This is a genomic window from Streptomyces sp. NPDC006372, assembly GCF_040612515.1.
In the GTDB taxonomy this organism is placed as follows: domain Bacteria; phylum Actinomycetota; class Actinomycetes; order Streptomycetales; family Streptomycetaceae; genus Streptomyces.
Genome location: NZ_JBEXQJ010000021.1, coordinates 56,479 through 159,105 on the forward strand (window position 1 = coordinate 56,479; position 102,627 = coordinate 159,105).

The window sequence follows — 102,627 nt, forward strand, 5'->3', positions numbered from 1 at the left end:
AGGATCGGGCCAGTTCAGGCCCGGCGTGGGAGTGGCGGGGCAGTTCGACGACGGTGAGGCCCTGGTAGCCGGTGGCGGCGAGCGCGTCCAGCACGGGCGGGAAGTCGATCTCGCCGTCGCCGAACGGCAGATGCTCGTGCACCCCGCGGCGCATGTCCTCGATCTGCACATGCCGCAGCCATGGGGCGGCCGCACGGACACAGTCGGCGGGCGGATCCGGTTCCCCCCAGGGCGACCAGGCTCCGCTGCACGGGCCCGACGGCCGTCCGGTCAAGCCTCCCGCCTCCGCCGACCTTGCCCTTCGCTGGTCGTGCGGGCTGCGGGGTACGTACCGGGGAAAGGGCGAGTCGGGTCAGGAGGGAGCGGATCACTGCGCCTCCCGCAGGCGGTCGGCGAACGACAGCAGCGCGGTGAACTGGTCCGAGAGGCCCGACGGGCCCGCGTCGGGGTCCTTGAAGTAGAAGCCCAGTTCCGCGAGCGGGCCGGACAGGCCGGCCTCGTGGGCGCGGGCGGCCAGACGGGCCAGGTCCAGGACGAGCGGTGCGGCCAGGGCCGAGTCGCAGCCCTGCCAGATGGTCTGGAGGATCATGCGCGAGCCGAGGAAGCCTTCGAAGGCGATGTGGTCCCAGGCGGTCTTCCAGTCGCCGAGCACCGGTACGTCGTCGATGTGTACCTCGCCCTGCGGCGTGTGCCCGAGGGTGTCGGTCAGGACACGCTCCTTGCCGGCGTTCTTCGCCGCGGCCGCGCCCGGGTCGGCCAGAGCCGCCCCGTCGCCTCCACCCAGCAGATTGGTGCCGGACCAGGCCCGTACTTCCAGGGCGCGCTGGACGAACATCGGGGCGAGTACGGCCCGCAGCAGCGTCTGGCCGGTCTTGCCGTCACGGCCCGCGTGGGGAAGTCCGGCGGCCGCGGCGGCGTTCGTGAGAGCCGAGGTGCGCAGCCCGGTGGACGGCGTGAAGTTGACGTAGGGGCAGCCGGCCCGCAGGGCGGCGGCCGCGTAGAGGGAGCTGGGCGGCAGCCGTACGGCGTCGGGCGCGGGCAGCGGCTCCGTGGAGGAGACGTTGACGACGACCACCCGTGCCAGTGCGCCCCGCACGCGGAACGAGATGAGGTCGGCGGCGAAGTCCGCAATGAGTTCCTCGTCGCTGCGAGTGTCGCCCGGGGCCGGGCCGCCGAGCCGTATCTCCTCGTCCGCGGCTTGAAGCTCGGCGCGCACGGCGGAGGCGAGCCCGTGCGGCAGGACGCCTGCCTCGGTGAGGTGTTCGGCCCGCTTGGGCAGCGGGCAGTGGGCGGTGTCGTGGCCACCGAAGACGAGTGAGGGCAGGGGCGGCAGGCCTGCGCCGTCGAACGGTGGAGTCTCGGTGACCATGCCGGTCGGCGGCCGCAATCCGGCGGTGATCGCCGCGCATCCGGCGACGGCGGTGGTGGCAACCGAGCCGCGGGCTCCGACGAACCAGACGCCTGTGCGTGCGGTCCGCCCGCCGATCTGGGGCTCCGATGTGTTCCCGTCGTTGTTCACGGGCTGCCTCCCTGCCATGTCGATGTTTCGATGTGGTTTGGAGGACGGTGGGTGGGGGCTCGAGTGCCTCCCGCGCCACCGCCGGCATGTGGGCGGCTTTGGCCGCGACCCAGGAGAGCTGCTCCGTGGTTGGCGCGGTTACGGCGTGCGAGTGGGCGGCAATGTGCCGCCGGTGAGGAATGCGGGTTACCTGAGGGGTCTTGGCCCTGCGCTGTGGAGGGCCTTCCTCCGTAGGCCGGTCGAACGAGCGGCGCGCCGTGCGATCTGAATACGCCGTCAGTCTCGAACCACTGTGTGGTGCCTGTGCACGAAGGGACCGTAGCCCTGTTCATCCTTGGCCGGAACCCCTTGCGCATGAAGACGGCGAACTTCTTCCCAGGCCAGGACAAAGCCGTGTCCGGACAGCCCGGACCAGCCCGGCGGCTCTCCGCCCCCGGGCACTGACCTGGTCGGCTCTCAACGGGTCGGGGGAAGGCAGTTACAGGTCGCCCACGCCCCAACTTGGCTTACAGCGGAGCGCCTAGTTGTCGCCGCCTCCGAAGGCGGCGTCGAAGGATGCCGAAGGCGGGTCGAAGTCGAATCGCTTCAGATGGGCGAGTGCCTGCGGCGCACCGACGAGGCGGTCCATGCCGGCGTCCTCCCACTCCACGGAGATCGGCCCGTCATAGCGGATCGAACGCAGCATCCGGAACACGTCCTCCCAAGGGACGTCACCGTGCCCGGCGGAGACGAAGTCCCAGCCGCGCCGCGGGTCACCCCAGGGCAGATGGGAGCCGAGCCGCCCGTTGCGCCCGTCCAGACGCTTGCGGGCCTCCTTGCAGTCGACGTGGTAGATACGGTCCCGGAAGTCGTAGAGGAACCCGACCGGGTCCAGGTCCTGCCAGACGAAGTGGCTGGGGTCGAAGTTGAGCCCGAAGGCCGGGCGGTTGTCCACCGCCTCCAAGGCGCGCTTGGTGGTCCAGTAGTCATAGGCGATCTCGCTCGGATGGACCTCGTGGGCGAAGCGGACGCCCTCGGCGTCGAACACGTCCAGGATCGGGTTCCAGCGCTCCGCGAAATCCTCGTAACCGCGCTCGATCATCCGCTCCGGTACCGGCGGGAACATCGCCACCAGATGCCAGATCGACGATCCGGTGAATCCGACGACCGTGTCGACGCCAAAGGCGGCCGCGGCCCGCGCCGTGTCCTTGATCTCGGCAGCGGCCCGTCGGCGTACGCCCTCCGGCTCCCCGTCGCCCCAGATCCGGGCGGGCAGGATGCCCTGGTGCCGTTCGTCGATGGGGTGGTCACAAACGGCCTGGCCGACCAGGTGGTTGGAGATCGCCCAGCACTTCAGGCCGTACTTCTCCAGCAGGGCGTGCCGACCGGCCAGGTAGGACGGATCAGCCAGAGCCTTGTCGATCTCGAAGTGGTCGCCCCAGCAGGCGAGTTCGAGGCCGTCGTAGCCGAAGTCGGCGGCCAGTCGGCAGACCTCCTCCAACGGCAGATCGGCCCACTGACCGGTGAACAGGGTGAACGGGCGTGGCATGGTGCCTCCGAGCGGGGTTCCTTGCCGGATCTCTACCGGACTTCGGCCTCGACGGCCTGGACAGGGGTGTAGACGGAGTTCTTCTGCGCGCTCTCCTCCACCGCGGCGAGCACCCGCTGCACCTGCAGACCGTCGGCGAACGACGGCATCGGGTCGGTGCCGGACGCGATGGCCTCCACCAGGTCGCGGGCCTGGTGGGCGAAGGTGTGCTCGTAGCCGAGCGCGTGACCCGGCGGCCACCAGCCCTCCAGGTACGGGTGCTCGGCCTCGGTGACGACGATCCTGCGGAACCCCGCCGTGGCGGCGGGCTCCCGATGGTCGTGGAAGGACAACTCGTTGAGCCGCTCCAGGTCGAAGGCGAGCGAGCCGAACTCGCCGTTCACCTCCAGCCTCAGGGCGTTCTTGCGCCCCGACGCCATCCGCGTCGCCTCGAACATGGCGAGCGCCCCCGAGGCGAACCGGCCGGTGAAGACGGCCGCGTCGTCGACCGTGACCGGCCCGCGCCGGGTGGCGCCGGAGGCGGTCAGGCCGGAGGAGGCACCGTCGAGGCGGGGGCGTTCCTTGACGAAGGTCTCCATCTGGGCGGAAACCCCGACCAGCACCTCACCCGCCAGGTACTGGGCGAGGTCGACGATGTGCGCGCCGAGGTCGCCGAGCGCCCCCGACCCCGCGTGCTCCCGCTGCAGCCGCCACGTCAGCGGGAAGTCGGGGTCGACCAGCCAGTCCTGGAGGTAGCTGACGCGTACGTGGCGCAACGTGCCGAGCCTGCCGTCGGCGATGAGGCGGCGGGCGAAGGTGAGGGCGGGCACGCGCCGGTAGTTGAAGCCCACCATGGCCAACTGGCCGCGCGAGCGGGCCGCTTCGGCGGCCGTGACCATGGCCTCCGCCTCGGCGACCGAATTGGCCATCGGCTTCTCGCACAGGACGTGCTTGCCCGCCTCCAGCGCCGCGATCGCGATCTCCGCATGGCTGTCGCCCGGTGTGCAGACGTCGACGAGTTGCACGTCGTCGCGGGCGATGAGGGCGCGCCAGTCGGTCTCCGCGGCGGCCCAGCCGTGCTTGTCGGCCGCCGCCCGCACGGCGTGCGCGTCGCGGCCGGCGATCGCGGCCAGGACCGGCCGCAGCGGCAGGTCGAACACGTGCCCTACGGTGCGCCACCCTTGTGAGTGCGCGGCGCCCATGAACGAGTAGCCGACCATGCCCACGCCGAGTGCCGGCGGTGCGGTCCGACTGTCGCTCTGTTCCATACGGATGTCTCCTCGTCGGAGTGTCACTGACTCATCGCTGTGTTGGTGGGGCACACGGCCCGGACCGGTCAGATGAAGCCGGTCGGCAGGTACTGGTCGACGTTGTCCTTGGTGACCACGGCCGAGTAGAGGGTCAGCGACGACGGGATCTCGAACTCGGCGAGGCCGCCGACGCCCTTGCCCTGGCCGAGCGCCCGGGCGAGATCGATAGCGGAAGCGGCCATCGTCGGCGGGTACAGGACGGTCGCCTTGAGCACGCTGTTGCCGGCCTTGATGGCGTCCATCGCGGACTTGGCGCCCGCGCCGCCGACCATCAGGAAGTCGTCGCGACCGGCCTGGTCGATGGCGCGCAGCGCGCCCACGCCCTGGTCGTCGTCGTGGTTCCACAGCGCGTCGAAGCTCGACTGGGCCTGCAGCAGTTGCGCCATCTTGGCCTGGCCGGACTCGACCGTGAAGTCGGCCGCCTGCCGGGCCACCTTCTTGATGTTCGGGTAGTTCTTCAAAGCGTCGTTGAAGCCCTTGGTGCGCTGCTGGGTCAGCTCGAGGTTGTCGAGGCCGGCGAGTTCCACGACCTTGGCGTTCTTCTTGCCCTTGAGCTGTTCGCCGATGTAGTGGCCGGCGTTGAGCCCCATGCCGTAGTTGTCGCCGCCGATCCAGCAGCGGTACGCCTGCTGGGAGGCGAACACACGGTCCAGGTTGACGACGGGGATACCCGCCCTCATGGCCTGAAGGCCGACCTGGGTGAGCGCCTTGCCGTCGGCCGGCAGGATCACCAGCACGTCGACCTTCTTGTTGATCAGCGTCTGGATCTGGCCGATCTGCTGGGCGGTGTCGTTGGACCCCTCGGTGATCTCCAGCGTGACGTCGGAGTACTTCTTCGCTCGTGACTTGGCGTTGTCGTTGATGGCGTTGAGCCAGCCGTGGTCGGCCTGGGGGCCGGCGAAGCCGATGGTGACGGCCTTGCCCGGCTTGTCGTCCGCGACCGGGGCGGCGTTGTCCGCGGCCTTTTCCTGGTTCGTGGGCTCATTGCTGGTGCAGGCCGTCAGCAGCGCGCCGGCGGAAACGGCTGCGGTACCGAACAGGAGTGATCTGCGGCTGGTGGCGGGGGTTCGTGCCATGGCGGGTGGACCCTTCGACTGGGCGGTGTGCGTCAGATGGAGGATGTGGGGGTGCCGGACGGCGGTGTCAGGGGCCGCCGTCCGGCGGCGATGCACGGCGTCAGGCGTCGCCGCCGCGCATCGAGCGGCGCTGGACCAGGACGGCGGCGACGATGATGGCGCCCTTCGCGATCTGCTGGACAGCAGTCTCGAGGTTGTTCAGGGCGAAGATGTTGGTGATCGTGGTGAAGACCAGGACACCGAGGACGGAGCCGATGATGGTGCCGCGACCGCCGCTGAGCAGGGTGCCGCCGATGATCGCCGCGGCGATGGCGTCCAGCTCGTAGAGGTTGCCGTTGGTGTTCTGACCGGAACCGGACAGGACGATCAGCATGAACGCGGCGATACCGCAGCACAGTCCGGACAGCAGGTACAGGTACAGACGCTGGCGCCGGACGTCGATGCCGGCGAGGCGTGCCGCTTCCGCGTTGCCGCCGACCGCGACGGTGCGACGGCCGAAGGTGGTGCGGTTGAGCAGCAGCCAGCCGATGACGGTGACAGCGGCGAAGATCAGAACGAGGGGCGGAATGCCGAGGATGTAGGCGTCCCTGGCACCGAGATCGAGCACCGATCCGACGGTCACGACCTGGGTGCTGCCGTCGGTGATCTGCAACGCCAGACCGCGGGCGGAGGCGAGCATGGCCAGCGTCGCGATGAACGGCACCATCCTGCCGTAGGCGATCAGCAGACCGTTGACGAGACCACAGCCCACACCGACGATCACCGCGGTGAAGAGGACCCCTGCGAAGCCGAACTCCTGCGTGGCCACGGTCGTCGCCCACACCGAGGCGAGCGCCACCATCGCGCCGACCGACAGGTCGATCCCGCCGCTGGTGATGACGAACGTCATACCGACGGTGACGACGCCGATCACGGACGCCTGGGTGAGGACGAGCTGCAGATTGCTCGTCGCCAGGAACTGGTCCGGCGCGGTGATCCCACCGACCGCGACGAGGACGGCGAGGACTCCGAGCAAGGACAGACTGCGCACGTCCCACCGCAGTCCGGGTCGACGCGAACTCTCCTGGCCCCCCGGGGACTTGGCGGCGGACGTCGGTGTTTCCTGCTGCGCCGCGGTGGCCGGCTGCGTCATGGCGTCGGGCTCCCTTCCATCACAAGATCAAGTACACGGTGCTCGTCGAGCTCCCGGGCGTCCGCCGTGTGCACGACGCTGCCTTCACGGAGCACCAGCACCCGGTCGGCGAGCCCCAGGACCTCGGGCACCTCACTGGACACGAGAAGTACGGCCAGGCCCTCGTCCGCCAGCCGGCGAATCACGGCGTAAAGCTCCGCCCGGGCGCCGATGTCGACACCCCTGGTCGGCTCGTCCAGCAGCAGCACCTTGCAGCCCCGCAACAGCCAGCGTGCGAGCACCGCCTTCTGCTGGTTGCCGCCGGACAGGGTCCTGATCGCGGCATCGGGATTGTCGGGCCGCAGGGACAGTTCCCGAACCGCCTGGTGTGCCGCAGCTCGCTCGGTACGCCGGTCGAGCCAGCCCGCGCGGGCGAACCGGGACAGGGTGGAGACCGAGACGTTGCTGCTGACGGACTCCAGCATCAGCAGGCCCTGCGCCTTGCGTTCCTCCGGCGCGAGGCCGATGCCGGCGCGGACGGCGGCGCGGACGCTTCCGGGGCGCAGGGGTGCGCCGTCGACGAGGACACGGCCGCCGTCGGGCTTGCGAGCGCCGTAGATCGTCTCCAGGATCTCGCTGCGCCCGGACCCGACGAGCCCGGCCAGACCGACGATCTCACCGGGCCGCAGCTCCAGATCGACGGGCGCGAACTCCCCTCGCCGGGTCAGCCCTTCGACCTTCAGCACGGGCTCTCTCCCCGCGGCGAACCCGGCCGTGGGGCGCTCGGGGAAGACGTACTCCACGTTCCGCCCGGTCATCAGGGCCACGACCTCGTCGGTCGGCGTCGACTCGGCAGGCAGACCGCCCGCGACCGAGCGGCCCTCCTTCAGGACCGTGACCCGGTCGCCGATGCGGCGGATCTCCTCAAGACGGTGGGAGATGTAGATGACGGCGACACCCTCCGCCGTCAGATCGCCCACGATCCTGAAAAGGTTGTCCACCTCTTCGGGGTCGAGCGCCGCCGACGGCTCGTCCATCACGATCAGCCGCACCTCGTGGGACAGCGCGCGGGCCATCGAGACGATCTGCTGCTGCGCCGCGGACAGGTCGCCGACGAGCGTCGTCGGGTCGATCTCCGAGTGCCCCAGACGTTTCAGCAGCTCCGCGGTCGCCGTACGGGCCGCAGAACCGCGCACGACGAACCCGGCGGCGGTGGGTTCGTGCCCGAGGAAGACGTTCTCCGCGACGGACAGCCCCTCGATCAGATCGAGTTCCTGGTAGATGGTGGCGATGCCGAGACGCATGGCGGCGATCGGCGACCCCAGGGTCACGAGCCCGTCCCGCCACGTGATCTCGCCGCTGTCCGGCTGGTGAGCTCCGGCGAGCACTTTGATCAGAGTGGACTTGCCGGCCCCGTTCTGGCCGAGCAGGCAATGAACCTCGCCGGCCTGGACCTCGAGATCCACTCCGTCCAGGGCGCGAACGCCCGGGAACGACTTGGTGATACCGGACATGGTGAGCAGGGGTGGTTGTGGTGCCATGAGGATTCCCCTCGGCGGATGCGGGCCGTGAGCGGGCAGGGCTGGGCAGGGTGGTTCAAGGAGGCGGCTGTGGAGAGCCCCTCGCGTCGTGTGCGCTGGGGCGTAGAGGCTGAGAAGGGCAGGGAAGGCCTGATGGCCCGAACCATGCGGTGGTGGCAGCCGCCGACGCTTCATGCGGTGGTTACGGCGGTGATGTGGGTGTTGCGATGGCTCTACGGGTGTTGCAAGGGCGCCATGGGATTGCCGAGGCGTAATGGGCGCGGGATCGCCGATGCGGTCGCACTGACGCTTGGTCGTAGTGGCGCTTGGTTGTAGGGCGCCACAGGGTTGCAGTGGCCCGAATGGTGGTCCGTTGCCGCCGAAGGGGGCAGCGGTCAGGCGGGCGAGAAGACGTGGTCGCTGATGAGCCGGGCCGCGCCGATGGCTCCGGCGGCCGGTCCCAACTCACCCAGCACAATCGGCAGGTTGTTCGTGGCCAGCGGCAACGACTGCCGGTACACCTGGGTCCGGACGCTGGCCAGCAACGTGTGCCCGAGCCCGGTCACACCGCCGCCGATCACCACCATTCCCGGATTGAAGAAACTGACAAGACCGGCGATGACCTGCCCCAGGCGCTTCCCGCCCTCCCGGATCAGCTCCAGAGCGACCGCATCCCCTGCCGCCGCGGCAGCCGACACGTCCTCGGCCGTCAGACGCCCGGCCGTCTCCAGCCGGGCAGCGAGCTGTGGCGACCGGCCCTCACGTGCGGCCTGCTCCGCGTCACCTGCCAACGCGGCACCGCTGAAGTGGGCCTCCAGGCAGCCCCGGTTGCCGCAGGCGCAGGGGCGGCCTCCCGGTTCCACCTGAATATGACCGATGTCGCCGGCACTGCCGGTCGTCCCCCGGTGGACCTCACCGCCGACGACGATGCCGCAGCCGATGCCGGTGCCGATCTTGACGCACAGGAAGTCGCCCACGGAGCGGGCGACGCCCGCGTGCTGCTCCCCCATCGCCATCAGGTTCACGTCGTTGTCGACCATGACCGGACAGCCGAGTTCCTGACTGAGCGCCTCCCGCACGGGAAACCCGTCCCAGCCGGGCATGATCGGCGGAGCCACCGGCACGCCCTCGGGGAAGCGGACCGGGCCCGGGACGCCGATACCGGCGCCGTCGAACCCCTCCGCGACACCGGAGGCCTTCAGCTTGGCGGCCATCGACAGCACCTGCTCGAAGACCGCCACCGGCCCCTCCCGGACATCCATCGGCTGATTCAGATGCCCCAGGACCTCCAACTCCGCGTTCGTCACGGCGACATCGACCGACGTGGCACCGATATCGACACCGAGGAAACGCAGGGTCGGCGAGAGCCGGATGTTGTGCGACCGCCGACCGCCCCGGGACGGAGCCAGCCCGTCCGCGACAACCAGCCCCGTCTCCAGCAGCCGGTCCACTTCGACTGCCAGCTTCGAACGGGACAGGTCCACCAGATCACCCATCTGGGCACGAGAGTTGGACCCGTTGTCACGCAACAGACGAAGCAACCGCGCCTGATGCGCGTTCTCAGGTCGAGCAGTCATCCGTCTCACGGTCCCTCCCCTCCTCTCACCCACGGCTGGGTTCCGATGCCTGTCTCCGCCCACTGCGTCGTCAGGCTGTCGGAGAGGAACGTAACAACGATTTTCCAGACTGGGAAGTACTTACGCAGATTAAGGAACTACTTTTTCCACGCACAGGACAAAGTCCGGGCAGGTGGCCTCCGAGAGCCACACGACAGAACGACGGCCAGGCCGAGCACGACCGTCGTCACGCTGGAGAGCCCTGACGTGCTCGCTTGCCTCCGCGGTCAGCTCCTCGGCGATGAGGGTGCGCTCCCGTCACTGTGGCGTTCCAGAGAGGGACATGCCGATCGGCGTGCTTCCGCGGATGTGTGAGGAGGACACCGGCGCCTAGGTCGTGTTTTAGGTGTGCGGTGGCGGGTTCGGACCGGAGTTCCGTGGTGGGACCTGCCGTTCGAGTACGGACCGTGGCAGACGGTGTATGGGCTGTTCCGGGAGATGGCAGCGTCGAGGTGCGTGGGCCCGGCTGCTGACGTTGTTGCAGGCGAGGGCTGATGCGGCCCGGGCTGATCTTCTGGGAGGTCAATGTCGACTCCACCATCTGCCGTAGCCGGTCCTGAACGCGATCAGGGTGCCCCGGCCTGGTGTCGGTCGGCCGAGAAGCCGCCCGCTGCAGGTGCGAGGCGATAAGGCGTACTCTTCACGCGCGAATCGCGCCTACCTGCGCAGACGCGGCATCAGGTGCACGATTCCGGAGCCGGTCGATCAGGTCCGCAACCGCAGGCGACGTGGCGGGGGCCGTCCGTCCCTATTCGACCGCGAGGACTACAAGGCCCGGCACGCGGTCGTATGCGGGATCAACCGTCTCAAGCAGCTTGCGGAGGAAGGGCGCCTTTCTTGGCATTGGGCGGGGCGGTGTGTATGGGGTTGCACCTTCCGTAGCGGCATGTGATCCGGTGGACTTACGTCCCGATGCCTTGAGGAAAGGTCCCTGCTCATGCATTCGTCTTTCATGCCACCCCGCCAGGTCAAGATCGGTGACGCGGCGGCCTTCGCCGGCAGCACGCCACGGGCGATTCGCCATTACCACGAGATCGGGCTGCTCCCCGAGCCGGAGCGGGGCGGCGATGACCGCCGCCGCTACGGGTACGAGGACATGATCCGCCTGCTGTGGATTCGCAAGATGGCCGATGCCGGGATCGCCCTGGACGACATCCGTGACGCCTTTACCACCGGCACCGCATCCGCCGGTGCGGACAGCGGAGAAGGTATCGCGGGCATCCTGGAGCGGTTGGAGGAAACCCTCGCCGAGCAGGAGGCGGAATTGCGGCGGCAACGGACCGCCGTGCAGCGGATGCGCACCGAAGGCAGCCGGATGGGTCTGCTCTCCGACTTCGTCACCGAACGCCTCAAGAGCCTGCCCGAGGGCTCCTTGCGTCAGGCGGACCTGGACAGTCTGCTGGTCACTGAGCGGATCTTCGGCCCGCTCGGCGCGGCCGTCCAGGCCACCCGCTTCGTCGTCCTGGCCACGCATCCCACTCTGCGGGAGCATTCCGACCGCATCGATGACGCCGAGGAGGCACTCGATGACAGTGTCGCCGTCGATGATCCACGGGTGGCTCAAGTGGCCGTCGAACGGCACGCCTTCGAAAGCTCCCTGCAGGCCGTCATCGAGGAGTCCGGCCTGGGTAAGGACGACGATGACCTCTTCGATGCCTGGGACACTTTGCACCCTGCCACCGCCGATGACGGCAAGGGCGAGGCCGACCTCAGCTCTGGCAGACGGGAGGCTGACTCCATGAGCGTGTTCGAAGCCACCGGCAAGATGCCATACGACTTCTCCCCAGCCCGCCTGCGCTGTATGGAACTTGCTGAAGAACTCTCCGCCCAAGACTCACCCACTACCTAAAACACGGCCTAGCGGGCCGTACGACGGCGGCAGCAGGGCGACAGGCGGACGGGCTCGCCGTCACACTCGTCGTCCTGGCCGTCCTGGCCGTCCTGGCGGTCCTGGCCGTCCTGCTGGCGGTTTCCGCCATGCCGGGTCTGGGCATCGGTTCGGTGCAGGTGCCACCCGGCCAGGCGTGGGGCATCGTGACGCACGCGCTGGGCTCGAGCTGGGCGGGCGCCATGGTCCGGCGCGCGGGAGACCATCGTGCTGGACGGGAGAGCGCCGCGGGTGATGCTCGGCACGACGGCCTGCCGGCTCCCCGTGGCGGGCACCGCTGTGCAGGTCCCGGCCCTGATCCGCAACCCGCTCGCCGGGGTCTACGGCGCGACGGGCGAGATCACCACGCATTCACGCACCGGAGGGCCTGCAAACGACCTTCCTCCCCCGGTCGCCACTCCTGGCCATCCCCGGTCGAGGCGGATCCCGCCGCTGACCGCCTTCGTGGTCGATGGGGGCGGCGGTGCCGGTTTGCGGCTTCTTGGTGCTGGCCACCCTCGGCCCGATCATCCCAGCGCCCTCAGAAGCCTCATCAACCTTACCCAAGCGGAGGCGTCGATTCCACGGGCCAGGCGCGGCTGGCGGGCAGGGCTGCGTAGGCCCCGTCGTCCGTAGGAGGTCGTCGAAGGCTAGGCTTTCCGGGCCAGACCGGCCGCGATGAGGCGTTCCCAGACGGTGAGGTCCCGTTCGCCGCTGCTGCTCCAAGGGCTGTCGGCCACGACGGGACGCCACAGGGACGCGGGGACGATCCCGGGGTCGAGGATCTCCAGGCCGTTCAGCAGAGCTTCGATCTCCTCGTCGGTGCGCCAGCGGCCGCGGCCGAAAGTCTCCTGGAGGACTCTCTCGGCCTCCGCTGTCTCTGTGTTGTTGCCTGAACGGAAGTGGCTGACGAAGAAGTAGCTCCCGGGGGCAACGTGGTCACGCCAGTAGCGGACGATTCCGGCCGGGTCTTCCTCGTCGTTGACGTGGTGGAGGATGGCGCTGAACATGACGGCGACGGGGCGATCGAAGTCGATCAATTCCAGTGTGTCCGGGTGGGTATGGACGCCTTCCGGGTTGCGTACATCGACCGGGACGACCCGGGTCCGGTCGTTCTCCTCCAACAGCGCGCGGCCGTGGACCAGTACTTGGGGGTCGATGTCGACGTAGACGACACGAGAGTCCGGAGCGTGCTGCTGGGCGACCTGATGGACGTTGTTGGCGGTCGGAAGGCCGCTTCCCAAGTCGATGAACTGCCGTATGCCGGTGGTTGTCGCGATCATCTCGACCGCACGGGTCAGGGCTTGGCGGTTGGCGAAGGCGATGGCCACCGAACCAGGAAGGTCGCGTTTGAACACGTCGCCGACCTGCCGGTCCACGGCGTAGTTGTCCTTACCCCCGAGTAGGTAGTCGTAGACACGGGCGATACTGGGCTTGCTGGGGTCGATGGAGGAGCCTACGTCCGTCATGGCGCCTATCTTCTCCCGTGACGACGCCTTGCTGGTGTCACTTTGGCCATAGCCGGCCTCGTCGCACTGCTCGCAGAGCATGCCACCGGCCCGCGGCGGCCAGCCGGGCAACGACGGCTCAAGCAACGTGAGCTCGACGACAGTGATCGTGTCCTCCGACGGCGCACCGAAGACGTCAGCGAGTTGGTCACCGTCCTGCGGGATATGCCCCTCCCGGAGGGACGGTGTACGACATCGATTTTCGGCTGCGCCACGAGGAACCGGCGTTCCCCGCCGAGATGTCCTTCGCCCCGAAGTAGCACTAGGGAAGGCCTTCCGGCGGCAGCATTAAACGCGTACAGATCGCTGGATGGTTGAGCCGGGTCCACAGCAGCGGCCGCCGGGCACCGTGCGCCGTCGCGGTCCTGGACACGTGCTGCAACGACATGAACGGCCAGGAGCAGGCCGTCGGCCGTGAGCGAGGCGGAGAACGGCGAGCGGCATGGCCGCCTGCGACACGCCGCCGCAGCTCGCCTCTCTCAGTGACAGCACGGACTCGAAGGTCGCGAAGTCGGCGGTAGCACGGTCGGGTAGCTCGTCACATTCGCCACCCACCGCTCGAGGTCTACGGGCGTAGCCGAGACGTCCATGGGAGAAATCCACGTCACCATCTTGACCGGTGACCAATATCAGAGGCAAGATCGTCACCTGTTGAACTGGTGACACCAGCACGAACAGGAGAACGCATGGCCGAGATCTGCGACATCGAGGTCGTCGTCTTCGACGTCCTCGGAACACTGGTCGACGAACCCAGCGGGCTTCGAGCGGCAATTCGCGACGCGGTGCCCACGTCCGACGATGCGTCTGTCGACGAGCTGCTCACCTCATGGCAGCAGCATTGCCAGCTTGAGCAGCAACGCATCGGGCGAGGCCACCGCGCCTACGTCAACACTGAGATCATCGACGCGGAGGCTGCGGGGCGGGTGGCCGACCATGCCGGACTGGCTGATCCGGCGACCATCGCCCGGCTGGCCACAGCGGGGCAGCGCTTGCCCCCCTGGGGTGACTCTGTCGCCGGTCTCGAGCGGCTCGCGCAGCAGCTCCCCGTGCTTGGACTCTCAAACGCCAGCCGCACCGCTCTGCTGCGACTCAACGCCCACGCCGGGCTGCGCTGGCACCAAGCCTTGTCCGCTGAAGCCGTCCTGGCCTACAAGCCAGCACCGAAGGTCTACCAGCTCGCCATCGACACCGCAGGATGTCCACCGGAACGCGTACTCATGGTGGCCGCCCACGCCTGGGACCTCCGCGGAGCTCAGGCGAGGGGCATGCGGACCGCTTACGTCCAGCGACCTGCGGGGGATCCGCCGACGAGCTCCGATGTCTTCGACTGGCGGTTCAACGGACTAGACGAACTGGTCACCGCCCTGACGGCGAGGTAGCCAGACCGAGCTATTGCTCCAGGACGGGGAACCCTGGCACTCGCAGATCCGGATGACTCGGTGCGTGCGCGTCGCGGTCCGGTCGCGGGCGGGGCCGGGCAGTGCCGCCCCGGGCGGCTGTCGCAGCCACGAGCCAAGAACTCCATAGTCGCCATCCATGAGACCAAACCGGGTGAAGTAGGGCGTGTCCCGCCTTTGGTGGGCGGCGCGGCCCAGGCACGGTTCCTATCTGTGACTTCGTCATCGACCCCAGCGACCGGCCGCCTTGCCGCCGACAGGATCAGGTCGTTGATTCCCTACTCAATGCAGTCGAGGAAGCCGAGCACTCGATGGTTGACCCGCATCGCGGCCTGTTCGTCGTAAGACGGCAGGCTGATGTCGGTGAACAGGTGCCTGTCGCCGGGGTAGAGGAACAGCTCGGCATCCGTCACCTTCTCGACGATTGCGCGGGCGGCGTCCGCATCACCCTCCCCCGCGAAGAACGGATCTGCGTCCATGCCGTGAATCTGAACCGGGACGCTTTGGGGCCATGCGGCGCCGAACTCCGAGACTGGTACGCACGCCTCGAGCAACAGTGCCCCTTTCGCTCCGCGGCGAGTCTGGGCCAGCTTCTGCGCCGGCAGGACGCCGAGCGAGAAGCCAACATAGACGAGCTCCGCAGGCAACCCCTCGGCGGCGGCGGCTCCGCGCGCGATGATCGTGCCGAACCCGACGCTGTCGGCATAGGCGGCACCCTCCTCGAGGCTGTCGAATACCTGCCCTTCGTACAGATCTGGAGCGTGGACGGTGTGTCCGGCCCGTCGCAACTGCTCGGCGAAAGTGCGAACGCCCGCGGTCAGCCCGTGTCCATGGTGGAAGACCAGCACCTCAGCCATATTGCTCCCCTCGTTCTGCGGTGCCCGGGTGGCGCCGCGGCACGAGTATGGATCACAGCACTGACATCCACGGGCCTCGGGCGGACAGGACCGGGCTGGTGATCCCCGTTCGGTGAGGCGGACTTCACAGCGAGGCAGTGGAAGCTGAGCCGGCCAACGGATGATCCGCCGGGTGGCCGGCTCGGATGACGCCCTATTGCCAGGTCGCTGTGTCGGGGTCGATTCCGTGAGCTCGTGCGGCCTCATCGACGATCTGGCGGAACCATGACGCCAGCCCCGGAGTGAGGCCGTTGTAGTAGGACGCGAATCCGGGATCCGCCTCGAACATTCGCGCTAGGCAGACCTGCATCTGCCGAGTGAGGGTGAAGAAGTTGGAGAACAGCTCGCGGTGGCGTTCCACCAGTTCCTCCGCCGCCTGGGTTCCCGGTTCAACTCCACGGTCCCTCGCGTGAGCGAGATCCGCCTGCAGGTCGCGCATCGCGTCCGAGAGCTCCTGCCAGTCCGCACGTGAGCGTGACGCGGAGCGCTCGGCGAATTGAGCCCATTGTGCAGTCCTGCCCCAGAGCGTGCGCGCCGACTGCGCTTGCTCGGGGTCCCAGTCGTTGCCGAATGTCGCAATCTGTTCCGCGTCGGTCAGGAGTATGCCGCGTTCGTGCGCCTGGCTCATTCGCGCCAGTCGTTCATCGAGCCGCTGCAGCTCGCGAATGCGCTCCGCGAGCTGCGCACGTTGTTCCCGAAGGATGGCACTGACCTCCGGGCTCGCATCGTCGAGGAGCGCGCGGATCGTGTCCAGGCCGAGCCCTGATTCCCGGTACGCGAGGACGCGGTCGATCCGGTCCAGGTCCGACTGCGTATACAGGCGGTAGCCCGAGGGGGTGCGCCCTGACGGGCGGGCCAAGCCGATCTCATCCCAGTGATGGAGGGTGCGGACGGTGACACCCGCGAGATCGGCGACCGCGCCCACGGTGAGACCGTCGTGCGCCACCTCATCCGTCATGTACGACATTGTCGTCCTCCTCTGTCGGCGGCACGATGCCAACAGCCGCGAGCCTCTTGGCTTCCTCGCTCTCGGGGTCGGCGGGCTTCGCCGCACTCAACACAACACGCACCTGCTCAGGAGTGACGACCTCGACGTCGCGAGTGGTCCACGGAGTGTCGAACGGCGCTGTCGCGCACCCCGGACGAAGCGCGTTGCAGGCCTCGGCGACCGGGGCGAGCTCGCTCAGCACGCATGCGAAGGTGACCCGCATCGCCGACTCACGAAGGTCCTCCGACTCGACGCCAGGCACAAGCAGCACGTCCTGAAAAGCCCACCTCCGCAGGTGCACCACCTGCCCCGGGATCGAGAAGAACTCGAAGAAACCCAAGCCATGTACCCAGAATTCCATCGACCCGGCAAGATCGCGGGTGGGGACCGTCACAAACATCGGCATGCCGTAGATCCCACGAAACGGCGCCGGCGGCACCGCGTCTGGACCCGGCGCGGGTACCGGACTCATCTCGAAAGCATTGAAGAGCTCAGACATGCCACCCAGCGTGAGCCCTCACGCGACGTGAGGGTCAAGTTCAGCGAGAACCACAAGACGAAACTGTGCGTGAGAACTTCGACACGTGGAAGCGGGTCGAATTGGTCGCGCCAGGCGATGGTGTCCTGGCCCAGGACAGCGGCGGTGGGTGAGGTAGGCGGCGAGGACGCCGACGAGGAAGACGGTGCCGCGGGCCACTTCGTCGAGGCCGTACACGTCCATTCCGGCTTGGAGGCGCTGCTTGAGCGAGACGGACCTCTTTCACTGGAGGACGCTGTTCGAGAAACCCTGGGAGGCAGGATGGCTGGATCGGTCGCCGACCGGTGGCCACCGCTCTCGTCACTGTCCGGCCAGCCTTGGGCGGTTTCGTCCCCGCCGCCGACCCGTGCCCGGCGCCAGGCTCGCCCCCGCTCAGGCCAGCAGGACGTCCTCGCCCGCTGTCACAGGGACGACCTGCTTGGCCGACGGCGTCTCGGCCTTCACCGGCGTACCGAAGTCCGACAGCGTCATCGTCGTCATGGCCTTCACACCGCCGAAGCAGGACAGCCGGACCTGGACGGCGCGCCCCTTCCCGTCGACCCACACGTCCGCGTAGACGGGCATGTCATCGCCCAGCTTCTCGCGCAGGTCGTTCAGCCCTCGCTTCGTCTCCGCGGTCATCCGGAGCGTCGCGGTGGCGTGGTCGATCGTGCCCCGGTAGTGCGCCGCAGGGGCGCCGTTCACCTGTTCCGTGCCCTCGTTCGAAACCTGCCGCATCGCCTTCACCTGGCGGAGGAGGTGCTCCGGATCGTTCAACGGCGCCCGCAGGAAGTAGCGGGTCAGAGCCTCGCTCCGGACAGCCGAGGCCCATCTGTTCTCGCCTACCGCCCGCGAGCCCCGCACGTAAACGGTGTCGCCGACGAAGACCTCCTCGACGGGGTCCATGCCACTGTCCTCGAACTCCACTGTGAGCCGGCCCCTGTCCCCCGCCAGGTCGAAGGCGCCATCGATCGCGAACACGTACGTCGTGGGGCTGTCGGCGGACTTCAGCTCGATCTTCTCGTCCACGCGAGCGCTGTCCGCGCTCGTCCTCTCGATCGCGGCGCGCACGGCCGCCCCGTGATCCACAGCCTTCTCCGCACTCTCCTCCGAGTCACTGTCAGCGCCGCCGGAGCAGGCGGTGCAGAGCAGGAGGACAGCTGCGGCCAAGAGGTGGGCGCGGCGCATGGGCTCTCCAAGAAATAGTTACTGCGGCGGGGTGGAGCCCAATAGGGCCGGTAGATCTTCGCACGGCGCCCGGTAGGGGCTCGAGGATTTCGGCCTTGCCGCCCTGTCCCTTACTCGGACGTCGCCGTCAGTCCCGTCCTCTGATCCAGCCGGATGAGGTCCCCGCACCGAAAGAGGTGGGCACCCCAACGAGCGCCCAGGATCACATCGGCGCAGCAGCCCCCCGGTGGGGGAACCAGTAGCGGAGGGGGTTCTCCAGGCCAGAGCTCCGATGTTCGGTGACCAGCCTGCCGTTACTCACTTTCGTGTGACGCCCCCGATTTTCTACGGGGTGGCGAACCGTGGCGGGCAGACGCCACACCACAACGCCCGCACGGCCTCCTCGGCCTGCCAGCGCGTCAACACCGCGCTCGGTCGGCATAAATGGACGTTACATCCGAGAGTCACGGAAAAGTGGCCAACAAGTAACAGGGGTCACGTTTCCTCCCTCACCTTCTGCACGAGGTGGACAGAGTGTGCGTACGGTCAATCGGCCACCAACGCACATCACACCGACTCCCCCGGACGCGATGACCGCTCCAACCACCCCCTGAACCGGGAGTGGGTCGAGATCACCATCAGCGCCGGTCGCAGCGTCAACCTCGACGGCCGGAGCCTCGAGGACGAGGACGGTCACACCTACACCATCGACCATGGACATTCTCGAAGGCCGCGCCATCGTGCGCACCCACACCGGCATCGACCACGACTCCTGGGGCCACCCCTGGCGCCACCATCGCTGACCCAACATGCGTGGCCCGCAGGCCCCAACTCATCCACGCCCCGACAGGACGACACCACGCACCCGGCCGGCGAGGGCCGGGTGCGCCTCCTTTGGAGCAGGTGTCCGAGACGGAACTCGAAGGGACAAAAAGCTCCATGGGCAAGAAAAAAGGACGCCCGCACGGCAACCGCCACACGGCAAGGCCAGGCCAGACAAAGGCCAGCCGAGTCAAGCGCGCGTCCGGCAAGTTCATGCGCATGTACCGCCGCTACCAGGCGTGGCGTGCCCCGTTCCCGCTGTGGGCGCGGATCGTGTGCGACATCCTGTTCTGGGTCGTCGTCGCCGCCGCGGCCTATGTGGCAATCGGCAGCCTTTGCGGAGCAATCCTCATCGTGGCGGTTCCCCTACTCGGGTTCCTCGGGCTCGCGTCGAGCAAGGAACACGACGACGGCATCGACTGGAGCGACCACCGAATGGGAGGGCAGATCAGGAACCCCGGGCCCAAACTCTGAGGAGACGTGTCTCCGGCATGCTCCCTCGTGCATCGCTGCCGGCAGATTCACTCCGGCGTGTCTCTGTCGCTGAACCTTGTTGTGCCTGGACACAGACCTTGACGGATCCGGTGTGGATGCCCGTGCGGACGAGGGCTCCGCCCTGGAGCAGGGGCGCAATGAGCCCGTTCAACCAGTCTGCGGAACGCACCGGGATTTCCCCCTCGTCCAGCAGCCCGAACGTGCCCTCTCCGACGAAGACTTCATGCCATGGGCGTGTGGAGGCCCGTCAGCAGGTCCGACGAGGTGGTGGCGAGGATGCCCAGCAGCGCCCCGGTCAGCACACCCTGCCCGGGGAGTGAGCCGACGAGCGTGCGGCGGGCGCCGAAGCGGCCTATGACCTTGGGCGCGTAGGCGCGGGCGCAGAGCGACGCCCCGGCCCCGCCCCATGCCGTGGAACTCGACGGAGCCAACGCTCAGGGCCCCGTGCCCCCAGCCCGGCCTACGGCTCGGCTGGGCCGCAGAGCCGAAGCTACGGACAGGCTGGGGTGGCGTCGGAGATGTCTAGGTCGGGTTCCTCGCCGAACTGCGGCCGGCCGAGTGTGACGACCGGCATCGGGACTGGCCCCAGGACTGACAGTCGAGCCCGAGCGCGCCTACCTTGCTCGTGGCGGCCGCTCCTGTTCGAGTTACACCGCGTGAGGCACCGGACGCACGAACCTCTCCCGCCCCGCCTCGTCCCGCACCGGGGTGCACCCGGCGGCCAGCAGTTGCTGGGCCAGTTTCGCTCGCCGGGTCGTGTTGACCCGGAGTGCGCCCAGCAAGAACACCGGGGTCAGGACGGCGAGCGGCAGGAGGACGGCGTACTTGCCGGTCAGCACGGACAGGAGCAGGAACAGTACCGCTCCCGCCCACGCCATGGTCCGCAGTTGCTTGCGGTTGGCGGCGGCTCCGGCCGCGTCGTACCGAATGCACGTGGTGATCAGGTCGACATCCGCCTGCGCCTGGGCGACGGGCGTGAGCGAGCCCAGGTACATGCCCGGCACGGCGCGTCCGGGACCCGGGTCCGGGAAGGCCGCTGTGTTGGCCGCCGCGCGCTGCTGTGCCTGAGGGCTCGTGTCCCGGACGAGACAGATGTGTGCGATCTTGTGCTTCCCGACCAGGCGGACGTCGACGTACCGGAAGCCGTAGCATTCCGCGATGTACGCGAGCGCGCCGAACGTCCGCCACTCGGAGAACGGGTGGACGAGCTCGATCATGTCCTGGGTCGCGATCTGGCGCATGAGGGCACTGATGTGGCGGTCGGCGAGGCTCAAGGTCACTCCTGGCTGAAAAGCACTACTGAAGGTCTGGTTCCGCACATCAGACCGGTCAGCCCCCTCAAGGGTTGCCTGCTCTCCTGATCTTTCGGAAGCAGAACCGAGGTATCGCTCAGGCTCTTGCCCTCCCCGGTCCGCCGCGCATAAAGTCACCCCGTTTGTCGAATCGATTCGATTGGTTCGAGTAAGCCGGCGGGGCCCGCTGGGGCCGGGTGGGGGTGGAGATGACCACGATCAAGGACGTCGCCGCGCGCGCAGGTGTTGCGCCGAGCACCGTGTCGTACGTCCTGAGCGGGTCGCGCAAGATCTCCGAGGACACCCGGCACGCGGTGCAGGCCGCGATCGAGGAGCTCGGATACCACCCGCGGGCGAGTGCCCGTACGCTGCGCAGCGCACGGACGCGGGTGCTGGCGCTGGCCGCGCCGCGCGTGCCCGGGGCGTACCGGGCGATCGACGGGCGGTTCGCGATCGACGTCACCGATGCCGCTCGTGGGCACGGGTACGACGTGCTGCTGATGACGGACAGCGACGGCGTCGGCGGGCTGCGCCGGGTGGCCCGGAGCAGGCTCGCTGACGCCGCGGTGCTGATGGCGGTCGAGGACCGGGACCCCCGTGTCGAGGTCCTGCACGAACTGGGCTTCCCCGCGGCGCTGCTCGGTCACGACGATCACGCGGCGCTGCCCTGGACCGACCTCGACTGGGAGGCCGCCGTCGCCCTCGCGGTGCACGCGACCGTGGCGGCCGGGCACCGGCGGATGCTGTTCCTCTCGTCGGCCGAGCACGAGGTCGCCGCACGCCGCGGTTATGCCCTGCACGGTCTCGACGGCGCCCGGCGAGCGGCCGCCGAGACCGGGGCCGGTGTCCGCGTGGTCCCGTCCCACCGTGACCCGGACATCCTCGCGCGGCGGCTGAACGAGGCGTTGACCGCGCGGCCCGTCGCGACCGCGCTGATCGTCCAGCACCTGATCCTCCTGCCTCGCTTGCTGGACGCGGTGGCGGCAGCGGGGCTGCGGGTCCCCCACGATCTGACCGTCGTACTCGTCGGCAGCCTCCCGGACGAGCTGGGCACACGGCATCTGCCGCGGATCGATCTGCCCGTCGCGGAGATGTCCACGGCCGTCGCCCGGCTCGCCGTCGACGCGATCGGCTCCGGCCGCGGTGACGGGCCGCCGCCTTCGCAGGGGCCCGCCGTGGCACGTGGCTCGAGCAGGCCCTCCGACGCGCCGCACCACCTGATCCAGCCGCAGATGGCCGGACCCGACATCGCGCCGCCGCCCGGCTGACCACTGGAACCGTCCGTACGGCACGACCGGCCGCGTCCCATTACCGGGCCACCGCATGTCCAGAGCTGAACATGTAACGGAGGACCAATCATGCCGTCCACAGCAGGACGCGTCAGAACAAGACGTGGACACGTTCCGGCGCTGGCCGCTGCCCTTGCCGGTGCCATCGTCGCGCCAGGGCTGGCCGGCTGTGCCGCGGAGCCCGACCCGGGCACCGTCACCGTGCTCAACTCCGCGACCGACACCGCTGAGCACACCGCCAACCAGCGGTTCTTCGACCGCTGCAGCAGGCCGCTCGGCCTGAAGGTCGAGCAGATCAGCGTGCCTGCCGACCAGATCGCCTCCAAGGCGCTTCGGATGGCCTCGTCCGACTCACTCACGGACATCCTGGAGCTCGACGGCTCGGAGCTGCCCCAGTTCGCGCAGACCGAGGGCCTGCGGCCGCTCGACGAGGTCGGGGTCGACACCTCCGGCCTCTCCGCGAGCGCGAAGTCCCTCGGCTCGTATGACGGCGCCCTGTACGGCATCGCCCGTTCCGTCAATTCCCTGGCGCTGATCTACAACACCAAGCTCCTCAAGGACGCGGGCATCTCCCCGCCCACCACCTGGAAGGAGTTACGAGCCGCCGCGAAGAAGCTGACCGCGGGCGACACGTACGGGATGGCCTTCAGCGCGAGCCCCAATGCGGACGGCGTCTACCAGTTCCTTCCGTTCTTCTGGTCCGCCGGCGGTGACGAGGCCAAGATCGACAATGGCAAGGGTGAGGCCGCGCTCCAGCTCTGGAAGGACCTGGTCGCCGACGGTTCCGCCTCCAGGTCCGTGGTCAACTGGAACCAGCAGGACGTCAACGACCAGTTCATCGCGGGCCGCGCCGCCATGATGATCAACGGGCCGTGGCAGGTGCCGGTCCTCAGCGCCCAGAAGAACGTGGACTGGGCGGTTGCCGGCATCCCGGTCCCTGAAGCGGGTAAGCCGGCTGTGCCGCCCATCGGCGGCACCGTCATGCCCGTACCTAAGAACGACGAGGACCCGGCCCGCGAGAAGAACGCCGGCAAGGTCCTGAACTGCCTCAACTCCGAGAAGAACCAACTCCAGTGGGGCGAGTCGGTCAACAACGTCCCCACCCGCGCCACGGCCGCACAGGCGTACGCGAAGCAGAACCCGAAGCTCGCCGCCTTCGCCGAGCTCGTCACGACCGCCCGTTCCCGTACGGCGAAGGTCGGCACCGGCTGGCCGGTCGTCGGAGACGCGCTCGCGGGCGCATTCCAGTCCGTGCTGACGGGCCGGACCAGTCCGGAACAGGCCCTGCACCGGGCCCAGCAGCAGGCCTCGGCAGGGAAGTGAGGAACCGGCCATGACCACCGTCACCTCCCCGCCGCCCGCCACGGGCGCCGCCGAAGCGAAGTCCGCAACCGGGCGTGCTCCGCTGCGCCGCGGGCTGCTGCGCTGGCTCTTCGTCGCTCCCGCGCTCGCCTACATGGCGCTGTTCTTCGGCTACCCGCTCGTCCGCAACATCGTGATGAGCTTCCAGCACTACACGCCGAAGACGTACTTCACCGGCGAGGCCCCGTTCAACGGCCTCGACAACTGGCGGGCTGTCTTCGCAGGCGAGCTGTTCACCGATGCCCTGTGGCACACCGCCCTGTTCACCGTCGGCTCGCTGCTCGGCCAGTTCACCATCGGCCTGGCCCTGGCCGTCTTCTTCTCCCGCCGTTTTCGTCTCTCCGGCTTCGTGCGCGCCGTCCTGCTGCTGCCGTGGCTCGTGCCCATGGTGGTCTCCGCCGTCGTCTGGCGGCGCATCCTCGACCAGGACCACGGCATGCTGAACACCGCCCTCCACGGGGTCGGCCTGGTCCCGCAGGACGGCGTGCCGTGGCTGAGCAGCCCCGGTGTGGCCCTGCTGTCGGCGATCATGGTCAACATCTGGATCGGCATCCCGTTCAACATGGTCATCCTCTACGGCGGTCTCCAGGAGATCCCACGCGACTTGTACGAGGCCGCGTCGCTCGACGGCTCCGGCCCGTGGCGGACCTTCCGCAGCGTCACGCTGCCGATGCTGCGCCCGGTGATCACCGTGGTACTCGTGCTGGGCTTCATGTCGACGGTGAAGATCCTCGACCTGATCCTGGCCCTGACCTCGGGCGGCCCCGCGGACTCCACGCAGACGCTGGGCACGGTCACCTACCAGCTCTCTTTCCTTCAGCTCGACTTCGGCCAGGGCGCCGTGGTGGGCAATGTCCTGATCCTCATCAGCGCGGTCTTCGCCGTGCTGTACCTGCGGGCCAACCGCGCCGACTTCGGCAAGGGGAAGTGAGCGACGATGAACCGACCGACGAAACGACCGGCGAGTCCTCTCCGCATTCGTTCGGTGTGGAACACCGCCGCCGCTCTGCTGATCCTCGCCGTGCTGCTCTTCCCGGTGTACTGGATGCTCAACACCGCCCTCCAGCCCGAGTCGAGCATCGCCGCCACCGAGTGGTTCCCGGTGTCACCGTCACTGAAGAACTTCGATACGGCGATCAGCACCCAGGGCGGCTCGCTGCTCACCAGCTTTGTCGTCGCGCTCGGTGCCGTCGTCGTCTGTCTCGCGCTCGCCGCGCCCGCCGCGTACGGGCTCGCCCAGTTCGGACTCCGCGGCGGGCAGGGCATCGTCTTCGCGACGCTCATCACGCAGATGGTTCCGGGCATCGTCGTCGCCAACGCCCTCTACAGCGCCTATGCGCAGCTCGATCTCGTCAATTCCTATCTGGGGCTGATCCTCGCGGACGCCTCACTCGGTCTGCCCTTCGCGGTCGTGCTGCTGCGGGCTTTCATGGTGTCGATCCCGGGCGAGGTCGTCGAGGCCGCGATGGTGGACGGCGCGAACCGCTTCACCGCGTTCGTGCGGATCGTGCTGCCCATGAGCCGCAACGCCCTGATCACGGCGGGACTGTTCACCTTCCTCTTCGCCTGGTCGGACTTCATGTTCGCGCTCACCCTCAACACGACGGACGACGTCAAACCCGTCACGCTCGGCATCTACCAGTTCGTCGGCGCGCATGTCAGCGACTGGGGCGCGGTCATGGCGACCGCGGTACTCTCCGCCGTTCCGGCCGCGATCCTGCTCGTCGTCGCCCAGAAGTACATCGCCGCCGGGATCACCGGCGGATCGGTCAAGTAGGCAGGTTCCTCCCTGTGATTCTCTCCGAGTTCCCCGAGTTCCCGGCCGGCTTCTTCTTCGGCGCCGCCACGGCCAGTTACCAGATCGAGGGCGCATACGACGAGGACGGCAGAGGGCCGTCCATCTGGGACACCTTCTGCCGCGAACCCGGGCGCGTCGCGGACGGTGCCACCGGTGACGTCGCCTGCGACCACTACCACCGCTTTTCCGAGGACATCGCGCTGCTGCGCGAGCTGGGCGTGGACAGTTACCGCTTCTCCATCGCGTGGCCGCGTATCCAGCCGACCGGCTCCGGCCCCTTCAACGCGGCCGGGCTCGACTTCTACGACCGGCTCGTCGACGAGCTGCTCGCCGCCGGCATCTCGCCCGCCGCCACCCTCTACCACTGGGACCTCCCTCAGGCCCTGGAGGACCGGGGCGGCTGGCGGGCACGCGAGACGGCGGAGCGGTTCGCCGACTACGCCGGGGTGGTCGCCGCCCGGCTCGGCGACCGGGTGGACCGCTGGATCACGCTCAACGAGCCCTTCTGCAGCGCCTTCGTCGGCTATGGGGCGGGCGCCCACGCCCCCGGCGCCCGCGAGGGTCGCGGTGCGCTCGCCGCCGCACATCATCTGCTCGTCGGCCACGGGCTGGCCGTCCGCGCCCTGCGCGCCGCGGGGGCACGGGAGGTCGGGATCACACTCAACCCCGACCGGCTGCTGCCGGCCACGGACTCCCCCGCCGATCTGGCCGCCGTACGCCGCGTCGAGACGCTCCACAACGACGTGTGGTTCGAGCCGCTGTTCGCGGGGCGATACGCGGAGCACGAAGCCGAGACCTGGGGCGAGCTGCTGCCCCACGGCGACGGCTCGTACCGACTCGACGGCGACCTCGAACTCATCGGCGCACCGCTCGACTTCGTCGGCATCAACTACTACCGCCCGATCACCGTCGCCGACGCCCCGCACCGCGACCCGGACCCGGCCACCCGTACCGCGGTCGACGTCCGGGCCTTGGAGACCTGGCGCGAAGATGTCCGCCACACCACCATGGGCTGGCCCGTCGTCCCGCACACCTTCACGGACCTGCTGGTCGACCTGGCCGCGCGCTACCCCACGCTGCCACCACTGCTGATCACCGAGAACGGCTCAGCGGAGGCGGACACCCCCGACGCCGACGGCCGGGTCCGCGACGTGGAGCGGGTCGACTATCTCCGCGGCCATCTGGACGCGCTCGCCGCCGCCGTGCGCGCGGGCGTCGACGTGCGCGGTTACTACGTGTGGTCGCTGCTGGACAACTTCGAGTGGGCTCGTGGCTACGGACAGCGCTTCGGCATCATCCGGGTCGACTACGACACGCAGACACGCACACCCAAGGACAGCTACCGCTGGTACCGGCGGCTGATCGCCGCCCACCGCGCCCGCACCCTTCCTGGTAAGGACTCCCGATGAAGTTCACCGACGGCTACTGGCTGATGCGCGAAGGCGTCCAGGCGTCGTACGCCGCCGAGGTCGCCGACGTGCGCGTCGACGAGGACCGGTTCACGCTGCACGCGCCCGTCCAGCACGTCACGCGCCGCGGCCAGACCCTCAACAGCCCGCTGCTGACCGTCGAGTGCTGGTCCCCCGCCGAGGGCGTGATCGGCATCCGCTCCACCCACCACGCCGGCGCTGCCGAGCGCGGCCCGGAGTTCGCACTGCACACCGAGCCCGGCCACGCGGCGCAGGTCACCCGGGAGGGCTCGCTGCTGAAGCTGACGGCCGGGGAGCTGTCCCTGTGCGTGGACAGCGCGGCCCCGTGGCGGCTGGACTTCACGGCGGACGGCCGCGTCCTCACCTCGGCCAAGGCCCGTGGCACCGGCTTCGCGGTCCTGGGCGACGGCAGCCACCACTCGCTGGCACAACTCACGCTCGCTGTCGGGGAGCTGGTGTACGGACTCGGCGAACGGTTCACGCCGTTCGTGAAGAACGGCCAGAGCGTGGACATCTGGCAGGCCGACGGCGGCACCGCGAGCGAGCAGGCGTACAAGAACATCCCCTTCCACCTCACCAATCGCGGCTACGGCGTCTTCGTCAACCACCCCGGCAAGGTGAGCTACGAGATCGACTCGGAGGCCGTCGGGCAGGTGCAGTTCAGCGTCGAGGACCAGGCGCTGGAGTACTTCGTCGTGTACGGTCCGACGCCCAAGGACGTCCTGAACCGCTACACGGCGCTCACCGGCCGCCCGGCGCTGCCGCCCGCCTGGTCGTTCGGACTGTGGCTGTCGACGTCTTTCACGACCTCCTACGACGAGGAGACGGTGAACCGGTTCGTGCGTGGCATGGCCGAGCGCGACATCCCCCTGGGTGTCTTCCACTTCGACTGCTTCTGGATGCGCGAGTACCAGTGGTGCGACTTCACCTGGGATCCGGAGGTGTTCCCCGACCCCGAGGGCATGCTGCGGCGGCTCAAGGAGGAGCACGAACTGCGTGTGTCGGTGTGGATCAACCCGTACATCGCGCAGAAGTCCCCGCTGTTCGCGGAGGCCAAACGGCACGGCTATCTGGTACGCAAGGCCAACGGCGACGTGTGGCAGTGGGACCTGTGGCAGGCCGGCATGGCCCTGGTCGACTTCACCGATCAGCGGGCGCGCCAGTGGTACGCGAGCAAGCTGCGCGCGCTCATCGCGCAGGGCGTCGACTGCTTCAAGACCGACTTCGGCGAGCGGATCCCGACCGATGTGGTCTGGCACGACGGCTCCGACCCTGAGCGTATGCACAACTACTACACACAGCTCTACAACGAGACGGTCTTCGAGGTGCTGAGCGAGGCCCGGGGTGCCGGTGAGTCCGTGCTCTTCGCCCGCTCGGCAACGGTGGGCGGACAGCAGTTCCCGGTGCACTGGGGCGGCGACTGCGAGTCGCACGTCGGCGCCATGGCCGAGTCGCTGCGCGGCGGACTGTCGCTCGGTCTGTCCGGATTCGGCTTCTGGAGCCATGACATCGGCGGCTTCGAAGGCACGCCGACGCCCGATGTGTTCAAGCGGTGGGTGCAGTTCGGGCTGCTCTCGTCGCACAGCCGGTTGCACGGCAGCAAGTCGTACCGGGTGCCGTGGGACTACGACGAGGAGGCGGTCGCGGTCACCCGCGACTTCACCCGCCTCAAACACCGGCTCATGCCCTATCTGTTCGGTGCGGCCCAGCAGGCCGCCGAGCGTGGCACTCCGATGATGCGTGCGATGGTGCTGGAGTTCCCCGACGACCCGGCCTGCCACACCCTCGACCGGCAGTACATGCTCGGCGACGACCTGCTCGTCGCCCCCGTGTTCTCGTCCGACGGCGTCGTCGACTTTTACGTCCCGGACGGTACGTGGACGCATCTGCTGTCGGGCGAACGGGTCCAGGGGCCCGGCTGGCGGCGCGGGCGGTACGGCTACGACAGCCTGCCCCTTCTCGCCCGGCCCGGCTCGGTCATCCCGTACGGCGAGAGCGATGACTCGGCGGAGTACGACTGGGTGCACGGGGCGACTCTGCGCGTCCATGCGCCCAGGGACCGTGCGACGGTCGTGACACGAATCCCGGCCTTGGGCGCCGGGGACAACTCGGCGGCCGTCTTCCGGACGACTCGCGACGGCGACACGATCACGGTCGACGCGGAGGGGGTACCGGGGCCGTGGCAGGTGTTGCTGGTCGGAGCGCAGGCGGAACCCGGCGGTGCCCCCGGATTGTCGGCGTCGGCCGAGCGGACCACGCTCGGCACTCTGCTCGCCGTATCCGCCGGCACGGCCCGCCTCACGGCACTGCTCGCCGGGAACTGACACAGCTCTCGCGTCGCCGTTCGTCGTTGTGGGCTGATGCGTGCAACGCCTGTTGGGTGTCCGGTCTTCCCCCGGAACCATGGTGGCGCTGACTCCACCCCGTTCAAGGGGGCGGACACCATTCTGCCGCCGGAGAAGTATCTGAATACTGAGCCCCATGACTGAATCGATAGTGCTTCCGGTGGACCCGCCGACGCAAGGAGAAGGACGGAATCAGAACAGGGGAAGCGACTTCTCTGAATTATCTCGGCGCATAGCCGAGGCCGGACTTCTCAGGCGCCGGCCCCTGTATTACACGGTCCGTTTCGGACTGGTCGCCCTCGCTCTCGCGGGGTGCGTCGGCGCGTTTCTCGCGCTGGGGGACAGCTGGGGCCAACTGTTCGTCGCCGTCGCCCTGGCCGTGGTCTTCGGCCAGCTTGGACTGGCCGCCCACGACCTCGCCCACCAACAGGTCTTTTCCCGTCGGCGGCCCAGCGAGGCAGGGGGACTGCTGGTCGCCGACCTGTTGCTGGGCATGAGCTACGGCTGGTGGATGAACAAGCACACCCGGCATCATGCGAACCCCAATCACGAGGGAAAGGACCCGGACGTTGCGCCGGACATTCTCGTCTGGTCGCGCCGTCAGGCACGCAAGGCCCGGGGTTTGCCACGTTTCGTCGGAAAGCACCAGGCCGCGCTCTTCTTTCCGCTACTGACCCTGGAGGGTCTGAATCTCAGCTTCAGCAGCTTCCGAGCTCTGAAAAGTCGGTCAGTGAAAAGGCCCGTGCTCGAGGGAACGCTGCTCGTGGCTCATTTCGTGGTGTATTTTGGCGGCCTGTTCGCTGTCCTCTCCCCCGCCAAGGCGCTCGCTTTCCTCGCTGTGCACCAGGGTCTGTTCGGCATCTACCTCGGTTCGGTGTTCGCACCCAACCACAAGGGGATGCCGATGATCGAGGAGGGGACCCGGTTGGACTTCCTGCGCCGCCAGGTCCTCACCTCGCGCAATGTCCGGGGTGGCGCTCTGATCGACGCCTTCATGGGCGGGCTCAACTACCAGATCGAGCACCACCTCTTCCCCAGCATGCCGACACCCGCACTCTCCAGAGCGCAGGGCATCACCGAGCGGTACTGCGCGGAGCTGGGCATCCCGTACCACCGGACTGGGCTGATCGCCTCGCACCGGGAGGCGCTGCGGCACCTCAGGAGTGTCGGCGAGCCGCTGCGCACCCCGGCCGAGGGCTGAACGGGTCTACGCGTGACGGAGACTAGCTTCAGGGGTCTCTTGTCCGTCCTGGACGACCGGGAGGCCGCTCGGGTAGCGGCTGCCTATTCTCGGGTAGCGACTGCCTAGTGGAGGGGCCTGCGAGATGACCATGCACGAGGACCAGGTGGACGTGACCACCGATATCGTTGCGGCCTTGATCCAAGCGCAGTTCCCTCACTGGAGCGGCAAGGCGATCCAACCCCTGTCGTCGACCGGGACGGTCCACGCCATCTTCCGCATCGGGAACGACCTTTCTGCGCGTTTCCCACTCCGTCTGGCCGATGCTGCCGATGTGCTGGCGGTGCTGGAACAGGAAGCCAAGGCGAGCGCGGAGTTGGCACAGGTGTCTCGGTTCCCCGCCCCGGAACCCGTCGCCTTGGGAAAGCCCGGAGCGGGTTACCCCATGCCGTGGTCGATCCAGACATGGCTGCCGGGAACGGTCGCCTTTGATGCCGACCCGAGCGGGTCGGACGCTTTTGCCGAGGACCTTGCGGCCTTCATCGCAGCCCTGCGGGACGCCGAGACGCGGGGGCGGCTTTTCAGCGGCGAAAACCGGGGCGGCGTTCTCACTCACCACGACGATTGGATGACGGAGTGCTTCGAGGAGAGTGCGGGGCTGCTCGACGTGCCCCGGCTGCGCCAGGTATGGAGCCATTTTCGGGAGTTGCCACGCACGAGTGCCGACGTGATGAGCCATGGTGACTTGATTCCCGGCAATGTATTGGTCACGGGAGACCGGCTCAGCGGCGTACTCGACACCGGCGGCTTCGGCCCGGCCGACCCCGCGCTGGATCTGGTCAGTGCTTGGCATCTGTTGCAGCCAGGCCCGCGAGAAGTGCTCCGGCGAAAACTGGCCTGTGACGATCTGGAGTGGGAGCGCGGCAAGGCATGGGCGTTCGAACAGGCTATGGGTCTTGTCTGGTACTACGCCGAGAGCAATCCGACGATGAGCAGAATGGGGCGCCGGACACTCGACCGCATTCTGGAGTCGATCACATGACACGCGGAGATGCGAGGAAAAAACGAGAGCAGCTATGACTGCAATCGGAACGGTTGTCGAGCGCCACGAGCTCGGCGTGCCTTGGTTCCACTCGGACGGTTGCGGACCTTGCAGAGAAGGCCTCCGGTCCGATGTGCCGGCCAGGGCCCGGGGGGGGAGGCAGGGACGTGGCGTCCTGTGGCGCTGTGATGGCCGGCCGACTTCGGCGACGTCTGAGACGGCGTGCGGCATCACCCAGCCCTTGGCCAGCGGGTCGTCCGGCGCGGCGTAGGCCCCAAGGCGATCGACCGCACCTGTTCGAGACCGGCAGCACCTGATCTTGCAGGTTGGCACCACCCTGAGGCCTCCGAAGCCGTGACGGGTTTTCCACTCTTCCTGTACCCGCGGCCCCGCGACGCTAGCGTCAAGTCCATGATCGTATGGCTCAACGGCACCCACGGCGCAGGCAAGACGACGACCAGTGCGCTCGTGCAGCAACTGATCCCGGACTCACGGGTGTTCGACGCCGAAAAGGTCGGCGAGACACTCATGGACATCTCGCCGGGGCTGCCCGCGACGGACAACTTCCAGCACTGGCCGCCGTGGCGGCCGCTCGTCGTCGAGACCGCCCGACGCGTCCTCGACTACACCGGCGGGACCCTGGTGATGCCCATGACGGTCCTGGTCGAGCAGTACTGGCGCGAGATCAGCTCGGGCCTTGCCCAGCATGCCATTCCCGTCCGGCACTTCGTCCTCCATGCCGACCAGGACACCCTCCGAGGGCGCATCGCGGGCGACACCGTACTGGGCCCCGACTCCCCGTTCCGCCTGCAATACCTCGAGCCCTACGCCGAGGCGGCCGGCACGTGGCTGCACGCCGAGGCCGAGGTCGTCGACACCACGCACCTCACACCCGCCCAGGCCGCCCAGCAGATCGCAGAGGCCCTCAAGACCGGGGCGTAGCGCAGTCGTGCAGCCGGGTCCTGGCGTGGGCCCGGCCCTGACCAACAGCGCGCCGCCCTCTTCCAGTTGAGGTTGCGGGCACGAGCCATCGGCATCGCCATCGGCGTGCAGACGATGCATCATGGAACGATGAGGTTCCGTCGGTGGCGCGGCCAGGAACGCGGCCAGGACGTACTGGCTGCCGCACTCTACGAGCGCAACAGCCGGGCCCGTGAGCGGATCGACCGGTGGTGGGCGGCCGGCGGGGACGAGCGCGACGAGGTCTGGCGCGGCGCGTGGTTCCTGTTGACAGCGGCGAACTTCAGGTTCGGCAACCACGAGCGGCCGGAGCTTGTCGTTCCAGTGCTGGAGTTCCTGCTCGAGGACGACCCCACGTCCCCGTACCGGCCGCGGGTCCGGCTGACCGCCTGTCTCCCGCAGACCGCCGCCGACCCGCCGACCGGCGTGTACATGGGCGATCCGGAGGTTCCGCGGCTGGTCGAAGCCGCGCTGAGGTTCCCCGATCCCGCATTGCGCCAACGGTTGGCCGACCTGTTGTCCGTCACCGACCAGCCCAGCCTGCTGGATGCCCTGGAAACCGACTTCCGGCCGCGTGCGCGGCTGGGCCCGACCTACATCGGCGCGGCACCACCCGGCCATGAGACCCGGTGCGGCCTGTGGCTCGGAGGCGAGCCGAATGCGTTCCTGAAGATCGTCTGCGCCAACCCGAACCTGCCTCGGTCGCCCGCCCAGCCCGGCGACATCGACCTGTCTTTGCTTGCGCTCCTGAAGGACCGGCCCGATCTGCTCGCGGCATTTGAACAGGGCGCCCTGGCCGTGCGGCTGCTGGAGTATCTCGGCACCTGGATGCCGGAACAGGTCCACGACCGGTGCCGCCACGCGTTGCGTGACCTGTCTGCCCGGGAGGCAGTCACGGCGGTGTGTGAGCAGGCCATACTCGGTGACGCCGAGGCGATTGCCGCAGCCCGCGACGCCGGGTACCGGCCGGACAGCCCCGCCTGGACACCCGTCTTCCTGCTGCTCACCCGGGAGTTCGCGGCCTACCGCGAGGCCGATCCGAACGGGAGGGTCCTGCAACTGACCTGCTCCGTCGACGGGCTGAGGATCGGGGCAGACGTCATCATCGACCGGATCCTGGCGATCCTGGACACGGAACTGCCGGACGACGTGGCCGCAGCCGTACGACGGTCTCTGCGCGACCTCGGTCCCTTGGGCGACTCCCCGGTCGAGGACTTCGGACGCTGGGGTATGCGAAGGGTCATTCTGGCCCGCGCGATCGTGCTCGAGCCGGAGGCGGTCGCGGCCGTGGCCGACGCGGGCTATCTGCCCGAAGACGACCAGGAGCTGCTCCCGCTGCTCTTCCTCACCGAGCAGTTCGAGCGGTTCGACCGCGAGGACCCGACCGGCACGAGGCTACGCGCCGTCCTCGCCGAGAAGCGTTACCGGTACGAGCACGAGCACTTCCGGATCGTCGCGGAGCGGGCGGGACGCCCAGACCCCTGGCCGCCCAAGCAACCGTCGCCACCGGGTGACCGAACGTCGACCCGGCACGCCACCACTTGGCCGAGCAGCTTCGGCGGCGACACCTATGGCGGCCACTTCTGAGCGGAAGGTTCCGGCATCGGCACATCATGCCGATCGTTCCGATGGCCTTGCCGCTGTAGGAGCCCGAACCGTCGCCCGCCTGGCCACACAGCGTCCGGGAAGAAGGGGACCTCGCGGGGCCGGGGCTGTCAGTGAGACCCCGGCCCTGCGAGGCAGGGGTCATACGCGGTCTGCCGCGATCAGGACGTACTGGAAAGAGCCGTCCCGATAGGACTCGATGAACGCCTTTTCGATACCGGTGACCAGCGAGGAAGTGGCCCGCAGCTCCCAGTAGGGCAGCGTCTCCGGGGTGAGGTCGACGATGGTCTGTGGCACGAGCCGGTTGTCGGCCATGGCACGCACGTACTCGCGGCGGGAGTGGATGTTGCACTCGAAGTGCGCGTTGATCTGGGAGACCCACTTCGACGGCTGGCCGTAGCGTGGGTTCCAGCAGCCGGTGATCGTCACATACCTGCCGCCCACCCTCAGGAAGCGGGAGTGCTCGGCGAACAGGTCGTGAAGGTCGACGTACATGGTCGACTCGTTGTTCCACGAGGCGGCGATGCTGCCCTTGTCGAAGGGGGTGTCGAGCATGTTGCACACACGGGAGCGGACGTGGTCCTCGATACGCAGTTCCCGTGCGCGCCTGTTGCCGAAGTCGGCCTGAGTCGCGGACAGAGTGACTCCCTCGACCCTGCTGCCGAAGCGACGGTGGGCCATGACCATGGACCCCCCGCGCCCGCAGCCGGCGTCGACGAGGGTGTCGTCGGGCCCGACGGGGCCGAGGTGGTCCAGGAGGAACTCCGCCTGTGCCGACTCCAGTCGGTGCAGCTCCGCGATGAGCTTCTTCTCGTACTCGCTGTGGGCGGGGTCGCCGAGCGCGGCGTGGTCCACGGCGCCGATGCCGTAGTGGTGGTGGTAGAGACCGTCCACGTCACCGAGGCGGAGATTCACCGGCCGTGCCTCGTTGTTCCAGTAGCGGGCGATGTCCCCCTGGTACGGCGTCGCCGGGGCCGGGATCTTCGCGGAGGCGGTGGAGGTCGTTTCAGCGGTCACAGAGATGTCCGTTCCTTACCAGAAGTCGGGCAGGGTGTAGCGGTAGGTGTTGGTGCGGTGCCAGTCGTGGTTGCCGTCGACCCAGGCGGCCACGCCCCTGAGGAACCGCAGCACGGTGGGCAGGGGGCAGGCGTCCGCGAGGTCGGCCGCGGCGGCCTCGAAGGCGCGCTGGAGTTCGTTGTGAACCTCGACTGCCTTGAGGTAGGCGTCGCGCTCGCTGAGTTGCTCGCGTTCCGCGATCACCACCGGCAGATTCAGATGGCGGCCCGGGCTGTTGAGTTCCTTGGTGTACGAGTAGAGGTCGTTGACGATGGTGGTCGCGTTGCCGGCGAGGGCGATGACCCGCTGCATGTCCGGCCGGGCGTGCAGGTCCGCGGGCAGTTCGTAGCCGCCGACGGTGTCGGTGATCGTGGGGCAGGGGCGGAAGTTGTTGAACTGCCGCATCGCCAGGTACTCCCACACCTCCGGTACGTGGCCGGTCTCCGCCCAGGCGGCCTCGGCGAGGTAGCCCATGTGCAGCCGGGCCATGTCGTGCCGGTAGCGGTCGGCCTGGGAGTCCGTGGCCGCGCGGACGAAGTAGTCCATCGCACTGCGATAGGCCCGGCGCGGGGCGTCCGACGTGAGCGACTCCTGCCACGCCGGCGCGTACTCCGCCGTGGTGTGGAAGTGGTCGAGCGCGGTGTGCGCGAGCAGGAGGCGCCCGCCGAGACCGACGGGTGACCCGCCGTGGTCTTCGCAGTAGCAGTCGTCCACCGCGTTCTCCGCGACCATCAGCCGCGTGGCGAGCATCAGGTGGTCGACCGTCGGGGCGTCGGGGTGGCAGGCGACCATGTAACGGCCGACGGAGAAACCGTCGAACTGCCCCTCCCACTCCTCGGGGTAGAGCTGGACCTCGTCCTCGGCCCAGCGCTTGATCCGGCGGCTCACCTCCTCGACGCGAACGGGGTCGGGCTCCGGAACAGGGTGGTAGTAGAGGCCGGGGACGGCTCGCCCCTCGGCGGGCGGGGCGGGGGCCGGGGCCGAGGGCACCGGATCCGGGGGCGGAGGTTTGTACCTGTCCGCCAAGGAGAGCGAGGTCGTGCCCGGTCCGGTCGGTCCGCGCAGGATCCGCTGGAGGGCGGAGTCGGCCGCTGCCGCGTCAGGCGGGTTCCGTACGGCGGAGGCTGCCGGTGTTGGCGGTGGCGGGTCGGGGATGGTGACCGGCGGATGCAGTGCGGCCAGAAAGTGCAGGGCGGTCGGCGTGACCGGCAGGCCGGGGACCGAGGGCGTGCGGGCGTCCGGCACGGCTGTGGGCGGCGTCGGCCGCTGTTCAGGCGGGGATGATCCGAGGGGCCCGGAGTCGGGCATCGGCGGCTCCTTGTTGCGGTGGGGGTGGGCGCTCCGGTGCAGGAGGTGGCGGGCGGGGACCTGCCGCGCGGATCAGGCCTTCAACGCGGCCTGGGGGCGATCTGCACGTTCTCCATCACGCCGAGGGCGTCGGGCAGGAGCACCGCGGCGGAGTAGTAGGTGCTGACGAGGTAGGAGATGATCGCCTGTTCGTTGATGCCCATGAAGCGCACGGAGAGGCCTTCCTCGTACTCGTCCAGCAGTCCGGTCTGCCGCAGGCCGATGACGCCCTGGTTCTTCTCGCCGGTACGCATCGCGATGATGGAGCTGGTCTGTTCCTTGCTGATCGGGATCTTGTTGCAGGGCAGGATGGGGACCCCGCGCCACGCGGGGACGGATTGCCCGCCGAGGTCGACGTGGTCGGGGTAGAGGCCGCAGGCGTTGAAGCCACGTCCGATGGCGGCGATGGTCCTGGGGTGGGCGAGGAAGAGTTTGGTGCCGCGTCGGCGGCAGAGCAGATCGTCCATGTCGTCCGGGGTGGGCGGGCCGGAGCGGGGTTGGATGCGCTGCTTGAAGTCGGCGTTGTGCAGCAGCCCGAACTCCCGGTTGTTGATCAGCTCGTGTTCTTGGCGCTCGCGCAAGGCCTCGATGGTGAGCCGGAGTTGCTCCTCGCTCTGGTTCATCGGACCGTTGTAGAGGTCGGCGACCCGGGTGTGGATCCTCAGAACGGTCTGTGCGACGGAGAGCTCGTACTCGCGGGGCTCCAGCTCGTAGTCGACGAAGGTGCCCGGCAGTTCGGCCTCGCCGACGTGGCCGGCCGACAGGGCGATCTCGGCCTCGCCGTGCTTGTTCTGACGCTGCTGCTTGCGGGAGTTGAACGCGTCGACGTGGGTCTGCAGGTGGGGCGCGGCGGCCCGGACGGCGGCGAAGTCGTCGCGGGAGAGGGTGAGGAGGACGCCGGCGGTCTCGGCGGTGACCGTGCAGTCGTGGCGGGCGTCGGAGTCCAGTAGGGCCTTCTCACCGAAGTGCTCGCCGTCCGCGAGAGTCGAGATGGCGATCTCGTCACCGTACTTGCCCGTGGAGGTCTGGCTGACGCGGCCGTGGGCGATCAGATGGATCCGGTCCGCCGGGCTGCCGCGCTCGACGAGGACTTCACCCGCCACGAAGTCGCGCTGCGTGCAGCGGTCGGCGAGGGCGGTGAGGACGCCCGTGTCCTCGAATCTGCGCAGAAGGGCCAGTTCGCCGAGTTCCCGGGGGATCACCCGGACCGTGGCGCCCTCCTGGACGAACTCGATCCGTCCGTCGCCGACGGTGTGGCGCAGGCGCCGGTTGACCCGGTAGGCACCGCCCTTGGCCTCGACCCAGGGCAGCATTCGCAGCAGCCAGCGGGAGGTGATCTCCTGCATCTGCGGGACGGACTTGGTGGTGGTGGCGAGGTTGCGGGCGGCCGCGGTGCTCAGGGACTGCTGTGGCGCGTCGGGTGCGGTCTGTGCTTCCGGGACGCTGTCGACGGTCATCGGGGGGAGTTCTCCTTGCACGACGGGACGTCCGGCGCGCGCGGGTGCGCCGACCGGGAGACAGGGAGGAGTGGTCTACGAGCGGGAAGGATCACGAGGAGCCGTCCACCTGCGCAAAGGTAGCCGCTGAGTGGGCCTGATCCACCGGGGAGACGAGATGCTTACCTCGAAGCAGTGACAATCAGTTGAATGCGGTTTATCAGTCTGTTGTGCGCCATCGGCCCGTTAATCCGTTGACGGGCGCGCCGCCCGGCCCGGACGATCAGGCGCGTGTCTGCCGCTCTGGCGCCTCTGCGTCACCGCCCGTTCCGTCACCTCTTCATCGGTACGACGGCCAACCTCCTCGGCAACGGGGTGGGGCCGATCGCCCTGGCCTTCGCCGTGCTCGACGCCACTGGCTCGGTGGGCTCGCTCGGGTTGGTGGTCGGCGCTCACTCCCTCACCAGCATCTGCTTCCTGCTGTACGGCGGGGTGCTGGCGGACCGGTTACCGCGTGGCCCGCTGCTGGTCGGCAGCAGCGTGGTCTGCGGCGTGAGCCAGGCGGTGATCGCCACTCTGGTCCTCACCCACAACGCCGCCATCCCTCTGCTCATGGTGCTCGCCGCGGTCTCCGGGGCGTCAGGTTCCTGCTACCAGCCCGCCGCCCAGGCGCTGCTGCCTCAGACCGTGCCGGCCGAGTCCCGCCGCGCCGCCCTCGCGCTCTCCCGCATCGCGGGCAGTAGCGCGGTGGTCGCGGGTGCCTCGCTCGGCGGCGTTCTGGTCGCCGCGGTCGGCCCGGGCTGGGGCCTGGCCATCGACGCGCTCAGTTTCGCGCTCGCCGCCGCGTCCTTCGCGCTGGTCGGCGTCCAGGTCGCGCCGCCCGCGGCGCCCAGCCCCGGTCTGATTCACGAACTACGCGTCGGCTGGCGGGAGTTCACCTCTCGCAGCTGGGTGTGGGTGATCGTGGTGGCCTTTTGCTTCCTCAACGCCGGCCTCACCGCCTCGTTCACCGTCCTCGGCCCGGCCGTCGCCGACAGCACCGAGATCGGCCGCAGCGGCTGGGGCCTGGCCCTTGCCGCGGGCTCGCTCGGCGCGGTCGCCGGCGGCGTACTGTCGCTGAGATGGCGGCCCCGGCGCGCGATCCTGGTCGGCTGCGCGCTGATGGGCCTGACGGCCACGATCCCGCTGCTGCTCGCGCTCGCCCCGTACACCTGGCTGCTGGTCGTGGCCAACTTCGTGGCAGGCGTGGGCGGCGAACAGGCCGGCGTCGCCTGGTACTCGACCCTCAACGAGCAGATCCCAGAAGACCGCCTTGCCCGCGTCTACGCCTATGACGACCTCGGCTCCTACCTCGCGCTCCCGCTCGCCCAGTTCGCCGCCGGACCCGCCGTACTCCTCCTCGGCCTCCACACCACCCTCTACGCCGCCACCGCGCTCATCCTCCTCGCCACACTCGCCATGGTCGCCACCCCCTCCATCCGCGCGCTGGCCCCGAAGACCGCAGAACCACTGCATTCCACCGAAGATGCGGTGCCTCGTTGAGTTCGACTCCGATGCGTACATGGCCACAGTGAGATCTCCGGCGTCCCGGGATGGCCGGCCGGTGCACGACGATCGGCGCGCTGGACACGCCTTGTGCCCAGGGCCGGCTCATACGGCGAGTCGACGCAGGGCGTCAGGGAGTGTCGCCGGTCCAGTCGAAGCGGGCCGGATCACCGGGGCGTGGATCGTACATCGCCCGGCCGCCGGCGCCGAACTGCCCCAGCTCGGTGGCCAGCGCGACGCCGGCGTCGACTTCTGCCTGTGTCCACTCCGTGATGTCGAGCAGCAGGCCGTCCAGCGGGCCGCCGACCAGTTCGGCGTAGCGCCGGTTCGGCAGCGGGCCCGGGTGGTCGTGGTCGGCGCCGTAGACCCGGGGGCGGAGTAGTTGCTCGTCATCACGGTCCATCTGTTCAGCTTTGCAGCCACCACTGACAGCGCCGCACGGCAGAGGCGCCTGATGACGGCCCTCGGAAAGTATGCGAACGGAAAACAGTTACGGCCGGACAGCATCAGTCGTCCCAGGGGCGATGGCAGGCGGCAGCCTAGCTGTGCTCGCTTCCCGCTGTGGGCTCGGTGGATGTGGCGTGGGCCTCGTCGACGCCGTGCTTGAGCACATCGCAGGTGTGTTGGAACTCGTCCGTCAGACGGATGGCCTCGGCCATGAGGATCCCGTACGGCTCGGCGGGATCGCTGAGCGGGAGGGAGCTGGCGCGGGCCTCCTCCTCCAGCTGGTCGCGGCACTGCTGAGCCTCCGCGGCGGCTTGACACAGCCGGCGGACCTGGTCTTGCAGTTGCTCTTCGTCAATCTGGCTGAGCAGCTCGGCGACGTGTGCGAGGGAGGCCAGGAAGTCACCGTAGGAGCGGGCGAAGTCGAGGTAGTCCTGACTGGTGCCTTCAGCGTGCCATTGGTCGAGGCTGCGGGTCATGGAGGCCACCTGGTTGGAAACGCGTTCCAGGGCGTCGACGACGGCCTGATACCCGTCGAACGATGTGCGGTGACGGTGACGGCGCCGGAACCGTCGGGGGTTGTAGAGGGTGCTCTCCCATGCGGTGTGGACCGAGGACTGGGCCTGCTGCACGATCGGTGCGAGGTGAGAGGCGCGCCGGCGCCATTGCCGGGTGCGTTCCTTTTCGAGCTTGCCTTCGCGCAGCGCCGGGTACATGTCGCCGACGAGGTCGCTCAGCGTGTGGGCGAGGGTGTGGATGCCGTACTCGGCGCTGCGATAGCGCAGGGGAGGCAGTACCAGTGTGTTCACCGCGACGCCGATGCCGCAGCCGATCAGCACGAGGACGATGATCTGCCCGAGCTGGGACCAGCGCTGTGCCTCGCTGGTGGCGGCCACGTACGTGGAGAAGGCGAAGAACGCCGCCGTGGCGACCTGGGAACCCTGGGAGCCCAAGGGCCGCCACCGACCGATGGCCAGCGCCGCCAGTGTCACCAGCACGAAGGTGAGCAGGTGAGGGCCGGCCAGCAGGCCCAGCACGCCCTGCAGCCCCACGCCCACGGCGACCGCGCCGACGTAGCGCAGAGCCTGTACCAGCGACTGGTAGACGGTCACCTGCATGATCAGCACCGCGGAGAACGGCGCGAACGCCGGCGACTGCGCGGCCATGACGTCGTGCGCGATCACCCAGGAGACGGCGGCAGCGAGGGTGCTCTTGCCGATGAGGGCCAGGGTGTGCCGCTCGTGCCCGTCCGAACCCGCTCGCTCCAGCCACTGCCTTACCCGGGCCAGCCGGCCCTGGGATGCCGCCTGTGAGCGCTGCGCTCCTGCAGCGGCTTCGGCCATGTTCTCTCCCGTTCTCGTACTGCCACGACTGCCGGGGTACGGGGTACCCCGAGCCTGAGCACTGCAGACCATGGAAGAGGCCACATCCGCCCAGGTCCGCCTGCCCCTCTCACAAACGTCTGGTCAGCGGTCGACGGCGGGCAGGTGGGCCAGGCCGGTGTCGAGCATGATGCGGTCGACGGTCTCGTGCAGGAGGCTGTGGGCGCCGATGACTGTCTCGAGCCCGCCGGGCAGCAGATCGCGCTCCCGGTACCAGTCACGCAGTTGCGTCTCGTCGACCACGTCGGCGATCGGCTTGGTGGCGTGCCGGGCGAGGGTTTCACCGAACGGGACATCCAGGTAGTAGCCGTGGGTCGGGCCGCGGTGGTCGGCACGCAGCTCGGTGAGCATGTCGCCGTAGCGGTCGGCGTAGAGAATGCCTTCGACCACGACGTGGAACCCCGCGTCGAGGGCGTAGCGGGCGGTCAGGTCGATCAGGCCGATGTTCGCCGCGCCGGGCCTGTCGCGCTCGCGCAGCACGATGCGGCGGAGGTTGTCCTGGCCGACCACGGCGAGCCCACGGCCGAACCTCTCACGGAGACCTGCCGCGACGGACGACTTCCCCGATGCGCTGTTGCCGCGCAGCACGACCAGCCGGGTTTCTTCAGTGCCCACCATCACGGTGATCACGCTACCGACGGCCGCCGGCCGCGACAGTGTGTTCCGGGGCACCGCCGACGCCGACGCCCGGATCGAGTCGTCTTCCGGGACGGCGTCGTCGATCACGAGGTGCGAGCCGCTGAGCTGCGGTGTCTCATGAAAGGGGCACCAACTGAATCTCGGCCGTGCGATGGGCGCGCGGTTCGTGAGCCGCCGTCTGATCGGCCGGCGGCACGATGGGAGTGGACGGTCATGGCACGCGCGATCTGGACCGGTGTGGTCACGTTCGGACTGGTCAGCGTGCCAGTCGGCCTGTACTCGGCGACCGAGGACCACACCGTCCACTTCCACCAGCTGCAGCGCGGCACCGCCGACCGGATCCGCAACCGCAGGGTGAACGAGCGCACCGGTGACGAGGTCGGCACCAGCGACATCGTCAAGGGCTACGAGGTGGGCGAGGGCGAGTACGTCCTGGTGGAGCCCGACGAGCTGGACGAGATCGCTCCGGGCCGGTCCCAGACCATCGAGATCACCGACTTCGTCGACCTGGAGAAGATCGAGCCGGTCTACTTCGACCGCACCTACTACCTCGCGCCGCGTGGCAAGGAGTACATCAGGGTCTACGAGCTGCTGCGCGCGGCACTGGACCGGGCGCACATGGTCGGCGTCGCGACGTTCGTGATGCGCGGCAAGCAGTACCTGACGGCGCTGCGCGCCGAAGACGAGGTTCTGGTGCTGCAGACCCTGCACTGGGCCGATGAGGTCCGCGACCCGCGCGAGGAACTGCCCGAGCTGCCCTCCGGCCGTGCGGGGAAGGGCAAGGAGCTGGACATGGCGCTCCAGTTGGTCGATTCCCTCAGCGGACCATGGGAGCCGTCCCGTTACCACGACACCTACCAGGAGAAGGTGCGCGAACTGGTCAAGGCGAAGGCCGAAGGCCAGGAGGTCGCCGCGGCCGAAGAGGCACCGACGGCGACCAACGTCGTCGATCTGATGGAGGCGTTGCAGGGCAGCATCGACCAGGCCCGTGGCGGCCGCCAGACCAAGCGGCGGAAGCCGGACTCGGCACGGAGAGCGACGCGGAAGCCTGCCTCGAAGGCGACGAAGAAGACCGCCACCAGGAACGCGCCGCCGAAGACCACCCGCGCATCCTCCGCATCCCGCGGCCGGCGCGGTACGGGCAAGTCCGAGTTGCGGCAGCTGAGCAAGACCGAGCTGTACCAGCGGGCCACCGAGCAGGGCGTCCCCGGCCGTTCCAAGATGAGCCGGGAGGACCTCATCGACGCTCTCGCCCACGCAGGGCGCCGCCGCAAGCAGAGCACTGCCTGAATGCACATCGGCCGGCGGCATGCCGACGGCGATGGCGTCGCCCCACCCGCGTCCGTGCGCCGCCTCGGACGAGCGGAGGCGTTGCGGCAAAGGACGGCGAACGCGACCGGGGCTCGTGCAGCAGCCGTCCGACGAGATGCCTGCCGGCGGGACGGATCGTCGTCCGGGTGCCGACGCCCGGAGCGGACTTGCTGAACACGTCCCGAACAGCCGCCCTCATCAGGCCCCGGCGTCCGGAACGCGTTCGGAATGTGTCGGAGCGTCGTTCCGGCGTTGAAACCAGAGCTCGCCCCGCCCAAGACTCGTCAGCGTTCATCCCGCCCGCTCACCGGGTCGGGTCCGGACCCCTCGCCTCCCTGCCGGACGTCGTCCTCCGGGGCACGAGGGGCTGTCGAATCGAGGAGTGGTCATGCTCAACAGGCTCGGACAGCTCGGCACCTCCCTGCTGGAACGGTTCCTCCCCTCCGCCGACGCGGACGCGCTCAGGTGCCGGCCGCGCTGCAACGCGGAGGGCCGCTGGCAGGACTGGTGCTGCGACAACAACGGCAGGAACTGCCGCTGGGTGGGCGAGCCGTCGGAGAGCCCCTGCTGACGGCGGAACACCGGTGATCGGGGGAGGGCGTGCCGGTCGGTGTGTCCTCCCTCTTCTGCACGGCGGGGCCCGGACGGCGGGTCCCCCGGCCCTGGGAGGCGGCAATGAACTACTTCGCTCACGGCGTGCGCGGGCTGCTGACCGCCGTGTTCCTCATCGCCGTGATCGGCAAGATCGGCAAGGCCGGGGCGTTCTCCGCGTTCGCCGACTCGTTGCGGCCCCTTGCCACGGTGCCGGATGCGGCCGTGCGGGCGGTGGCCCTCGGGGTGGTCGCGGTGGAGGGCGCCGTCTGTCTCGCGCTGGTCCTGCCGTACGCCCCGGCGGCATTGGCGGGCTTGCTGATCGCCACCGCGCTTCTCGCGGTGTTCACCTTGGTCATCACCCGGTCGGTGGGCAGGGGGACCACCGTGCGTTGCCGGTGCTTCGGCCGGTCGGCCGCGCCGCTGGGCCGGGCGCACGTCGTACGGAACGGGCTGCTGGCGTCCCTCGCCGGGGCGGGCGCGGGGGCAGTGGTGGCCGGCCCGGCCGGTGGATCGGACCCGGGGGTGGTCGCGGTGGCGTGGTGCGCGGGCGCGGTCGCCGGCGGCCTGGTCACCGTGGCGGAGGACCTGGTGAGTCTGTTCCGGCCCGTTGCCCCTTTTCATGACTGAGTGACTGAGAGGTGCTGGATGGCTGCTCTGACCTCGGCAGTGGTGCTGGTCGGCATCCTGTGCGTAGTGGACCTGCTGCTCTCCATCGGAGTGATCAAGAAGCTGCGGGAGTACGGCCCGGCCGGGCCTGCGAGGGCGCCGGGCGGGGGGATGACGCCGCTGCGCCCCGGGGAGGAACTGCCCGCCTTCACCGCCGTGGCGGTGGACGGCGCGCTGGTCAGCGGGTCCTCGCTGCCGGACGGCGCGCTGATCGCCTTCCTCTCCCCGCACTGTGAGCCGTGCCGGGCGAAGCTGCCCGAACTCGTCGCGTACGCGGCCGCAGAGCCCGGCGGCCGGGACCTGACACTCGCCGTCGTGGTCGGCGAACCGGAGGAGTGCGAGCGCTTCGTCGGTGAGCTCAGCCCGGTGGCCCGGGTCGTCGTGGAGCCCAAGGGTGGGCCGGTGTGCGCGGCCCTGCGCGTGGACGCGTTCCCGGCGACCCTGCGCGTCCGCTCGGACCAGGACCGTACTGTCGTCTCCGGTCATGTGATGGACCTGGCGCGGGAGGCGTCCCCGCGATGAATCCGTCCGTGTCCGCGCGCCGGGGCGGGCTGCTGCCGGCCGCCGCCCTGGCGGCCGGCGCTGCTCCGGTCGCGTGCGTGTTGTACGGCGTGCTGAGTCTGGCCACCGGCCTGCTGTCGGTCGCCGCGGCGTGGCTGACCAAGTCGGTGCTGGACCACCTGGGATCGGACGCGGGAATGAGCGCGCTGCTCGTCCCCGCGCTCGGCCTCACGGTCGTCGGCGCCGTCGCCGCCCTGCTGCCTCACGTGTGCCGCTACCTGTCCGCGGAGGTGGACCGGCGTACCGCACTCCGCGCCGACGCCCGGCTCTTCACGAAGGCGGCGAGTTTCCCCGGCCTGAGCCGGTTCGAGGACCCGGGCTTCCTGGACCGGCTGCAACTGGCCCGACAGGGCGGTGGCCGCGTCCCCGCGCAGGTGATGGACGCGACACTGGGCCTGGCACGGTCCGCGATCACGGTAGCCGGCTTCCTTGGTTCCCTGCTGGTGCTGAACCCGGTACTGACCATCCTGGTGGCCGCCGCCGGGGTGCCGACGCTCTGCGCGGAGATCGCCCTTTCGCGCCGGCGGGCGGGCGTGGCCTGGCGAGTAGGGCCGACGGAGCGGCGGGAGTGGTTCTACGGCGGTCTCCTCACGGACGCCGAGGCGGCCAAGGAGGTGCGCCTCTTCGCCATCGGCGGCTTCCTGCGGGACCGGATGCTCGCCGAGCGGCGGACGGCCAACGAGGCCCGCAGGGCCGTTGACCGGCGCGAGGTCGCCGTGCAGTCGGGCCTCGGGCTGCTCGCCTCGCTGATGACGGGTGGGAGTCTGCTGTGGGCGGTGCGCGGAGCGTACCGGGGCGAGTTGTCGGCGGGTGACGTGACGCTCCTCGTCGCCGCCGTCGCCGGAACCCAGTCCGCGTTCGCCGCGCTGGCGCACGAGGCAGCCCGTGCCAGCGAGGCGCTATTGATCTTCAGCCACTACCGGCACGTGATCGAGGCCCCGGCGGACCTGGTGCTCGCGCCGGTCCCCCGACCGCTGCCCGCCCTGCGCCGGGGCATCGAGCTGCGTGACGTGTGGTTCCGGTACTCGGAGCGGCACCCGTGGGTCCTCAGGGGCGTCGATCTGACGATTCCGCACGGCAGTTCCCTGGCCCTGGTGGGCCTCAACGGGTCGGGCAAGACGACGCTGGTCAAGCTGCTCTGCCGCTTCTACGATCCGACCCGGGGCGTCATCCTGTGGGACGGCGTCGACCTGCGCGAGGTCGATCCGGCCGACCTCCGCGACCGGATCACCGCGGTGTTCCAGGACTTCGTGCAGTACGACCTGACGGCGGCCGAGAACATCGCGCTGGGCGACCTGGGCGCACTCGACGACGAGGATCAGATCGTGTCGGCCGCGCGGCGGGCCGGGGCTCACGACACGCTCAAGGAATTGCCGAAGGGCTATCAGACACCGCTCACCAGGACGTTCTTCATGGAGGAAGACAAGGACGACCCCGAGTCGGGCGTGCTGTTGTCCGGTGGCCAGAGCCAGCGTCTGGCTCTGGCGCGGGCCTTTCTGCGAGGAACGCGGGATCTGATGATCCTCGACGAACCCTCGGCACGACTCGACGCCGAGGCCGAGTACGAGATCCACACCTCGATCGCGCGGCACCGCCGGGGCCGGACCAGCGTCCTGATCTCTCACCGGATGGGCTCGCTGCGCCATGCCGATGTCATCGTCGTCCTCTCCGGCGGGCGCGTCGCCGAGCACGGCGACCACGCGCGCCTGCTGTCCGCCGGTGGCGAGTACGCGCGGCTCTTCGCGCTCCAGGCCACGGGCTATCTGCCCGACGCCGCCGGGCCGTCCGAGGGGGCAGCGCTGACGGAGGTGTCACCGTGAGCAGGGGGCGGGACGTCTGGATGTCGGCGTTGGCGCTGGCCGTCCTCGCGGCCTGCGGGGCGGGCGCCGCCCGTCGTCTGCTCGTCGTCACCGTGCGCGGAACCAGCATGACCCCCACGCACCACCACGGGGACCGGCTGCTGGTGCGTCGTACCCGCACCGTACGCCGGGGGCAGGTCGTGGTGGTGCTGCGTCCCCGGTCACCGGCGATCTGGCGGGAGGACCGGCGCAGTCCGCTGATCGTGAAGAGGGTGGCGGCGGTGCCGGGGGAACCGGTGCCCCCCGGGTCGGTCCCCACCCTCGCGGAGGGCCATGAAGGGCGGGTGCCACCGGGCCACGTGGTGCTCCTCGGCGACAACGTCGCCGCCAGCGTGGATTCACGCCAGTTGGGCTTCTTCCCGCTGGGCGACGTGTTCGGCGTGGTGGCGCGGTCCCTGCCCCACCCCGAGGGCGCCCGCCGGCGGTGAATCGCTGGTCCGGTGGCTCTGTTCCGCTTGCGCGGCACGTGGAGACCTCGCGGCCACGCGGGTTCCGGACCGCAACTGCTCGTGATCAACGAACGGTTCGAGTGAGCCCGTTCAGTGCGTGCCCTGGCCGTGGGCTCGCCGTGTGACCCTGCTGCCGAGCCGCTTGCCGCACCACCAGGAGGTCAGGCAACCGGCGGCGAACACTGCCGCGACAGCGGCGTCGGCCATGCGGTGACGTCCGTCGGCGCCCTCCTCGTCGTCGAGAACCGGTCCTGGTGCCCCGCCCTGGCCGGCCGGTGCCCAGACGGCCAGGGCGATCCCGCTGCGCGCACGTAACCACGCGTCCGTCTCGTCCTTGCCTCCACAGACCCGCACGAACGCCCGTACCACGTCCTCCCGGGGTAATGTGGCGCGGCCCAGCACGGTCGCGAGCGTGCTGGGCGGCAACGTGTCGCCGTTCTGGTGCGCGCGCACCGCGATCTCCCGGTACGTCAGCCCGGACCACGCTTTGAGTGCACGCATACGGTCCACGAAGAGCCGGGGGTCGGAGAAGTCGTCGGGGCGGGGCGGGCAGTGATGCCTCATCTCATGGCCTCTCTTGAGGATGCGGTGGGGAAGTCGCTGCGACGTCGCGGCCCGATGGTGACACCTGCGCGTTCCGGACTGTCCCGGACGGCCCTGGCGGCTGTCCGGGACACTCGGGGCACGGCTCTCGCCGGCGGCCACCTGTGCCAGCGGCAGCCGACCGCGCGGGACCCGACGAGCGCAACCAGTTCCTTGCCGGCTGGTGGAACGACCATGTACGACCAGGCTTGTGGAAAGTTGCCGCAAACCTTGATTCCGCTGATGGCAGCCCGTGCGGGTAGCGGTTGCCGATCCCTGACACGCCGGGCGACGCGGTCCTCACAGCGGTCGAGTGTCCGGGAGCGGCGGGTGGGCTCCTCTCGGGGCGTCACCAGGACGCCCCCGAGCCTCACGATCTGGTCACCGGTCAGGTCCGGGTGCGTGTCCTCATGGCTCCGCCCCGGGGGATTCCACTCTCCGGATCGCTGTGCAGGGCCCGCTCCTCCGCGTCGGCCAGCCAGAAGAAGACCGGAGGCAGGATGATCTCGATCACCGCCAGCGCGATCTGGAACCACTGCGGCCAGCCGTGCACGGCGAGCGAGAGCAGCCGGCCCACGCCGCCCAGCAGGAAAACGCCGGCCAGCCATCGCACCGCCCGAGCCGGGATCGGACTCTGCCGCGCGGCCCAGAGCCAGGCCAGCCCGTAGCCGGCGAAACTGGCCCCCATGAACCGGCCCCAGCTGTCGACCGTCGTGCCGGCAGAACCGGCGCCGGGGATCGCCGCGTTGCCCAGTGCCACATGAAACAGGCCGATCATCACGCAGGCCCAGCCCATCAACTGCGTGAGTACGCGCAGAACTCTGGCCATGGTCGCTCCAAGCCGCGTCGGCAGACGCTGAGTCGAGACTCTAGTTGACATGTGTCTACTACAATGGATGCGCTAGTAGACCCATGTCAACTAAACTTGGTTCGTGCCTCCCCGCAAACGACTCACCCCCACCGCCCGCCGCGCCCAACTCCTCAGCGTTGGAGCGCGGCTCTTCGCCGCCCACCCCTACGCCGACGTACTGATGGAAGACGTCGCCGAGAAGGCCGGTGTCTCCCGGGCCTTGCTCTACCGTCACTTCCCCAGCAAGCACGCCCTCTTCGCCGCCGTCTACCAGCAGGCTGCGGACCAACTACTCGCAGAGACGCGGCTCGACCCCGCCGACTCCCTGGTGGAGCAGCTGATTCAGGGAATGGACGTCCATCTCGACTTCTTCGTGGCGAACCGCAACGCCGTCCTCGCCGCGAACCGGGTCCTCGCAGGCGACCCGGTGATCCAGACGATCATGACGAACGAGCTGGACGCACTCCGTGCCCGGCTGCTGGCCGTGCTCCCCCTCGCGGACGAAGGGGTACGACAGGCTGTGTCCGGCGTCCTGAAGAGCTGGCTGGTGTTCGTCCAGGTCCTCTGCGTCGACTGGCTCACCCACGAGACGTGTACGCGCACCCAACTGCGCGACATCTGCATCGGCGCGATCATCGGCGCCCTCCGGCCACTGCTCGACCACGACCCCGCTCCCGACTGGCCGCCGCAAGGACCCGGCGCTGGCGCCTAGGGCTGCCCACCACCGGCGGATCGCGTGCTTGCGGTGGGCGAGGGCGGACAGTCGTCGACGGTCACGGAGTTGTAGAGGCGTGCGCTTCTGGTGGTGAGACGGGCAAGGGTTCGGCTGGTGCCCATCGTCGCCGCCCGCCCGCGCCAGCTCCCCGGCGAGGACGTACGCTCCGACGACGGCCAGGGTGGTGCTGCCGCCGAAGGCCGGGCCTGGGCAGCAGCCCGCGTCACCGAGGAGTCTCACCCTCCCCTGTGACCAGGTGTCCATGGCGAGTCGGGTGATCGAGTCGAGTTCGTGCGTCCGAGGTGACGCTGAAGATTTTAGACAGGTCCGCCCGGACGGGACGGCGTGCGCCCTCCCGTACACCGTCATCCGGTTGGTGCCGGTGGCCCGCTCCTCGATGCTCGGGAGAACGCCCATCTTCTCCGAGATCTTCATCGCGGGCCGAAACAGATCGAGCGCGTGGCCGCCGGTCATCCGCAGAGCGCCCTCCCCCACCGCTCACAGTGCGCTGATCTGTGGGTGCGGGTGTCGTGTCAGAGAGCTGTCAGGGGCTGTCGGTCGGATGTCGGTGGCTCGTCGGCGGGGGCTGACACCTTGCAGGAGACGGCCGCGCCGGAACTCACCGGGCGGCACGACCGCGAAGGAGCCACCATGCGAACCCCCGTCACGATCATCGGCGCCGGGCTCGGCGGACTCACACTGGCCCGCGTCCTGCACGTCCACGGCATCCCGGCCACGGTCTACGAGGCCGACGCCTCCCCCTCGGCGCGGACGCAGGGCGGGATGCTCGACATCCACGACTACAACGGGCAACTCGCCCTCAAGGCGGCCGGCTTGATGGACGAGTTCCACCGCATCGTCCTTCAGGGCCGCCAGGCGATGCGAGTCCTCGACCGGGACGGGAACGTGCTTCTCGAAAAGGCCGACGACGGCACGGGCGGGCGCCCCGAAGTGATGCGCGGCGAGCTGCGGCAAATCCTGCTCGACTCGCTTCCGGCCGGCACCGTCCAGTGGGGGCACAAGGTCAGCGGCGTCCGCGCCCTCGGCGGGGGGCGCCACGAGGTGACGTTCGCCGACGCCACCACCGTCGTCAGCGGCGTGCTGGTCGGCGCGGACGGCGCCTGGTCACGGGTCCGGCCGCTGCTCTCCGACGCCGCCCCCGAGTACACCGGCACGTCGGTCGTCGAAACCTATCTGTTCGAGGCCGACGCCCGGCATCCGGCATCCGCCAAGGCGGTCGGCGGCGGGATGATGATCGTGCCTTCGCCGGGCAGGGAGATCTTCGCTCACCGCGAGAGCGGCGACACCCTGCACGCCTACGTGGCGCTCACCGAGCCGCGGGAGTGGTTCGCCGCCATCGACTTCAACGATCCCGCCGCGGCGACCGCGCGGGTGGCCGAGGAATTCGAGGGCTGGGCCCCGGAACTCACCGCGCTGATCACCGACAGCGACACCGCACCGGTCCTGCGCCCCCACTACGCCCTGCCGACCGGGCACCGGTGGGACCGGGCGCCCGGGGTGACCCTGCTCGGCGACGCCGCCCACCTCGCGGCCCCGAACGGCGAAGGCGCCAACCTGGCCATGCTCGACGGCGCCGAACTCGGCATGGCCATAGCCGCGCATCCCCACGACGTCGAGGTCGCGCTCACCGAGTACGAGCGCGCCATGTTCCCCCGCAGCAACGAGGTCGCCACTTTTGAGGATGCCGAGATGCATGGGATCGACTCCGACGACAACACTGCTCACCACCTGGCCGACCTGTTCACCCAGAACACCGAGGAGTTCTGACAGTCCAGGGCGCCGGGTCCGGCGGAGGCGGGGTACCGCCCCGGTGTCCGGTCAGCGGGTGGCGAGGAGCTCGAGCGTGTCGATCACGCGGTTCGAGAAGCCCCACTCGTTGTCGTACCACGCGACCACCTTGACGTGGCGGCCGTCGACACGGGTGAGGTCCGAGTCGAAGATCGACGAAGCGGGACTGCCCGTGATGTCGGACGACACCAGCGGGTCCTCCGAGTACTCGAGGATTCCGGCGAGCGGCCCCTCCGCCGCGTTCCGGTACGCCGCCAGCACGTCGTCGCGCGTCACGTCGCGGGCGACGGTCGTGTTGAGTTCGACGATCGAGCCCACCGGCACCGGTACGCGGATCGAGTCGCCCGACAGCTTGCCGTCGAGGTTCGGCAGCACCAGGCCGATCGCCTTGGCGGCACCGGTCGTGGTCGGCACGATGTTGACGCCGGCGGCCCGGGCACGGCGGGCGTCGCGGTGCGGGCCGTCCTGCAGGTTCTGCTCCTGCGTGTAGGCGTGCACCGTCGTCATGAACCCGTGTTCGATGCCGGCGAGCTCGTCGAGCACCTTGGCCAGCGGCGCGAGCGCGTTGGTGGTGCAGGAGGCGTTCGAGACGATCGTGTGCAGGTCCCGGTCGTAGGCGTCCGTGTTCACCCCGAACGCGAGCGTGACGTCGGCGCCGTCCGACGGCGCGCTGACGAGGACCTTCCGCGCGCCCGCGTCGAGGTGGCCCCGGGCCGCCTTGGCCGAGGTGAAACGGCCGGTGGCTTCCAGGACGATGTCGACGCCGAGTTCGGCCCAAGGCAGCTGCGCCGGTTCACGCTCGGCCAGCACCTTGATCCGGCGGCCGTCGACGACAAGGGCGTCCCCGTCGACGGTCACCGGGCGCCCGAGCCGGCCCGCGGTGCTGTCGTAGGCGAGCAGCCGGGCGAGCGTGGCGGGCTCGGTGAGGTCGTTGACGGCGACGATCTCGAGGGCGCTGTCGCGCTCCAGCAGGGCGCGCAGCACGTTGCGTCCGATGCGGCCGAATCCGTTGATGGCGATGCGAGTCATGAGTGATGTCCCTTCCCTTCCGCACCAGACTCGCCCGCGGCTCGCGCCGCTGACAGTGGCGGTATCGCCACGGTTCAAAAGGATCTCGCCACCCGGCGCCGGGCTGTGTCACTGGCCCCGGGTGAAGGTGCGCCGATAGTCGCTCGGTGTGGTGCCGAGGATGCGCTGGAAGTGCAGACGCAGGTTCGCGCCGGTGCCCAGGCCGGTGTCGGTGGCGATCTGTTCGACGCTGCGCTGCGAGCGCTCGAGCAGTTCGCGGGCCAGGTCGATGCGGGCGCGCATCACCCACTGCATCGGCGTGTAGCCGGTCTCCTCGACGAAGCGCCGGGAGAACGTGCGCGCCGAGACTCCCGCCTGCCGCGCGAGTGTGTCGAGGGTGAGGGGCTCGCCGAGCCGGCGCAGCGCCCACTCGCGGGTGGTGGCGAACCGCTCGCCGAGCGGCTCGGGGACGCTGCGCGGCACGTACTGGGCCTGGCCGCCGCTGCGGTAGGGGGCGGCGACCAGACGCCGGGCCGCGTGATTGGACGCGGCCACGCCGAGGTCGCCGCGCAGGATGTGCAGGCACAGGTCGATGCCGGAGGCGGCGCCGGCCGAAGTGAGTACGCTGCCCTCATCGACGAACAGCACGTTCTCGTCGACCCGGACGTGCGGATGCCTGGTCACGAGTGCCCGCGTGTAGTGCCAGTGCGTCGTGGCGCGCCTGCCGTCGAGCAGGCCCGTGGCGGCGAGCGCGAAGGCGCCCGTCGAGATGGCGGCGAGCCGCGCGCCGCGGTCGTGGGCGGCGATGAGCGCCTCGACGACGGCCTGCGGCGGGTCGTCGCGGTCCGGGAACCGGTAGCCGGGGACGAAGACGATGTCGGCCCAGGCAAGCGCGTCCAGGCCATGGGCGACGTAGTACGCGAGGCCATCGCCGCCGGTCACGAGGCCGGGTGTCGCCCCGCACACCCGCACCTCGTACGGCATGCTCGCGCGAGTCGTGAAGACCTGCGCGGGAATTCCGACATCGAGAGGCTTCGCACCCTCCAGCACGAGGACGGCGACGCGATGCAGGCGGGAGGCGGACACAGGAAGAGGTTACGTGGAGGTGTGACTCCGATGCGTAGTCGACCGCAGCTGAGATCAGGACGGCCCCGACACTTGCTCAATCTATCGATATTCGATAGCTTTCCATCGCAACTCGATTGAGGGATGGGTCATGGGAAAGCTGACAGTGTGTGCGCTGCGCGCCGTGCTCATGACGGTGCTCGCCGGCACCGTCTTCGTTCAGGCATTGATGGTGTGGGCGTTGGTCAGTGGGAGCGACCCGGAGGACGGATCACTCCCCCTGACCCCGCTGCGCGCGATCACGGTCCTGGGCATGGCGTCGGTCCAGGTCACCCTGGTCTGTGTAGGGCGGCTGGTGACGATGGTGCGACGCGGAACCGTGTTCTCCCACGCCGCCTTCCGGTACGTGGACGGTGTGATCGGCGCGATCGTGGTGGCCGCTCTCCTGTGGTTCGCGGTCACCGTCCTCAACGCGCCGGGCCAGCGGGAGGACCCGGGCGTCACCCTCATCATGGGCGGGATCGGTGTGGCCATCCTGGGAGTCGCGCTCATCGTGCTCGTGCTGCGGATGCTGCTCGCCCAGGCCGTCGCGCGGGACGTCGAAGCGACGCGGATGCAGGCCGAGTTGGACGAGGTGATCTGAGGCGGCGGCGACGGCAAAAGACAAAGGCAAGGAGAGCTCTCTCCTTGCCACTCTCAACCTATAGCGCGCCGGGGGGCTTGCCGCAAGACCCGGGGTGTCGCGCAGAATCCTCCGCCGAGGCCACAACCGACGGAAAGTGGGGGCACGACGTGCGTGTGTCGTTGTCGACGCATAGGCGACGCGGTGACGTCGAGACAGCAGGCGGACCGTTGCAGTACGTAGTGGATCTGCGGGAGATCGACGGGACTCAGGCCGCCGTCGTCGGCGGCAAGGGCGCGCATCTCGGCGGGCTGACGGGGATCGACGGCGTCCTCGTGCCGGATGGCTTCTGCGTGACGACGGACGCCTTCCGGCGGATCATGGCGGAGGCGCCGTCGATCGACGATCAGCTCGACCAGCTGTCGCGCATGAGCCCGGACGACCGGCAGGGGATCCGCACGCTCAGCGCGCAGATTCGCCGCACCATCGAGGGAATCAATGTCCCGGGCGATCTCGCGGCGGCGATCACCGGGGCGCTCGCCCGGTTCGGTGAGCAAGCCGCCTACGCGGTGCGATCCAGCGCGACCGCAGAGGATCTGCCGACGGCATCCTTCGCCGGCCAGCAGGACACCTACCTGAACGTCGTGGGACCGACGGCGGTTCTGCAGCACGTCAGCAGGTGCTGGGCTTCGCTGTTCACCGAGCGGGCCGTGACCTACCGCCAGCGGAACGGCATCGACCACCGCACGGTCCAGATGGCCGTGGTCGTGCAGGAGATGGTCCTCCCGCATGCGGCCGGCATCCTGTTCACGGCCGACCCGGTCACGGGCAACCGGAAGGTCGCCACCGTGGACGCCGGCCTCGGACTCGGCGAAGCCCTGGTCTCCGGCCTGGTGAACCCGGACGTCTTCAAGGTGCGGGACGGCGAAGTCGTCACCAGGACGATCGCCGCCAAAAAGCGTGCCGTTCACGCCCTGCCGGGGGGCGGAACGCAGGAAGTGGCCATCGACCCGCGGCAGCAGGAGCAGCCCGCGCTGACGGATACGCAGGTCGTACAGCTCGTTCAGCTCGGGCGGCGGATCGAAGCGCACTTCGGCCGCCCGCAGGACATCGAATGGTGCCTGGCCGACGACGGCTTCCGGATCGTTCAGAGCCGGCCGATCACGACGCTGTTCCCCATCCCCGAAGCCGGTGATCAGGAGAACCACGTCTACGTCTCCGTCGGTCATCAGCAGATGATGACCGACCCCATGAAGCCCCTCGGGCTCTCCATGTGGCAACTGACCGCCATGACGCCGATGCACGAGGCCGGCGGGAGGCTGTTCGTCGACGTCACCCAGCGCCTGGCCTCGCCGACGAGCCGCGCCGGCCTCCTGGACGTCGTGGGCCGAGGTGACCCGCTGGTCAGGGACGCTCTGGAGACCGTCCTCGATCTCGAGGGTTTCGTCCCGACTCTCCCGGACACGGATGCCGGCGGGCCGCCGGTCGGTGGCGCGGTCGCCTCGATCGAGACCGATCCGGCCATCGTCACCGAGCTGGTCGAGCGCAGCAAGGCGTCCATCGCCGCCTTGGAGCGCGACATCCGGACGAAGACCGGACCTGCGCTGTTCGACTTCCTGCTGGCGGCCTTCGACGAGCACAAGCGCGTCCTCAGTGATCCGCTGAGTATGAAGGCGATCATGGCGGGGATGCAGGCCACGTGGTGGCTCAACGACAAGCTGCAGGAGTGGCTGGGCGAGAAGAACGCGGCTGACACCCTCACGTTGTCCGCCCCCGGCAACATCACGTCGGAGATGGGGCTGGCGCTGCTCGACGTCGCGGACGTGATCCGCCCTCATCCGGACGTGGTGGCCTTCTTGCAGGGCGTCGAGGACGAGGGATTCCTGGACGAGCTGGTGAAGCTCTCGGGTGGGACGGAGGCGCGCGACGCCATCGAGGCCTACCTCGACCGGTACGGCATGCGCTGCGTGGGCGAGATCGACATCACGAGGCCGCGTTGGCGCGAGCGCCCCACCACGCTCGTGCCCGTGATCCTCGACAACGTCAGGAACTTCGAGCCCGGCGCCGCCGAGCGTCGCTTCGAGCAGGGGCGGCTGAAGGCGCAGCAGAAGGAACAGGACGTGCTGTCACGCTTGCGGGCCCTCCCGGACGGGGATCAGAAGGCCGACGAGACCAAGCGGATGATCGACCAGGTAAGGACCTTCATCGGGTACCGGGAGTACCCGAAGTACGGCGTCGTCAGCCGCTACTTCGTGTACAAACAGGCTCTGCTGAAGGAGGCCGAGCGCCTCGTGCGGGCCGACGTGCTTCCTGACGAGGAGGACATCTTCTACCTCACGTTCCAGGAACTGCACGACGTCGTGCGCTCGCACCAGGTGGACGACCAGCTCATCCAGCAGCGCAAGGACGCGTTCCGGTCGTACCACGCGCTCACACCGCCCCGGGTCCTCACATCGGAGGGCGAGGCCGTCACCGGGGCGTACCGACGCGACGACGTGCCGGCCGGCGCCCTGGCCGGGCTACCGGTTTCCGCCGGGACCGTGGAGGGAAGGGCCCGGGTCGTCCTCGACATGGCGGAGGCCGACCTCGAAGCGGGCGACATCCTGGTCACGGCCTACACGGATCCCAGCTGGTCGCCCCTGTTCGTCGGCATCGCGGGCCTGGTGACGGAGGTGGGCGGCCTGATGACCCATGGCGCGGTGATCGCCCGGGAGTACGGCTTGCCGGCCGTCGTGGGCGTGGAGCAGGCCACCCGGGTGATTCGGGACGGGCAGCGGATCCGCGTGCACGGGACCGACGGGTACGTCGAGATTCTGGCTTAGCGGTCCTGGCCCGGCCCTTGGGCATGGCGGTGGGTGATCAGGCAGACGGCGAGGCCGAGGAACGCTTCGTGGATGTCGTCGCGTCTCCCAGCGGCCGGGTCAAGCCGTCCGTACCTTTTCGGCCTCGTCGCGGGCACGGTCCGCGGCCGTGTGATCGCCGGCCAGGGCGTGTGCCTTGGCCAGGGTTTCCATGCCGACGGCCAGCCACCGGCTGGAGCCGATCTGTCTCCAGAGCCTGACGGCGGCCTCGGCGCGTCTGCGGGCGGGTGCCGCACGGCCCACCGCGAGGTGTGCCTCGGCGAGCGCGTACAGAGTCGCCGCCTCACCCCAGAGGTTGCCGAATTCCCGGTAGCTCCACAGACTCCGGGCCAACAGGCGGCGCCCTTCCCGATGCTCGCCCTGGCGGACCAGGACGTCACCGAGCCAGCTCGTGGCGTGTGTGGCGCTGAGGCGGTCGCCGAGCTCCTCACTGATCGCCACGGCCTGACGGTAGGCGTGGGCGGCGGCCGGGTAGGCGCCGAGTGCGCGATGGCACTGGCCCAGGCATCGCAGGGCTCGGGCCTCCCCCGGCCCGTAGCCCGCGCCCCGGCTGACCCGCAGGCACTCCGTGAACCGCGCGATGGCGGCCTCGACACGGCCCTGCTCCAGGTCGATGACGCCGAGGCCGTTGATCGCGTAGGCGAGACAGTTGACGTTGCCTGCCGATTCGGCGAGCTCTGCGGCCTCTTCGAAATAAAGCACGGCGGAGGAGTACTGGCCGAGGAGCCGGTGCACATAGGCCAGCCCGGCCGTGGCACTGGCCCGGTACGTGGGTCCCTCGCCTTCGGCCAGCAGCAATGCCTGCTCGAAGTGGTCCAGTGCTTCCGGATAGCGGTCGAGGATGGTGGTGAGTTCGCCGAGGCAACGGTGGACCTTCGCGGCGCTGTGCCGGTCGCCGCTGCTCAGGGCCGCCTTGAGCGCCCGGTTCTGGAGCCTCTCCCAGTCGTCGAAGTGGCTGCCGACCTGGAAGAGGGTCGTGAGGGCGGTGGCCAGCCCGGCGGCGGGTGCGACGCCTTCCGTTCCCTCCAGCGCCTGCTCCGCCACGTCGATGAGGAACTGGCGTTCGTCGTTGAACCAGCTCAGCGGATCGGCGAGCAGGTGATCGGCGTCGTCGGCGGCCGGTCGCCAGGAGGCCAGGTCAAGCTGTGAGATGCCTTGGAAGTCGACGCTGAGGGCGTCCGCGGCGAGGTCGGCGAGGTGCAGGCTCGCCCCGAGCAACCGGGTGAGTGCGGCCTTGCGATCCGGTTCCGGGACGTCCTGCTCCGCGCGCTCCCTGGCGAACAGCTTCACCAAGTCGTGCAGTTGGTAGCGGATGCCGGTGGCGCCGGCCGCACCGATCTGCACCAGGTGCACCTCGACCAGGTCGTCGAGGACGGTCTCCGCCTCGGACAGACCCGCGTCCAGCAGCGCGGCCAGCGCCCAGGCGGCGAAGCCCGGCCCGGGCAGCAGAGCGACCATGCGCAGCGCGTGCTGTGTCGCCGTGGTCATCTGCCGGTACGTCAGCTCGAGGCCGGCCCGCACGGCGATGTGGCCGACGGCCAACTCGTCGAGCTTGCGCTGCTCGTCGGCCAAGGCGCGCGCCACCTTGGCAAGGGGCCAGTGCGGCCGGGCAGCCAGCCGGGCCCCGGCGACCCACACCGCCAGGGGGAGGCCACCGCAGGTTTCCACGATGGAGCGGGCCGGTCCCGACTCCGCGTCCGTCCGGTTCCGGCCCAGCATCTCCCGCAGCAGGTCGAGCCCCGTCGCGGTGTCCAGTACGCCCAGGGGGAGCCGGCGGCCGCTCAGCTCAGCCATGGTCGTCCGGCTGGTGATGACGGCGGCACAGCCCACACCGCTGGGCAGCAGGTCACTCACTTGCTGGGCACTGGCGGCGTTGTCCAGGACGACGAGCATCTGCCGTCCTGCCAGCAGGGTGCGGTAGAGATGGACGCGGTCGGTCAGCTCTGCGGGCACGCTCCCGCCGGGGATGCCGAGCGCGCGGAGGAAGGTGCCGAGGACCGTGAACGGCTCGGCCGGATCGTCGCCGAAGCCCCGCAGGTCCGCATGGAGCTGACCGTCCGGGAAGCGGTCGGAGAGCAGGTGTCCCGTTCGTATCGCGAAGGCGGTCTTGCCCACTCCTGCGGCGCCGGTGACCAGCAGCGTCACCGGACCGGTCCGTTCTTCGCCGAGCAGTCGGCGCGCCTCGTCCACCTCGTCCTCGCGGCCGACGAAGAGTGACAGGTCCGCCGGGAGGAGCCGGGGTACGAGCTGGCGTGTCATCGGCGGGTTCGCCGCCGTGGCGCCCTTGCCGGCCGGTTTCGAGGGGGTGGGCGATGGAGCGGAGCGGGGGGCGTCCGGCTCCGGGTCGCCGGCGAGGATCCGTTCGTACAGCCGCCGCAACGCCGCCCCGGGGTCGACACCCAGCTCGTCGGCGAGCCGGCTCCGAGCGCGCTCGTACGCCTCCAGTGCTTCGGCCTGCCGTCCGCACCGGTACAGGGCCAGGATCAGTTGCCCGATCACGCGTTCGTCGAGCGGATACGCCTCGGCCCGGGCGGCCAGTTCGCTCACCATCCCGTCGTGCTGTCCCAGGCGCAGCCGCACATCGACCAGCTCCAGCTGGGCGGCCAGCCGCTCTCCGTCGAGGAGGTTGCGCTGTGCGTTGAACCACGGGGTGTCCACGCCGGCGAACGCGCTGCCTCGCCACAGCGCCAAGGCTTCCCGCCACAGAGCCTCGGCCTGCCCGTCACTGCCCGCCTTGCGGGCCTGGCCCGACAGCTCGCGGAAGCGGTGTGCGTCCACCACCGAGGGCGCGACAGCCAGCCGGTAGCCGCCGCCCCGCTCCCGCGTGATGGCCGTGCCGTCGGCCGACAGTGCATGTCTCAGCCGGGAGACGTATCCGTACAGCTTCCGTCGGCCGTTCACCGGCTCGGCGTCTCCCCAGACGCGGTCGACCAGCGCGTCGACCGACACCGCCCGGCCCGCGTCGACGAGCAACGCCGCCAGCACTCGCCGCTGCATCGCATGCCCCACATCGATCGCGACCCCGTCCCGCCGTACCTCGACAGCCCCGAGGATCCCGAAGCGCGTGGCCATCACACCCCCTGCGACACCCGGTCATCTCCACGCCACACTCTGGGCGCCACCCACCTGCGATTCCAGACGGAATCAAGCTATTCCGAAGGTTTGCCGACACTGGCCCCGGCATCGTGAACATCACGTCCCCGGAACTGCCGGGGTGGCATGCGCGCGCCTGAGCTCACAGTGGACACCGCCTCATAAGCACCGGACGGCCGGGGGGCGTCCGGCCACGGGGCCCCGGGAACCCCCCGGGGCCCTACTGGGGGCCGCATCCCCGGTGGTGGGATCAGCCGCGGGGCAGGAGGACGCGGGCCAGGGCGGCGGTGGCGAGGAGGAGGGCTGCGACGGTGAGGAGGCCGATGCGCATGCCCGTGAGAGAGAAGTCGCCGCCCGGGCCGGAGAGCAGGCTGCCGAAGAGGGCGACGGCAAGCGCACCGCCGGTCTGGCGGAGGGAGTTGAGAAGTCCGGACGCGGTTCCGGCGCGCTCCGGCGGGACGGCGTCCATGAGCAGCGCGGTCAGCGCCGGTACCGCGAGCGCACCGCCGATGCTCAGGGGCAGCAGCAGGACGAGTACCAGCCACACCGGGGTGTGGTCGGCCAGGGGCAGCATGGCCAGCATCGCCGTGGTGAAGACCAGTTGCCCGGTGACGATCACCGGGCGCCGGCCGATCCGCTCCGACAGGCGCGGGGACACCAGGTTGGTGACCGTCACCACCACCGACATGGGGACGAACATCAGCCCGGCGGCGATGGCCGACATGCCGCGCAACTGCTGGTAGTACAGCCCCAGCAGGAAGACCCCGCCGTAGAAGGCGGCGTTGAGGGCGAAGCCGACCGCGAGCGGGACGGCCACGCTGCGGTCCCTCAGCATGGCCGGGGGGACCATGGGGTGGCGGTGCCGGGCCTCCACCATGCAGAAGGCACACCCGGAGGCGAGGGCGAGCGCGGCGGCGGCCGGCACCGGGCCGCTGGTCCAGCCCAGGTGGCCGCCCTCGATCACCGCGAAGGCCAGCCCGGCCAGGGCCAGTACGGCGGTGAGCTGGCCACCGCCGTCGAGGGCGGCGGGCCGGCGTGGGGAGCGCGGTACCCGGATGAGCAGGGCCAGGATCACCGCGCCCACGGGGAGGTTGAGCAGGAAGACCGCCCGCCAGCCGGCCAGGTCGGTGAGCAGCCCGCCCAGGACCGGACCCGCGGCCATCGCCACCGACCCGCCGACCGTCCACAGCGCGATGGCGCGGGCGCGCGCCCGCGGCTCCGGGTAGGCCTGCCGGATCAGCGCCAGCGAGGCCGGCATCACGACCGCGGCGGCGGCGCCCTGCGCCACGCGCGCGCCGACCAGCACACCGATGCCGGGCGCGAGCGCGCAGCCTAGCGAGGCGAGGGTGAAAAGGGCGACGCCCCAGGCGTAGGCGCGTCGGGCGCCGGTGCGGTCGGCGAGCGCGCCGGCGGAGAGCATCCACGCGGCGAACATCAGGGTGTAGGCGTCGACCACCCACTGCAGTCCGGACATGTCGCTGCCGAGGGAGTCTCTGATCGTGGGCAGTGCGATGTTCACGGCCGAGACGTCGATGGTGATCACGGTGAAACCGAGCAGCGAAGCCAGCAGCGCGACGCCGCTGTGCGGTGGCGCGGCGGAAGGCTGGGCGGGTGTGGCGGTGGGATGGGAGCCGTGCGGCTGTCGTCTCCGCATGGGCGTGGACGGCTTCGGGTCGCGTCCGGCAGTGGAGGCGGTGGGCGGGGGCGGGGGCGACGCAGGGGTGGCAGGCATGGTGAACTCCCAGGCAGGTGACGGTTTGTCAGGGACGACCGGGCGGGCGGCCCCGCACGCCGTGGCCGCGGCCCGGTGTCTCGCACCCCCTGGGCCCCGGCGGGCCGGCCGCCCGCTCCGGGATCAACCCTGCGCCCTTCCGCGGCGTCCGGGCAGACCGCGCTGGACCCGGGGTGTGGCGTTCCAGGCCCTGACACGGCCCCCCACGCTCCTTGACCACCTGCGACAATGGCCCTATGGCAGCAGCGGACACCAGGGGCACCGAGCTCGGCCGATACCTCAAAGCCCGCAGGGCGCAGGTGCGCCCGGAGGATGTCGGCCTTCCGGCCGGCGCGGGCCTGCGCCGCACCCCGGGGCTGCGCCGTGAGGAGCTGGCCGCGCTGGCCGGAGTGAGCGTCGACTACTACATCCGTCTGGAGCGCGGCCGGGAGACCAACCCCTCCGCCGCCGTCGTGGACGCCCTCGGCCGCGCCCTGCGGCTGCGTGGTGACGGCTACGAGCGTCTGCACGAGCTCGCGGAACTGGCCTCCGGCCGGTTCGCCGAGCTGCCGGCCTCCTCTCAGAACACCGTCCGCGACTCGGTCCTGCGGATGCTGGAGTCGGTGCGACCGCTGCCCGCCTATGTGGTGAGCCGCTACAACCGCGTACTGGCCGCCAATCCGCCCGGCCGACGGCTGCTGCCCGGGCTCTGGGGCTGGCCGGAGGATCAGCGCAACCTGACCCGCTACGTCTTCCTCCATCCGGTCGGCCGGACGCTCTACGAGCCGTGGGAGGACACCGTCGCCCGGTCGGTGGCGCATCTGCGGGCGGTCGCCGGGGCCGATACCGACGATCCCGAGCTGACCGCGCTCGTGGGCGAACTGATGCTGAAGTCACCGCATTTCGCGCGGTTGTGGGAGCGGTACGACGTCTGCGAGCGGGGCGGCGGGCAGAAGTCCTTCCGGCATCCCAAGGCCGGCCCGATGACCCTGACCTACGAGGTCATGCGGCTGGCCCGGACCGGCGGCCAGCGCATGGTGGTCTACCAGGCAGCCCCAGGCAGCGAGGACGAGAAGGCCATGCTCCGCCTGGAGTCCGCGGACACCCGAGCGGAGTCCGCGGACACGTGACGGGACGGGCGGTGCCTCCTGACCGGTTCACGCCTGGGCGAACAAGGGGTCGTAGGCCGTCGACCGCCGGCGGCCTGACATGAAGGACAGGAAGTCCCCGATGAAGGCGCCGCGCGTGTAGGTGCGGACCGTGCCGGCGGTGTCCCGGTGGAACGCGGTCCGGAACAGCGTCCGGTGTTCGTCCGCGTCGATCTGCTGGTCGCCGTCCTGGTCCGTGGCGTCGAAGAGGACTTCGGCGACCTTGATCAGTGCGGGTCCGGCCAGGGAGGGAACAGCGGTGGCGTACTCGTGGGCACTGATGCGGCCGTCACCGTCGGTGTCCAGTGCCGACTGAAGTTCGCGCCACCAGTCGGCGTAGGCGTTGTAGAGCCTTGTCTCCTCGGGCTCGTCCAGATCGAGGCGGGTGGACAGTTCGCGGGCCATGGCGGCGAGGTCAGGCCAGTCCAGGTATCCGTCGCCGGTCTGGTCGAGCACCTCGCGGAAGAACTCCTCCGCACTGCGTTCGGTGCCGGTCCGGGAGACGGGTTCCGGTTGCGGAGGGAGAGGCGTGATGAGCCGGATCAGGGCGCCGGCCCGTCTCACCCGGTCGTGCAGGGCGGTGACCGCCCGGGCTCGCGGGTCGTCGCTGTCGGGTGAGAGGGCCAGCAGGTCGGCGATGGCGTCGGCCCGGATCCAGCCGTCAGGCAGGAACCGGGCCAGGCCGACGGTCAGATAGGCCCCCTGCATCAGGGTCTGGGCACCGGGCACCTCGGGCAGCCCGGCGCGTCGGCGGAACGGCTCCGGGAGCGAGGCGACGGTGATCGCCCCGAGCAGCGGGCCGACGACGGCCCGGCCGGTGGCCCACAGCGTGGGCAGGCCGCCCAGCAGGGCCGGAGCGGGCAGATGGTCGAACAGCCGGTAGAGGATGATCTGCATCGCCTCGGTGTTCTCCAGCTCCTGCTGCACCACGTGGTCGTAATAGGACCAGAACTCGGTCAGGGTGGGCGGCAGTTGGCCGGCCTGTTCTCCCATGGCGGCCAGGTACGCCTGGAACTCGGCGTAGAGCCGCTCCATGGCGTGCTGCTCAAGAGGCTGTCCGCTCAGTCGGCACATGGTCACGGTGCTCTCGAACAGGGTCGCCACCACCCAGGCGCGTGCAGCGGGGTCCATCGCGCTGTACGGCCTGCCCCGCGGGTCGGTTCCGTTGAGCCGTGCGTGGAGGCGGTTCAGGCGGGCCGCTTCTCGGATCCGTACCTGTTCGTCGTCACCAAACATGCGCTGCAAACTGCGGAGGGTGTTGCGCAGGCGTCGCCACGGGTGGGCGACGAAAGTGGAGTTGTCGATCAGCGCGGCACCGATCTGCGGGTGCGCGGCCTCCAGCACGGTCGCCCGGACGATGGCCAGGGCCCAGCGCGGATCGTTGAAGAACTCCTGGAACTGCGAGCCCGCGCCGAACAACGGCGCCTGTCCGTCTGCGGCGCTCGGCCGTGAGGTACCGCCGTCGAACTCGGCCGCGTCGCCCGGCGTGTTGCCGGGATGTCCGCCCATGGTCACGTTCCGGACTCTCCGTTCCGCTCGGGCAGCACGCCACCGAAGCGGCGGTCGCGATGCCGGTAGGTGTGCAGGCATTCGAGGAAGTGCGGCGCGCGGAAATCGGGCCACAGCACGGCCGGGAAGACCCATTCCGCATAGGCGACCTGCCAGAGCATGAAGTTGGAGATGCGCTGTTCCCCCGAGGTGCGGATGACCAGGTCGACGTCGGGCGTGTCGGGGAAGGGCAGGTGTGCGGCGAAGCTCCGCTCGTCCACCGCCTCGGCCGCCACACCCGAGCGGATCAGTGACCGCGCGGCAGCGACGATGTCCCCCCGCCCACCGTGATCGAACGCGACGGTCAAGGTCATACCCCGGTTGTCGCCGGTCAGTGTCATCAGGTCGGCGAAGTCGCGTGCCAGCGCCCGGGGGATCCGCGGGTCGCTCACACCGAGGAAACGGCAGCGGATCCCCCGGGCGTGCAGCAGCGCGGCGTGCTTGCGCACCACTGCGCGCACGAGTCGCATCAAGTAGTCGACCTCGGCACTTGGCCGGCTCCAGTTCTCGGTGGAGAAGGCGTACAGGCTCAGCCACTCCACGCCCGCCGTCCGGGCCGCCTCTATGACGTCGATCACGGTCGTCTCCGCCGCCCGATGCCCTGACGTACGCGGCAGCGACCGCTGGGCAGCCCACCGTCCGTTGCCGTCCATCACACAGGCCACGTGGCGCGGCATCGTGAGCGAACGGTCTCCCTCAGCGAACCGCGACGCGGCGGTGGTATCGGCTGACGCGGTGCCCACGGTGTGTCCAACTGCCATGTCAGTCCCCTGCCCCCAGACGATGACACCCCTGCGCGGCGCCGCCCACGGCCGGGGTGTCCCTCCCCCCGGTCGCGAGGCCCGCTCAGCGCGGCGATCGCACCTGAAGCAGGGTGTCATCCCCCGCGCTCGAACGCCGTGTCACCGCAAGACATTCACCCTTGGAACAATTGCCCGAAGCAATGGTCGTGGTGCGGGGGTTCGTCCGGACCAGCCGACCTGGTGCGGTGGGCCGCATCCTGGAATTCGTCGTATGGCGAGGTCCGCGGAGCGGTGGAAAAATGGAACCGGCGCCTTTGGACGGACATCTCGGCGCGTGACCCGGTAGAGGTCGCGGCCTGTCCACGGTCACGCGTCGGCTCTGTGCGAGGTCCTTCACTCCTACGAGGAGGGATGGCCATGGCCAAGCGTCTGGTCGTGTGCTGCGACGGAACGTGGAACTTCGCCGACCAGCCGAGCAAGACCAACGTCAGCAAGGTCGCCCTGGCTGTGCGCTCAGGGCCTGCCGGTGGGAAGGACCAGCGCGTCTACTACCACGGCGGTGTCGGTACCCGCCGATGGGAGCGTCTGCGCGGCGGCGCGTTCGGCGTCGGCCTGTCCCGGAACGTCATCGACGCGTACCGCTTCCTCGTCGAGACGTACGAGCCCGACGACGAGCTGTTCCTCTTCGGTTTCAGCCGGGGCGCGTTCACCGCCCGTAGTCTGGCGGGGCTGGTGCGCAACAGTGGCATCCTGCGCCATGACCAGGCCGGCCGCGTCGAGGAGGCGTGGTCCCTCTACCGCGACCGAACCGAGAGGCCGAGCGGCGCGGCCTCCGCGTTGTTCCGCCGTTCGTACGCGCACGAGACGTACATCCACTTCATCGGGGTGTGGGACACGGTCGGTGCCCTGGGCATCCCGGCTGCGGGCCCCAGGTGGCTCAAGCCGGTCGTCAAACAGTTCAACCACCGCTGGGAGTTCCACGACACCACGTTGAGCAGTTGGGTCAGGGCGGCCTTCCACGCGCTGGCCATCGACGAACAGCGTTCGGCGTTCGAGCCGACGTTGTGGCACCAGCAACCCGGCGCCGCCGAGCAGGGCCAGGAGCTGAAGCAGGTGTGGTTCGCCGGGTCGCACTGTGATGTCGGTGGCGGATACAGAGAGACGGGGCTGTCCGACATCGCCTTGCTGTGGCTGGTCGAGCAAGCCCGCAGGTGTGGGCTGGAGTTCGACGCCCGCGCGCTCGGCGCGCCCGGGCCGGGCGGGACGGAACCCGACGAGGTCATCGACTTCCGTGTGCAGCCGGACCCCATGGGCGAGCTGCACCCCTCGCGGACGGCGCTGTACCGACTCGCCAAGCCGCTGCACCGGCCCATCGGCCGGGCGAAGGACGACAAGGGCCGGCTCGACGGGAACGAGTTCCTGGCCGCGCAGGCCAAAGAACGGTACGACAAAAATCCGGAATACCGGCCGCCGGAACTCGCGCGGTATCTCCACGATCCGGGGTCAGACCTGTCGCACGGCATGCACACGGTCTGAGTTCTTTCGGCGACGGATTCCACACACGGCCAGGAGGAGAGTGCCACCATGCCGATGTTGCTGATCAAAGGCGCGTACAAAATCATCGGTGCGAGTCCTGACGGGGACTCCGTCCGCTTCTACCCCGACGACCCCGACCAGTGGGATCTCCTGCGCGGGCGGCGCGTACGGCGCAACCGGGGCGGTGGCGCTCAGCTCCGGCTCGACGGCATCGACACCCTGGAAACCCACTACCGCCCGCCCAGAGGCCCCGAGTTGCACCAGCCGGCCCCGTTCGCCGGCCGGGCCGCGGACGAATTGCTGTCCTGGCTGGGCTTCGAGGACGTGCAGCGCGACACCCACGGCATCGTCACCAGCAGCAGCCCCGACTCCCGGCCCGGTTACATCCTCACCCGCAGCGCGGACGTCCACGGGCGCTGCGTCGCCCTCGCCGGCCGCGGCACCGACGCCCCGGGCTCCAGTGGTGAGTTCATCACCGTGACGACGGAGCATCTGCGGGAGACGGTCAATCACCACCAGCTCGTGGAAGGCCTGGCTTATCCCACCTTCTACCGGAAGCTGTTCGTCGACCTGCGGCAGGAGATGACCGCGGCGGCGAAGCAAGCCGGGGAGGCCGACAAGGGTCTGTGGCCCAAGGACCAGACCCTCAGTGGAGTGAAGGTGGAGGGGATGTCCACCCTCACCGACGCCGCGGTGCTGCTGCCCAAGCTGTTCCGCCGGCTGGCCGACTATCTCCAGCTCAACGACGGCGACCCCGCCCTGGATGGCCTGCCCGCCTACCTCGAGCAGCTAGAGGACCGGCTGTTCATCCTCTCCAGCGGGCAGTCGACCGGTTTCGGCACGGTCGTCCAGGTCAGTAACGGGAACACCGTGCGGCTCACTCACGACCCCGACGACCTCGTCTTCGACGAGAAGTAGCGGATCCGGGAAGCCTGCGGGAGCGGTGCGATGGACCTGTTGCCTGTCGAGATCAAGGTCAATGTCGAGAGCGACGTGGGGGCGGCGCTCTCGGCCCTCGGCGGGGCGCACGGCCCCGGGACGACGACACGTCAGATCTGGTTCGCCGAGGACCGGGACGGCGTCGCCGAGGGGCGGGTTCCCCTCCTGGAGGGCGGCGTGATCGTACGGTTCAGGAGCGGGGGCGGACCGGACGACCTGACGGTCAAGTTGCGCCCGTGCACCCGGGAGCAGTTGATCGGCCGGTTCTCCGACCCGTTCGACGCGAAACCGCTCACGTACAAGATCGAGCACGACTGGTCGGGGAACCACCATGTCCTGGCGGCCTCCCTGACACACGGTCACCCACCGGGAACCCTGTCGGACGCGGTGGCGCCGGGGTCCGATCCCGTCACACCGATCGACGCGGTGCAGGAACAGTTCCTGCATGCCTGCAGGCCCGCCGTCCGGGTCGGCGGGCTGGTCGCGTTGGGGCCGATCCTGTCGACGAAAGCCGACGACGTGCCGCTCGACGACCTGGACGTGGACCTGGAGGCCTGGTCGGTCGCCGGCCTCGACTTCCTGGAGGTCTCGATCCGGGTGAAGCCCAAGGACGAGGACGACGCCGAGAAGCTCGACGAGCGGGCCGAACGCAAGCAGCGAAAGCTGGAGGCGGCGGTGAGGGAGCGCGGGGTGGTGCTCTCCGAACACCCGGAGAGCAAGACCCAACGCGTCCTCACCGCCTTGGCGGGAGCCTGGCAGAACCAGTAGTCCGGCGAAGGCAGCCGGTCTCAGGCGTCGGCGTGGCGGCGCCAGGCCATCCTTCGCGGAGCGGCATGGTGCACCGGCTCATCCCAACGAGCGGACTGCTGACGCCACAGGCACAGGTACGTCGTGGACAGCAGAGCGGTGAACACCACCAGGAGCACCACCGATACCCACATCTGCCGGCTTCCAGGTTCATCCCATCCCGCCGACGCGGCGGAAGCGGCCCACATGACGGCGCCCCCGGCGTAGAAGGTGCGCATCCTGCGCAGTTGCCGCAGGGCTCGGACGGATTGAGCGTGATCAGTTTCCGGTGCCATGCCGACGCAGGTACCCCGATTCACGGACTCCATCAGCCCTCGGCGAGCCCCCTGCCGATCCGGCGGTTCCTCAGGACCGCATCCCGAACAGGAAGCGCGTCACGCGTGTGCGGCGTACCAACAGCTCGTACGCGGTCAGGGTCAGCGCGAGGGAGATCGTCACGAGTACGGCGTACTCAACCGGAATCGGCGCCGACCAGCCCACCACGAAGTAGGCGACGGTGACCACGATGGGCTGGTGGAGGACGTACAGGGGGAGGACGGCGGTGGCGAGGTAGCTGTGGAGGCGGCGGCGTCTCGCAGGGGGTGGCGGGGCTGCCGGGGTCGGCGACGTCTGTGGTGGGTGTGGGCGCGGGCGGTCGAGGAGGCCGGGGATGGCGATCACCAGGCACCAGCCGGCCGCCCCGAACAGGGCCCGGGAGACCACGGCCAGGGGCGTCATCTGCGTGAAAGGGTCGTCGGCCGTGGTGAAGCCGGGGGCGGTTGCCGCGAACAGAAGGACGCCGAGGCAGGCCGCGAGGCGTGCGTCGCGGCGCATGGCGGTGCGCAGGCGGGTGTCGGTGGCGAGAGTGAAACCGGCGCCGAAGAAGAGGAGGTAGGACCAGCGGTGCCAGCCCGCGTAGCCCTCCTCCATGCCGACGAAGGCGCAGATCGCGGCGAAGGCGAGGGCCGGGAGGAGGATGACGCCTCGCCGGTTCAGGATCACGGTGGCGACGCGGTCGGTGAGCCGGCGGAAGGGCTCATGGGGCAGCCCGCGGTGGAGGGGGGCCAGCATGAGGGAGAACGTCAGGAGGAGTACGACGAACCAGAGGTGACCGGTCTCGAAGTGCTCCCCCTGGAGGAGGAAGGGAAACTCGTCGAGCTCCACGTGCACGTCGAAGAAGTGGGGCAGGAAGTCGATGTAGGACTCGTGGTAGTGGGGGTCGGACGAGCGCTGCCGTAGCCATTGTGGGAGCGGGTTCAGCAGGAGGGTTCCGAGGAGGATAGGGACGCCCAGACGCAGCAGGCGCTCTTCGGTGAAGGTGCCCGCGCCGCGGCGCTGGAGCGAGTGCCAGGCACCCAGGCCCGAGATCAGGAACAGCAGGGGCATCGCCCAGACGACCCCGAACCCGGCGATGACGGTGATGGCTTCGGTGGTCTCGGTGTTTCTGACGTAGAAGTCGCCTTCGGTCGCGAACACCAGGGCCGAGTGGAAGAAGATCAGCCCGATGACCACCAGCATGCGCATCGCGTCCAGTTCCGGCCGCCGCTGTTCCGGTAACTCCGGTCGAGGTGGTTCTGTATGACTCGCCATGCTGCGCCCTCCCCCAGGCTCGCCCGCATCCCACCAGTGTTGGCGGGCCGGTCGTCCAGGGCCATACCCGCGGCGAGATCAGTCGGGGACGTAGACGATCTTGCCGCGTACGCGGCCCCCCGAGAGTTCGGTCAGCGCCTCGGGGACCCTGTCCAGCGTGACGGTGCGGGTCAGCATCGCATCGAGCCGGCCCTGGGAGGTCATGGTGAGCAGGTCCGTCAGCATGGCGGTCAGCGAGGTTGGCGGTGGCGGAGTCCGGGCCGACCGTGTCGACCACGGCGTCCACGCCGCGGGCCGTCTCACAGCGCATGCTCAAGGCGCTGCAGGGTGCCCTGCCCGACGGATCCGGACCCGTCCGGCGGCAGGGCGTCCGGTGCCGGCCGGGCACCGGGGCAGGGCTGATCTCGCCCTTCTGCGGGTTGCGAGCCTGAGCTGGTCACCGAGTCCGACGGCCTGGACGTGACAAGAGATTGCACCGACTCACCGCAGGTCGCATATCGTCTGATATGTGGCAGATGATGGTGATGGGATCGGTGGCGAGACGTCGCTGGAGGAGGCGCTCAGTGCCACGGTGCGCCGTACCGGGGCCTCGGCGGGCGGCGTGTACCTGCTGTCGGCGACCGAACCGGTCCTGGGGCTGGCGGCGGTATGCGGGATGCCGGTGGCGGCCGTGGCGCCGTGGTGGCGGGTGGCGGTGTCGGCCGCGGGCCCGCTGTCGGAGGCGGTACGGGAGGACCGTCTGGTGTGGGTGGGACGGCAGGAGGATCTGGCCCGCCTGTACCCGAACGCCGCGGCAGGGCTGCCCTACCAGTTCGCGCTGGCCTTCGCCCCGCTGCACGGAGCCCGCCGGTGGGGAGCGCTGGCACTGGTGTGGTCCGCGAGCCACCCGCCGTCCCTGACCCGCCGCGAACGCGGGCACATCCAGTCCAGCGCCCGCCGCATCACCCAGGTGCTGGACGGATCACCGGTCCCGTGGAGCGTTCCGGACCAGCCCCGGGCCGTGCCCCTGCGGCATCAGGGTCCCGACGCGGCGCAGACCGGGCTGGCCGCCGCCGACCTGGTCCAACGGCTGCCCATCGGTACCCTCAGCCTCGATCTGGAAGGGCGTATCACCTACCTCAACGCCGCTGCCGCCCGGCTGCTCGGCCGCACGGCCGAGCGCCTTCTGGGCACCCTGCCGTGGCAGGCCGTGCCCTGGCTCGACACCCCGGTGCACGAGGACCACTACCGCACCGCGGTCTTCAGCCGGGAACCCGTCGCCTACACCGCGCTGCGCCCACCCGACGTGTGGCTCGACTTCCAGCTCTACCCGAACGTCAGCGGCATCAGCGCCCTCATCTACCCCCACCACCAGCAGCATCCCCCGGACGCCCCACCGCCCCGCGTCACCGCGCCCCTCGGCACGGCCCCGGAGGGCACCAGCACGGGGCGGATCCACCAGCTGACCCACCTGGCAGCAGCCCTGAGCCAGACCGTCACCGTCGCCGACGTGATCCACGTCGTGGCCGACCAGATCCTGCCCGCTTTCGGCGCTCAGGGCATGGTCATCTCCACCACCGACGCCGGACGCCTGAAGATCATGGGACATCGCGGCTACGATCCGCGCAGCGTCGCACGCCTCGACGGTCTGCCCCTGGACACCGACGTCACGCCTGCCGGCCACGTCCTCCAGAGCGGAATCCCGGCATTCTTCGCCGACCCCGGCGAGATGGCCCGCGCCTACCCGAGGGCTCCCGCCCTCAGCGGCAAGCAGGCCTGGGCCATGCTGCCCCTGGTCGTCTCCGACCGCCGTGTCGGCTGCTGCGTGCTGTCCTACGACCATCCGCGCCAGTTCAGCGCGAGCGACCGTGCCGTACTGGTCTCCCTGGGCGGACTCATCGCCCAGGCCATGGACCGGGCACGTCTGTACGACGCCAAACACGATCTCGCCCACAGCCTGCAGCAGACCCTCCTGCCGGTGACCCTGCCCCACATCCCCCAGCTCACCGTCGCCGCCCGTTACCTGCCGGCCGCCCACGGCATGGACATCGGCGGCGACTTCTACGACCTGATCCGCCTCAGCGACACCACCGCCGCAGCCGTCATCGGAGACGTCCAAGGGCACAGCATCAACGCCGCCGCCCTCATGGGCCAGGTCCGCACCGCCGTCCACGCCACCGCCGGCACACGGCCCGGCGACGTCCTGGCCCGCACCAACCGCGTCCTGCTCGACCTGGAGACCGACCTGTTCGTCTCCTGCCTCTACATCCACATCGACCTCGCGGAGCGATGTCTGCACCTCGCCAGCGCCGGGCACCCTCCCCCGCTCCTGCGCACCTCCGCACCCATCCCGCGCACCCGCGTGCTGGAGGTGGAACCAGGCCCTCTGCTCGGCATCGACACCGGCTCGGACACCCTCTACCCCGTCACCACGATGCCACTGCCCCCAGGGTCGGTCCTCGCCCTCTACACCGACGGCCTCGTCGAAACCCCCGACACCGACATCACCCAGTCCATCGCCGCTCTCGCCCGCCACCTCACCAACAGCGGCAACCAGCCCCTCGACACCCTCGCCGACGGCCTCATCCACCACGCCCTCCCCCAGCGCACCCACACCGACGACATCGCACTGCTCCTGCTGCACGCCCGGTGACGGCGGCTCACGGTCCACGAGCGCGACCCGCCCAGCAGGCGCAGGATGAAGGCATGACCGATCGCGACGACTTCCTGGCGTGGGTCAGGACCGCCCTGTACGAGGCGGAGCTCGCGCTGCACAACGGCAACGCGGCCCCGCGTCGGGCGCTCTGGTCACGCAACGAACCCGTGAGCGTTCTGGGGGCGTGGCGCACCGCCTACGGCCTACAGGAAGTCGACCAACTCTTCACCGCCCTCGAAGAGAGCTTCTCCGCGTGCACGTCGTACAGGTTCGAGCTCCAGGCGTACGGCGTTTCCGGGGACATGGCCTACACCGCCGGTCTCGAGCACACCTCCGCCTCCGTCGACGGAGAACCGCGCACCTACACGCTGCGGGCCACGCAGGTGTACCGCAGGGAAGACGGCCGGTGGAAGGTGGCCCATCGCCACGGTGACGCCGTCACCGAGTGACCGATGAGAGGCGTTCGCGATCGAGGCTCCCCCGTTCCAGCTGCCCGTTCCAGGCTGTCGGCGTCTTTGCAGGTCAGTGACCATTCCAGCGTTCCAGCGTCCCATAGTGGCCGTCCCTTGTGGTGGGCGGGACGGATCGCGGAGCAAGCTGCGGTCGTCCCAGCAGACCGCTGGACGACCCACTTCCGCACGATGGAGATCTCGATGCGTTCGCGCTTTGCCGCCCGCCCCGCCCGTCTCGCCCTGGCCGCAGTCGCCGCGGTGGCCCTCACTGCCACCGCGTCCGCCACCGCCACCGCCGACAGCCGGGGCAGCACCGCACGGGCCTGCGGGACCAAGGACCTGAACTTCAAGGTGAGTTCCGAGACGCAGGCGGGTGGCTACCTCCTCGTCACCGCCAAGGCCAAGTCCGGCGTCACCTGCTACCTGAAGGGCGTCTTCCCCTCGGCGTCCTTCGGTTCCTCCGCCGACACCGAGGTGGCGCCGGCCGAGCAGGCTGTCAGCGAGAACGTCACGCTCTCCGGCTCCACCGCCGCCTACGCCGGTATCAGCCCCAAGACCACCAACAACGACTTCGGCAGGGAGTTCGAGCGGCTCCACCTCTCCGTCGCGGGCGACGAGATCAACTCCGTCACCCTCGACCTCCCCGAGACGGTCAAGGTCGACCGACCCATCGCCACCAACTGGCACGCCGATCCCGCTGACGCGGTCCCCTTCTCCAGCTGACACCCGCGTCGGACCGGACGCCTTCGCCCTGCCCGGTGACAGGCCGTCACCCGGCGGGGGAAGGCGTCCGGTCCGTTTCGTCCCCGATCGAGGACAGAGTGCTGGTCAGGGGAGGCTGTCTTGCCGTAACCGCAAGATTCCGTGCCACGGCGCGGGGTGCGTGGCAAGACTGACCGCACACCGACCAGAGGAGTCTTGATGAGCACCACCGATGCGGTCGCGTTCTGGGACGGCGTCTATTCGGCCCGGCCGGCGGCCGACGGCCCACGACCGAATACTCGCCTCACCGAGACGGTGACGGACCTGCCGCCCGGTGACGCGCTGGACCTGGGGTGCGGCGACGGCGGCGACGCATTGTGGCTCGCCGGCCAGGGGTGGCGCGTCACCGCCGTGGACATCTCGGCCGTCGCGGTCGAGCGGCTCGCCGCGCTCGCTCACGCACGGGGCCTGGGCGACCGTGTCATCACCGTGCGCAACGACTTGCACGAATCCTTCCCGCCCGGCGAGTTCGGCCTGATCTGCGCCCACTACCTGCACACACCCTTCGGGCTGGACAGGTCGGCCGTCCTGCGCTCGGCCGCGAACTCCGACCCTGCCGGGAATCCGGCCGCGTGCAGGGCGCTGCGGGCCTCGCCGGCTCCTTCGTCCCGGGCGGCGTACACGGGGTAGTTGCGCAGTGCGTCGGGCAGGAAGTCCAGCAGAGTGGGGCCGTCGGAGCGCCAGAGGGTGCCCTCCCAGTCCACTCCCCCGTCGTAGAGGCCGGGGTGGTTCTCCAACTGCCAGCGCACGAGGTATCCGCCATTGGACATGCCGGTCACCAGGGTTCGTGACGGGGGCCGGTGGTAGCGCCGGGCGACCGTGGCCCGGGCGGCTCGAGTGAGCTGGGTGAGCCGGTCGTTCCACTCGGCGATGGCGTCACCGGGCGTCTTCCCGTCCCGATGGAAGGCGAGGCCGGTGTTGCCCTTGTCGGTGGCGGCGTAGGCGTATCCGCGGGACAGCACCCAGTCGGCGATGGCCCGGTCGTTGGCGTACTGCTCACGGTTGCCGGGGGTGCCCGCGACCACCAGACCGCCGTTCCACCGGTCGGGCAGGCGGATCACGAACTGGGCGTCATGTCTCCAGCCGTGATGGGTGTTGGTGGTGGAGGTGTCGGGGAAGTAGCCGTCGATCTGGATGCCGGGGACCCCGCGGGGGACGGCCAGGTCCTTCGGCGTCAGCCCGGCCCAGTCGGCCGGGTCGGTGTGTCCCGAGGCGATCGTGCCGGCCGTGGTCAACTCTGCCAGGCAGGTGGCCTGCTGGTGCTCGGCTCCCGGGACACGTGCCTTCGTCAGGTGTGCGCAGTGGCTGCCCGAGTTCGCCGGTGTCGCCGTGGCGGGGGCGGAGCCGAGAGTGAGCGCGGCCAGGGCGAGGGCCGCCGGACCGCTTCTTCGCCGGAAGCGTGGTGTGGGACGAAAAGAGAGACGCATGCGGGTGCCTCCGCGATCGCGTACAGGGACGTGCCGGAGGCTATGACGCCTGTCCTCTGCTCCATATAGGTATGCCGACCACCATCCGCCATCAGGCAGTGGTGACGGACACCACCGAGCCGAGGGCCGGGAGGGCGCTTGTCCCGTGAGTGCCGCCGCCATACGCGACCTACCGCGGAGTGGGCCATGTAGCGCCGTCACACAGGTTTTGGTCGAGCGTGGCCGTCCCGCCCATGCCCATGCCGGCGAAGGCACCCCGATGATGCACGCCACGCCGGTCGCCGTGCCCCTGCCGGCATCGGCGACGCGAAGCGTCCCCCACATCAGGAGGCAGCCGTCATGGGACAGTCGCACCCTCCGTTCCGCTTCACCGGAACCCGCCGCCTCGTCGGAGGCGTCCGCCGTTGGTTCACCGTCGCCGCCGGGGCTCTGGCTCTGACCGGTGGTCTGATCGCCGGGAGCCCGCCGGCATCCGCCGCGGGGCTGACCCAGGTCACCGGCTTCGGCACCAACCCCGGCAACCTGTCGATGTACACCTACGCGCCCGACGCGTTGCCGGCCGACGCCCCGCTCGTGGTCGCCCTGCACGGCTGCACGCAGAGCGCGAGTGACTACTTCGCGCACTCCGGCTGGCCGAAGTTCGCCGACGCCTACGGTTTCGCGCTCGTCTTCCCCCAGACGAGCAGCGCCAACAACGCCAACTCCTGCTTCAACTGGTTCGATCCGGGTGACAGCGCGCGCGGGCAGGGCGAGGCGTTGTCGATCAGGCAGATGGTCGACAAGGCCGTTTCGCTGTACGGCAGCGACGCGGGGCGGGTCCACATCACCGGCCTGTCCGCCGGCGGCGCCATGACCGCGAACATGCTCGCCGCCTACCCCGACGTCTTCGCGGGCGGCGCCATCGGCTCCGGGCTGCCGGCGCGCTGCGCGAGCGGCGTGTCCGCGGCGTACGCCTGCATGTACAGCCCGCCGGACAAGAGCCCCGCCCAATGGGGGAACCTGGTGCGATCCGCCGCTCCCGCCGGCACGACCTCCTGGCCGCGCGTCGCCATCTGGCAGGGCACCGCCGACACCACCGTCAAACCCGCCAATGCCACCGAGTTGCGGGACCAGTGGACGAACGTGTGGGGCATCGGCCAGACACCCTCACGCACCGAGAGCCTCAGCGGGGGCACCACGCTGAGCGTCTACGACGACGCCTCCGGCCGGCCCGCGGTCGAGGTCTACTCGGTCGCGGGGATGGGGCACGGGCTCGCGGTCGAACCGGGCGACGGCACCGAGCAGTGCGGCAGCACCGGCACCTACTACCTCGACACCGTCTGCTCCAGCTACCACACCGCCCGCTTCTGGGGTCTCGACGATGACCCGGGCACCGGCGCCCTGCCCTCGCCCACGGGGCTGACGGTCACCGGCACCACCGACAGCACCGCCTCCCTGAGCTGGAAGGCGGTCGACGGCGCGGCCTCGTACAACGTCTACCGCGGCGGCGCGAAGGTGGGCACCACGGCGTCGACCTCCTACACCGACACCGGTCTGGCCACCGGCACGACGTACCGCTACACCGCGGCGGCCGTGGACTTGGCGGGTGCGACGGGCGGCGTCTCCTCCGCTGTGGCGGCGACCACCACCGGGTTCACGCCGACCTGCCACACGGCCGGCAACTACGACCACACGGTCGCCGGACGTGCCTACCAGAGCGGCGGTCACACCTACGCCGAGGGCTCCGGCCAGGCCATGGGCCTGTGGAACGCGTTCACCAGGCACACCCTCAAGCAGACGGCGCCCTCCTACTACGTCGTCGACGACTCGGGCTGCTCGGCCTGAGCCTCCGTGCATCCGGCGGACGGGCCGCTGTGGGCCGCCCGGTCCGGGCCTGCCCGGCGCGAACGGTGCGCCGGGCAGGCCGACTTCGTGTGTGGTGCTCTGCGGTACGGGTCAGTCCACGATCATCTCGGCACCGGCAGCCGGGGCCCGGCCGACGAGGAGGCCGCCGAAGTTCTCCTCGACCTCCGCCTTCTCCGCCGTGTTGGGATACCGGTTGGTGCACGCGGTGCCCGCGCTGGAACCGGACATCAGGCTGGTGCATGGTCCGGGCTTGCGGTCGGGCAAGCCGAGGATGTGTCCGAGTTCGTGGGCGGAGATGCGAATCGTGTCGTAGCCCTGGTCGACGGCCTGGCGACCGATGTACACGGTTCCGTTGCCCAGGGTGGTGGGCAGGGCGCGCGGCCAGCCGTTGTCCGCGAGGACCCGTATGTTGGCGCGCTGCCCGGCTGCTGCAGGCCGCAGTTCGACGGCGTCGACACTCTCGTTCCAGATGGCGGCGCCCCGGTCGACCGCGCTCCTGAACTCCGCGGAGCCCGCGGCGTCGTAGGTGAGGACCCGGGCTGCCAGGGGGCTCCCAGCCGCGTCGTGGGGGGCGGCCACGGCTTGGCCGCCCGTCAGGGACAGGGACACCAGACAGGCAGCGGCCAAGCCGCCGGTCAGCATTCGGACGTGCATGATCGACCTCCTTGTGGGGAAAGGCAGTCGTGCTCATGACATTCTCTGGGCTCATTGCCCGGCGGGGGCGGAAACGAATCCGTCATTGTGAGGACGCGGGTGGCCCGGCCGTGCATGGGTCCCGCTGGGCCAGGTTCGAGGGGCGGAAGCGCACTTCCCGAATCGAGACTGGAAGTGCGCCCGAGGCCGACCGGCCTCCGGGCGGGGTCCCTCGGGGGCCACTGTCCATCCGAAGTGGGGAACGACATGAACGACACCATCGCCCAGCGCAACATCGCCACCGCCAAGCTGCTGCTCGAAGACGCGATGCCGAACGGCGACTTCGACCTCGTCCGCTCACTGGTCACCCCAGACGCGCCGATCCGCAGGGCCGGCTTCGCGGACCTGTACGCGCTCACGGGGGACGCCATTCCGCAGAGCGGCAACTTCGTCGAGTGGCTAGAGGCGGGCTGGAAGGTGCTGTCCGCTCGGCCACAGCCGCCCAACTCATCTCCGGGACTGCCTCGTTGGCCGCGAGGGACCGCAACTCCTCGACCGGCACCGAGCACATGACATGGCTCGGCACGAACAACCGGCTCCGCCTGTCCGTACCATCTCTACATCGAGGCATCCTGCCCAGGCCCTGCCAGGACAGGCAGTACGTACAGCACGGTCACGCCGAGGAAAGGTCAGCACCATGTCCGAGACAACGACTCCCGCCACTGAACTGGCATCGCAGTACATCGCACAGGTGACCGGCGACCTGGAGGCGAACGTCAAGGAGCAGGAACGGATCAGTGCGGAGATCGCGTCCCTGCAGGAGCAGCTGACTGCCCTGCAGCATGACCACACCGTGCTGATGAACATGCAGCAGGCGCTCGGCGTCACGAGGGTACCTGCCGAGCAGGCGGCCGAGCCTTCGAGCGCCGCTGTGCCCGCCCCGCGGCGGAAGAAGGCCGAGACCGCCACGGGCAGGCAGCAGAAGGCGCGCAAGTCCACCACCGCGCCGCGTAAGGGCGCGGCCAAGAAGCCCGCGGCAGAGAAGGCGGGTGCGACGAAGACGGCGGCTGCGACGAAGACGGCGAAGGCGACGACGGCGGCAAAGGACACCCGCCCCACCCTGGTCGAGCTGATTCGCCGCCACCTCGCCGAGCAGAAGGAACCGCGCTCCGCCGCGGAGATCTCGACAGCGCTCGGCGAGACCCACCCCGACCGCGACATCACCGCCAAGGTCGTGCGCGTCACGCTCGAGGGACTCGTGGCCAAGAGCCAGGCGGAGCGCAGCAAGCAGGGCAGGTCTGTCTTCTACACCGCCCCCGCGTCGGAGCCGGCGGTCGCGCGGGACGAGGCCGGGGCACAGTCCTGAGGCGCCGACCGATGACCGCCTGACCTCGACCAGGCCGACGCAGGACGCGTCGACCACCCGTCGGCTCCGGTCCCGCCCTGGTGCCCCCGCGTCACAGGACCGCGGCGGGCCCCATGGCGAGTGCGCGATCGCGCAGGACAGGGAGTTCGGAGCGTATGCGGGCGACCTCGTTCACGTCGACGCCCACGGTCACCGTCTCCGCCACCGTGCCGGCGTTCGCCGGCGGAGTCCGACGCGTCCACGGACAGCTGTATCAGCGAGGCTCGCATGACCGTCACCTCCGGGGCCGTCGCCGCACGGTCCGGTACGAGGGAAGCCGTTTCTACGAGCGTAAGGAGTCGGGCGCGGATCCCGCGCGTTCAGGGCGGTCCGGGGTATCAGGCGGCGTCGTGGATGACGAGCTTGAACTCGGCGAGGGTCAGCAGGCGCGGGGTGGCGTCGTTGTGCGTGACGCGGAGCGCCAGCGGGGTGCCCGGGGTGACGAAGATGCCGTGGTTCTTGACGTAGTACTGGCCGCCGGGCGTGGGCGTGCGGTGTTCGGTCGCCGTGGTGTCGTCGGGGTCGGGGGTCAGGGCCAGTGGGTCACGGACGAACTGGTCGCGCAGTTCGGTGTAGCCGCCGGTGCCGCCGGCGGCCTCCCACTGGATCATCGCGTGCAGGTGGCCCCAGCCGGCTTTGGAGGGCCAGACGAGACCGCTGCGGTCGTCCGTCGCCCAGTTGCCCACCACGTAGCCGTCCGGCTGTACGGCCTGGTGCATCTCGAACCGGTCCGTCGACTCCGCCGCGCCGAAGGGGAACCGGACGATCTTGTACGTGGTTCCCGGCGCGATCAGCTGAGGGGTGTCGACCTTGAGGGAGCAGACCTGTACCCCGGGGGCAGCGCCGCCATCCGTAGTCATGGGTCAGAGCTGCCCCGCTTCGGCCGAGGGCATGCCCGGGCGTACCCTTCAGGGGTCGCGCACCAGGCCGGTGATGTGCGCGGTGACCGTGTCGAGGATGCCGGTCCAGGTGGTGTCGTCGCCGAGCACGAGGTAGTTGAGGGTGAGGCCGTCGGTCATGGCGGCCAGGTAGCGTGCCAGAACGGGGGCGGGTACGCGCAGGCGCAGGCCCATGGTCTGCCGTAGTTGGTCGATCAGCTCGATGTATGCCTCGGCGTACAGCTCGTACTGGCGTCGTGCCAGATGTTCGAAGCCGGGCTGACGCAGCGCGTACTGCGTGAGCTCGTACGTGAGCATGTGCTCGTCGGGGTGGGCGCGGACGTGGTCCCAGTACGCCCGGAAGCCGGCCCGGACGGTCTCCTCGAGGGTGGTCCTGGGCCGCAGGGCCTCCTTCACCACTGCCACGTAGTGCCCGGTGATGGTGTTGATGACGGACTCGATCAGCTCCTGTTTGGAGTCGAAGCAGTAGTGGACGACGCTCAGCGAGACGCCGGCTTCGGCGGCGATGGACCGGGTCGTCGTCCTGGGGACGCCGTCCCGGGCCATCGCCCTGATCGCCGCTTCGGTGAGTTGTCGCCGCCGCTCGGCGGACGGCAACCGTGCCATGGAGCCCCTCTCGTGGGTGTCAGCCGCTGTGGACGCCGACCTCGTAGAGGGAGTAGCCCCAGTCGGTGCCGCGCTGCTCGCCGTGAACGCGTACGTATCTGGCCGGGGTGCCGGTGAACCTGGCCGTGTCCAGGCCGCCGTCACCGGCGGTCGTGGACCAGGCGGTTCGCCAGTTCTCGCCGTCCGTGGAGAGTTCGATGCGGTAGGCCTTACCGTACGCGCGCTCCCAGTCGAGGCTCACTCGTTCGACCTGGCGGGTGGAGCCGAGGTCGACCTGGAACCACTGGTCGTCGCTCCAGTCGCTGGCCCAGCGGGTGCCGCCGTCACCGTCGACGGCCCGGCCGGGCCGGTAGCTCGTGAACAGGCTCCACTCGGACGAGCTGGCCGACGTGCCGGCACCCCGCGCGAGGTTCACCCCGGCCTCGTGGCCCTCGGAGGCCGCCCAGGTGCCGAGGTAGGACTCGGCGCCCCGGAAGAGGTCGTCGACCACGTCCTGGCCGCCGACGCGGCGGATGTCCTCGATCCAGTCCGGGACTAGGCCGTAGTGGGCCGCACCGTCGGTGTTGAGGTCCCAGGTGCGCTGACCCGTGGTCTGCCGGTCGATGACCGAGCCGCCGTCGGTGCTCTTGAACGGGTACGTCACCTTGTTCGGGGCGTCCACGCCGCGCGGTCCCGGCCAGCCGCCGACGCCGTTCATGTCGGTGCCGTAGCCGTAGCCCACGCCGTACTTGTCGCGCAGGGCCTCGGTGCGCCTGGCCTCCGAGACGAAGCCCTCGGAACCGTGCATGTACTGGGCGATGAAGCCGCCGAGGCCGTAGACCCGTTCGGTCCAGTCCATGTCCATCCAGCTGTGCGAGGAGAGCACGCCGGGGTAGGACTCGGCCTCGAAGATGTCGAGCACCCGGCCGGCGGCCTTGACGCTCATGTGGTCGATCTCCAGCATCATCCCGCGTCGCATCATGCCGCGGGTGGCGTACTCGCCGAGTTCGGTGAGTCCGCGGACGTTGCACTGGGCGTCGGCGCTGTAGGAGGGCACCTCCGCGCCCGCGGGGAGCTTCTTCTCGGCCTCTGCGGCCGGGGCGTCGCCGATGGGGTTGTCGTGCTGGGGGCCCGTGCACTTCTCCGTCTTCCAGAAGGTGCCGGTCGACAGGAACTGGCCGACGTTGATGGCCGTTCCGAGGGTGCCCGAGTCGAAGCGGACGCCGCACAGCGCGTTGTCGAACTTGTGGCACAGGAACATGCTGCGCACTCCCAGCGCGTACAGCTCGTCCAGGCCCTTGTCGATGTCGGCCCTGTCGCACTGCGCGATGTCGAGGATCTGTTTGCAGCCGAAGGGCTCGGAGGTCTCCACACCGAGGATCACCGCCAGCTTGCCCTGCTCGATGACCTTCCGGGCCTGGGCGCTGTCGGTGACGATCCGGAACCAGCCCTTGCCGGGGCCGCCGTACATCTTGTCGACGAAGGACTGCATGTCGTACGTCAGCTTGGCCTGGAGCCGGATGGACGTCATCTCGTCGCAGCCGCGGTCCTTGAAGAAGTACACGGAGCAGATGACGCCGTTGGTGACGAGGTTGTTGACCAGTACCCGCTGGCCGCCGCGCCAGGCGCGCTCCACCCAGGCGTAGTAGTTCTGCTGGTGGGTCAGCGAGTCGTGGGCCGGCCAGTCCTTGAAGGTGGGCCAGCCGACCGGGTCGTGCTTGCCGTCACCGCCGTTGGTGATGAAGTCGAAGATCGCGAGCGAGCCGTCCGGGTAGTGCTCGGGACAGTCCTTGAGCGCGTCGGCGACGCCCTGCTCGGAGAACGGCTTTCCACAGATCAGGCGTCCGCCGAAGGCCTCGTTGGAGAAGATGTGGTCGTGCGCGTCGACGAAACCGCGTACCTCGCCGCCTGGGCCGGTGCCGGTGAAGGGTTCGCCCGTGACGTTGATCCCGGAGTCCGGCGCGGGCCGTGCGGTGGGGACCCACCAGTCGGTTCCCGCCGCCGAACTCGGCGTCGGGCCCAGTGCGATGGTCAGCACCAGCAGGAGGAGCGATGCCAGCGTGATGTGCTTGCGTCTGCGGTACGCGCGTCCGGTAGTGGTCACAGCCCACGTCCCTCGGTCGGGGGGATGGCGCGGCCGACTGGTCCGGCCGACCGCGGCCTGATGACCGGGAGCGAGCCGGGTTGTCATGACCTCGCCCAAGCTGCGACGAGAATGGCCACTACCGCTTTGCGAGTCAAGAGTCCGGGACAGATGACCTACTGACGGGGAATCAGGGAACAGTCGAGTGCACTCCTGAAGCGTGGGGGGTGGATGATGCGTAGGTGCCCGAACTCCTCACTGCCCGTCTGCGGTTGCGGCCCTGGCGCGACGACGACCTCGACCCGCTCGCCGAGATGTACGCCGATCCGGAGGTGATGCGGTACATCGGTGACGGCTCCGTACGCGCACGCGAGGAGACGGCGGCGAGCCTGTCCCGGATGCGTGTCGAGTGGGAGGAGCGGGGCCACGGCATGTTCGCCGTCGAGCTCCGCAGGACCGGGGAGCTGACGGGCTGGACGGGTACCACCGTGCCGGACTTCCTGCCGGAGGTGCTGCCCGGCGTGGAGATCGGCTGGCGTCTCGCCCACCGGTTCTGGGGCCGCGGCCTCGCCACAGAGGCTGCTCGCGCCGCTCTCGGACATGCTTTCGACATCGTCGGCCTGGAACGGGTCCTGAGCATCTGCAACGTGGACAACGCCGCGTCGGAGGGCGTCATGCGCAAGCTCGGCATGCGCCTCGACCGCGAGACGGAGGTGCCCTCGCACGGCACCCGGGTGCGCGTCTACGCCGTCACTCGGGAGGAATATGCGAACCGGCGCGACTGACGCCGCATCGCTCCCCTCGCCGGGTCCCGGACGCTGAGCGATGCGGCGACGGAACGCGAGCTCGACGGCTGTGTGCCTCTACTCGGTGCCGGTGCCGTCCGGGAGGAGGGCTCCCACCGCGCGCTGCACTTCTGTGATGCGGTCGAGGAGGACCGCCGTGTCGGTGTCCGGCCTGCTGCGCAGCAACTGTTCGATCTGGGTGAGCCGTTCGGTGATCTCCGTGAGCCGGTCCGCGTCTTCCTCGACCGCGCGCATGGCCAACTGGCGGTTCTTGCGGTGCAGGTCGAGGAAGACGTTGACCTTGGTGCGCAGCACCCACGGGTCGACGGGCTTGGCGATGAAGTCGGCGGCGCCGATGGCGTATCCCCGGTAGGCGTAGTCCGCGCCCCCCTCGGTTCCGGTCACCAGGATGATGGGCACGTCCTTGGTCTGGTCCAGGCGCTTGATGTTGGCGGCCGTCTCGAAGCCGTCCATGCCCGGCATCCGGACGTCCAGGAGGACGACCGCGAACTCCTGGCGCAGCATCGCCTTCAGCGCCTGCTCCCCCGAGCGCGCACGGACCACGTGCTGGTGCAGCGGGCCGAGTACGGCCTCGAACGCGACGAGGTTCTCCTCCATGTCATCGACGATGAGGATGCTGGAGGGGCCGGCCAGCCCGGCGCTCATCGCGCGTCCCCCGGCGGTTCGTCGGCGCTGTCGTCCACGCCCGGCGGTTCATCGGTCACGCCGGCGTCCTGCTCCGGCTCCGGGGCGGCGTTCTGCGGGTCGAGCAGATCGCAGATGACCGTCAGCAGACGGTCGACGTTCACCGGCTTGGGCACGTAGTCGTCGGCGCCGCTGTCGATCGCCTTGTCGCGGTCTCCGGGCATCGCCTTGGCGGTGAGCGCGATGATCGGCAGGTGAGCGAGACGAGGGGTGCTCCGGATGGTGCGGATGGTCTCGTACCCGTCCATCTCGGGCATCATGATGTCCATCAGGACCAGGGACACATCAGGGGACCGTTCCAGGACCTCGAGCCCCTCCCGTCCGTTCTCCGCGTACCTCACGGTGATGCCGACACGGCCCAGCGCATGGGTGAGGGCGAAGACGTTGCGGATGTCGTCGTCGACGATGAGGAGGCGACTGCCCGCCAGGACGCGACCGGCGCGCCCGCTGAGCCATTCCTTGAGCCGCGTCGTCTCCGGCCAGGTGTCCTCGCGGCTGTCGCCGTTCCCCTGGGACGGTGTGCCGGCCTGGTCGTCCGCCGGGCGGTCCGGAGCCGGGACGTCGACACTGAAGTTCCCCGCGAGGTCCAGCACTTGCTCCGGTGACCCGTCCGTGACGGGAGCCGTCGACGCCCGGTTCTGCGCGGGAAGCGGGGGCGCGGTGGCGACGGTGCGCAGATCCGCCGGGCCCTGCACAGCCGTGACGCCGGGATGGAACGCCGGTATGTAGAGGGTGAAGCGAGATCCCACGCCCGGCTCGCTCTCGGCGACGATCTTGCCGCCGAGCATCCCGGCGATCTCCCGGCTGATGGACAGGCCGAGTCCGGTGCCGCCGTACTTGCGGTTGGTGGTGCCCTCGGACTGCTGGAACGCCTCGAAGATCATCGGGAGCTTCTCAGGGGCGATGCCGATCCCGGTGTCCTTCACGGCGAACGCGATGACGGCTTCCGCGTTCTTCAGCGTCTCCTCGGAGAACTGCATGCCCAGCACCCGGTTGACGCGCAGCTCCACGCTGCCGTCGTGGGTGAACTTCACCGCGTTGGACAGCAGGTTGCGCAGTACCTGCTGGAGGCGCTGCTCGTCGGAGTACAGCTCGGCCGGTACGTTTTTCTCGACCGCGATCTCGAAGCCCAGACCGCGGTCGATGGTGAGCGGCCGGAAGGTCGCGTGGACGTAGTCGAGCAGCTTGATCAGCGGGAGGGTCTTCGGACGCACATCCATCCGACCTGCCTCGATCTTCGACAGGTCGAGAATGTCGCTGATCAGCTGGAGCAGGTCCGATCCCGAGCGGTGAATGGTGGTCGCGAACTGCACCTCCTGTTCCGTGAGGTGCCCGTCGGGGTTGTCGGCGAGCAGCCGGGCCAGGATCAGCAGGGAGTTGAGCGGCGTGCGCAGCTCGTGCGACATGTTCGCGAGGAACTCCGACTTGTACTGCGACGCGGTCGCGAGCAGTGCGGCCTTCTCCTCGAGTTCGGCGTTGGAGCTCTGGAGTTCGTCCGACCGCTCACGCAGCTCGGAGGTCAGCCGCTGGGACTCCGACAGCAGCGACTCGGTACGCGAGTTGGCGATGATCGTGTTGATCGAGACGCCGATCGTGTTGACGAACTGGTCGATGAAGGCCAGGTGCACATCGCTGAACTTGCTGAGCGAGGCCAGCTCGATCACGCCGAGCACCTGGTCCTCGAAGAGAATGGGCAGGATGACGATGCTGGCCGGACGGGCCGTGCCGAGCCCCGAGTTGATGGTGATGTAGTCGGCCGGGGCGTCCGTGATGAGGATGCGCTTCTTCTCCTGCGCGGCCTGCGCGATCAGTCCACGGCCCGGGGTCCCGGTGCCGGGGAGCGGGCCGCCGCCGCCGGCCTGGTCGGTGCCGTAGCCGGCGATGAACTCGAGGCCCTCACCGGCCGGCGCCCCCGCTTCGGCCAGGAAGAACGCACCGAACTGCGCGTTCACCAGCGGAGTGAGCTCGCGCAGGATCAGGTCGGCGACCTCCACGAGGTCGCGGTGACCCTGCATGAGCCCGGCCATGCGGGTCAGGTTCGACTCCAGCCAGTCCTTGGCGCGGGTGGTCTCGCGGAGGTTGGAGACCATGAGGTTGATGTTGTTCTTCAGTTCGGCGACCTCGCCCTGTGCCTCCACCGTGATGGCGCGGGACATGTCACCCTGGGTGACCGCACTGGCGACCTCCGCGATCGCCCGGACCTGGGTGGTCAGGTTGAGCGCCAGCTCGTTGACGTTGGTGGTCAGCCGTTTCCACGTTCCGTAGACGCCCTCGACCCGGGCCTGGCCGCCCAACTGCCCTTCGCTGCCGACCTCACGGGCGACACGGGTGACCTCGGAGGAGAACGAGGAGAGCGTGTCGACCATCGTGTTGATGGTGGTCTTCAGCTCCAGGATCTCGCCGCGCGCGTCCACGTCGATCTTCTTCGACAGGTCGCCCTGGGCGACGGCCGTGGCGACCTGGGCGATGTTGCGGACCTGCGAGGTGAGGTTGTAGGCCATGAAGTTGACGTTGTCCGTGAGGTCCATCCACACCCCGGACGCCCCGCGGACCTGCGCCCGGCCGCCCAGCCGCCCCTCCGTGCCGACCTCGCGCGCGACCCGGGTGACCTCGTCGGCGAACGCCCGCAGCTGGTCGACCATCGTGTTCACGGTCTCCTTCAGCTGGAGGATCTCCCCGCGGGCGTCGACCGTGATCTTCTTCGACAGGTCGCCGTTGGCCACCGATGTGGTCACCTGGGCGATGTTGCGGACCTGCGAGGTCAGGTTCGACGCCATGAAGTTGACGTTGTCCGTCAGCTCCTTCCAGACCCCGGAGACCCCGCGGACCTGCGCCTGCCCGCCCAGATTGCCCTCGGTGCCGACCTCGCGGGCGACCCGGGTGACCTCGTCGGCGAAGGCGGACAGCTGGTCGACCATCGTGTTGATCGTGGACTTGAGCTCCAGGATCTCGCCCTTCGCCTCCACCGTGATCGTCTTACCGAGGTCGCCCTGGGCCACGGCCGTGGCGACCTGGGCGATGTTGCGGACCTGCGAGGTCAGGTTGTCCGCCATGAAGTTCACGTTCTCCGTGAGGTCCTTCCACACCCCGGAGACGCCGCGGACCTGCGCCCGGCCACCGAGCCGCCCCTCCGTACCGACCTCACGGGCGACGCGGGTGACCTCGCCCGCGAATGCCGACAACTGGTCGACCATCGTGTTCACGGTGCTCTTGAGCTGCAGGATCTCGCCCCGGGCGTCGACCGTGATCTTCTGGCTCAGATCGCCGGTGGCGACCGCCGTGGTCACCTGGGCGATGTTGCGGACCTGGGAGGTCAGGTTCGACGCCATGAAGTTGACGTTGTCCGTGAGGTCCTTCCACACTCCCGAGACGCCCGGCACCTGTGCCCGCCCGCCCAGCTGTCCCTCGGTGCCGACCTCACGGGACACCCGGGTCACCTCGTCGGCGAACGCCCGCAGCTGGTCGACCATCGTGTTCACGGTCAGCTTGAGCTCCAGCAGCTCCCCGGTCGCCTCGACGGTGACCTGCTGGGTCAGGTCGCCGCGCGCGACCGCCGTGGTCACCACCGCGATGTCGCGCACCTGGGCGGTGAGCCGGGAGGCCATCGTGTTGACGGCCTCGGTCACGAAGCGCCAGTCGCCGCCCAGCCCCTGCACCGTGGCCCGCCCGCCGAGGCGGCCCTCGGTGCCGACCTCCCGGGAGACCCGGGTCAGCTCGCCGGTGAACAGCGACAGCTGTTCCACCATGCGGTTCACCCCGCACCCCAGACGCCGTAGATCGCCCCGGAGCCGGCGCCGGCCGTCGTGCAACTCGGCGCGCTGTGTCAGGTCACCGTCAGCGACCGCGTCCAGTACGCGGGTGGCGTTCACGATGGGGACGGACAGCGATTCCAGCAGACTATTGGCTGCGTCCACACTCGTCGTCCACTCCCCCTGGCCGGGGCTCGCCGCGAGCCGCTCGTCAAGTCGTCCCTGGCGGACCACCTCCCGGCGCACCCGCTCGAGCTCCGAAGCCAGGTGCGCGTTCCGCGCTGTGATCTGGTTGAACACCCCCGCCATCTCGCCGGGGACACCGCCGGGCAGATCCCTTATCCGTACGGTGAAGTCCCCGTCACAGAGGGACGTCATGGCGGCGAGCAGTGGACGCAGTTCGGCCACTCGCACCCACTCGCCGTCGGGGGCAGAGGGGGGCCGGCCTGCGTTCTCAGGCACGGATTCAGCGGTCTCCCGCTCCTCGAATCCTGGCCCAGGAGAAGCGAGTTCAGGGTGAGTGGCAGAGTCCATGGCAGCACATTTCTTCAGGTAAAAGTACCGGTGCTTCTCCTTTAGGCTACATTCGTCCTGTATGCGTCCATAGACAGCTGGGCAGGGGGCACCGGTGGGGCCACAAGTGGGGTCACTTTTCGGGCCGCGTTCAGCAGCGGCACGGATGCGTGTACCCGCCAACGAGCTCGCTGCCTCGGCGGCGCGCAAGTTCCTGCGTGCCGTGCTCGCCGAGCGGACCGCACCGCGTTATCCCGGGGCGCCGACGATCAGTTCCCGGTCCGTCGATGACGCCGTGCTCCTCGTCAGCGAGCTGGTCACCAGCGCTGTCGCGCATGCCGGGTCCGACATCGAGGTGGTCTGCCGCCTCGAGGCCGACCCCGGCCCCCCGGCCGATTCCGCACAGGCCGAGGCCGGGTGGGTGGACGCCGTGGTCGAGGTGGTGGAGCAGGGCTCCGCCGACTGGCCCGACGACCGCAAACGACTGCTGAACCACGTGCGCGGCTACTCCCGGCATCTGATGCGGACCCTCGCCGAGTCCTGGGGCGTGACCTACCGGCGCACCGGAAAGGCCACGTGGTTCCGCCTGGAGTGCGCGCTGGTGGCCCCGCTCGCCGCCGCGGAGCGGAACGTCCCCGGTTCCCTCCCCGCGACCGTCCCCCGCGGGGAGCCGCCCGCCGACCCCGTCCTGCCGCGCGAGCGCCCGGGGCGCAGGGGCGAGTGGGCCGAGCGCGAGGGTCAGTGGTTCCTCGCGGAGGCCGGAGAGCTCCTCGCCGGACAGTTGGACGAGGACATGGTCGCCGCGCTCGCCGGACAGCTCCTGGTCCCGAGACTCGCCGACTGGTGCGGTGTATGGCTGACCACGGACCCTGCAGGGATGCGGCTCTCCCGTGTCTGGCACGTGGACGAGCGGCGCATCGGCGCGCTCCGACTCGCCCTGGAGAAGGACCGTCCCACGGCGGCACTGAGCACGACCGGCGTCCCGTGGCCCTGGCCCGAGGGCGGGGGCCACGAGAACACCGGCGGTTCGGCGCTGGCGTTCCCCTTGGTCGCGGGCGGCCGGTACCACGGCACGCTCCTGATCGGCCAGGCGGGATTGCCGGAGCTGACCGACACCGTCGTACGGCTCATCGGGGACGTGGCCCGGCGCATGGCCCAGGCCGTGGTCACGGCCCGCCACTACACGCGGCAGGCGAGCATCAGCCGGACGCTGCAGCGCCGGCAGCTCCCCACCTCCCTCGCCGCCATTCCGGGCGTCGACACGGCGATCGTCTACGAGCCCTGGGGGGAGGGGCAGACCGTCGGCGGGGACTTCTACGACCTGTTCCCGGTGAACGACCGCCGGTGGTGCTTCCTGCTCGGTGACGTGTCCGGCCACGACGTGGAGGCCATGTCCGTCACCGGCATGGCCCGGCACCTCGTCCGGCTGCTGGCACGCGAGGGTCACGGCGTCGAGTCCCTGCTCAACCGGCTGAACCTCGCCATGGCGGAGGAGGCCGCCGAGGCCCTGGCATTCCGCGGCGAACAAGAGGGGTCCCGATTCCTGAGCCTGCTGTACGGGGAGTTGGAACCCGACTCGGTCACCGGCGGCACCCGGTGCACGATAGCCAGCGCCGGGCACCCGCCGCCGTTGCGGCTGTCGACGGACGGTTCCGTGATGCCGGCCGCGAACCCGCAGATGCTGCTCGGCGTGGAGGAGCATGCGGAGTTCCACGCCGACTCCTTCACCTTGGCGCCGGGTGAGACGCTGCTGTGCGTGACCGACGGTGTGACCGAACGCCGCAACGGATCACGGCAGTTGGACGACGACGACGGTCTGGCGGAGGTCCTGCAGGGCTGCATGGGACTCGGTGCGAAGGCCGTGGCGGAACGGGTCCGGCGAGCCGCTCACGACTTCAGTACCGAGCCGATCGACGACGACCTCGCGATCCTCGTCCTGGAGGCGGTGCCGGTGCTCAGGGCCGCGGGAACGGTGGCGGCGGCTCTCCAGGACGGCGGGCTCCCGGATGGCGATGGCGACCTCCGCGACGGCCGGCTTCGGGGCGGTGGCCTTCGGGACAGTGGGCTTCGGGGCGGCCGAACCGGTTGACGAGGGGCAGCGAGCCGCATCCGCGGATACGGTCGCCCGCGGTGCCGAAGCCGCCGCCGAGGGCAACCGGCTGCACGAGTTCCTCTTCGGTGACGACACACCCCACGGTCTGATCGCCGCGTTTGTCGAAGAGGAGCAGGCCCCGTAAGGCGGCGTGCGGCTCACCCGACGACCGGCTCACCTGACGACCGGCTCACACCACGCCTTGAGCCAGCATCGCCTCGGCGACGCGGAGAAAGCCCGCGGTGTTGGCGCCGAGCACGTAGTCGTCGGCGTCCCCGCCGTAGGTCTCGGCGGTGGCGCGGCACCGGGCGTGCACCTGGCCCATGATGGTGGCGAGTCGGTCCTCGGTCCGCTCGAAGGTCCAGCTGTCGCGCGAGGCGTTCTGCTGCATCTCCAGTGCGGAGGTCGCGACGCCGCCCGCGTTGGCGGCCTTGCCGGGGCCGAAGAGGACCCCGGCGCCGCGGAACACCTCCACCGCCTCGGGCGTGCAGGGCATGTTCGCACCCTCGGCCACGGCGAGCACGCCGTTCTTCACCAACGCGACGGCATCCTGCTGACCCAGTTCGTTCTGTGTCGCGCACGGCAGGACGATGTCGCACGGCACGTCGTAGACCGACCCCCGGGTGGAGAACCGCGCGCTCGGCTTCGCCTCGGCGTAGGCGGAGATGCGTGCGCGGCGCACCTCCTTGACCTCCTTGAGCAGGGTCAGGTCGAGACCGTCCTCGTCGACCAGGTAGCCGGAGGAGTCGGAGCAGGCGACCACCCGTCCGCCCAGGGCGTGGACCTTCTCCACGGCGTAGACGGCGACGTTTCCCGAACCGGAGACCACGACCCGGCGTCCGTCGAAGCCGTGGCCGCGGGTGGAGAGCATCTCCTGGGCGAAGTACACCGCGCCGTAGCCGGTGGCCTCGGTACGGGCGTGCGAACCGCCCCAGCCGACCGGCTTGCCGGTGAGGACGCCGGCCTCGTAACGGTTGGTGATCCGCTTGTACTGGCCGAAGAGGTATCCGATCTCGCGTGCGCCCACTCCGATGTCCCCGGCCGGCACGTCCGTGTGCTCGCCCAGGTGCCGGTGGAGCTCGGTCATGAACGCCTGGCAGAAACGCATGACTTCGCCGTCCGAGCGCCCCTTGGGGTCGAAGTCCGCCCCGCCCTTGCCGCCGCCGATCGACATGCCGGTCAGCGCGTTCTTGAAGATCTGCTCGAATCCGAGGAACTTGACGATGCCGAGGTTCACGCTCGGATGGAACCTCAGACCCCCCTTGTACGGTCCGAGGGCGCTGTTGAACTCCACCCGGAATCCGCGGTTGACCCGCACCGTGCCCTGGTCGTCCACCCAGGGGACCCGGAAGATCAGCTGCCGCTCGGGTTCACAGAGCCGCTCCACGATCCGGGCCTGGGTGTACTCCGGGTGCGCCCGCAGCACGGGGTCCAGCCCGTGCAGGACCTCACGTGCTGCCTGGTGGAACTCCGTCTCCCCGGGGTTTCGCCGGCAGATCTCGCCGTACACGGCCTCGATATGGGCGCTCACGTCCATGTGACTGTCTCTCTGTTCAGGTGCGGGCGGGCGGCGGGACCCGGGTCGGCTGTCAGGCACGCTGCGCCTGGTCGGCCGCCGACCATCCGATCAGCGCGCCGCGCAGGGCGGCCACCAGGCAGCCGGCGGCCTCGTCCTCGGTGCGTCCGCTCTTGATGAGGTCGAGGATGTCGCGTGGGTCGAACAACGCGTTCCACAGGTAGAGGGCTTCGTCGCCGAGGTCCCCGAGGCCGAGGTCCTCGGTGGTCTGCCGCAGTGGCTCGGCGAGTGCCTCGGCCTGCGGGGCGAGGTAGCCGGTGCCTTCGCGGAGCCGTTCGAGGTAGCCGCGGTGCGAGCGCATCTGGGCCATCGCGCCGCCGTGTTCGAGGACGAGCGACACCCAGTACCGCGACACCGCTTCGAGCTTCGCCATGCCCCGGGTGGTCTGCCGCGCGCTGAATTCCTTCAGTTCGGAGCCCACTTGGGCGCGGAAAGCGTGCAGGATCTCCTCGACGGAGGAGAAGTGACGGTAGGCCGTCGCGGTGGACACCTCGGCGTGTTTGGCGATCTCGGCGAGGCTGACGGGCGTCGGCGAGTTCTCGAACAGTCGCGCGGCTGCCTTGATCAGGTGCCTGCGGTTCCGCTCGGTGTCACTGCGCATGGGACGACTCCTGGTCGTGTACGGGACGGTGCTCATCGCAGGGCCGCAAGGCCGGTGGCCAGGCGACGGACGCCCTCGGTGATGGACTGCGGGCCGGCAGCGTACGACAGCCTCAGGTGCCCCTCACCACGCGCTCCGAACTCGCTCCCGGGCCGGACGGCGACACCGTGCGTGCGCAGCGCCGCCACGACCTCCACGGACGGCAGGTCGATGTCGTAGCGCGGGAACTGGTAGAAGGCTCCTTCCGGTGCGCTGAGAGTAAGGCCGGGGATCATCGCCAGTTCCCTGCGCATGAGTTCGCCGCGCTCTTCGTACGCGGCGCGCATCTCCGCGACCTCCTCGTCGCAGCTTTCCACGGCGACGAGTGCGGCGTCCTGGACGAAGGTGCCGACGGAGCCGTTGAAGGTGTTGTGGACGCGTGCTGACGCCTGGATGAGCGGTGCCGGTCCCCAGAGATAGCCGACGCGCCAGCCGGTCATCGCGTAACTCTTGGAGAACGTCTGGCAGTAGACGGTCCGTTCGCGCAGGCCGTCGATCGAGATCGCGGAGGTGAAGGGCCGGCCGGTGTAGTCGAGGTCGGAGTAGGCCTCGTCGGAGATGACGATCGTGGGGGTGCCGTCGAGCAGGCGGGCGAGGGCCTCGAGTTCCTCGCGGCTGTGCACGATGCCGGTCGGGTTGACGGGGTTGCAGAAGACGAAGAGCTTGGCGCCGTCGAGGGCGTCGGCGAGCCGGTCGAGGTCCCAGTGCAGGTCCGGGGCGAGCGGGACGGGGACCACGGTGCCGCCGGCCATCGCGACCAGGTCGCCGTAGAGCGAGTAGGTGGGGTCGGGGACGACCACCTTGTCACCGGGATTGACGATGCCGAGGATCGAGGCGGAGAGCCCTGCGGTGCCGCCCTGGGTGATCAGGATGTCGGCGGCGGAGACCGGTGTCCCGGCGGTGGCGGTGAGCTTGGCGGCGAGGGCCTCGCGCAGGGCCGGTTCGCCGAGCAGCGGTGAGTAGTGGGTGCGTCCGGCGCGCAGCGAGGCGGTGGCCGCCTCGGTCACGCCCCGGGGTGTGTCGAAGTCGGGTTCGCCCATCGCGAGGGAGACGAGGTCGCCCCGGGACTGCGGTTGCTGCGTCCGGCGGGACGCGGCCGCGATCCGGGCGACGGCGTCTGCGGTGTCGTACAGGGGCGGCTGGGTGGTGATGGTGGGCGGCATGCGCTCCTCCTGTGGCGGGGTGGTCAGGCCTGCGGTGCGGCGTCGGCGGGGGCGCCCGTCCAGCGGCTGATGTCGAGGTCGGCGGAGATGTCGCGCTGGCGGGTGGGGGCGACGACGATCTCCTGGAGGACGACGCGCTGCGGAAGGGCGACGGCCAGGCGAATGGCCTCGGCGACGTCCTCGGGCCGCACCATTGCGGCGCGTTCCTCCGGGGCCGGAGGCCGGGCGCGGTTGTCGAGGATGGGGGTGTCGGCTTCGCCGGGCAGCACGGTGATCGCCCGCAGACCCTGGTTGCGGAAGGTGTTGTGCAGGAAGGTCATGAAGTTGCGGACGCCGGCCTTTGCCGCGCCGTAGGCGGCGCCGCCCAGCAGGTTCGGGTTGACGGCGGCGAGCGAGGAGACGGTGACGATGGTCCCGGCGCCGCGGTCCAGCATGTCGGGCAGGACGGCCTGGGTGAGCTGGAAGACGGCGGTGAGGTTCACGTCGAGGACCTGCCGCCATTCGTCGTGCGGCAGCCACTGCGGGTTGAGCACGGTGGAAGCGCTGCCCGCGTTGTTGACGAGGACGTCGACGGGGCCTAGTTCGGTCCGCACCCGGTCCAGGACGCGGGTCACGTCGTCCGCGTCGGTGATGTCCGCGGCGAGGGCGAGAGCGGTCCCGCCCTCGGAGCGGATCGTGTCGGCGACCGAGTCGAGGGCTTCCTGTCTGCGGCCGAGCAGGGCGACGGCGGCACCGTCCCGGGCGAGCAGCCGCGCGGTCTCCAGCCCCATTCCGCTGCCGGCTCCTGTGATGAGCGCGGTCGTGCGGGGCGTTGTGGTCACCGTTCCTCCTCCATCTCCATCGAAGATATGAGATTCATATTTCATATGAAAATAGATTCTCAGTTCAGCTGTGGCAAGGGTGTGGGCGGGGGTGCGGCGGCGAAGCCGACTGCTCGGAACGCCTCGGCGGCGGCCTGTCCGAGTACACGGATCTCGGCTTCGCGGTGGGCGAGGCGACGCAGCGCGGTCTCGCGGTCGATCCAGCGGAACCTCAGTTCCCGCCCTGGTCCGGCCTGTCCGAGCAGGGGCAGGGACGCCCGGGCGGCGACGCCGACGATGGGGTAGCCGGCGGTCAGGCTGCGGTACCGGCCGAGGACGATCAGCTCGTCGGCGTGCGGGATCTGGAGCGCCCCGACGGGCACACCGTGCGACACGATCTCGGTGTCGTCGTCCGGGTGCCGCACCGGCCCGTGGAGCCTGAGCCCGACGTGGTCGGAGCGGGGGGTGACGACGTAGGTCGCCTCCTCGATCACCTCGCGGATCCCCGCGATCGTGCGGATGCCGGGGCTGGGTACGACGTCGACGACCCAGGGGCCGTCACCGAAGCGCGGGACGGGGACGGGGAGCCGGAACAGCGGCGCCCCGAACAGACGGCGCCCGAACCCCCGGAACGCCGTCTCCAGCGCGACGCGCGAACCGCGGGCGACGGCCTGCCCGAATCCCATCCGGGCGTCCGGGGCAGCGCTGCCCAGCAGGGTCTCGGTGCCGAGCGCTCCGTTCAGCGCCAGATAGGTGCGGGTCCCCCGGCTCATGTCGGCGCGGATCCGCACCTCGTGGCCCGCGGGTACGACCAGCGGCGACCAGCTGTCGGCGGGCGAGCCCGCGACGGTGACTCGCGCGGGCGCGCCGGTCACGGCGAGCAGGACGTCGGCGTCGGGCACGACGGCCAGTTCGCCGCCGAGGCTTTCGACCAGGGTCGCGCCGCGGGGGTTGCCCACGAGGAGATTGGCCACGGCCGCCGAGTGCTGGTCGGCCGCTCCCCCGGTGGGAACGCCCCGCCGTTCCGTGCCGTTCCGGCCGAGGTCCTGGAACGTGGTGATCCATCCGGTGCTGGTGAAGTCCAGCGCCACGGTCCTCATACGGCCACCTCCGCGGGCAGCAGGAAGCCGGCGTCCAGCGCGGCGGCCTCGTCCCGGGTGACGGGGACGAAGCGCACGACGTCGCCGGTGCCGAACGACACGGGGTCCGGGCGGGAGATGTCGACGATGGTGTGCGGCGTGCGCCCGACCACCCGCCAGCCGGTCGGGCCGGGGAACGGCTGGATGATCGCGTTGGTTCCGGCGATCATGACGGCGCCCGGGGCGACATCCGTGCGCGGCTCGGACCGCCGTCGCACAGGCCGGGGCACCTTGAGTCCGTCCATCATCGGCGCCATGGCCGCGCCGAGGAGGCAGATGGTGAAGGTGGACCGGGCGATCGCCTCGACGACGTCGGTGGCGGCCAGGCCGAGTTCTTCGGCGACGGACGCCAGATCAGGGCCGTTGTCGTCGTCGAAGACGACGGGGATGGCGAAGGTCCGGGCCCGGTGCGGGCCTGCCGGGCCGTCCGACGGCGACGGCGCCCACCGGGCCACCAGACGAGCGGCGTACTCCACGTGCTCGGGCGCGGTCTCGAGCGGATCGAACTCGACGAGCAGGGATTCGATCCCGGAGACGACGTCGAGCACACCGTGCGGGAGGTGCGCCAGGAACCGGTCGCGGAACGCCACGATCCCGGCCCTGCGGACGGATTGGTCGGCGTGGGGGATGGTCACCATCACCGCCGAGTCCCCGAAGGGCTCCACGGTGACGGCGCCGTACTGTGCTGTGGTCATCGCCTGGTGCGCCCGGCCCTCAGCCGGCGAGCGCGGCCTCCGCCTTCTGTGCCTTCTCCGCCAGGACGTCGCGCAGGCCGGCGACCTGGATGCCCTCGGCGGCGAGCGCGGCGCGCAAGGCCGTGCCGTTCGCGAGGACGTTCGGGTGGTCGCCGTGCAGCAGCAGGACGTCGGCGTCGTGGCCGAGGGGGACCACGTTGCCGTCGACCGAGCGCACGGTGCCGTCCCGTACGACCTGCGCGGAACGCTCGCCGATCAGCTCGGGGTCGTGGATCAGGCCGCCCTCGTGGGAGCGCGGGACGGGCATGCCGTCGTCGCCGTAGCCGCGGTCGGCCAGGAACACGTAGCCGACCTCCAGGCCGCGCTTGCGCGACTCCTCGGCCAGGAGACCGCGCTGGCAGATGACGATGTAGTCCGTGTTGTACGCGGCGATCGCGTCGGTGATGGCGCGGGCGTGCTTGGCGTCGGTCTGGGCGATCGAGCCCATCCGGCCGTGCGGGGCCACATGGCTGATGGTGCCGCCGTGCACCCGCGCGAAGGCGTCGAGGGCGCCGAGCTGGTAGAGGACGTCGGTCCGGATCTCCTCCTCGGTCGCCTCGATGAGCCGGCGGCCGAAGCCGACCAGGTCGGGGTAGCCGGGGTGGGCGCCCAGTTCGATGCCGCGCTCGACGCAGTCGGAGACGGTCCGGTCCATGATGCGCGGGTCGCCGGCGTGGAAGCCGCAGGCGATGTTCGACGAGGTGACGAGGCCGAGCAGGGCGCCGTCGTCGCCGATCGTGTAGTTGCCGAAGCTCTCGCCGAGGTCGGCGACGACGGCTACGGAGTTGATTCCCATGGTGTCTCTCCTGGTGGGGGGAGGTGTGTCAGCGGGCGGCGAGCGGCCGGCCCTTGGTCTCGTGCAGAAAGGCGACCGTGACCAGGGTGATCAGGGCGGTGATGATGGAGGCGAAGGCCGGGACGAGGTTGGAGCCGGTCGACTCGATCAGCTCGGTCATCACCAGCGGGGCGCTGCCGCCGAAGATGATCGTCGAGACGCTGAATCCGATGCTGTAGGCGGAGTAGCGCACGCTGGTCGGGAACATCTCGGCGAGCATGGTGTGCACGACGGCGGCGTGCCCGGAGAAGGCCATCGCAAGGACGACGGTGCCGATGCAGGCGAGCCCGAATTCGCCGGTGGTGATGAGCCGGAACATCGGGTACGAGACGAGGGCCATGGCGATCGCGGAGCCGGCGAGTACGGGCTTGCGGCCGATCCGGTCCGACAGCCGGGCCATGACCGGGATGCAGACGACGATGGCGACCAGACTGACCGCGGTGACCGTGAGCGCCCGCAGCATCGAGAAGTTGTGCTCGCCCAGCGAGGTCTTGAGGTACGTCGGCATGTAGACGAAGAGCAGGTAGTAGCCGGGCCCGTTGAGCGCGGGGAGGAAGATCGTGAGAGCGATCGCCTTGAGGTGGCGCCGGGAGGTGAAGGCTTCCCTGAGCGGGTTGCGTGCGACGGTGTTCTGCTCGCGCAGGGCCTTGAAGTGCGGGGTCTCCTCGAGTCGGCTGCGGATGTAGAAGCCGACGTAGCCGAGCGGCACGGCGAGCAGGAAGGGCACCCGCCACGCCCAGGAGGTCATCGAGTCGTCGCCGAGGGTGGTGATGAGGACGGCGGAGAAGGCGCTGCCGAACATCAGGGCGACGAACGAGCCGACCGCGATGAAGCTCATCATGTAGTTGCGGCGGGCGTCCGGTGCGTACTCGCCGACGAAGGACATGGCGCCCGCCACCTCACCGCCCGCGGAGAAGCCCTGGAGCACCCGGAGGAGAACGAGCAGGACGGGGGCGGCCACGCCTATGACGCCGTGCGACGGGATGATTCCGATGGCCGCGGTGGCCGCGGAGATCAGCACCAGAAGGGTCGCGAGCAGTCCCTTGCGCCCGATCCTGTCCCCGAGGTACCCGCAGATCACGCTGCCGAAGGGACGGGCGACGAAGCTGACCAGGAAGCCGACATTGGTGAGGAAGAGGTTGCCGGCGTCGGCCTCGCCCATGATGTTGATCGCCAGGTAGGTGACGAGCAGGCCGTAGATGCCGTAGTCGTACCACTCGACGAAGGAGCCCACCGCGCCCGCGACAGTGGCCTTGCGGACGACCTTTCGGTCGGCGGTGACGACGTCGACCGCTGTCGCGCCGGGCGTCTCCGACGATGCCTCGGGACGGTCTGATGGGATGTCGAGCCGATCTGACGCTGTCATGCGCGTTCACTTTCGGTGTCGCGGACTCCGGGGACGGTGTCCTGAGGATCGTGCGCTGAGCGTGGCCGCTGCCGGCGATCGCCTCTGCGCCGAGGTGCACCCATACGTGGTGGGTCATGAGGGGAAGCCCGTGACGGCGCCTCAGGGGAGTTGTGCGGCTTCGGCGTTGTCCAGGTGGCTGCTCGCCCGGTGAGGCCGGAGAAGGCGACGGAGAGGGCAGCGGAACAACGTCGGAGCCAAGGTGCGACTTGAATCGCGAATGAGAATAGGTTCGCATTCTCGGGCGGTCAAGGATGTGCGTCGCCTTCCGTTCACCTTGCGCTTCCGTCCCGCTTCCACCTTGGACTCTGCGACCGTTACGGCGGATTAACGAGGGATTCCACGGCTCGACGACGCACCCCTCGGCTTGTTCAAGCCACCGACGACCCCTTGTGTCGCCCCCCGGATGGATGCACACTGACTCGCACGGAAACGCGAAACCTTTCGCATTTCGTTGGTCAGCTCGTCCACCCCCACCACCCGAAGGAACCCGTGATGACCCAGGACAACGTGCGCGTGACCACGGCGTGGGAGCGCGTCGACGACCACGTGCTCGAACGGTTCCGCGCCCACTCGGTGGCCAACCTCGGCGACGCCCTCGACCGGCTCAACATCGTCGACGGAGGCATCGCCCCCGTGTGGAACGGCGCCAGGGCCGTCGGCACGGCGCTCCCGGTCCTCACCGTCGCGGGCGACAACAAGGCCGTGATCGCGGCGCTGGATCACATCCGCCCCGGCGATCTCCTCGTCATCAACGCCTTCGGCTACGACGGCCGCGCGATCATCGGGGACAACCTCGCCCAGCGCTTCGCCGTGCACGGTGCCGCCGGCGCGGTCGTCGACGGCTTCGTGCGCGACGCGGCGATCATCGAGCAGCTCCGCGTCCCGGTGTTCGCCCGGGGGCTGACTCCCGCCGGTCCCTTCAAGAACGGACCGGGCACGATCGGCGAGGCCGTCGCCATCGGCGGCGTCGTGGTGAACCCGGGTGACATCGTCGCCGCCGACGGGGACGGCGTCATCGTCATCCCGCCGCACCGGGCCGAGGAAGCGCTCGATGCCGTGGCGGAGATCGTCGCCCGCGAGGCCGCCCTGGACGCCGAGGTCGAGGCGCTGCGGAGCGCCGCCCGATGACCGGAGGGGACCGGGTGCCCGGCCGCCTCCGCGTCGCCGTGGCAGCGCCGCTGTCCGAGGAGAACTGTGCGCTCATCCAGGAGTTGGAGCCGCGGATCGATCTCGTCGTCGATCACTCTCTGCTGCCCCCGATGCGCTGGCCCGCGGACTTCGCGGGCGACCCGGACTGGCGGCGCGACCCCGGCCGGCAGCGCGCCTACGAGGCCTCGATCGACTCGGCCGACGCCCTCTACGGGATCCCCGACGTCGACCCGGCCGCACTGGCGCGCGCCGTACGGGCCAACCCTCGCCTGCGCTGGGTGCACACGATGGCGGCGGGTGGAGGAGGCCAGGTCAAGGCCGCCGGGCTGACCCCTGAGGAACTCGGCCGCGTCGTGTTCACCACCTCGGCCGGGGTGCACGGACGTCCGCTGGCCGAGTTCGCCGTCTTCGGCGTGCTGGCGGGAGCCAAGGACCTTCCCCGCCTGGCCCGCCAGCAGCGCGACCGTGAGTGGAGCGGCCGCTGGACGATGGGGCAGGTGAGCCGGCAGACCGTCCTCGTCCTCGGGCTCGGCGGGATCGGCCGGGCCGTGGCGAAGGCGCTCCACGCGCTGGGCGCGACGGTCGTCGGCACGAGCAGAAGAGGAGCGGAGGCTTCCGGCGTTCCCGGCGTCTTGGCCGTCGTGCACCCGGACCGCATCGCCGAGGTGGCCGGCACCGTGGACGCCGTCGTGAACACGCTCCCCGGGACCGATGCCACCGAGCACCTCCTCGGCAAGCGGTTCTTCGACGCCCTCCGGCCCGGGGCGTGTCTGGTCAACGTCGGCCGCGGCAGCGTCGTGGACGAGACGGCCCTGGCCGACGCGCTCGACTCCGGCCGGGTCGGCTTCGCCGCGCTGGACGTCTTCGAGAAGGAGCCTCTGCCGGGGGACAGCCCGCTCTGGGACCACGACCGTGTGCTGGTGAGTCCGCACACCGCCGCGCTCGACGCGGCGGAGGACCGCCTCATCGCCGAGCTCTTCGCCGCCAACGCCACCCGGCTCCTCGACGGCCTCGAACCGGTCAACCGGGTGAACACCGTCGAGTTCTACTGACGGGGCCGGGCGGTGGCTTACGCGGCGGTCTCCCAGGCGAACCCGTCGGGGTCGGTGAAGGGGCCGGCGGTGCTGCCGACGACGACGCGGTGCGAACCGGTGCCGTCGGCGGGGACGCCGAGGTCCTTGGCCAGGCCGCGGCGCTTGTACAACGCCAGTTTGACCGCGCCGGGCTCGCCGGAGGCGAACTCGGCGTACTTGCCGCCGAAGCTCCTGGCCACCGTCAGGCCCCGGTCGACGTAGAACTGCTTGCTCGCCTTCACGTCCTCGACGCCGAGCAGGAGAACGACGTCGTCGATCCGGCGGGTGGCCGGGGCGGTGTCCTTCTTCACCGAGGTCGCGACTTTCCAGATCGTCCCGTCCGGGGCCTGGACGACGCCGCCGTAGCCCCAGAGCGACTTCGCGGCGGGCTTGAGCACCGTCGCGCCGGCCTCCACGACCGCGCCGACGAAGTGGTCGACGGTGGCCGGACCGGCCACCGTGAGCGCCAGTGTGAACCCGCGGAACCCGGTGGAGGGCGCCTCGGACGCCCGCAGGCGAACGAACGCGTCCACTCCGAAGGCGGAGTAGAAGCGGTGGGCGGACTCGGGGTCCGCCACCTCGAGAGTGACGGTTGCGATCGACGTTCGGGATGCGGTGGTTTCCATGACCACCACGCTAGGAGCCGCTCGGCGAACCGGCTTCTCGATTCCTGACCGACCTGCGCCCCGGGACGCATCTGCTCCGGACTGCGGGACGCCGTGGAGACACTGAGCGGGCTCTACGGCGACGACGGCGCGGGGCGGCACACGCACGCGGACTGAACGAGCGGCGGAGCAGAGCGGCGTGTGCCGACCACGTGCCGGGCGCGCTCGGCCGGGCGTCACCGGGGTCGGTCAGCCGGGAAGACGACCGGAGGAGCGCAGGGCCCACCGGCGCTCCGCGTACGCCAGGTCGTCACGCCACAGGCGGCCCGCCGCGGCTCGCATCAGGGGGCGCAGCAGCGGGGAAGCGCGGCGGGCCACGGCGAAGCCCGGCCGCGCCGACGTGGCGACGACGGCCTCCACGACCGCGGTGCGCGGCCGCCCCAGCACGTCCGTGCCGAGGGGCGTGGCGTGCGTCTCCACGACGGACCCCTCCCCCTCCCCCTCGGTGATGCGCATCAGCACCGTGCGCGGTCCCGGCGCCGTGAACACGGCCCGGACCGGGACGACCATGCGTCCGGCGACCTTGAAGGACACGTCGACCGTGAACGAGTCGTCCTCGCCGGCCCGGCCGGGAGTCCGCACCACGGTGAGATCGACGAAGGAGTAGGGGTGGTACCAGGCGCCGTGCCAGGGGTCGAGGCGGTTGGCGACGACGTCGTCCGGCTCGCACACACCCATGCCCGTGTACACGGCGGTCAGCGCGGCGGCCGTCGCGGGGCGTTCGGGCACCGCGGGGCGGCTGGTGGCCGGCTCGCCTCCGGCCTCGTCCAGCCGTACCCACAGCAGGACGCCGTCGTCGTGGGCCGGCCAGGGCTCCCAGCCGGCGAACGGCCTGCCGTCCAGGGCCATTCCGTGCCAGTGGCAGACCAGAGTGCCGCAGCGGACCGGGCTGTCACGCAGCGGGGCGCCCAGATGCGGGCAACTGCCCGGCCCGGCCACGAGATCACCGCCCGCGTTCCGCCACAGCACGACCTCGCGCCCGGCGACGGTGCGGGCCAGCGGCCGGTCGGCGCGCAGGTCATGTGAGGCTCCGACGACGTACCAGTTGCCGGTGGGGCGGGCCTGCGCCCGCTTGAGGGCGCCGGCGATCAGCGCGGGCCGGGCTTCTCGCCAGGTGGGACGTTGCCGGTCCCAGGCGACCGGGGTGCGCCGCAGACTCAGCGGCAGACGCCTGGGGCCGCGGGGCCGAGCGGGGCTCATACGACCTCCTCGGGGTGCGGGCGGGCGGACATCATCAGGCGACCTCCTCGGGGTGAGCGGGCGGCCGCGATGACGGCGAGGTTGCGGCCCATGACGTCGTGAAGATCGCGTGCGAATCTTAGCCGTTCCTCGGCGACCGCGAGTTGTGCCTGGGCTTCGCG

Annotated in this window: 86 protein-coding genes and 7 pseudogenes (1 of these 93 only partly in view); 43 read left to right on the plus strand and 50 right to left on the minus strand. The window is 69.8% G+C overall.

All coding sequences use genetic code 11. From position 1 onward, the window contains the following. The 8 genes and pseudogenes from ABZ016_RS26990 to ABZ016_RS27025 form a co-directional block, all read right to left on the minus strand. Positions 1 to 223 (minus strand): annotated as a pseudogene (locus tag ABZ016_RS26990) (TIM barrel protein) (its annotated part extends 59 nt beyond the left edge of the window); the annotation flags it as partial. 144 nt (positions 224 to 367) lie between these two features. Beyond that, a complete protein-coding gene (locus ABZ016_RS26995) occupies positions 368 to 1,519 on the minus strand; it encodes an inositol-3-phosphate synthase (protein ID WP_356919275.1) in 1,152 nt (383 codons plus the stop codon). 520 nt (positions 1,520 to 2,039) lie between these two features. Beyond that, positions 2,040 to 3,047, minus strand: coding sequence for a sugar phosphate isomerase/epimerase family protein (locus ABZ016_RS27000; RefSeq protein WP_356919276.1), 1,008 nt, complete (start codon positions 3,045 to 3,047; stop codon positions 2,040 to 2,042). A 32-nt stretch (positions 3,048 to 3,079) separates the two neighbouring features. Continuing rightward, the gene (locus tag ABZ016_RS27005) at positions 3,080 to 4,294 is read right to left on the minus strand and encodes a Gfo/Idh/MocA family oxidoreductase (RefSeq protein WP_356919277.1); all 1,215 of its coding nucleotides are present in this window, start codon (positions 4,292 to 4,294) and stop codon (positions 3,080 to 3,082) included. A 68-nt stretch (positions 4,295 to 4,362) separates the two neighbouring features. Then, a complete protein-coding gene (locus tag ABZ016_RS27010) occupies positions 4,363 to 5,412 on the minus strand; it encodes a substrate-binding domain-containing protein (protein ID WP_356919278.1) in 1,050 nt (349 codons plus the stop codon). A gap of 100 nt (positions 5,413 to 5,512) precedes the next feature. Then, on the minus strand, positions 5,513 to 6,544 hold the full coding sequence (locus tag ABZ016_RS27015; RefSeq protein ID WP_356919279.1) for an ABC transporter permease: 1,032 nt from the start codon (positions 6,542 to 6,544) through the stop codon (positions 5,513 to 5,515). Further along, positions 6,541 to 8,064: a sugar ABC transporter ATP-binding protein gene (locus ABZ016_RS27020; RefSeq protein ID WP_356919280.1), complete on the minus strand. Its 1,524-nt coding sequence runs from the start codon at positions 8,062 to 8,064 to the stop codon at positions 6,541 to 6,543. The genes ABZ016_RS27015 and ABZ016_RS27020 overlap by 4 nt, the downstream gene beginning before the upstream one ends. A gap of 374 nt (positions 8,065 to 8,438) precedes the next feature. Next, positions 8,439 to 9,620, minus strand: coding sequence for an ROK family transcriptional regulator (locus ABZ016_RS27025; protein ID WP_356919281.1), 1,182 nt, complete (start codon positions 9,618 to 9,620; stop codon positions 8,439 to 8,441). 360 nt (positions 9,621 to 9,980) lie between these two features. Here ABZ016_RS27025 and ABZ016_RS27030 point away from each other — a divergent pair. The 3 genes and pseudogenes from ABZ016_RS27030 to ABZ016_RS27040 form a co-directional block, all read left to right on the plus strand. Further along, a pseudogene (locus ABZ016_RS27030) lies at positions 9,981 to 10,341 on the plus strand (transposase); the annotation flags it as partial. Between the two features lie 255 nt (positions 10,342 to 10,596). Beyond that, entirely contained in the window at positions 10,597 to 11,508 is a 912-nt protein-coding gene (locus ABZ016_RS27035; protein WP_356919282.1) for a MerR family transcriptional regulator, read from the plus strand. Positions 11,509 to 11,582: 74 nt separating this feature from the next. Beyond that, positions 11,583 to 11,862 (plus strand): annotated as a pseudogene (locus ABZ016_RS27040) (iron ABC transporter permease); the annotation flags it as partial. A gap of 314 nt (positions 11,863 to 12,176) precedes the next feature. Here the strand turns inward: ABZ016_RS27040 and ABZ016_RS27045 are convergent. Further along, positions 12,177 to 12,995, minus strand: coding sequence for an SAM-dependent methyltransferase (locus ABZ016_RS27045; RefSeq protein ID WP_356919283.1), 819 nt, complete (start codon positions 12,993 to 12,995; stop codon positions 12,177 to 12,179). Between the two features lie 725 nt (positions 12,996 to 13,720). Here ABZ016_RS27045 and ABZ016_RS27050 point away from each other — a divergent pair. Continuing rightward, positions 13,721 to 14,413 (plus strand): haloacid dehalogenase type II, encoded by a 693-nt coding sequence (locus ABZ016_RS27050; protein ID WP_356919284.1) that lies wholly within the window; start codon positions 13,721 to 13,723, stop codon positions 14,411 to 14,413. 296 nt (positions 14,414 to 14,709) lie between these two features. Here ABZ016_RS27050 and ABZ016_RS27055 read toward each other — a convergent pair whose 3' ends face one another. From ABZ016_RS27055 to ABZ016_RS27070, 4 genes are all read right to left on the minus strand, one after another. Beyond that, on the minus strand, positions 14,710 to 15,288 hold the full coding sequence (locus ABZ016_RS27055) for a dienelactone hydrolase family protein (protein ID WP_356919285.1): 579 nt from the start codon (positions 15,286 to 15,288) through the stop codon (positions 14,710 to 14,712). Between the two features lie 193 nt (positions 15,289 to 15,481). Then, complete coding sequence (locus tag ABZ016_RS27060; protein ID WP_356919286.1) at positions 15,482 to 16,285, minus strand: MerR family transcriptional regulator; 804 nt, start codon at positions 16,283 to 16,285, stop codon at positions 15,482 to 15,484. Further along, complete coding sequence (locus ABZ016_RS27065) at positions 16,275 to 16,814, minus strand: VOC family protein (protein ID WP_356919287.1); 540 nt, start codon at positions 16,812 to 16,814, stop codon at positions 16,275 to 16,277. The genes ABZ016_RS27060 and ABZ016_RS27065 overlap by 11 nt, the downstream gene beginning before the upstream one ends. A 411-nt stretch (positions 16,815 to 17,225) precedes the next feature. Continuing rightward, on the minus strand, positions 17,226 to 18,020 hold the full coding sequence (locus tag ABZ016_RS27070; protein WP_356919288.1) for an LppX_LprAFG lipoprotein: 795 nt from the start codon (positions 18,018 to 18,020) through the stop codon (positions 17,226 to 17,228). Between the two features lie 553 nt (positions 18,021 to 18,573). Here ABZ016_RS27070 and ABZ016_RS27075 point away from each other — a divergent pair. Together ABZ016_RS27075 and ABZ016_RS27080 are read left to right on the plus strand one after the other, a co-directional pair. Beyond that, a pseudogene (locus ABZ016_RS27075) lies at positions 18,574 to 18,757 on the plus strand (lamin tail domain-containing protein); the annotation flags it as partial. 145 nt (positions 18,758 to 18,902) lie between these two features. Next, positions 18,903 to 19,295, plus strand: coding sequence for a hypothetical protein (locus ABZ016_RS27080; protein ID WP_356919289.1), 393 nt, complete (start codon positions 18,903 to 18,905; stop codon positions 19,293 to 19,295). Between the two features lie 242 nt (positions 19,296 to 19,537). On the opposite strand, the gene ABZ016_RS27085 is transcribed toward ABZ016_RS27080, so the two are convergent. Beyond that, complete coding sequence (locus tag ABZ016_RS27085; RefSeq protein WP_356919365.1) at positions 19,538 to 19,747, minus strand: hypothetical protein; 210 nt, start codon at positions 19,745 to 19,747, stop codon at positions 19,538 to 19,540. A gap of 216 nt (positions 19,748 to 19,963) precedes the next feature. Continuing rightward, positions 19,964 to 20,596 carry a hypothetical protein gene (locus ABZ016_RS27090; RefSeq protein ID WP_356919290.1) on the minus strand — a complete coding sequence of 211 codons (633 nt, stop codon included), beginning with the start codon at positions 20,594 to 20,596 and terminating at the stop codon, positions 19,964 to 19,966. Between the two features lie 221 nt (positions 20,597 to 20,817). Here ABZ016_RS27090 and ABZ016_RS27095 point away from each other — a divergent pair, with 221 nt between their 5' ends. From ABZ016_RS27095 to ABZ016_RS27140, 10 genes are all read left to right on the plus strand, one after another. After that, a complete protein-coding gene (locus ABZ016_RS27095; RefSeq protein WP_356919291.1) occupies positions 20,818 to 21,876 on the plus strand; it encodes a LacI family DNA-binding transcriptional regulator in 1,059 nt (352 codons plus the stop codon). 90 nt (positions 21,877 to 21,966) lie between these two features. After that, positions 21,967 to 23,220 (plus strand): sugar ABC transporter substrate-binding protein, encoded by a 1,254-nt coding sequence (locus ABZ016_RS27100; RefSeq protein ID WP_356919292.1) that lies wholly within the window; start codon positions 21,967 to 21,969, stop codon positions 23,218 to 23,220. 10 nt (positions 23,221 to 23,230) lie between these two features. After that, positions 23,231 to 24,190, plus strand: a complete 960-nt coding sequence (locus ABZ016_RS27105) for a sugar ABC transporter permease (RefSeq protein ID WP_356919293.1) — start codon at positions 23,231 to 23,233, stop codon at positions 24,188 to 24,190. Positions 24,191 to 24,196: 6 nt separating this feature from the next. Next, on the plus strand, positions 24,197 to 25,036 hold the full coding sequence (locus tag ABZ016_RS27110) for a carbohydrate ABC transporter permease (RefSeq protein ID WP_356919294.1): 840 nt from the start codon (positions 24,197 to 24,199) through the stop codon (positions 25,034 to 25,036). Positions 25,037 to 25,050: 14 nt separating this feature from the next. Further along, on the plus strand, positions 25,051 to 26,466 hold the full coding sequence (locus ABZ016_RS27115; RefSeq protein WP_356919295.1) for a GH1 family beta-glucosidase: 1,416 nt from the start codon (positions 25,051 to 25,053) through the stop codon (positions 26,464 to 26,466). After that, positions 26,463 to 28,811 (plus strand): alpha-xylosidase, encoded by a 2,349-nt coding sequence (gene yicI, locus ABZ016_RS27120; protein WP_356919296.1) that lies wholly within the window; start codon positions 26,463 to 26,465, stop codon positions 28,809 to 28,811. The genes ABZ016_RS27115 and yicI overlap by 4 nt, the downstream gene beginning before the upstream one ends. Positions 28,812 to 28,968: 157 nt before the next feature. Continuing rightward, positions 28,969 to 30,033, plus strand: coding sequence for an acyl-CoA desaturase (locus tag ABZ016_RS27125; protein ID WP_356919297.1), 1,065 nt, complete (start codon positions 28,969 to 28,971; stop codon positions 30,031 to 30,033). 124 nt (positions 30,034 to 30,157) lie between these two features. Then, the gene (locus ABZ016_RS27130) at positions 30,158 to 31,054 is read left to right on the plus strand and encodes an aminoglycoside phosphotransferase family protein (protein ID WP_356919298.1); all 897 of its coding nucleotides are present in this window, start codon (positions 30,158 to 30,160) and stop codon (positions 31,052 to 31,054) included. 411 nt (positions 31,055 to 31,465) lie between these two features. Beyond that, complete coding sequence (locus ABZ016_RS27135) at positions 31,466 to 31,996, plus strand: ATP-binding protein (protein WP_356919299.1); 531 nt, start codon at positions 31,466 to 31,468, stop codon at positions 31,994 to 31,996. Positions 31,997 to 32,125: 129 nt separating this feature from the next. Then, positions 32,126 to 33,601 (plus strand): hypothetical protein, encoded by a 1,476-nt coding sequence (locus tag ABZ016_RS27140; RefSeq protein ID WP_356919300.1) that lies wholly within the window; start codon positions 32,126 to 32,128, stop codon positions 33,599 to 33,601. Between the two features lie 159 nt (positions 33,602 to 33,760). On the opposite strand, the gene ABZ016_RS27145 is transcribed toward ABZ016_RS27140, so the two are convergent. The 3 genes from ABZ016_RS27145 to ABZ016_RS27155 all read right to left on the minus strand — a co-directional run bounded on the left by ABZ016_RS27145 (position 33,761) and on the right by ABZ016_RS27155 (position 37,479). Then, a complete protein-coding gene (locus ABZ016_RS27145; RefSeq protein WP_356919301.1) occupies positions 33,761 to 34,636 on the minus strand; it encodes a geranyl diphosphate 2-C-methyltransferase in 876 nt (291 codons plus the stop codon). Positions 34,637 to 34,651: 15 nt separating this feature from the next. Further along, the gene (locus ABZ016_RS27150) at positions 34,652 to 35,983 is read right to left on the minus strand and encodes a 2-methylisoborneol synthase (protein ID WP_356919302.1); all 1,332 of its coding nucleotides are present in this window, start codon (positions 35,981 to 35,983) and stop codon (positions 34,652 to 34,654) included. Positions 35,984 to 36,063: 80 nt separating this feature from the next. Beyond that, positions 36,064 to 37,479, minus strand: coding sequence for a family 2B encapsulin nanocompartment shell protein (locus tag ABZ016_RS27155; RefSeq protein ID WP_356919303.1), 1,416 nt, complete (start codon positions 37,477 to 37,479; stop codon positions 36,064 to 36,066). A 270-nt stretch (positions 37,480 to 37,749) separates the two neighbouring features. Here ABZ016_RS27155 and ABZ016_RS27160 point away from each other — a divergent pair, with 270 nt between their 5' ends. Beyond that, positions 37,750 to 39,000, plus strand: coding sequence for an MFS transporter (locus tag ABZ016_RS27160; protein WP_356919304.1), 1,251 nt, complete (start codon positions 37,750 to 37,752; stop codon positions 38,998 to 39,000). Between the two features lie 133 nt (positions 39,001 to 39,133). Here ABZ016_RS27160 and ABZ016_RS27165 read toward each other — a convergent pair whose 3' ends face one another. The 3 genes from ABZ016_RS27165 to ABZ016_RS27175 form a co-directional block, all read right to left on the minus strand. Then, positions 39,134 to 39,406: a hypothetical protein gene (locus ABZ016_RS27165; protein ID WP_356919305.1), complete on the minus strand. Its 273-nt coding sequence runs from the start codon at positions 39,404 to 39,406 to the stop codon at positions 39,134 to 39,136. A 136-nt stretch (positions 39,407 to 39,542) separates the two neighbouring features. Further along, on the minus strand, positions 39,543 to 40,790 hold the full coding sequence (locus ABZ016_RS27170) for an aromatic acid exporter family protein (RefSeq protein ID WP_356919306.1): 1,248 nt from the start codon (positions 40,788 to 40,790) through the stop codon (positions 39,543 to 39,545). A gap of 123 nt (positions 40,791 to 40,913) precedes the next feature. Next, a complete protein-coding gene (locus ABZ016_RS27175; protein ID WP_356919307.1) occupies positions 40,914 to 41,447 on the minus strand; it encodes a kinase in 534 nt (177 codons plus the stop codon). Between the two features lie 234 nt (positions 41,448 to 41,681). Here ABZ016_RS27175 and ABZ016_RS27180 point away from each other — a divergent pair, with 234 nt between their 5' ends. From ABZ016_RS27180 to ABZ016_RS27205, 6 genes are all read left to right on the plus strand, one after another. Beyond that, positions 41,682 to 42,758 (plus strand): Ku protein, encoded by a 1,077-nt coding sequence (locus ABZ016_RS27180; RefSeq protein ID WP_356919308.1) that lies wholly within the window; start codon positions 41,682 to 41,684, stop codon positions 42,756 to 42,758. 409 nt (positions 42,759 to 43,167) lie between these two features. After that, a complete protein-coding gene (locus ABZ016_RS27185; RefSeq protein WP_356919309.1) occupies positions 43,168 to 43,350 on the plus strand; it encodes a hypothetical protein in 183 nt (60 codons plus the stop codon). Between the two features lie 104 nt (positions 43,351 to 43,454). After that, entirely contained in the window at positions 43,455 to 44,000 is a 546-nt protein-coding gene (locus ABZ016_RS27190) for a MauE/DoxX family redox-associated membrane protein (RefSeq protein WP_356919310.1), read from the plus strand. Positions 44,001 to 44,018: 18 nt separating this feature from the next. Further along, complete coding sequence (locus ABZ016_RS27195) at positions 44,019 to 44,561, plus strand: hypothetical protein (protein ID WP_356919311.1); 543 nt, start codon at positions 44,019 to 44,021, stop codon at positions 44,559 to 44,561. After that, entirely contained in the window at positions 44,558 to 46,420 is a 1,863-nt protein-coding gene (locus ABZ016_RS27200) for an ABC transporter ATP-binding protein (protein ID WP_356919312.1), read from the plus strand. Before ABZ016_RS27195 ends, ABZ016_RS27200 begins: the two co-directional genes overlap by 4 nt. After that, entirely contained in the window at positions 46,417 to 46,887 is a 471-nt protein-coding gene (locus ABZ016_RS27205; RefSeq protein WP_356919313.1) for a S26 family signal peptidase, read from the plus strand. Before ABZ016_RS27200 ends, ABZ016_RS27205 begins: the two co-directional genes overlap by 4 nt. Before the next feature lie 111 nt (positions 46,888 to 46,998). Here ABZ016_RS27205 and ABZ016_RS27210 read toward each other — a convergent pair whose 3' ends face one another. Further along, positions 46,999 to 47,409: a helix-turn-helix transcriptional regulator gene (locus tag ABZ016_RS27210; RefSeq protein WP_356919314.1), complete on the minus strand. Its 411-nt coding sequence runs from the start codon at positions 47,407 to 47,409 to the stop codon at positions 46,999 to 47,001. A 469-nt stretch (positions 47,410 to 47,878) separates the two neighbouring features. After that, on the minus strand, positions 47,879 to 48,319 hold the full coding sequence (locus ABZ016_RS27215; protein WP_356919315.1) for a DUF4345 domain-containing protein: 441 nt from the start codon (positions 48,317 to 48,319) through the stop codon (positions 47,879 to 47,881). 103 nt (positions 48,320 to 48,422) lie between these two features. Here ABZ016_RS27215 and ABZ016_RS27220 point away from each other — a divergent pair, with 103 nt between their 5' ends. The 3 genes from ABZ016_RS27220 to ABZ016_RS27230 all read left to right on the plus strand — a co-directional run bounded on the left by ABZ016_RS27220 (position 48,423) and on the right by ABZ016_RS27230 (position 50,843). Then, entirely contained in the window at positions 48,423 to 49,052 is a 630-nt protein-coding gene (locus ABZ016_RS27220; protein WP_356919316.1) for a TetR/AcrR family transcriptional regulator, read from the plus strand. Between the two features lie 117 nt (positions 49,053 to 49,169). Next, a complete protein-coding gene (locus tag ABZ016_RS27225) occupies positions 49,170 to 49,307 on the plus strand; it encodes a hypothetical protein (RefSeq protein WP_356919317.1) in 138 nt (45 codons plus the stop codon). Between the two features lie 399 nt (positions 49,308 to 49,706). Next, positions 49,707 to 50,843, plus strand: a complete 1,137-nt coding sequence (locus tag ABZ016_RS27230; protein ID WP_356919318.1) for an NAD(P)/FAD-dependent oxidoreductase — start codon at positions 49,707 to 49,709, stop codon at positions 50,841 to 50,843. A 51-nt stretch (positions 50,844 to 50,894) separates the two neighbouring features. On the opposite strand, the gene gap is transcribed toward ABZ016_RS27230, so the two are convergent. Then, positions 50,895 to 51,893, minus strand: coding sequence for a type I glyceraldehyde-3-phosphate dehydrogenase (gene gap, locus ABZ016_RS27235; RefSeq protein WP_356919319.1), 999 nt, complete (start codon positions 51,891 to 51,893; stop codon positions 50,895 to 50,897). A gap of 108 nt (positions 51,894 to 52,001) precedes the next feature. Then, the gene (locus ABZ016_RS27240) at positions 52,002 to 52,958 is read right to left on the minus strand and encodes a helix-turn-helix domain-containing protein (RefSeq protein WP_356919320.1); all 957 of its coding nucleotides are present in this window, start codon (positions 52,956 to 52,958) and stop codon (positions 52,002 to 52,004) included. 130 nt (positions 52,959 to 53,088) lie between these two features. Between ABZ016_RS27240 and ABZ016_RS27245 the strand changes: the two genes are divergently transcribed. Together ABZ016_RS27245 and rph are read left to right on the plus strand one after the other, a co-directional pair. Further along, positions 53,089 to 53,580, plus strand: coding sequence for a DUF2975 domain-containing protein (locus ABZ016_RS27245; protein ID WP_356919321.1), 492 nt, complete (start codon positions 53,089 to 53,091; stop codon positions 53,578 to 53,580). A 209-nt stretch (positions 53,581 to 53,789) separates the two neighbouring features. Continuing rightward, positions 53,790 to 56,381, plus strand: a complete 2,592-nt coding sequence (rph, locus tag ABZ016_RS27250) for a rifamycin-inactivating phosphotransferase (protein ID WP_356919322.1) — start codon at positions 53,790 to 53,792, stop codon at positions 56,379 to 56,381. A gap of 99 nt (positions 56,382 to 56,480) precedes the next feature. Here the strand turns inward: rph and ABZ016_RS27255 are convergent, their stop codons facing one another. Both ABZ016_RS27255 and ABZ016_RS27260 read right to left on the minus strand, forming a co-directional pair. Continuing rightward, positions 56,481 to 59,492, minus strand: a complete 3,012-nt coding sequence (locus ABZ016_RS27255; protein WP_356919323.1) for a BTAD domain-containing putative transcriptional regulator — start codon at positions 59,490 to 59,492, stop codon at positions 56,481 to 56,483. 271 nt (positions 59,493 to 59,763) lie between these two features. Then, positions 59,764 to 61,245, minus strand: a complete 1,482-nt coding sequence (locus ABZ016_RS27260; RefSeq protein ID WP_356919324.1) for an MFS transporter — start codon at positions 61,243 to 61,245, stop codon at positions 59,764 to 59,766. A gap of 236 nt (positions 61,246 to 61,481) precedes the next feature. On the opposite strand from ABZ016_RS27260, the gene ABZ016_RS27265 reads away from it, so the two are divergent. Beyond that, entirely contained in the window at positions 61,482 to 62,354 is an 873-nt protein-coding gene (locus ABZ016_RS27265; RefSeq protein WP_356919325.1) for a helix-turn-helix domain-containing protein, read from the plus strand. A 27-nt stretch (positions 62,355 to 62,381) separates the two neighbouring features. On the opposite strand, the gene ABZ016_RS27270 is transcribed toward ABZ016_RS27265, so the two are convergent. After that, entirely contained in the window at positions 62,382 to 63,881 is a 1,500-nt protein-coding gene (locus ABZ016_RS27270; protein ID WP_356919326.1) for an oxygenase MpaB family protein, read from the minus strand. Positions 63,882 to 63,883: 2 nt separating this feature from the next. Beyond that, positions 63,884 to 64,597, minus strand: a complete 714-nt coding sequence (gene uppS, locus ABZ016_RS27275) for a polyprenyl diphosphate synthase (RefSeq protein WP_356919327.1) — start codon at positions 64,595 to 64,597, stop codon at positions 63,884 to 63,886. 483 nt (positions 64,598 to 65,080) lie between these two features. Between uppS and ABZ016_RS27280 the strand changes: the two genes are divergently transcribed. The 3 genes from ABZ016_RS27280 to ABZ016_RS27290 are packed head-to-tail and all read left to right on the plus strand — an operon-like array spanning position 65,081 to position 67,906. Further along, the gene (locus ABZ016_RS27280; RefSeq protein WP_356919328.1) at positions 65,081 to 66,199 is read left to right on the plus strand and encodes a DUF2235 domain-containing protein; all 1,119 of its coding nucleotides are present in this window, start codon (positions 65,081 to 65,083) and stop codon (positions 66,197 to 66,199) included. 48 nt (positions 66,200 to 66,247) lie between these two features. Continuing rightward, positions 66,248 to 67,117 carry a nuclease gene (locus ABZ016_RS27285; RefSeq protein ID WP_356919329.1) on the plus strand — a complete coding sequence of 290 codons (870 nt, stop codon included), beginning with the start codon at positions 66,248 to 66,250 and terminating at the stop codon, positions 67,115 to 67,117. A gap of 30 nt (positions 67,118 to 67,147) precedes the next feature. After that, positions 67,148 to 67,906 carry a hypothetical protein gene (locus tag ABZ016_RS27290; RefSeq protein ID WP_356919330.1) on the plus strand — a complete coding sequence of 253 codons (759 nt, stop codon included), beginning with the start codon at positions 67,148 to 67,150 and terminating at the stop codon, positions 67,904 to 67,906. Positions 67,907 to 67,926: 20 nt separating this feature from the next. On the opposite strand, the gene ABZ016_RS27295 is transcribed toward ABZ016_RS27290, so the two are convergent. From ABZ016_RS27295 to ABZ016_RS27305, 3 genes are all read right to left on the minus strand, one after another. Then, the gene (locus ABZ016_RS27295) at positions 67,927 to 68,079 is read right to left on the minus strand and encodes a hypothetical protein (RefSeq protein ID WP_356919331.1); all 153 of its coding nucleotides are present in this window, start codon (positions 68,077 to 68,079) and stop codon (positions 67,927 to 67,929) included. A gap of 211 nt (positions 68,080 to 68,290) precedes the next feature. Beyond that, on the minus strand, positions 68,291 to 69,514 hold the full coding sequence (locus tag ABZ016_RS27300; protein WP_356919332.1) for an acyltransferase: 1,224 nt from the start codon (positions 69,512 to 69,514) through the stop codon (positions 68,291 to 68,293). Positions 69,515 to 69,592: 78 nt separating this feature from the next. After that, positions 69,593 to 69,739, minus strand: coding sequence for a zinc-binding dehydrogenase (locus ABZ016_RS27305; RefSeq protein ID WP_356919333.1), 147 nt, complete (start codon positions 69,737 to 69,739; stop codon positions 69,593 to 69,595). A gap of 283 nt (positions 69,740 to 70,022) precedes the next feature. On the opposite strand from ABZ016_RS27305, the gene ABZ016_RS27310 reads away from it, so the two are divergent. From ABZ016_RS27310 to ABZ016_RS27325, 4 genes and pseudogenes are all read left to right on the plus strand, one after another. Further along, positions 70,023 to 72,146, plus strand: a complete 2,124-nt coding sequence (locus ABZ016_RS27310) for a SpoIIE family protein phosphatase (protein WP_356919334.1) — start codon at positions 70,023 to 70,025, stop codon at positions 72,144 to 72,146. Between the two features lie 53 nt (positions 72,147 to 72,199). Continuing rightward, entirely contained in the window at positions 72,200 to 72,598 is a 399-nt protein-coding gene (locus tag ABZ016_RS27315) for a nuclear transport factor 2 family protein (RefSeq protein WP_356919335.1), read from the plus strand. A 204-nt stretch (positions 72,599 to 72,802) separates the two neighbouring features. Continuing rightward, positions 72,803 to 73,324: a DUF4232 domain-containing protein gene (locus ABZ016_RS27320; protein ID WP_356919336.1), complete on the plus strand. Its 522-nt coding sequence runs from the start codon at positions 72,803 to 72,805 to the stop codon at positions 73,322 to 73,324. Between the two features lie 198 nt (positions 73,325 to 73,522). Continuing rightward, a pseudogene (locus ABZ016_RS27325) lies at positions 73,523 to 73,912 on the plus strand (methyltransferase domain-containing protein); the annotation flags it as partial. On the opposite strand, the pseudogene ABZ016_RS27330 reads toward ABZ016_RS27325, so the two are convergent. After that, positions 73,906 to 74,790, minus strand: a pseudogene (locus ABZ016_RS27330) (tannase/feruloyl esterase family alpha/beta hydrolase); the annotation flags it as partial. The pseudogenes ABZ016_RS27325 and ABZ016_RS27330 overlap by 7 nt on opposite strands. 339 nt (positions 74,791 to 75,129) lie before the next feature. On the opposite strand from ABZ016_RS27330, the gene ABZ016_RS27335 reads away from it, so the two are divergent. Further along, positions 75,130 to 76,614: a PHB depolymerase family esterase gene (locus tag ABZ016_RS27335; RefSeq protein WP_356919337.1), complete on the plus strand. Its 1,485-nt coding sequence runs from the start codon at positions 75,130 to 75,132 to the stop codon at positions 76,612 to 76,614. 111 nt (positions 76,615 to 76,725) lie between these two features. Here ABZ016_RS27335 and ABZ016_RS27340 read toward each other — a convergent pair whose 3' ends face one another. Beyond that, positions 76,726 to 77,289 carry a snapalysin family zinc-dependent metalloprotease gene (locus tag ABZ016_RS27340; RefSeq protein WP_356919338.1) on the minus strand — a complete coding sequence of 188 codons (564 nt, stop codon included), beginning with the start codon at positions 77,287 to 77,289 and terminating at the stop codon, positions 76,726 to 76,728. 246 nt (positions 77,290 to 77,535) lie between these two features. Between ABZ016_RS27340 and ABZ016_RS27345 the strand changes: the two genes are divergently transcribed. After that, the gene (locus ABZ016_RS27345) at positions 77,536 to 77,841 is read left to right on the plus strand and encodes a hypothetical protein (RefSeq protein ID WP_356919339.1); all 306 of its coding nucleotides are present in this window, start codon (positions 77,536 to 77,538) and stop codon (positions 77,839 to 77,841) included. A gap of 124 nt (positions 77,842 to 77,965) precedes the next feature. Continuing rightward, the gene (locus ABZ016_RS27350) at positions 77,966 to 78,634 is read left to right on the plus strand and encodes a hypothetical protein (RefSeq protein ID WP_356919340.1); all 669 of its coding nucleotides are present in this window, start codon (positions 77,966 to 77,968) and stop codon (positions 78,632 to 78,634) included. Between the two features lie 377 nt (positions 78,635 to 79,011). Here the strand turns inward: ABZ016_RS27350 and ABZ016_RS27355 are convergent, their stop codons facing one another. From ABZ016_RS27355 to ABZ016_RS27365, 3 genes are read right to left on the minus strand one after another with little or no spacing between them, the layout of a single operon-like run. Next, positions 79,012 to 79,533, minus strand: coding sequence for a hypothetical protein (locus tag ABZ016_RS27355; protein WP_356919341.1), 522 nt, complete (start codon positions 79,531 to 79,533; stop codon positions 79,012 to 79,014). 48 nt (positions 79,534 to 79,581) lie between these two features. Further along, the gene (locus tag ABZ016_RS27360) at positions 79,582 to 80,178 is read right to left on the minus strand and encodes a TetR/AcrR family transcriptional regulator (RefSeq protein ID WP_356919342.1); all 597 of its coding nucleotides are present in this window, start codon (positions 80,176 to 80,178) and stop codon (positions 79,582 to 79,584) included. A gap of 19 nt (positions 80,179 to 80,197) precedes the next feature. Next, positions 80,198 to 82,261 carry a discoidin domain-containing protein gene (locus ABZ016_RS27365; RefSeq protein WP_356919343.1) on the minus strand — a complete coding sequence of 688 codons (2,064 nt, stop codon included), beginning with the start codon at positions 82,259 to 82,261 and terminating at the stop codon, positions 80,198 to 80,200. Between the two features lie 221 nt (positions 82,262 to 82,482). Between ABZ016_RS27365 and ABZ016_RS27370 the strand changes: the two genes are divergently transcribed. After that, positions 82,483 to 83,025 (plus strand): GNAT family N-acetyltransferase, encoded by a 543-nt coding sequence (locus ABZ016_RS27370; RefSeq protein ID WP_356919344.1) that lies wholly within the window; start codon positions 82,483 to 82,485, stop codon positions 83,023 to 83,025. Positions 83,026 to 83,103: 78 nt separating this feature from the next. Here ABZ016_RS27370 and ABZ016_RS27375 read toward each other — a convergent pair whose 3' ends face one another. Both ABZ016_RS27375 and ABZ016_RS27380 read right to left on the minus strand, forming a co-directional pair. Further along, positions 83,104 to 83,691 (minus strand): response regulator, encoded by a 588-nt coding sequence (locus tag ABZ016_RS27375; protein ID WP_356919345.1) that lies wholly within the window; start codon positions 83,689 to 83,691, stop codon positions 83,104 to 83,106. Further along, complete coding sequence (locus tag ABZ016_RS27380; RefSeq protein WP_356919364.1) at positions 83,688 to 87,857, minus strand: HAMP domain-containing protein; 4,170 nt, start codon at positions 87,855 to 87,857, stop codon at positions 83,688 to 83,690. The genes ABZ016_RS27375 and ABZ016_RS27380 overlap by 4 nt, the downstream gene beginning before the upstream one ends. A gap of 301 nt (positions 87,858 to 88,158) precedes the next feature. On the opposite strand from ABZ016_RS27380, the gene ABZ016_RS27385 reads away from it, so the two are divergent. Beyond that, a complete protein-coding gene (locus ABZ016_RS27385) occupies positions 88,159 to 90,081 on the plus strand; it encodes an ATP-binding SpoIIE family protein phosphatase (protein ID WP_356919346.1) in 1,923 nt (640 codons plus the stop codon). Positions 90,082 to 90,274: 193 nt separating this feature from the next. Here ABZ016_RS27385 and gdhA read toward each other — a convergent pair whose 3' ends face one another. From gdhA to ABZ016_RS27425, 8 genes are read right to left on the minus strand one after another with little or no spacing between them, the layout of a single operon-like run. Next, positions 90,275 to 91,621, minus strand: coding sequence for an NADP-specific glutamate dehydrogenase (gene gdhA / locus ABZ016_RS27390; protein ID WP_356919347.1), 1,347 nt, complete (start codon positions 91,619 to 91,621; stop codon positions 90,275 to 90,277). A 52-nt stretch (positions 91,622 to 91,673) separates the two neighbouring features. After that, entirely contained in the window at positions 91,674 to 92,261 is a 588-nt protein-coding gene (locus ABZ016_RS27395) for a helix-turn-helix domain-containing protein (protein ID WP_356919348.1), read from the minus strand. A gap of 32 nt (positions 92,262 to 92,293) precedes the next feature. Continuing rightward, positions 92,294 to 93,463 carry an aminotransferase class I/II-fold pyridoxal phosphate-dependent enzyme gene (locus tag ABZ016_RS27400; RefSeq protein ID WP_356919349.1) on the minus strand — a complete coding sequence of 390 codons (1,170 nt, stop codon included), beginning with the start codon at positions 93,461 to 93,463 and terminating at the stop codon, positions 92,294 to 92,296. Between the two features lie 23 nt (positions 93,464 to 93,486). Beyond that, entirely contained in the window at positions 93,487 to 94,284 is a 798-nt protein-coding gene (locus ABZ016_RS27405; protein ID WP_356919350.1) for an SDR family oxidoreductase, read from the minus strand. Positions 94,285 to 94,343: 59 nt separating this feature from the next. Next, entirely contained in the window at positions 94,344 to 95,363 is a 1,020-nt protein-coding gene (locus ABZ016_RS27410; RefSeq protein ID WP_356919351.1) for an allophanate hydrolase, read from the minus strand. Then, complete coding sequence (locus ABZ016_RS27415) at positions 95,360 to 96,097, minus strand: carboxyltransferase domain-containing protein (protein WP_356919352.1); 738 nt, start codon at positions 96,095 to 96,097, stop codon at positions 95,360 to 95,362. Before ABZ016_RS27415 ends, ABZ016_RS27410 begins: the two co-directional genes overlap by 4 nt. Positions 96,098 to 96,116: 19 nt before the next feature. Further along, positions 96,117 to 96,932 (minus strand): 5-oxoprolinase subunit PxpA, encoded by an 816-nt coding sequence (locus tag ABZ016_RS27420; RefSeq protein WP_356919353.1) that lies wholly within the window; start codon positions 96,930 to 96,932, stop codon positions 96,117 to 96,119. 28 nt (positions 96,933 to 96,960) lie between these two features. Continuing rightward, a complete protein-coding gene (locus ABZ016_RS27425) occupies positions 96,961 to 98,337 on the minus strand; it encodes an MFS transporter (protein ID WP_356919354.1) in 1,377 nt (458 codons plus the stop codon). A 534-nt stretch (positions 98,338 to 98,871) separates the two neighbouring features. Here ABZ016_RS27425 and ABZ016_RS27430 point away from each other — a divergent pair. Both ABZ016_RS27430 and ABZ016_RS27435 read left to right on the plus strand, forming a co-directional pair. Beyond that, complete coding sequence (locus tag ABZ016_RS27430; RefSeq protein WP_356919355.1) at positions 98,872 to 99,507, plus strand: RraA family protein; 636 nt, start codon at positions 98,872 to 98,874, stop codon at positions 99,505 to 99,507. Then, complete coding sequence (locus tag ABZ016_RS27435; protein WP_356919356.1) at positions 99,504 to 100,580, plus strand: D-2-hydroxyacid dehydrogenase; 1,077 nt, start codon at positions 99,504 to 99,506, stop codon at positions 100,578 to 100,580. Before ABZ016_RS27430 ends, ABZ016_RS27435 begins: the two co-directional genes overlap by 4 nt. A gap of 17 nt (positions 100,581 to 100,597) precedes the next feature. Here the strand turns inward: ABZ016_RS27435 and ABZ016_RS27440 are convergent, their stop codons facing one another. The 3 genes and pseudogenes from ABZ016_RS27440 to ABZ016_RS27450 all read right to left on the minus strand — a co-directional run. Then, positions 100,598 to 101,227: a glyoxalase gene (locus ABZ016_RS27440; RefSeq protein ID WP_356919357.1), complete on the minus strand. Its 630-nt coding sequence runs from the start codon at positions 101,225 to 101,227 to the stop codon at positions 100,598 to 100,600. A gap of 228 nt (positions 101,228 to 101,455) precedes the next feature. Continuing rightward, positions 101,456 to 102,466, minus strand: coding sequence for a DUF5914 domain-containing protein (locus ABZ016_RS27445; protein ID WP_356919358.1), 1,011 nt, complete (start codon positions 102,464 to 102,466; stop codon positions 101,456 to 101,458). Positions 102,467 to 102,534: 68 nt separating this feature from the next. After that, positions 102,535 to 102,627, minus strand: a pseudogene (locus ABZ016_RS27450) (histidine kinase); the annotation flags it as partial.

What these genes read in the sequence shown, in the direction of transcription:
- ABZ016_RS27000 (WP_356919276.1), bottom strand. Translation starts at nt 3,047, where the DNA reads ATGCCACGCCCGTTCACCCTGTTCACCGGTCAGTGGGCCGATCTGCCG.
- ABZ016_RS27005 (WP_356919277.1), bottom strand. Translation starts at nt 4,294, where the DNA reads ATGGAACAGAGCGACAGTCGGACCGCACCGCCGGCACTCGGCGTGGGC.
- ABZ016_RS27010 (WP_356919278.1), bottom strand. Translation starts at nt 5,412, where the DNA reads ATGGCACGAACCCCCGCCACCAGCCGCAGATCACTCCTGTTCGGTACC.
- ABZ016_RS27015 (WP_356919279.1), bottom strand. Translation starts at nt 6,544, where the DNA reads ATGACGCAGCCGGCCACCGCGGCGCAGCAGGAAACACCGACGTCCGCC.
- ABZ016_RS27020 (WP_356919280.1), bottom strand. Translation starts at nt 8,064, where the DNA reads ATGGCACCACAACCACCCCTGCTCACCATGTCCGGTATCACCAAGTCG.
- ABZ016_RS27025 (WP_356919281.1), bottom strand. Translation starts at nt 9,620, where the DNA reads ATGACTGCTCGACCTGAGAACGCGCATCAGGCGCGGTTGCTTCGTCTG.
- ABZ016_RS27035 (WP_356919282.1), top strand. Translation starts at nt 10,597, where the DNA reads ATGCATTCGTCTTTCATGCCACCCCGCCAGGTCAAGATCGGTGACGCG.
- ABZ016_RS27045 (WP_356919283.1), bottom strand. Translation starts at nt 12,995, where the DNA reads ATGACGGACGTAGGCTCCTCCATCGACCCCAGCAAGCCCAGTATCGCC.
- ABZ016_RS27050 (WP_356919284.1), top strand. Translation starts at nt 13,721, where the DNA reads ATGGCCGAGATCTGCGACATCGAGGTCGTCGTCTTCGACGTCCTCGGA.
- ABZ016_RS27055 (WP_356919285.1), bottom strand. Translation starts at nt 15,288, where the DNA reads ATGGCTGAGGTGCTGGTCTTCCACCATGGACACGGGCTGACCGCGGGC.
- ABZ016_RS27060 (WP_356919286.1), bottom strand. Translation starts at nt 16,285, where the DNA reads ATGACGGATGAGGTGGCGCACGACGGTCTCACCGTGGGCGCGGTCGCC.
- ABZ016_RS27065 (WP_356919287.1), bottom strand. Translation starts at nt 16,814, where the DNA reads ATGTCTGAGCTCTTCAATGCTTTCGAGATGAGTCCGGTACCCGCGCCG.
- ABZ016_RS27070 (WP_356919288.1), bottom strand. Translation starts at nt 18,020, where the DNA reads ATGCGCCGCGCCCACCTCTTGGCCGCAGCTGTCCTCCTGCTCTGCACC.
- ABZ016_RS27095 (WP_356919291.1), top strand. Translation starts at nt 20,818, where the DNA reads ATGACCACGATCAAGGACGTCGCCGCGCGCGCAGGTGTTGCGCCGAGC.
- ABZ016_RS27100 (WP_356919292.1), top strand. Translation starts at nt 21,967, where the DNA reads ATGCCGTCCACAGCAGGACGCGTCAGAACAAGACGTGGACACGTTCCG.
- ABZ016_RS27105 (WP_356919293.1), top strand. Translation starts at nt 23,231, where the DNA reads ATGACCACCGTCACCTCCCCGCCGCCCGCCACGGGCGCCGCCGAAGCG.
- ABZ016_RS27110 (WP_356919294.1), top strand. Translation starts at nt 24,197, where the DNA reads ATGAACCGACCGACGAAACGACCGGCGAGTCCTCTCCGCATTCGTTCG.
- yicI (WP_356919296.1), top strand. Translation starts at nt 26,463, where the DNA reads ATGAAGTTCACCGACGGCTACTGGCTGATGCGCGAAGGCGTCCAGGCG.
- ABZ016_RS27125 (WP_356919297.1), top strand. Translation starts at nt 28,969, where the DNA reads ATGACTGAATCGATAGTGCTTCCGGTGGACCCGCCGACGCAAGGAGAA.
- ABZ016_RS27130 (WP_356919298.1), top strand. Translation starts at nt 30,158, where the DNA reads ATGACCATGCACGAGGACCAGGTGGACGTGACCACCGATATCGTTGCG.
- ABZ016_RS27135 (WP_356919299.1), top strand. Translation starts at nt 31,466, where the DNA reads ATGATCGTATGGCTCAACGGCACCCACGGCGCAGGCAAGACGACGACC.
- ABZ016_RS27140 (WP_356919300.1), top strand. Translation starts at nt 32,126, where the DNA reads ATGAGGTTCCGTCGGTGGCGCGGCCAGGAACGCGGCCAGGACGTACTG.
- ABZ016_RS27150 (WP_356919302.1), bottom strand. Translation starts at nt 35,983, where the DNA reads ATGCCCGACTCCGGGCCCCTCGGATCATCCCCGCCTGAACAGCGGCCG.
- ABZ016_RS27155 (WP_356919303.1), bottom strand. Translation starts at nt 37,479, where the DNA reads ATGACCGTCGACAGCGTCCCGGAAGCACAGACCGCACCCGACGCGCCA.
- ABZ016_RS27165 (WP_356919305.1), bottom strand. Translation starts at nt 39,406, where the DNA reads ATGGACCGTGATGACGAGCAACTACTCCGCCCCCGGGTCTACGGCGCC.
- ABZ016_RS27170 (WP_356919306.1), bottom strand. Translation starts at nt 40,790, where the DNA reads ATGGCCGAAGCCGCTGCAGGAGCGCAGCGCTCACAGGCGGCATCCCAG.
- ABZ016_RS27175 (WP_356919307.1), bottom strand. Translation starts at nt 41,447, where the DNA reads ATGGTGGGCACTGAAGAAACCCGGCTGGTCGTGCTGCGCGGCAACAGC.
- ABZ016_RS27180 (WP_356919308.1), top strand. Translation starts at nt 41,682, where the DNA reads ATGGCACGCGCGATCTGGACCGGTGTGGTCACGTTCGGACTGGTCAGC.
- ABZ016_RS27185 (WP_356919309.1), top strand. Translation starts at nt 43,168, where the DNA reads ATGCTCAACAGGCTCGGACAGCTCGGCACCTCCCTGCTGGAACGGTTC.
- ABZ016_RS27190 (WP_356919310.1), top strand. Translation starts at nt 43,455, where the DNA reads ATGAACTACTTCGCTCACGGCGTGCGCGGGCTGCTGACCGCCGTGTTC.
- ABZ016_RS27195 (WP_356919311.1), top strand. Translation starts at nt 44,019, where the DNA reads ATGGCTGCTCTGACCTCGGCAGTGGTGCTGGTCGGCATCCTGTGCGTA.
- ABZ016_RS27200 (WP_356919312.1), top strand. Translation starts at nt 44,558, where the DNA reads ATGAATCCGTCCGTGTCCGCGCGCCGGGGCGGGCTGCTGCCGGCCGCC.
- ABZ016_RS27210 (WP_356919314.1), bottom strand. Translation starts at nt 47,409, where the DNA reads ATGCGTGCACTCAAAGCGTGGTCCGGGCTGACGTACCGGGAGATCGCG.
- ABZ016_RS27215 (WP_356919315.1), bottom strand. Translation starts at nt 48,319, where the DNA reads ATGGCCAGAGTTCTGCGCGTACTCACGCAGTTGATGGGCTGGGCCTGC.
- ABZ016_RS27230 (WP_356919318.1), top strand. Translation starts at nt 49,707, where the DNA reads ATGCGAACCCCCGTCACGATCATCGGCGCCGGGCTCGGCGGACTCACA.
- gap (WP_356919319.1), bottom strand. Translation starts at nt 51,893, where the DNA reads ATGACTCGCATCGCCATCAACGGATTCGGCCGCATCGGACGCAACGTG.
- ABZ016_RS27245 (WP_356919321.1), top strand. Translation starts at nt 53,089, where the DNA reads ATGGGAAAGCTGACAGTGTGTGCGCTGCGCGCCGTGCTCATGACGGTG.
- ABZ016_RS27255 (WP_356919323.1), bottom strand. Translation starts at nt 59,492, where the DNA reads ATGGCCACGCGCTTCGGGATCCTCGGGGCTGTCGAGGTACGGCGGGAC.
- ABZ016_RS27260 (WP_356919324.1), bottom strand. Translation starts at nt 61,245, where the DNA reads ATGCCTGCCACCCCTGCGTCGCCCCCGCCCCCGCCCACCGCCTCCACT.
- ABZ016_RS27265 (WP_356919325.1), top strand. Translation starts at nt 61,482, where the DNA reads ATGGCAGCAGCGGACACCAGGGGCACCGAGCTCGGCCGATACCTCAAA.
- ABZ016_RS27270 (WP_356919326.1), bottom strand. Translation starts at nt 63,881, where the DNA reads ATGGGCGGACATCCCGGCAACACGCCGGGCGACGCGGCCGAGTTCGAC.
- uppS (WP_356919327.1), bottom strand. Translation starts at nt 64,597, where the DNA reads ATGCCGCGCCACGTGGCCTGTGTGATGGACGGCAACGGACGGTGGGCT.
- ABZ016_RS27280 (WP_356919328.1), top strand. Translation starts at nt 65,081, where the DNA reads ATGGCCAAGCGTCTGGTCGTGTGCTGCGACGGAACGTGGAACTTCGCC.
- ABZ016_RS27285 (WP_356919329.1), top strand. Translation starts at nt 66,248, where the DNA reads ATGCCGATGTTGCTGATCAAAGGCGCGTACAAAATCATCGGTGCGAGT.
- ABZ016_RS27290 (WP_356919330.1), top strand. Translation starts at nt 67,148, where the DNA reads ATGGACCTGTTGCCTGTCGAGATCAAGGTCAATGTCGAGAGCGACGTG.
- ABZ016_RS27295 (WP_356919331.1), bottom strand. Translation starts at nt 68,079, where the DNA reads ATGTGGGTATCGGTGGTGCTCCTGGTGGTGTTCACCGCTCTGCTGTCC.
- ABZ016_RS27300 (WP_356919332.1), bottom strand. Translation starts at nt 69,514, where the DNA reads ATGGCGAGTCATACAGAACCACCTCGACCGGAGTTACCGGAACAGCGG.
- ABZ016_RS27305 (WP_356919333.1), bottom strand. Translation starts at nt 69,739, where the DNA reads ATGCTGACGGACCTGCTCACCATGACCTCCCAGGGCCGGCTCGATGCG.
- ABZ016_RS27315 (WP_356919335.1), top strand. Translation starts at nt 72,200, where the DNA reads ATGACCGATCGCGACGACTTCCTGGCGTGGGTCAGGACCGCCCTGTAC.
- ABZ016_RS27320 (WP_356919336.1), top strand. Translation starts at nt 72,803, where the DNA reads ATGCGTTCGCGCTTTGCCGCCCGCCCCGCCCGTCTCGCCCTGGCCGCA.
- ABZ016_RS27335 (WP_356919337.1), top strand. Translation starts at nt 75,130, where the DNA reads ATGGGACAGTCGCACCCTCCGTTCCGCTTCACCGGAACCCGCCGCCTC.
- ABZ016_RS27340 (WP_356919338.1), bottom strand. Translation starts at nt 77,289, where the DNA reads ATGCACGTCCGAATGCTGACCGGCGGCTTGGCCGCTGCCTGTCTGGTG.
- ABZ016_RS27345 (WP_356919339.1), top strand. Translation starts at nt 77,536, where the DNA reads ATGAACGACACCATCGCCCAGCGCAACATCGCCACCGCCAAGCTGCTG.
- ABZ016_RS27350 (WP_356919340.1), top strand. Translation starts at nt 77,966, where the DNA reads ATGTCCGAGACAACGACTCCCGCCACTGAACTGGCATCGCAGTACATC.
- ABZ016_RS27355 (WP_356919341.1), bottom strand. Translation starts at nt 79,533, where the DNA reads ATGACTACGGATGGCGGCGCTGCCCCCGGGGTACAGGTCTGCTCCCTC.
- ABZ016_RS27360 (WP_356919342.1), bottom strand. Translation starts at nt 80,178, where the DNA reads ATGGCACGGTTGCCGTCCGCCGAGCGGCGGCGACAACTCACCGAAGCG.
- ABZ016_RS27375 (WP_356919345.1), bottom strand. Translation starts at nt 83,691, where the DNA reads ATGAGCGCCGGGCTGGCCGGCCCCTCCAGCATCCTCATCGTCGATGAC.
- ABZ016_RS27380 (WP_356919364.1), bottom strand. Translation starts at nt 87,857, where the DNA reads ATGACGTCCCTCTGTGACGGGGACTTCACCGTACGGATAAGGGATCTG.
- ABZ016_RS27385 (WP_356919346.1), top strand. Translation starts at nt 88,159, where the DNA reads ATGCGTGTACCCGCCAACGAGCTCGCTGCCTCGGCGGCGCGCAAGTTC.
- gdhA (WP_356919347.1), bottom strand. Translation starts at nt 91,621, where the DNA reads ATGGACGTGAGCGCCCATATCGAGGCCGTGTACGGCGAGATCTGCCGG.
- ABZ016_RS27395 (WP_356919348.1), bottom strand. Translation starts at nt 92,261, where the DNA reads ATGCGCAGTGACACCGAGCGGAACCGCAGGCACCTGATCAAGGCAGCC.
- ABZ016_RS27400 (WP_356919349.1), bottom strand. Translation starts at nt 93,463, where the DNA reads ATGCCGCCCACCATCACCACCCAGCCGCCCCTGTACGACACCGCAGAC.
- ABZ016_RS27410 (WP_356919351.1), bottom strand. Translation starts at nt 95,363, where the DNA reads ATGAGGACCGTGGCGCTGGACTTCACCAGCACCGGATGGATCACCACG.
- ABZ016_RS27415 (WP_356919352.1), bottom strand. Translation starts at nt 96,097, where the DNA reads ATGACCACAGCACAGTACGGCGCCGTCACCGTGGAGCCCTTCGGGGAC.
- ABZ016_RS27420 (WP_356919353.1), bottom strand. Translation starts at nt 96,932, where the DNA reads ATGGGAATCAACTCCGTAGCCGTCGTCGCCGACCTCGGCGAGAGCTTC.
- ABZ016_RS27425 (WP_356919354.1), bottom strand. Translation starts at nt 98,337, where the DNA reads ATGACAGCGTCAGATCGGCTCGACATCCCATCAGACCGTCCCGAGGCA.
- ABZ016_RS27430 (WP_356919355.1), top strand. Translation starts at nt 98,872, where the DNA reads ATGACCCAGGACAACGTGCGCGTGACCACGGCGTGGGAGCGCGTCGAC.
- ABZ016_RS27435 (WP_356919356.1), top strand. Translation starts at nt 99,504, where the DNA reads ATGACCGGAGGGGACCGGGTGCCCGGCCGCCTCCGCGTCGCCGTGGCA.
- ABZ016_RS27440 (WP_356919357.1), bottom strand. Translation starts at nt 101,227, where the DNA reads ATGGAAACCACCGCATCCCGAACGTCGATCGCAACCGTCACTCTCGAG.
- ABZ016_RS27445 (WP_356919358.1), bottom strand. Translation starts at nt 102,466, where the DNA reads ATGAGCCCCGCTCGGCCCCGCGGCCCCAGGCGTCTGCCGCTGAGTCTG.